Source organism: Streptomyces musisoli (assembly GCF_016741855.1).
Taxonomy (GTDB): Bacteria; Actinomycetota; Actinomycetes; order Streptomycetales; family Streptomycetaceae; genus Streptomyces; species Streptomyces musisoli.
Genome location: NZ_JAERRH010000009.1, coordinates 1 through 114095, shown reverse-complemented (window position 1 = coordinate 114095; position 114095 = coordinate 1). Strand labels below are relative to the sequence as shown.

103 protein-coding genes, 7 tRNA genes and 1 pseudogene (1 of these 111 running past the window's edge) are annotated in these 114095 nt (G+C 73.0%); 71 read left to right on the top strand and 40 right to left on the bottom strand.

Annotated features, from left to right (window positions below):
• Positions 1-1072, bottom strand: the 5' portion of a protein-coding gene (locus JK361_RS23745) for a TDT family transporter (RefSeq protein WP_201821528.1). 92 nt of this gene lie to the left of the window's left edge; 1072 of the gene's 1164 nt are visible here — the first part of the coding sequence; its start codon is at positions 1070-1072; its stop codon lies beyond the left edge, outside the window.
• Positions 1073-1142: 70 nt separating this feature from the next.
• Between JK361_RS23745 and JK361_RS23740 the strand changes: the two genes are divergently transcribed.
• Positions 1143-2066 (top strand): LysR family transcriptional regulator, encoded by a 924-nt coding sequence (locus JK361_RS23740; protein WP_201821527.1) that lies wholly within the window; start codon positions 1143-1145, stop codon positions 2064-2066.
• A 184-nt stretch (positions 2067-2250) separates the two neighbouring features.
• Here the strand turns inward: JK361_RS23740 and JK361_RS23735 are convergent, their stop codons facing one another.
• Entirely contained in the window at positions 2251-2937 is a 687-nt protein-coding gene (locus JK361_RS23735) for a gamma-glutamyl-gamma-aminobutyrate hydrolase family protein (RefSeq protein ID WP_201821526.1), read from the bottom strand.
• Between the two features lie 94 nt (positions 2938-3031).
• Entirely contained in the window at positions 3032-3769 is a 738-nt protein-coding gene (locus JK361_RS23730) for a FadR/GntR family transcriptional regulator (RefSeq protein ID WP_201821525.1), read from the bottom strand.
• Between the two features lie 95 nt (positions 3770-3864).
• Between JK361_RS23730 and JK361_RS23725 the strand changes: the two genes are divergently transcribed.
• The 3 genes from JK361_RS23725 to JK361_RS23715 are packed head-to-tail and all read left to right on the top strand — an operon-like array spanning position 3865 to position 7399.
• The gene (locus tag JK361_RS23725; RefSeq protein ID WP_201821524.1) at positions 3865-5229 is read left to right on the top strand and encodes a glutamine synthetase family protein; all 1365 of its coding nucleotides are present in this window, start codon (positions 3865-3867) and stop codon (positions 5227-5229) included.
• An 11-nt stretch (positions 5230-5240) separates the two neighbouring features.
• The gene (locus JK361_RS23720) at positions 5241-6620 is read left to right on the top strand and encodes an aldehyde dehydrogenase family protein (protein WP_201821522.1); all 1380 of its coding nucleotides are present in this window, start codon (positions 5241-5243) and stop codon (positions 6618-6620) included.
• Positions 6617-7399: a 3-oxoacyl-ACP reductase gene (locus JK361_RS23715; RefSeq protein WP_201821520.1), complete on the top strand. Its 783-nt coding sequence runs from the start codon at positions 6617-6619 to the stop codon at positions 7397-7399. The genes JK361_RS23720 and JK361_RS23715 overlap by 4 nt, the downstream gene beginning before the upstream one ends.
• Before the next feature lie 6 nt (positions 7400-7405).
• Here JK361_RS23715 and JK361_RS23710 read toward each other — a convergent pair whose 3' ends face one another.
• Entirely contained in the window at positions 7406-8608 is a 1203-nt protein-coding gene (locus tag JK361_RS23710) for an amino acid deaminase/aldolase (RefSeq protein ID WP_201821518.1), read from the bottom strand.
• Between the two features lie 1383 nt (positions 8609-9991).
• Here JK361_RS23710 and JK361_RS23705 point away from each other — a divergent pair.
• A complete protein-coding gene (locus tag JK361_RS23705; protein ID WP_236053463.1) occupies positions 9992-10972 on the top strand; it encodes a hypothetical protein in 981 nt (326 codons plus the stop codon).
• Positions 10969-12159, top strand: a complete 1191-nt coding sequence (gene mycP, locus JK361_RS23700; protein ID WP_201821516.1) for a type VII secretion-associated serine protease mycosin — start codon at positions 10969-10971, stop codon at positions 12157-12159. Before JK361_RS23705 ends, mycP begins: the two co-directional genes overlap by 4 nt.
• A 326-nt stretch (positions 12160-12485) precedes the next feature.
• Here the strand turns inward: mycP and JK361_RS23695 are convergent, their stop codons facing one another.
• Entirely contained in the window at positions 12486-13457 is a 972-nt protein-coding gene (locus JK361_RS23695) for a serine hydrolase (RefSeq protein ID WP_201821515.1), read from the bottom strand.
• Positions 13458-13814: 357 nt separating this feature from the next.
• On the opposite strand from JK361_RS23695, the gene JK361_RS23690 reads away from it, so the two are divergent.
• Positions 13815-14546 carry an SseB family protein gene (locus tag JK361_RS23690; protein ID WP_201821514.1) on the top strand — a complete coding sequence of 244 codons (732 nt, stop codon included), beginning with the start codon at positions 13815-13817 and terminating at the stop codon, positions 14544-14546.
• A gap of 1 nt (position 14547) precedes the next feature.
• Here the strand turns inward: JK361_RS23690 and JK361_RS23685 are convergent, their stop codons facing one another.
• Complete coding sequence (locus JK361_RS23685; protein ID WP_201821513.1) at positions 14548-14904, bottom strand: DUF1844 domain-containing protein; 357 nt, start codon at positions 14902-14904, stop codon at positions 14548-14550.
• 387 nt (positions 14905-15291) lie between these two features.
• Here JK361_RS23685 and infC point away from each other — a divergent pair, with 387 nt between their 5' ends.
• From infC to JK361_RS23635, 10 genes are all read left to right on the top strand, one after another.
• Positions 15292-15930, top strand: a complete 639-nt coding sequence (gene infC, locus JK361_RS23680) for a translation initiation factor IF-3 (RefSeq protein WP_078637498.1) — start codon at positions 15292-15294, stop codon at positions 15928-15930.
• A 111-nt stretch (positions 15931-16041) separates the two neighbouring features.
• Positions 16042-16236 (top strand): 50S ribosomal protein L35, encoded by a 195-nt coding sequence (gene rpmI / locus JK361_RS23675; RefSeq protein WP_004933563.1) that lies wholly within the window; start codon positions 16042-16044, stop codon positions 16234-16236.
• Positions 16237-16341: 105 nt separating this feature from the next.
• Positions 16342-16725, top strand: a complete 384-nt coding sequence (gene rplT / locus JK361_RS23670) for a 50S ribosomal protein L20 (RefSeq protein ID WP_016642495.1) — start codon at positions 16342-16344, stop codon at positions 16723-16725.
• Positions 16726-16926: 201 nt separating this feature from the next.
• Entirely contained in the window at positions 16927-17787 is an 861-nt protein-coding gene (locus JK361_RS23665; RefSeq protein ID WP_201821512.1) for a TrmH family RNA methyltransferase, read from the top strand.
• A 50-nt stretch (positions 17788-17837) separates the two neighbouring features.
• Positions 17838-18971: a sensor histidine kinase gene (locus tag JK361_RS23660; protein WP_201821511.1), complete on the top strand. Its 1134-nt coding sequence runs from the start codon at positions 17838-17840 to the stop codon at positions 18969-18971.
• Positions 18972-19126: 155 nt separating this feature from the next.
• Positions 19127-20248 (top strand): phenylalanine--tRNA ligase subunit alpha, encoded by a 1122-nt coding sequence (gene pheS, locus JK361_RS23655; RefSeq protein ID WP_201821509.1) that lies wholly within the window; start codon positions 19127-19129, stop codon positions 20246-20248.
• Entirely contained in the window at positions 20248-22770 is a 2523-nt protein-coding gene (gene pheT / locus JK361_RS23650; RefSeq protein ID WP_201821507.1) for a phenylalanine--tRNA ligase subunit beta, read from the top strand. Before pheS ends, pheT begins: the two co-directional genes overlap by 1 nt.
• A gap of 248 nt (positions 22771-23018) precedes the next feature.
• Positions 23019-24110 (top strand): PP2C family protein-serine/threonine phosphatase, encoded by a 1092-nt coding sequence (locus tag JK361_RS23645; protein ID WP_201821505.1) that lies wholly within the window; start codon positions 23019-23021, stop codon positions 24108-24110.
• Between the two features lie 232 nt (positions 24111-24342).
• Positions 24343-25683 (top strand): NsdA family TPR-like regulatory protein, encoded by a 1341-nt coding sequence (locus tag JK361_RS23640; protein WP_201821503.1) that lies wholly within the window; start codon positions 24343-24345, stop codon positions 25681-25683.
• Positions 25684-25748: 65 nt separating this feature from the next.
• On the top strand, positions 25749-26285 hold the full coding sequence (locus JK361_RS23635) for an NUDIX hydrolase (RefSeq protein ID WP_201821501.1): 537 nt from the start codon (positions 25749-25751) through the stop codon (positions 26283-26285).
• Positions 26286-26345: 60 nt separating this feature from the next.
• Here the strand turns inward: JK361_RS23635 and JK361_RS23630 are convergent, their stop codons facing one another.
• Together JK361_RS23630 and JK361_RS23625 are read right to left on the bottom strand one after the other, a co-directional pair.
• A complete protein-coding gene (locus JK361_RS23630) occupies positions 26346-26606 on the bottom strand; it encodes a hypothetical protein (protein ID WP_201821499.1) in 261 nt (86 codons plus the stop codon).
• A gap of 192 nt (positions 26607-26798) precedes the next feature.
• A complete protein-coding gene (locus JK361_RS23625; protein WP_201821498.1) occupies positions 26799-27674 on the bottom strand; it encodes a 3-hydroxybutyryl-CoA dehydrogenase in 876 nt (291 codons plus the stop codon).
• Positions 27675-27843: 169 nt separating this feature from the next.
• Between JK361_RS23625 and JK361_RS23620 the strand changes: the two genes are divergently transcribed.
• Positions 27844-29202, top strand: coding sequence for a glycoside hydrolase family 10-like protein (locus JK361_RS23620; RefSeq protein WP_236053462.1), 1359 nt, complete (start codon positions 27844-27846; stop codon positions 29200-29202).
• Here the strand turns inward: JK361_RS23620 and JK361_RS23615 are convergent, their stop codons facing one another.
• The gene (locus JK361_RS23615) at positions 29203-29400 is read right to left on the bottom strand and encodes a DUF1918 domain-containing protein (protein WP_201821497.1); all 198 of its coding nucleotides are present in this window, start codon (positions 29398-29400) and stop codon (positions 29203-29205) included.
• 19 nt (positions 29401-29419) lie between these two features.
• Positions 29420-30331: a DMT family transporter gene (locus tag JK361_RS23610; protein ID WP_201821496.1), complete on the bottom strand. Its 912-nt coding sequence runs from the start codon at positions 30329-30331 to the stop codon at positions 29420-29422.
• On the opposite strand from JK361_RS23610, the gene JK361_RS23605 reads away from it, so the two are divergent.
• The 3 genes from JK361_RS23605 (at position 30330) to JK361_RS23595 (ending at position 33124) form a co-directional block, all read left to right on the top strand.
• A complete protein-coding gene (locus tag JK361_RS23605) occupies positions 30330-31811 on the top strand; it encodes an aminotransferase-like domain-containing protein (RefSeq protein WP_201821495.1) in 1482 nt (493 codons plus the stop codon). The two genes, JK361_RS23610 and JK361_RS23605, sit on opposite strands and share 2 nt — an antisense overlap.
• Before the next feature lie 197 nt (positions 31812-32008).
• Entirely contained in the window at positions 32009-32461 is a 453-nt protein-coding gene (locus JK361_RS23600; RefSeq protein ID WP_201821494.1) for a GNAT family N-acetyltransferase, read from the top strand.
• Between the two features lie 69 nt (positions 32462-32530).
• A complete protein-coding gene (locus tag JK361_RS23595; RefSeq protein WP_201821493.1) occupies positions 32531-33124 on the top strand; it encodes a histidine phosphatase family protein in 594 nt (197 codons plus the stop codon).
• On the opposite strand, the gene JK361_RS23590 is transcribed toward JK361_RS23595, so the two are convergent.
• Entirely contained in the window at positions 33106-33549 is a 444-nt protein-coding gene (locus JK361_RS23590) for a DUF6314 family protein (protein WP_201821491.1), read from the bottom strand. The two genes, JK361_RS23595 and JK361_RS23590, sit on opposite strands and share 19 nt — an antisense overlap.
• 206 nt (positions 33550-33755) lie before the next feature.
• Between JK361_RS23590 and JK361_RS23585 the strand changes: the two genes are divergently transcribed.
• Positions 33756-36236 carry an alpha-L-arabinofuranosidase family protein gene (locus tag JK361_RS23585; protein ID WP_201821489.1) on the top strand — a complete coding sequence of 827 codons (2481 nt, stop codon included), beginning with the start codon at positions 33756-33758 and terminating at the stop codon, positions 36234-36236.
• On the opposite strand, the gene JK361_RS23580 is transcribed toward JK361_RS23585, so the two are convergent.
• Both JK361_RS23580 and JK361_RS23575 read right to left on the bottom strand, forming a co-directional pair.
• Positions 36223-36669, bottom strand: coding sequence for a carboxymuconolactone decarboxylase family protein (locus JK361_RS23580; RefSeq protein WP_201821487.1), 447 nt, complete (start codon positions 36667-36669; stop codon positions 36223-36225). The genes JK361_RS23585 and JK361_RS23580 overlap by 14 nt on opposite strands.
• Positions 36670-36713: 44 nt before the next feature.
• Positions 36714-37946, bottom strand: a complete 1233-nt coding sequence (locus tag JK361_RS23575) for a cysteine desulfurase (protein WP_201821485.1) — start codon at positions 37944-37946, stop codon at positions 36714-36716.
• 105 nt (positions 37947-38051) lie between these two features.
• Between JK361_RS23575 and JK361_RS23570 the strand changes: the two genes are divergently transcribed.
• The 11 genes from JK361_RS23570 to JK361_RS23520 all read left to right on the top strand — a co-directional run bounded on the left by JK361_RS23570 (position 38052) and on the right by JK361_RS23520 (position 49195).
• Entirely contained in the window at positions 38052-38645 is a 594-nt protein-coding gene (locus JK361_RS23570; RefSeq protein WP_201821484.1) for an ABATE domain-containing protein, read from the top strand.
• Positions 38646-38891: 246 nt separating this feature from the next.
• Entirely contained in the window at positions 38892-41441 is a 2550-nt protein-coding gene (locus JK361_RS23565; RefSeq protein WP_307787314.1) for a YfhO family protein, read from the top strand.
• 21 nt (positions 41442-41462) lie between these two features.
• The gene (locus JK361_RS23560) at positions 41463-42413 is read left to right on the top strand and encodes a glycosyltransferase family 2 protein (RefSeq protein ID WP_201821482.1); all 951 of its coding nucleotides are present in this window, start codon (positions 41463-41465) and stop codon (positions 42411-42413) included.
• Positions 42413-42793, top strand: a complete 381-nt coding sequence (locus tag JK361_RS23555; protein ID WP_201821481.1) for a GtrA family protein — start codon at positions 42413-42415, stop codon at positions 42791-42793. The genes JK361_RS23560 and JK361_RS23555 overlap by 1 nt, the downstream gene beginning before the upstream one ends.
• 45 nt (positions 42794-42838) lie before the next feature.
• A complete protein-coding gene (gene argC / locus JK361_RS23550; RefSeq protein ID WP_201821480.1) occupies positions 42839-43867 on the top strand; it encodes an N-acetyl-gamma-glutamyl-phosphate reductase in 1029 nt (342 codons plus the stop codon).
• Positions 43864-45015, top strand: coding sequence for a bifunctional glutamate N-acetyltransferase/amino-acid acetyltransferase ArgJ (argJ, locus tag JK361_RS23545; protein ID WP_201821479.1), 1152 nt, complete (start codon positions 43864-43866; stop codon positions 45013-45015). The genes argC and argJ overlap by 4 nt, the downstream gene beginning before the upstream one ends.
• On the top strand, positions 45012-45938 hold the full coding sequence (gene argB / locus JK361_RS23540; protein WP_201821478.1) for an acetylglutamate kinase: 927 nt from the start codon (positions 45012-45014) through the stop codon (positions 45936-45938). Before argJ ends, argB begins: the two co-directional genes overlap by 4 nt.
• Positions 45935-47137 carry an acetylornithine transaminase gene (locus JK361_RS23535; protein WP_201821476.1) on the top strand — a complete coding sequence of 401 codons (1203 nt, stop codon included), beginning with the start codon at positions 45935-45937 and terminating at the stop codon, positions 47135-47137. The genes argB and JK361_RS23535 overlap by 4 nt, the downstream gene beginning before the upstream one ends.
• A 7-nt stretch (positions 47138-47144) precedes the next feature.
• Entirely contained in the window at positions 47145-47690 is a 546-nt protein-coding gene (locus JK361_RS23530; RefSeq protein ID WP_201821475.1) for an arginine repressor, read from the top strand.
• Between the two features lie 109 nt (positions 47691-47799).
• A complete protein-coding gene (locus JK361_RS23525) occupies positions 47800-48387 on the top strand; it encodes an RNA polymerase sigma factor (protein WP_201821474.1) in 588 nt (195 codons plus the stop codon).
• Positions 48377-49195 (top strand): hypothetical protein, encoded by an 819-nt coding sequence (locus JK361_RS23520; protein WP_201821473.1) that lies wholly within the window; start codon positions 48377-48379, stop codon positions 49193-49195. The genes JK361_RS23525 and JK361_RS23520 overlap by 11 nt, the downstream gene beginning before the upstream one ends.
• Before the next feature lie 211 nt (positions 49196-49406).
• On the opposite strand, the gene JK361_RS23515 is transcribed toward JK361_RS23520, so the two are convergent.
• From JK361_RS23515 to JK361_RS23475, 9 genes and pseudogenes are all read right to left on the bottom strand, one after another.
• The gene (locus JK361_RS23515; protein ID WP_307787313.1) at positions 49407-50210 is read right to left on the bottom strand and encodes an FAD:protein FMN transferase; all 804 of its coding nucleotides are present in this window, start codon (positions 50208-50210) and stop codon (positions 49407-49409) included.
• On the bottom strand, positions 50203-50997 hold the full coding sequence (locus tag JK361_RS23510; protein ID WP_201821472.1) for an FMN-binding protein: 795 nt from the start codon (positions 50995-50997) through the stop codon (positions 50203-50205). Before JK361_RS23510 ends, JK361_RS23515 begins: the two co-directional genes overlap by 8 nt.
• Positions 50998-51015: 18 nt before the next feature.
• Positions 51016-52398, bottom strand: coding sequence for a ferredoxin reductase family protein (locus tag JK361_RS23505; protein ID WP_201821471.1), 1383 nt, complete (start codon positions 52396-52398; stop codon positions 51016-51018).
• Positions 52399-52510: 112 nt separating this feature from the next.
• Entirely contained in the window at positions 52511-57505 is a 4995-nt protein-coding gene (locus JK361_RS23500; protein WP_201821469.1) for an HD domain-containing protein, read from the bottom strand.
• Between the two features lie 13 nt (positions 57506-57518).
• Entirely contained in the window at positions 57519-58133 is a 615-nt protein-coding gene (locus JK361_RS23495; RefSeq protein WP_201821467.1) for a hypothetical protein, read from the bottom strand.
• Complete coding sequence (locus tag JK361_RS23490) at positions 58130-58504, bottom strand: hypothetical protein (protein ID WP_201821466.1); 375 nt, start codon at positions 58502-58504, stop codon at positions 58130-58132. The genes JK361_RS23495 and JK361_RS23490 overlap by 4 nt, the downstream gene beginning before the upstream one ends.
• Entirely contained in the window at positions 58501-58650 is a 150-nt protein-coding gene (locus tag JK361_RS23485) for a hypothetical protein (protein ID WP_201821464.1), read from the bottom strand. The genes JK361_RS23490 and JK361_RS23485 overlap by 4 nt, the downstream gene beginning before the upstream one ends.
• A gap of 252 nt (positions 58651-58902) precedes the next feature.
• Positions 58903-59607 carry a L,D-transpeptidase family protein gene (locus JK361_RS23480; protein WP_201821462.1) on the bottom strand — a complete coding sequence of 235 codons (705 nt, stop codon included), beginning with the start codon at positions 59605-59607 and terminating at the stop codon, positions 58903-58905.
• Positions 59608-59610: 3 nt separating this feature from the next.
• Positions 59611-59817: pseudogene (locus tag JK361_RS23475) on the bottom strand (pyridoxamine 5'-phosphate oxidase family protein); the annotation flags it as partial.
• A gap of 129 nt (positions 59818-59946) precedes the next feature.
• On the opposite strand from JK361_RS23475, the gene JK361_RS23470 reads away from it, so the two are divergent.
• The 5 genes from JK361_RS23470 (at position 59947) to JK361_RS23450 (ending at position 66314) form a co-directional block, all read left to right on the top strand.
• On the top strand, positions 59947-61140 hold the full coding sequence (locus JK361_RS23470) for an argininosuccinate synthase (RefSeq protein ID WP_201821460.1): 1194 nt from the start codon (positions 59947-59949) through the stop codon (positions 61138-61140).
• Positions 61141-61240: 100 nt separating this feature from the next.
• Positions 61241-62674: an argininosuccinate lyase gene (gene argH / locus JK361_RS23465; RefSeq protein WP_201821458.1), complete on the top strand. Its 1434-nt coding sequence runs from the start codon at positions 61241-61243 to the stop codon at positions 62672-62674.
• 392 nt (positions 62675-63066) lie between these two features.
• On the top strand, positions 63067-64038 hold the full coding sequence (locus JK361_RS23460; protein WP_201821456.1) for an aldo/keto reductase: 972 nt from the start codon (positions 63067-63069) through the stop codon (positions 64036-64038).
• Between the two features lie 82 nt (positions 64039-64120).
• Positions 64121-64669 carry a TetR/AcrR family transcriptional regulator gene (locus tag JK361_RS23455; protein ID WP_222996109.1) on the top strand — a complete coding sequence of 183 codons (549 nt, stop codon included), beginning with the start codon at positions 64121-64123 and terminating at the stop codon, positions 64667-64669.
• A 121-nt stretch (positions 64670-64790) separates the two neighbouring features.
• A complete protein-coding gene (locus JK361_RS23450) occupies positions 64791-66314 on the top strand; it encodes an MFS transporter (RefSeq protein WP_201821452.1) in 1524 nt (507 codons plus the stop codon).
• Positions 66315-66545: 231 nt separating this feature from the next.
• Here the strand turns inward: JK361_RS23450 and JK361_RS23445 are convergent, their stop codons facing one another.
• Positions 66546-68171, bottom strand: a complete 1626-nt coding sequence (locus JK361_RS23445; protein ID WP_201821450.1) for a multicopper oxidase family protein — start codon at positions 68169-68171, stop codon at positions 66546-66548.
• A 124-nt stretch (positions 68172-68295) separates the two neighbouring features.
• Positions 68296-68985 carry a lysophospholipid acyltransferase family protein gene (locus JK361_RS23440; protein ID WP_201821448.1) on the bottom strand — a complete coding sequence of 230 codons (690 nt, stop codon included), beginning with the start codon at positions 68983-68985 and terminating at the stop codon, positions 68296-68298.
• A 326-nt stretch (positions 68986-69311) separates the two neighbouring features.
• On the opposite strand from JK361_RS23440, the gene JK361_RS23435 reads away from it, so the two are divergent.
• The 3 genes from JK361_RS23435 (at position 69312) to JK361_RS23425 (ending at position 71629) form a co-directional block, all read left to right on the top strand.
• A complete protein-coding gene (locus JK361_RS23435) occupies positions 69312-70487 on the top strand; it encodes a glycerophosphodiester phosphodiesterase (RefSeq protein WP_201821446.1) in 1176 nt (391 codons plus the stop codon).
• Between the two features lie 92 nt (positions 70488-70579).
• The gene (locus JK361_RS23430; RefSeq protein ID WP_201821444.1) at positions 70580-71086 is read left to right on the top strand and encodes an RNA polymerase sigma factor; all 507 of its coding nucleotides are present in this window, start codon (positions 70580-70582) and stop codon (positions 71084-71086) included.
• 45 nt (positions 71087-71131) lie between these two features.
• A complete protein-coding gene (locus JK361_RS23425) occupies positions 71132-71629 on the top strand; it encodes a GNAT family N-acetyltransferase (protein ID WP_201821818.1) in 498 nt (165 codons plus the stop codon).
• 79 nt (positions 71630-71708) lie between these two features.
• Here JK361_RS23425 and JK361_RS23420 read toward each other — a convergent pair whose 3' ends face one another.
• Positions 71709-72128, bottom strand: a complete 420-nt coding sequence (locus tag JK361_RS23420) for a hypothetical protein (RefSeq protein WP_201821442.1) — start codon at positions 72126-72128, stop codon at positions 71709-71711.
• Position 72129: 1 nt separating this feature from the next.
• Complete coding sequence (locus JK361_RS23415; protein ID WP_201821440.1) at positions 72130-72489, bottom strand: hypothetical protein; 360 nt, start codon at positions 72487-72489, stop codon at positions 72130-72132.
• Positions 72490-72558: 69 nt separating this feature from the next.
• Here JK361_RS23415 and JK361_RS23410 point away from each other — a divergent pair, with 69 nt between their 5' ends.
• The 6 genes from JK361_RS23410 (at position 72559) to cbiE (ending at position 78511) form a co-directional block, all read left to right on the top strand.
• Complete coding sequence (locus JK361_RS23410) at positions 72559-73209, top strand: HAD family hydrolase (protein ID WP_201821438.1); 651 nt, start codon at positions 72559-72561, stop codon at positions 73207-73209.
• Positions 73210-73605: 396 nt separating this feature from the next.
• A complete protein-coding gene (locus tag JK361_RS23405; protein WP_201821436.1) occupies positions 73606-74640 on the top strand; it encodes a methionine ABC transporter ATP-binding protein in 1035 nt (344 codons plus the stop codon).
• Complete coding sequence (locus tag JK361_RS23400; protein ID WP_201821434.1) at positions 74637-75374, top strand: methionine ABC transporter permease; 738 nt, start codon at positions 74637-74639, stop codon at positions 75372-75374. The genes JK361_RS23405 and JK361_RS23400 overlap by 4 nt, the downstream gene beginning before the upstream one ends.
• A gap of 65 nt (positions 75375-75439) precedes the next feature.
• Positions 75440-76267, top strand: coding sequence for a MetQ/NlpA family ABC transporter substrate-binding protein (locus tag JK361_RS23395; protein WP_201821432.1), 828 nt, complete (start codon positions 75440-75442; stop codon positions 76265-76267).
• Between the two features lie 282 nt (positions 76268-76549).
• Entirely contained in the window at positions 76550-77188 is a 639-nt protein-coding gene (locus JK361_RS23390; protein ID WP_201821430.1) for a GNAT family N-acetyltransferase, read from the top strand.
• 99 nt (positions 77189-77287) lie between these two features.
• The gene (gene cbiE, locus JK361_RS23385; RefSeq protein WP_201821429.1) at positions 77288-78511 is read left to right on the top strand and encodes a precorrin-6y C5,15-methyltransferase (decarboxylating) subunit CbiE; all 1224 of its coding nucleotides are present in this window, start codon (positions 77288-77290) and stop codon (positions 78509-78511) included.
• Between the two features lie 319 nt (positions 78512-78830).
• Here cbiE and JK361_RS42865 read toward each other — a convergent pair whose 3' ends face one another.
• Positions 78831-80030 carry a hypothetical protein gene (locus JK361_RS42865; RefSeq protein ID WP_201821847.1) on the bottom strand — a complete coding sequence of 400 codons (1200 nt, stop codon included), beginning with the start codon at positions 80028-80030 and terminating at the stop codon, positions 78831-78833.
• A 492-nt stretch (positions 80031-80522) separates the two neighbouring features.
• On the opposite strand from JK361_RS42865, the gene cobT reads away from it, so the two are divergent.
• From cobT to JK361_RS23365, 3 genes are all read left to right on the top strand, one after another.
• Positions 80523-84161 carry a nicotinate-nucleotide--dimethylbenzimidazole phosphoribosyltransferase gene (gene cobT, locus JK361_RS42660; RefSeq protein ID WP_443732166.1) on the top strand — a complete coding sequence of 1213 codons (3639 nt, stop codon included), beginning with the start codon at positions 80523-80525 and terminating at the stop codon, positions 84159-84161.
• 141 nt (positions 84162-84302) lie between these two features.
• A complete protein-coding gene (gene cobA, locus JK361_RS23370) occupies positions 84303-85535 on the top strand; it encodes a uroporphyrinogen-III C-methyltransferase (RefSeq protein WP_201821427.1) in 1233 nt (410 codons plus the stop codon).
• Between the two features lie 74 nt (positions 85536-85609).
• Positions 85610-86428 (top strand): TrmH family RNA methyltransferase, encoded by an 819-nt coding sequence (locus tag JK361_RS23365; RefSeq protein ID WP_201821425.1) that lies wholly within the window; start codon positions 85610-85612, stop codon positions 86426-86428.
• A 216-nt stretch (positions 86429-86644) separates the two neighbouring features.
• Here JK361_RS23365 and JK361_RS23360 read toward each other — a convergent pair whose 3' ends face one another.
• Entirely contained in the window at positions 86645-88081 is a 1437-nt protein-coding gene (locus tag JK361_RS23360) for a serine/threonine-protein kinase (protein ID WP_236053459.1), read from the bottom strand.
• 603 nt (positions 88082-88684) lie between these two features.
• Here JK361_RS23360 and JK361_RS23355 point away from each other — a divergent pair.
• The 3 genes from JK361_RS23355 (at position 88685) to JK361_RS23345 (ending at position 90831) form a co-directional block, all read left to right on the top strand.
• Positions 88685-88861: a hypothetical protein gene (locus tag JK361_RS23355; protein WP_014671580.1), complete on the top strand. Its 177-nt coding sequence runs from the start codon at positions 88685-88687 to the stop codon at positions 88859-88861.
• Positions 88862-89463: 602 nt separating this feature from the next.
• A complete protein-coding gene (locus JK361_RS23350) occupies positions 89464-90453 on the top strand; it encodes a phosphotransferase family protein (protein WP_201821423.1) in 990 nt (329 codons plus the stop codon).
• Positions 90454-90534: 81 nt separating this feature from the next.
• Complete coding sequence (locus JK361_RS23345; RefSeq protein ID WP_201821422.1) at positions 90535-90831, top strand: TFIIB-type zinc ribbon-containing protein; 297 nt, start codon at positions 90535-90537, stop codon at positions 90829-90831.
• Between the two features lie 52 nt (positions 90832-90883).
• Here the strand turns inward: JK361_RS23345 and JK361_RS23340 are convergent.
• The 5 genes from JK361_RS23340 to JK361_RS23320 form a co-directional block, all read right to left on the bottom strand.
• Positions 90884-90955 (bottom strand) — tRNA-Val (locus JK361_RS23340).
• A 29-nt stretch (positions 90956-90984) separates the two neighbouring features.
• A tRNA-Val gene (locus tag JK361_RS23335) sits at positions 90985-91056 on the bottom strand.
• A gap of 40 nt (positions 91057-91096) precedes the next feature.
• Positions 91097-91168, bottom strand: a tRNA-Val gene (locus tag JK361_RS23330).
• A gap of 1 nt (position 91169) precedes the next feature.
• A tRNA-Cys gene (locus JK361_RS23325) sits at positions 91170-91243 on the bottom strand.
• 38 nt (positions 91244-91281) lie between these two features.
• A tRNA-Gly gene (locus tag JK361_RS23320) sits at positions 91282-91354 on the bottom strand.
• A gap of 178 nt (positions 91355-91532) precedes the next feature.
• Between JK361_RS23320 and JK361_RS23315 the strand changes: the two genes are divergently transcribed.
• The 3 genes from JK361_RS23315 to JK361_RS23305 are packed head-to-tail and all read left to right on the top strand — an operon-like array spanning position 91533 to position 94277.
• On the top strand, positions 91533-92585 hold the full coding sequence (locus JK361_RS23315; protein WP_201821421.1) for a chorismate-binding protein: 1053 nt from the start codon (positions 91533-91535) through the stop codon (positions 92583-92585).
• A complete protein-coding gene (locus JK361_RS23310) occupies positions 92582-93403 on the top strand; it encodes an aminotransferase class IV (protein ID WP_201821420.1) in 822 nt (273 codons plus the stop codon). Before JK361_RS23315 ends, JK361_RS23310 begins: the two co-directional genes overlap by 4 nt.
• A 49-nt stretch (positions 93404-93452) precedes the next feature.
• The gene (locus tag JK361_RS23305; protein ID WP_201821419.1) at positions 93453-94277 is read left to right on the top strand and encodes a GNAT family N-acetyltransferase; all 825 of its coding nucleotides are present in this window, start codon (positions 93453-93455) and stop codon (positions 94275-94277) included.
• Between the two features lie 162 nt (positions 94278-94439).
• Here the strand turns inward: JK361_RS23305 and JK361_RS23300 are convergent, their stop codons facing one another.
• Positions 94440-94973 (bottom strand): DsbA family protein, encoded by a 534-nt coding sequence (locus JK361_RS23300; RefSeq protein ID WP_201821418.1) that lies wholly within the window; start codon positions 94971-94973, stop codon positions 94440-94442.
• A gap of 188 nt (positions 94974-95161) precedes the next feature.
• Between JK361_RS23300 and JK361_RS23295 the strand changes: the two genes are divergently transcribed.
• Together JK361_RS23295 and JK361_RS23290 are read left to right on the top strand one after the other, a co-directional pair.
• Positions 95162-95605: a hypothetical protein gene (locus JK361_RS23295; RefSeq protein ID WP_201821416.1), complete on the top strand. Its 444-nt coding sequence runs from the start codon at positions 95162-95164 to the stop codon at positions 95603-95605.
• Positions 95606-95711: 106 nt separating this feature from the next.
• A complete protein-coding gene (locus JK361_RS23290; RefSeq protein ID WP_201821846.1) occupies positions 95712-95912 on the top strand; it encodes a hypothetical protein in 201 nt (66 codons plus the stop codon).
• Between the two features lie 60 nt (positions 95913-95972).
• Here the strand turns inward: JK361_RS23290 and JK361_RS23285 are convergent, their stop codons facing one another.
• Both JK361_RS23285 and JK361_RS23280 read right to left on the bottom strand, forming a co-directional pair.
• Positions 95973-96533: a CGNR zinc finger domain-containing protein gene (locus tag JK361_RS23285; protein ID WP_201821414.1), complete on the bottom strand. Its 561-nt coding sequence runs from the start codon at positions 96531-96533 to the stop codon at positions 95973-95975.
• 365 nt (positions 96534-96898) lie between these two features.
• Complete coding sequence (locus tag JK361_RS23280; protein ID WP_004002642.1) at positions 96899-97312, bottom strand: SsgA family sporulation/cell division regulator; 414 nt, start codon at positions 97310-97312, stop codon at positions 96899-96901.
• A gap of 191 nt (positions 97313-97503) precedes the next feature.
• On the opposite strand from JK361_RS23280, the gene JK361_RS23275 reads away from it, so the two are divergent.
• From JK361_RS23275 to JK361_RS23255, 5 genes are all read left to right on the top strand, one after another.
• The gene (locus JK361_RS23275; RefSeq protein WP_201821412.1) at positions 97504-97968 is read left to right on the top strand and encodes a TIGR02611 family protein; all 465 of its coding nucleotides are present in this window, start codon (positions 97504-97506) and stop codon (positions 97966-97968) included.
• An 84-nt stretch (positions 97969-98052) separates the two neighbouring features.
• Positions 98053-98124: transfer RNA gene (locus JK361_RS23270), tRNA-Val, on the top strand.
• A 337-nt stretch (positions 98125-98461) separates the two neighbouring features.
• Entirely contained in the window at positions 98462-98725 is a 264-nt protein-coding gene (locus tag JK361_RS23265; RefSeq protein ID WP_201821410.1) for a hypothetical protein, read from the top strand.
• A gap of 276 nt (positions 98726-99001) precedes the next feature.
• Positions 99002-99448, top strand: a complete 447-nt coding sequence (locus tag JK361_RS23260) for an SRPBCC family protein (protein WP_201821408.1) — start codon at positions 99002-99004, stop codon at positions 99446-99448.
• A 39-nt stretch (positions 99449-99487) separates the two neighbouring features.
• A tRNA-Val gene (locus tag JK361_RS23255) sits at positions 99488-99559 on the top strand.
• 53 nt (positions 99560-99612) lie between these two features.
• Here the strand turns inward: JK361_RS23255 and JK361_RS23250 are convergent.
• Positions 99613-100338: a 3'-5' exonuclease gene (locus JK361_RS23250; protein ID WP_201821406.1), complete on the bottom strand. Its 726-nt coding sequence runs from the start codon at positions 100336-100338 to the stop codon at positions 99613-99615.
• A 168-nt stretch (positions 100339-100506) separates the two neighbouring features.
• Here JK361_RS23250 and JK361_RS23245 point away from each other — a divergent pair, with 168 nt between their 5' ends.
• From JK361_RS23245 to thrS, 3 genes are all read left to right on the top strand, one after another.
• The gene (locus JK361_RS23245; protein ID WP_201821404.1) at positions 100507-101073 is read left to right on the top strand and encodes a DUF4365 domain-containing protein; all 567 of its coding nucleotides are present in this window, start codon (positions 100507-100509) and stop codon (positions 101071-101073) included.
• Positions 101070-102320, top strand: coding sequence for a hypothetical protein (locus JK361_RS23240; RefSeq protein ID WP_201821402.1), 1251 nt, complete (start codon positions 101070-101072; stop codon positions 102318-102320). The genes JK361_RS23245 and JK361_RS23240 overlap by 4 nt, the downstream gene beginning before the upstream one ends.
• A gap of 93 nt (positions 102321-102413) precedes the next feature.
• Entirely contained in the window at positions 102414-104390 is a 1977-nt protein-coding gene (thrS, locus tag JK361_RS23235; protein WP_201821400.1) for a threonine--tRNA ligase, read from the top strand.
• Positions 104391-104426: 36 nt separating this feature from the next.
• On the opposite strand, the gene JK361_RS23230 is transcribed toward thrS, so the two are convergent.
• Positions 104427-105083, bottom strand: a complete 657-nt coding sequence (locus JK361_RS23230) for a potassium channel family protein (protein ID WP_201821397.1) — start codon at positions 105081-105083, stop codon at positions 104427-104429.
• Positions 105084-105150: 67 nt separating this feature from the next.
• Between JK361_RS23230 and JK361_RS23225 the strand changes: the two genes are divergently transcribed.
• Complete coding sequence (locus JK361_RS23225) at positions 105151-105714, top strand: HIT family protein (protein WP_201821395.1); 564 nt, start codon at positions 105151-105153, stop codon at positions 105712-105714.
• Positions 105715-105908: 194 nt separating this feature from the next.
• Here the strand turns inward: JK361_RS23225 and JK361_RS23220 are convergent, their stop codons facing one another.
• Together JK361_RS23220 and JK361_RS23215 are read right to left on the bottom strand one after the other, a co-directional pair.
• Positions 105909-107555: an AbeC-like domain-containing protein gene (locus tag JK361_RS23220; RefSeq protein WP_201821393.1), complete on the bottom strand. Its 1647-nt coding sequence runs from the start codon at positions 107553-107555 to the stop codon at positions 105909-105911.
• A gap of 209 nt (positions 107556-107764) precedes the next feature.
• Positions 107765-109966, bottom strand: a complete 2202-nt coding sequence (locus JK361_RS23215) for an elongation factor G-like protein EF-G2 (protein WP_201821391.1) — start codon at positions 109964-109966, stop codon at positions 107765-107767.
• Positions 109967-110216: 250 nt separating this feature from the next.
• Here JK361_RS23215 and pgsA point away from each other — a divergent pair, with 250 nt between their 5' ends.
• The 4 genes from pgsA (at position 110217) to JK361_RS23195 (ending at position 113886) form a co-directional block, all read left to right on the top strand.
• Entirely contained in the window at positions 110217-110936 is a 720-nt protein-coding gene (gene pgsA, locus JK361_RS23210; protein ID WP_201821816.1) for a phosphatidylinositol phosphate synthase, read from the top strand.
• Positions 110933-111841 carry a phosphatidylinositol mannoside acyltransferase gene (locus JK361_RS23205; protein ID WP_201821389.1) on the top strand — a complete coding sequence of 303 codons (909 nt, stop codon included), beginning with the start codon at positions 110933-110935 and terminating at the stop codon, positions 111839-111841. Before pgsA ends, JK361_RS23205 begins: the two co-directional genes overlap by 4 nt.
• On the top strand, positions 111838-113001 hold the full coding sequence (locus JK361_RS23200) for a glycosyltransferase family 4 protein (protein WP_201821388.1): 1164 nt from the start codon (positions 111838-111840) through the stop codon (positions 112999-113001). The genes JK361_RS23205 and JK361_RS23200 overlap by 4 nt, the downstream gene beginning before the upstream one ends.
• Before the next feature lie 342 nt (positions 113002-113343).
• Positions 113344-113886, top strand: a complete 543-nt coding sequence (locus JK361_RS23195) for a LemA family protein (RefSeq protein ID WP_201821386.1) — start codon at positions 113344-113346, stop codon at positions 113884-113886.
• Positions 113887-114095 lie beyond the last annotated feature (209 nt).

Here is a 114095-nt window from a genome sequence, read left to right as displayed (position 1 = left end):
GGCCGCGCCCGGTGCCGCAGGCCGCCGCGAGCCAGGCCGCCACGAGGACGCCGTACAGGCCGAGGGCCAGCGCGTCGTACACGGCGAGACCGGTGTGCCCGGCGAGGGACGCCGCGCCGGTGACACAGGTGCCCAGCGGGAAGGTGAACGCCCACCAGGTCAGCGCGAAACCCATGCCCTGCCGCCGGGCCCGCACCACGTGCGCGGTGGCGAGCGCCAGCCAGAGCAGCGCGAACCCCATGACCGGCACGCCGTACAGCACGGCGAAGACCGCGAGACCACGGTCGTAGGGGGCCGGTACGACGCCGGGGGCGGCGTCCGCGATCTTGCCGACGGCGGTGACGGACTGCCCGAGCGGGCCGAGGACCAGGAACAGCGTCGGGGTGAGCGCGAGCGGCAGCGGCCCGGAGGTGATCAGCCGGGCGAAGACCAGCGGCAGCATCAGCAGCGTGGCCAGCAGGCTCAGCCCGAACATCGCGAAGCAGGCCAGCAGCAGGGTCTGACGGGGCTGGCCCGGCGGCAGATGCGGCACCAGCAGCGGGCCGAGCGCGGCGGACACCATGGGCGCGACCAGCGGCAGCAGCCACACCGGGGTGGCCTGGCCGGGCTCGACGCGGTGCCGTACCGCCATCAGGTACGGCACGGCGACGGCGGCCCCGAGCCCGACCGCCGTACCCGCGGAGAACAGCACCGTGTCCAGGGCGACGGCCGCGCGCGTGCCGATCAGGTCCCGGCCGGCCGTCAGGGCGCCGCCGCCGACCGCCAGCAGGGCCATCGCGAGGCAGCCGTAGAAGGGGGCCATGGCCGGGTCGAGGAGATGGGCGCGGGCCTGGTCACGATGGCGGGCCCAGTGCACGGCCCGGGCGGCCAGCAGGGTCAGGAGCATGAGCAGGGACAGCGCCCAGAAGGCCGCGAAGGCACCGCGCGCGCCGTGCGCCGCGCCCGGCAGTGCGACGCCGGCCGAGCCGACGATGGCGGTGCCCATGACGGAGGCGTACCAGTTCGGTCCGAGCCGGCGGAGCCGGGCGGCGTGACGCACGGACAGGGGCAAGGGCTGGGCTGCGGTGACCATGCCTCCACGTTCGCGCCGCCGGTCGCTCCTGACCAGGGAGTTCATTCCTATGACGGCATAAGCTGGTTTTATGAGCGAGGTGGAGGGACAGCGGAACAGCAGGGATTCGCTGGCGCACCGGGTGCCGGACCTCGCCGCGCTGGAGCTGCTGCTCGCGGTGGCACGGCTGGGCAGTCTCGGCGCGGCGGCACGGGAGGTCGGCATCACCCAGCCGGCCGCGAGCAGCCGGCTCCGCTCCATGGAACGGCAGCTGGGCGTGGCCCTCGTCGACCGTTCGCCGCGCGGTTCCCGGCTCACCGACGCGGGCGCCCTGGTCACGGACTGGGCCCGGCGGGTGGTGGAGGCGGCGGCGGCCTTCGATGCGGGTGCGCGGGCGCTGCGGGACCGGCGGGACTCGCGGCTCAGGGTCGCGGCGAGCATGACCATCGCCGAGTACCTGCTGCCCGGCTGGCTCCTCGCGCTGCACGCCGAGCGTCCCGACACGGCCGTCTCCCTGCTCGCCGGCAACTCGGCGAAGGTCGCGGAGCTGTTGCTGACCGGGGAGGCGGACCTCGGTTTCGTGGAGGGCCTGAACGTGCCCACGGGCCTGGACTCCGCGGTCATCGCCCGCGACCGGCTGATCGTCGTCACCGCGCCCGGCCACCCGTGGGCCCGCCGCCGGCGCCCCCTGACGGCGCGGGAACTCGCTGAGACGCCGCTCATCCTCCGCGAACGCGGCTCCGGCACCCGCCAGGTCCTGGACGCGGCGCTCGGCGGTCTGGCCCGGCCGCTGATCGAGCTGTCCTCGACGACGGCGGTGAAGGCGTCCGCGGTCAGCGGCGCGGGACCCTCGGTCCTCAGCGAGCTGGCGGTGGGGGAGGAGCTGGCGATGCGGCGCCTGGTCAGCATCCCGGTCGAGGGCGTCTCGCTGCGCCGGGACCTGCGGGCGGTATGGCCGACGGGCCACCGCCCCACGGGCCCGGCCCGGGAACTGCTGTCCCTCACCCGAGCCTGAAACCGCCCCCAGCGGCGCGGAGAACGGCGCGACCGGCCACCACGCACCCGCACCCGGAAAGCGACCCGAACCCACCCCGCCGCTCTCGCCGGCGACTTCCCGCGCGGATCGCTGCGGCCGGCGGCGCCGGGCCTGCGCACTCTGCACCCCTTCCGGCGGGCCGGGGCGACGCCGCCGGCCTGGGTCAGGAGGCGGCTGTGACCAGTGCCCGCATGAGCCGCGGGTCCTCACCCATCTCCGGGTGCCACTGCACCCCCAGCACCCAGCCCCGGTCCGCCGGCAGCTCCACGGCCTCCACGGTCCCGTCCGCCGCGTAGGCCGACGGGACCAGCCCCTCGCCGAGCCGCTCCACCGCCTGATGGTGATACGTCGGCACCGTCACCTCCTCCGGGACGATGCCGCCGTACAGCGTCCCCGGCACCGGCTTCACCGGGTGCCCGCCGAACACGCCGACCGCCTCCGCGTGCCCGTCCAGGTGCTGGACGAGCGTGCCGCCGAGGGCGACGTTGAGCAGCTGCATGCCCCGGCAGACGCCGAGCAGGGGCACGCCCGCCGCCAGCGCCGCCCCGATCAGTGCCAGCTCCCAGGCGTCCCGCTCCGGCGCGGGCGGCCCCGTCCGCGGCGAACGCTCGGCGCCGTACCGGGCCGGGTCGACGTCCGGGCCGCCGGCGACGACCAGCCCGTCGAGCCGGGCCACGGCTTCGGCGGCCCGCTCCGGGCCGTCCGGCGGCAGCAGGAACGCCAGCCCGCCGGCCCGCTGCACCAGACGCGGATAACCGGCCGGCAGCAGCACCGCGTCCAGCTCCCACACGCCCCAGCGCGCGGCGGACTCCAGATACGTGCTCACGCCGATCAGCGGCCGTACGGTCATGCTGCCCTCCCTGGCATCCAAAGGTGCTTGCTTCCAGGGCCTGCTCCAGGACAGCCCCTTCAAAGGTTCCCGGTAATACCTTTGCAGATCCGGCTCATGCCAGAAAGCCCCGCAACAGGGCCGCCGTGCCCGCGCAGTGCTCGCGCATCATCTCCCGCGCCCCGTCCGCGTCCCCGTCCAGCACCGCCTCCACCAGCGCGGTGTGCTGCCGCTGGGAGTGCTCCAGGTTGCGCACCAGCAGCGGGATGCAGTCCAGCAGGTCGTTGACCGTCGCCCGGACCGCCGCGTACTGCGCGGTCAGCGACGGCGAGCCGCACAGCTCGGCCAGGGTCAGGTGCAGCAGCGTGTCGGCCCGCCGGTAGTCCGCCAGCGGCGCCCCGTGGGTGCGGTCCAGCGCCTCCCGCAGCCGCTGAGCCTGCTCCCGGTCCAGCCCGTGCGCCGCGCACAGCCCGGCCGCTCCCACCTCGAGCACCTCGCGGAAGCGCAGCACGTCCTCGATGTCGACCTCGGCGATCCGGCGCCGCAGCTCGCCCTCGCCGCCCGCGTCCGGGCGCGGCAGCACGAACGTTCCGCCGTACCGTCCGCGCCGCGCCTCCACCAGGCCCTGGTCCTGGAGCACCTTCAGGACCTCGCGCAGCGTCACCCGGCTGATCCCGAGCAGCTCCGCCAGCTCCCGCTCGGCCGGCAGCCGCTCGCCGCCCGGCACCAGGCCCAGCCGGACGACCTGGAGGATCTGCTCCAGCGCCTCCTCGAAGCCGTTGCCCGCCCGCACCGGCCGCAGCACCGCAGTCAGCCGGTCGCCCAGCCCGTTCAGGTCCGAGTCCTGCGACATCCGCCGTACCCCCTTCCCAAGCAATGGTTCTCCGCAATACCTTATGGCTCCCGGCCCGGCCGAAAAAGCGCGATGGCGCCCTAGGAGGCTCTCCCGTGGCAGACCGCACACCCCCGCTCAGTGTCGAGGAACTGCACGCCCTCGTCGCAAGCGGTGAGATCGACACTGTCGTCCTGGCCTTCCCCGACATGCAAGGGCGGCTCCAGGGCAAGCGGTTCGCCGCCCGCTTCTTCCTCGACGAGGTGCTGCACCACGGCACCGAGGGCTGCAACTACCTCCTCGCCGTGGACACCGAGATGAACACGGTCGACGGCTACGCGATGTCCTCCTGGGAGCGCGGCTACGGCGACTTCGCCATGCACCCCGACCGCGCCACCCTGCGCCGCGTCCCCTGGCACCCCGGCACCGCCCTGCTCGTCGCCGACCTCGCCTGGAGCGACGGCGCCCCGGTCGTCGCCGCCCCCCGCCAGATCCTGCGCCACCAGCTCGACCGCCTCGCCGAACTCGGCTACACCGCCCAGGTCGGCACCGAGCTGGAGTTCATCGTCTTCAAGGACAGCTACGAACAGGCCTGGGACGCGAACTACCGCGGCCTGACCCCCGCCAACCAGTACAACATCGACTACTCCATCCTCGGCACGGGCCGCATCGAACCCCTGCTGCGCCGCCTGCGCAACGACATGGCCGGCGCGGGCCTCACCGTCGAGTCCGCCAAGGGCGAGTGCAACCCCGGCCAGCACGAGATCGCCTTCCGCTACGACGAGGCCCTCACCACCTGCGACCAGCACGCCCTGTACAAGACCGGTGCCAAGGAGATCGCCGCCCAGGAGGGCGTCTCGATCACCTTCATGGCCAAGTACAACGAGCGCGAGGGCAACTCCTGCCACATCCACCTCTCACTCACCGACGCCGACGGCACCAACGTCATGGCGGGCGGCCCGGACGGCGGCATGTCCGAGGTGATGCGGCACTTCCTCGCCGGACAGCTCGCCGCACTCCGTGACTTCTCCCTGCTCTACGCCCCCAACATCAACTCCTACAAGCGGTTCCAGCCGGGCTCCTTCGCACCCACCGCCGTCGCCTGGGGCCACGACAACCGCACCTGCGCCCTGCGCGTGGTCGGCCACGGCCGCTCCCTGCGCTTCGAGAACCGCCTGCCCGGCGGGGACGTCAACCCGTACCTGGCGGTGGCGGGCCTGGTCGCGGCCGGCCTGTACGGCATCGAGCAGCGGCTCGAACTGCCCGACCCGTGCCCGGGCAACGCCTACACCGCCGGCTTCGAGCACGTCCCGACCACCCTCCGCGAGGCCGCCGAACTCTGGGAGAACAGCCCCATCGCCAAGGCCGCCTTCGGCGACGAGGTCGTCGCGCACTACCGCAACCTGGCACGCGTCGAGCTGGAGGCCTTCGACGCCGCGGTCACCGACTGGGAGCTGCGCCGCTCCTTCGAACGCCTGTGAAAGGTCATCCCTTGACTGACCCGCACGAGCACGAACTCCGCGTACTGAACCCCGCCACGGAAGAGGTCGTCGCCACCGTTCCCGCCGCGAGCGAGGAGGACGTCGCCGCAGCCGTCGCACGGGCCGCACGGGCCCAGCGGACCTGGGCCGCCCTCGCCCCCGCCGACCGGGCCCGGCTGCTCCGCCGCTTCGCGGACGTCGTCGACGCCCACACCGAGGAACTCGCCGGGCTGGAGGTCCGCGAGGCCGGCCACACCCTCGGCAACGCCCGCTGGGAGGCCGGCAACGCCCGCGATCTGCTCCTCTACGCGGCCGGCGGCGCCGAACGCCTGCTCGGCAGCCAGATCCCGGCACCCGGCGGCTGGAACGTCACCTTCCAGGAACCCCTCGGCGTGATCGGCGTGATCGCCCCCTGGAACTTTCCGATGCCCATCGCCGCCTGGGGCTCCTTCCCGGCGCTCGCCGCGGGCAACGCGGTCGTCCTCAAGCCCGCCGAGACCACCCCGCTCACCGCCCTCCGCCTCGCCGAACTCGCCCTGGAGGCGGGCCTGCCCGAGCACGTCTTCCAGGCCGTCCCCGGCTACGGCGCCACCGCCGGACGCGCCCTGGTGGACCACCCGGACATCGCCAAGATCGTGTTCACCGGCTCCACCCGTACCGGCCGCGAGGTCATGGAACGCTGCGCCCGCCTGGTCAAGCCGGTCACCCTCGAACTCGGCGGCAAGAGCCCCAACATCGTCTTCGCCGACGCCGACCTCGAAGCCGCCCTCGACCCCTTCTCCTTCCTGGACAACTCCGGCCAGGACTGCTGCGCCCGCACCCGCATCCTGGTCCACGAGCCGGTGTTCGAAGCGGCCCGCGAGTTCCTCGCCGGCGCCCTGGCCGACGTCGTCGTCGGCGACCCCGCCGACGAGAAGACCCGGATGGGCCCGCTGATCTCCCGGCAGCAGCTGGACCGCGTACGGTCCTACGTCCCCGACGACGCCCCCGCCCTGCGCGGCACCGCCCCCGACGGGCCCGGCTTCTGGTTCCCGCCGACCGTCCTCACCGGGGAACGGCCGGACGGCCCGGCGGCCACCGAGGAGATCTTCGGCCCGGTCGCCGTCCTCCTGCCCTTCACCGACGAGCAGGACGCCGTCCGCCTCGCCAACGGCACCCCCTACGGACTCTCCGGCTCCATCTGGACCCGGGACGTGGGCCGCGCCCTGCGCGTCTCCCAGGCCGTCCAGGCCGGCAACCTGTCCGTCAACTCCCACTCCAGCGTCCGCTACTGGACCCCGTTCGGCGGCTTCAAGCAGTCCGGCCTCGGCCGTGAACTGGGCCCCGACGCCCTGACCGCCTTCACCCGGACCAAGAACGTCTTCATCAGCACGGAGGGCCCCGCACAGTGACCGACAACATCGTTTGCCGCCGCCTGGCCGGCCGTACCGCCGTCGTGACCGGAGCCGGCAGCGGCATCGGACTCGCCACCGCCCGCCGGCTCGCCTCCGAGGGCGCCCACGTCGTCTGCGCCGACGTCGACGAGGTCCGTGGCAAGGCCGCGGCCGACGAGGTCGGCGGGCTCTTCGTCAAGGTCGACGTCACCGACCCCGAGCAGGTCGAGGCACTGTTCGAGACGGCCTACGACACCTACGGCAGCGTCGACATCGCCTTCAACAACGCCGGCATCTCCCCGCCCGACGACGACTCCATCCTGGAGACCGGCCTGGAGGCGTGGAAGCGCGTCCAGGAGGTCAACCTCACCTCCGTCTACCTGTGCTGCAAGGCCGCCATCCCCTACATGCGCCGCCAGGGCAAGGGCTCCATCATCAACACGGCGTCCTTCGTGGCCCGGATGGGCGCGGCCACCTCCCAGATCTCGTACACGGCCTCCAAGGGCGGCGTCCTCGCCATGTCCCGCGAACTGGGCGTGCAGTTCGCCCGCGAGGGCATCCGTGTCAACGCCCTGTGCCCCGGGCCGGTGAACACCCCGCTCCTCCAGGAGCTGTTCGCCAAGGACCCCGAGCGGGCCGCGCGCCGCCTGGTGCACATCCCGGTCGGCCGGTTCGCCGAGGCCGAGGAGATCGCCGCCGCCGTCGCCTTCCTGGCCAGCGACGACTCCTCCTTCGTCAACGCCACCGACTTCCTGGTGGACGGCGGGATCGCCGGCGCTTACGTCACGCCCCTGTAGGGGGCCTCACAGGAACGTGTGCCCCTCGCCCCGGTAGGTCGGCACGGTCGCCGTCACCTCGTCGCCCCGGACGAGGTGCAGCGCCTCGAACCGTTCGCACAGCTCACCCGCCTTCGCGTGCCGGAACCAGACCCGGTCGCCGATGAGCAGGTCGTCGGCGGGCGAACCCAGCAGCGGGGTCTGCACCTCCCCGGGGCCCTCCTGCGGGTCGTACCGCAGCCCCTCCGGCAGATACGGCACCGGCAGCCGGTCGGGACCCGCGACGCCGGAGGCCGGATAGCCGCCGCCGAGCACGGTGACGGCGCCCACCCCGGGGCGCCGGACCACCGGCTGGGCGAAGAGAGCGGCCGGGCGGCCGGTGAAGGAGGTGTAGTTGTCGAACAGCCGCGGCAGGTACAGCCCCGAGCCGGCCGCGATCTCGGTCACCGCGTCCTCGGCCGCGGTGTGCTGCACGCTGCCGGTGCCGCCGCCGTTCACGAACTCCAGGTCCGGCGCGACGGCCCGTACCGCCCGGACGACCGCGGCCCGCCGCCCGGCCAGCTCCCGCCGGGCGGCGGTCTGCATCAGCCGGACCGCCCGGGAGCGCAGGGGCCGGCCGGCGACCGTGTCCCCGACACCGGCGATGTGTCCCTCGTACGCCATGATCCCCACCAGCCGGAAGCCCGGCCGCCGGGCCACCGACCGCGCCAGTTCGGCGAGTTGGGCGGGGGAGTGCAGCGGCGAGCGGCGGGCGCCCACCCGCACCCGGCCGCCCAGCAGCTTCAGCGAGGTGTCCAACTCCAGGCACACTCGTACCACTTCACGCCCGCCGGCACGGGCGGCGTCGATGAGGTCGAGCTGCGCCGGGTCGTCCACCATCACGGTGACGGCCCCCGCGAGCTTGGGATCCGCGGCCAGCTCCGCGAACCCGGCGCGATCGGCCGACGGATAGGCCAGCAGGATGTCGTCGAACCCGGACCGCGCGAGCCACAGCGACTCGGCCAGGGTGAACGACATGATGCCCTGGAAGCCGTCCCGGGCCAGGACCCGTTCCAGCAGGGCCCGGCAGCGCACCGACTTGCTGGCGACCCGGACCGGCTTGCCGGCGGCGCGGCGCACCAGGTCGGCCGCGTTGGCGTCGAACGCGTCGAGATCCACGATCGCGAGAGGGGCGTCGAGATGGGCGGTGGCCCGGTCGTAACGGGCCCGGTCGGCGGCAGGCGCAGTCATGACGGAAGCCTGCCAGACAGGATTACCGCAGGGTAGGGGGACGTTCCGGGCAGATGCCCCGGGCTCGTGGACCGGTTCCGTCCCGGCCCCCGACAAGCCGTAGAGTGACGCGCACGTACGGCGGAACGCACCGGCGCACCAGGTGAACCGGGATGCCGGTCCAGCCGTACGGGTATGCGTGCCCGGGACGGCTTGTGCGCCGGGCGCGGCCGAGCAGCAGGTCGGCCCGCGTGCGAGGACACGGCCCGGGCACGAGGAAACGGGGGGTGCATGAGCACGGAAGCGCGGCACGCTCCCGTCCCGCCCCGCCCGTCGACCCCGCCCGGCCAGCCCCCCACCCCGCCCCGCCCGTCGACTCAGCCCGCTCAGCGCGATGCGTCGGCCCCACCCCGTCCGCCGGCCTCGCCCGGGCAGTCCCACGCCCCGGTGCCGCCCCGTCCGTCGGCCTTGCCCGGGCAGTCTCACGCCCCGTCCGGTCTCTCTGCTCAGCCCGGCCAGCGCGATGCGTCGGCCCCGCCCCGTCCGCCGGCCTCGCCCGGGCAGTCCCACGCCCCGGTCACGTCCGGTCCCTCTACTCAGCCCGGTCAGCGCGATGCGTCGGCCCCGCCCCGTCCGTCGGCTTCGCCCGGGCAGCCCGTCGGTACCGGCGGTGAGCCTGGGCCGCGGGGCACGGTCCCCGGGCCCCCACCCCAGCGGCCGCCGTCACGCTCCGCCGCCACCCGTCCCGTCGGCCGGGCACCGGCCGGTGAACCGGACGACGAGCCGTCGGTGTTCACTCCGCGGGCCACCCGGCCGCCGGCGCACGCGCCCGGACGTGCCGGGGACACCAGTGCCGGGAGCGCGGGAGCCGGGAGCACCGGGTCCGGGCGTACGGGAGCCGGGAGTGCGGGAGCCGGGAGTGCGGGAGTCCGGGGCGTGGCGCCGGGTGCGGGGGACTCCGCGCCCGTCGGCCGGCCCGGGCCGGCGTTCCGGCATTCGGCCGTGCCCGGCGTCGCCGACCCCGTGAGCCCGCCCCCGCCCCCCGCCTCGGCCCGGTTCCCCGACGCGCCCCCGGCGGAGACGGGCGGGCAGAGCACGGCCCGGCTCCGGCCCGGCAGGCAACCCCGGAAGCAGGGCGTCCCCGCGGAGACCCCGTCGGAGACGACCGCGCGACTGCGCCCCATCCGCTCGTCCTCGCCGTCGCCGTCGCCGTCGCCGTCGCCGTCGCCGTCGCCGTCGCCGTCGCCGTCGCCGTCGTCGCCGTCACCGTCGCCGTTCAGCCCCCCGCCCGGCTCCCCGCCGCCCGGCTCACCGCGTTCCTCGGCGCCCGGACCCCGGCACCCCGCCCCCACGCAGCCCACGGCCGCGTCCGGCGGGGCGGCGGGCGACCCCCGTACCGGTGCCATGCCCGACGCCGGCGGCACACCGGCCGTCGCCGCCGAGCGCGCCCGCTCCGCCGTGCCCGGACGCACCGAACCGGCACCCGGCGCCCGCGCCTGGAACCCGATGGCACCGGCCCGCCCGGCGAACCCCGTCACCCCGGACCCGGCCCACTCCTGGAGCGCCGCCCCGGCCGGCCGGCCCGTCGTGTCGTTCGCGGAACCCGAGCTGTCCGGCGAGCGCCCCCGCCTCCGCGTGGCACCGCGCACCGTCGCTGCCGCCGCCTGCCTCGTACTCGGACTCGGCCTCATCGGCGGTGCCCTGACCGGAAGCTGGCTCACCGGCGACGGCGAGGACGGCGCCGCCGCGACCGCCTTCACCACCGCCGGCACGCTCTGGCACAGCGTGCCCGTGGACGAACTGTTCCCGCCCACCGTCCAGGGCACGGGCGCCGGACCCGGCGGCGCCGACCGCAGCTGGACCCGGATCGCCGTCGCCCCCGACACCGGCTGCGCCCACGCCTTCGACCCGCTCCTGCACACGGCGCTCGCCCCGGTCGGCTGCCGGCGGCTGCTGCGCGCCACCTACACCGACGCCACCCAGAGCTACGTCACCACCGTCGGCCTGCTCTTCACCAAGGCCGACCCCGCGGGCATGTCCGCGCTCGCCGCCCGCTTCCGCGACGAGCACCTGGACCGGCGCGCCGACCTGATGCCCCGGCCTTACGCGGCCCCCCGCACCGCCGCCGCCGGGTTCGGCGCCGCGCAGCGGGCCTCCTGGACCATCTCCGTGCTCACCGACGCCCCCGTCGTCGCCTTCGCCGTCTCCGGCTGGGCCGACGGCCGTACCGTCGACGCCCCCCAGCCCGCCGCGGACGCCGTCCGCTCAGGCGCCACCACGGCGCCCGCCCAGGCCGGCCTCGGCAACGAGGCCCAGGGCCTGGCCGACCGCATCGAACGGCGCCTGCGCACGACCGTCGGAACGGCCACGGAGAAGTCCTCATGACCCGATCGACGCGCCGCCACCGCCGCGCGGCCGCGCCCGGAGCGGCCCTGAGCCTGCTGCTCGCCGGCTCCCTCGCCCTGCTGCCGTCCACCCCGGCCCACGCCGACGGCCTCCGCGGCCAGCAGTGGGGCCTGTCCGCCCTGCACCTCGACGAGGCCTGGCAGACCACCAAGGGCCAGGGCATCACCGTCGCCGTCCTCGACACCGGCGTGGAGACCGATCACCCGGACCTCGCGGGCAACGTCCTGCCCGCCAAGGACATGATCGGCTTCGGCGCCGGACCCGGCGACCGCACCTGGGCCCGGCACGGCACCGCCATGGCCGGCATCATCGCCGGACACGGCCACGGTCCCGGCGGCACCGACGGCGTCATGGGCGTGGCCCCCGAGGCGAAGATCCTGCCGGTCCGCGTGATCCTGGAGGACGGCGACCCCGCCCGCGCCAAGGCCCGCACCACCCGCGGCAACGCCCTCGCCGACGGCATCCGGTGGGCCGCCGACCACGGCGCCGACGTCATCAACCTCTCCCTCGGCGACGACTCGGACTCGGCCCACCCGGAACCCGGCGAGGACGAGGCCGTGCAGTACGCCCTGAAGAAGGGCGTGGTCGTCGTCGCCTCCGCGGGCAACGGCGGCGACAAGGGCGACCACGTCTCCTACCCGGCCGCCTACCCGGGCGTCATCTCGGTGACCGCCGTCGACAAGTACGGCACCCGCGCCGCGTTCTCCACCCGCCGCTGGTACGCGGCCGTCAGCGCGCCCGGCGTCGACGTCGTCATCGCCGACCCCGACCACAAGTACTACGCGGGCTGGGGCACCAGCGCGGCCTCCGCCTTCGTCTCCGGCGCGGCGGCCCTGGTCAGGTCGGCCCACCCTGATCTGACCCCGGCCCAGATCAAGAAGCTCCTGGAGGACACCGCCCGGAACGCCCCGGTGGGCGGCCGGGACGACTCCCGGGGCTTCGGCATGATCGACCCGGCGGCGGCCCTGAAGGCGGCCGCCCGCCTCACACCGCAGGGCGGCCTGCGCGCCGCTGCGTACGACGAGAAGTACTTCGGCACCGGGCCGGACACGGCCGGGGACACCGGCGGCGCCGCCGACTGGGCGGCCCCGCTCGCCGGCGGCGCGGGCGTCGTCCTCGTGGTGGCCGGGGTGATCCTCTGGCGAAGCCGCAGAAGAACGGCCTGACTCCCGACACCGGCCGCCGAGCGGCGCCCCGACCCTGGGCAACGGCCGCACCGGCCACGGCTGCGGCTCCGGGTCACCGGCCCTGACGGAACGGTGAGGCGGTCGTAGAAGAGGCACTCGCCCCTTCCGGGGCCGGAGCCGGAACATCGCGCGGGACCGGGACCTCGCGCGGACGGCGCCCTCGTCCGGCCCGGCCGCCCGCGCGGGACCTCGCGCGGACGGCGACCCTCGTCCGGCCAGGCCGCGCTCACGTGCCGCGCGGACCCGATCCCTCGGTTGCGCGCATCTGTCTCGCGGGCCGGATCCCTCGGCCGCGCGGTGCCGGATCACCCACCCGTGAACGACGACACCGCCGCCCGCGCCGCCGCCTCCACCAGGGAGACGCCCCGCGCCCGGCTCGCCGTGCCGTTCGACAGCACCGCCACCAGGTAGTCGGCGCCGTCCACCGTCACCCGGCCGATGCTGTTGACGTCCCACAGCCCCGTCGCGCTGCGCGGCAGCCACCCGTTCTTCAGCGCCCAGGAGCTGCCCACCGCGGCCGCCGCGACCCCCCACTGCTGATCGGTCTCCACCGCCTCCATGAGGCCCCGCAGATACGTCCGCGAGGCCGCGCTCAGCTTCGACTCCTCCCCGAACACCTGCCGGAGCAGCACCAGTTGGTCCGCCGCGGTGGTCTGGGTCAGCCCCCACAGCCCGCCGTCCCCGCCCACGGTCCGCGTCAGCCCGAAGCGCTCGTTCGCCGCGTCGAGGCCGGCCGCCCGCCCGATCGTGGCCCACAGCGCCGTAGCGGACGCGTTGTCGCTGTTCTCGATCATCCTCGCGGCGTACGCCTGCTCGGCGGCCGTCAGCCGCCGGCCCGCGTCCTGCGCCTGGAGCAGCAGGGCGGCCAGGATGTCGACCTTGACGATGCTCGCCGTGTCGAAGGCCGCGTCGCCGTACCCGGCGCTCTCGCCGGAGTCCACCGCCTGGACCGCCACCGACACCTTCGCGCCCGCCGGCACCGCGACCCTCGCCATCGCCGCGCTCAGCAGTGCGTCCCGGTCCACCGCGGGCTCCGTCACGGGTTCCACCGATGCCTCCTCGCCCGCCCCGGCCGAGGAAGCGGCCGAGGGCGACGCCGCCGACGATACGGCGGCGGTCCCGGAGCGCGCCCGCGCCTTCACACAGACCGTGCCGGCGGCCGTGACCCCGCCCACGGCGGCGACGGCGAGCACGGTGCACAGCAGCGCGCGGCGCCGGGACGGGCGTGTGCGACGACGGGACGGGCGCGGGCGGCGGCGGGCTCCGGAGGACTCCATGCCCGCGATGCTCGGGGCGCGGACTGTGCGCTCCGTCGGGCCGGCATGAGCCCCGGATCAGGAAGCGCTGAGATTCCCGTGAGGATCCCCGTCCGCCCAGCCGAAGGCTCCCGTGAGGATCCCCGTCCGCCCGGCCGAAGGCTCCCGTGAGGATCCCCGTCCGCCCAGCCGAGGGCTCCCGTGAGGATCCCCGTGCGCCCCGGCCGAAGGCTCCCGTGAGGACCGCCCATCTGCTCGGCCGAGGGCTCCCGTGAGGATCCCCGTCCGCCCAGCCGAGGGCTCCCGTGGGGATCCCCGTCCGCTCGGCCGAAGGCTCCCGTGTGGGTGGGCGGGGGCGTGGCTATAGGGTCGGTGACCGTGGCGAACAAGAACATCCCCGACCCCGGCTTCTCCGACGACGACGGCTCCGCCGACCCCCGGCTGAGCGCGGCGCTCGCCGCCTGGGCCGAGGACCGCGGTGCCCTCGGCCCCGTGCTGGAGGCCCTGAAGGGCGCCCGCCTGCTGGTCCCCGTCGTCGCCGTGCTCGGCGAGGTCGAGGAGGACGAGAACGGGCTGCGCCGCGAGAAGACCAGCGACATGGCCGTTCCCACCCTGAAGGCCGGCCACCGCACCGCGCTGCCCGCCTTCACCTCCACCGACTCCCTCGCCCGCTGGGACCCCGAGGCCCGTCCGGTCGCCGTACCGCTGCACCAGGCGCTACAGGCCGCCGCGCACGAGAAGGCCGACACCGTCGTGCTCGACCTCGCCGGCCCGGTACCGTTCGAACTGACCGGCCCGGCGCTGCTCGCCCTCGCCGAGGGCCGCACCAGCGTCGACCCGCTCACCGACCCCGCCGTGGTGGAGGCCGTCCGCGCGGCGGTGGCCGCGGAACCGGCCGTGCTCCGCGCCCATCTCGGGCCCGGACAGGCCGACGGCACCCTCGCCCTCGTGCTCGACCCGGCCGCGACGCCCGCCGAGGCCGCCCGCGCGGTCGCCGGGCGCCTCGCCGCCGACGAAACACTCAGGGCCCGCCTGGTGCGCGGCCTCGACCTGGCACTGCTGCCGGCCGGGACCACGCCTCCGGGCGAGCCCCTGTACGTGAAGGAATAGCTCAGCCGTAGACGGGCCCGGTGTACTTCTCACCGGGGCCCTGGCCCGGCTCGTCCGGGACGATCGAGGCCTCGCGGAACGCCAGCTGCAGCGACTTCAGCCCGTCGCGCAGCGGTGCGGCGTGGAAGGAGCTGACCTCGGTCGCGCTCGCGTCCAGCAGGCCGGCGAGGGCGCTGATCAGCTTCCGGGCCTCGTCCAGGTCCTTGTACTTCTCGCCCTCCTCGCTCAGCCCGAGCTTCACGGCGGCGGCGCTCATCAGGTTGACGGCGACCGTCACGATCACCTCGACGGCGGGGACCTCGGCGATGTCCCGGGTCATCGCGTCGAAGTCGGGGGACTCAGGAGGGGTGTCACTCATGCCCCACACGATAAGCCGTGTCCGGACCGGGCCCGCCCGGCGGGCGGGGGGCTCCCCGATTAGCCCTTCCCCACCGATGCTGGTAACCTCGTGTAACGACCGGCTGGACATGACGTGCCCAGCCCACAAGTGGAGGCTCCGATCTCCCACCTGACCATCCCCCGGGACGGCGGGTCCCCGGTCAGGCGGCCACCATCGTTCCGTACGGACGATGGAGTCGCCCGAAAGCGCGCCCCGCGATATCGCGGCGGTGCTCCGGAAGTGTTTGGAGCCCCGCCTGTGATCGTCCGGGGCGATTTTTGTTGCTTCGGCGCGGTCAGGTCTAACGAACACAGACGTTACGCGGCTGTCCGCCAGACCGTCGCGTGGTGCTACCGAGGAGGATCCATCAGCGCCGAGCCCCGCATCAACGACCGGATTCGCGTTCCCGAGGTGCGACTTGTCGGTCCCAGTGGCGAGCAGGTGGGCATCGTCCCGCTCGCTAAGGCACTGGAGCTTGCGCAGGAGTACGACCTGGACCTGGTCGAGGTCGCGGCGAACGCCCGTCCGCCCGTGTGCAAGCTCATGGACTACGGGAAGTTCAAGTACGAGTCGGCCATGAAGGCCCGTGAGGCGCGCAAGAACCAGGCGCACACGGTCATCAAGGAGATGAAGCTCCGGCCGAAGATCGACCCGCACGACTATGACACCAAGAAGGGTCACGTCGTCCGGTTCCTCAAGCAGGGCGACAAGGTCAAGATCACGATCATGTTCCGTGGCCGTGAGCAGTCCCGCCCCGAGCTGGGCTACCGACTGCTTCAGCGTCTCGCGGAGGACGTCCAGGACCTCGGTTTCGTGGAGTCGAACCCGAAGCAGGACGGCCGAAACATGATCATGGTCCTCGGTCCGCACAAGAAGAAGACCGAGGCGATGGCCGAGGCCCGTCAGGCGCAGGAGGCCCGCAAGGCCGAGGCGAAGGCGAACCCCGGTAAGTCGCAGAACCCTGCCGAGGCTGAGGCGCCGTCCGAGGAGCCTGCCGAGGCGTGATCCCGGGGGATGCACGTCCCCGAGGATGTAACCGAAAGAAGAGCGACGCTCCACAGTGCCCGGTTTCACGACCGGGCACCGGAGCGCCACCGACGAGGAGAGAACGGCGCTATGCCGAAGAACAAGTCGCACAGCGGTGCCAGCAAGCGCTTCAAGGTCACCGGCTCCGGCAAGGTGCTCCGTGAGCGCGCCGGCAAGCGCCACCTGCTCGAGCACAAGTCGTCCCGCGTCACGCGTCGCCTCACCGGCAACGCCGAGATGGCCCCGGGCGACGCCGCGAAGATCAAGAAGCTTCTCGGCAAGTGACGTAGCGGCGCTCGCCATCCTCTGAGCGCCGTACGTCAACACCGGGACCCAGTCGTTTCCGGGTCGTGTGAGTACCACCACGACCCCGCTACAAGGAGTTAACAAGTGGCACGCGTCAAGCGGGCAGTCAACGCCCACAAGAAGCGCCGGGCGATCCTCGAGCAGGCCTCCGGCTACCGCGGTCAGCGTTCGCGCCTCTACCGCAAGGCCAAGGAGCAGGTCACCCACTCGCTGGTCTACAACTACAACGACCGCAAGAAGCGCAAGGGCGACTTCCGTCAGCTGTGGATCCAGCGCATCAACGCCGCTGCCCGCGCCAACGGCATCACCTACAACCGCTTCATCCAGGGTCTGAAGGCCGCGAACATCGAGGTCGACCGCAAGATCCTGGCCGAGCTGGCCGTGAACGACGCGAACGCCTTCGCGGCGCTCGTCGAGGTCGCGCAGAAGGCGCTGCCGTCGGACGTCAACGCCCCCAAGGCTGCGTGACGCCGCGCTGGCTCTGAGCCGACGTTCACCGAGGACCCGCAGGCTGCATGGCTTGCGGGTCCTGTCGTTGCCGCGGCGGCTCGGTCGTCGGTCGGCCGCGGGTGCGTCGTGGCGTCCCGCGCAGTTCCCCGCGCCCCTTACGGGGCGCCGCGGCCCACCGGTGCTGGAAACATAGGAACTCTCCTGAAGGTGAAGTAGAGGATGGCCCCCCTCAGCCCCGAGCTGATCTCTCCCCGGTCCGCCCGTGTGTCCGCCGCCCGCCGGCTCGGGAAGCGGAACTTCCGGGGCAAGGACCGGCTGTTCCTCGCGGAGGGGCCGCAGGCCGTCAGGGAAGCGGCCGGACACCGGGTCGACGGCGCCCCCACCCTCGTCGAACTGTTCGCCACCGTCGAGGCCGCGGAGCGGTACGCCGACATCATCGGGGCCGCGCGGGACGCCGGCGCCCGGGTGCACCTCGCCTCCGAAGAGGTCATCGCGGACATCTCCACCACCGTCACCCCGCAGGGGCTGGTCGGCGTCTGCCGGTTCCTGGACACCCCCTTCGAGGACATCCTCGCCGCCCGGCCCAGGCTAGTCGCCGTCCTCGCCCACGTGCGCGACCCCGGCAACGCCGGCACCGTGCTGCGCTGCGCCGACGCCGCCGGCGCGGAGGCCGTGATCCTCACCGACGCCTCCGTCGACCTGTACAACCCCAAGGCCGTCCGGGCCTCCGTGGGCTCGCACTTCCACCTGCCCGTCGCCGTCGGCGTCCCCGTCGAGCGGGCCGTGGCCGGCCTGAAGGCGGCCGGGGTGCGCATCCTCGCCGCCGACGGCGCAGGCGACCGCGACCTGGACGAGGAGCTGGACAAGGGCGCCATGGGCGGCCCCAGCGCCTGGGTGTTCGGGAACGAGGCCTGGGGGCTGCCGGAGGAGACCCGCGCCCTCGCCGACGCCGTCGTACGCGTCCCCATCCACGGGAAGGCCGAGAGCCTGAACCTCGCCACCGCCGCCGCCGTATGTCTCTATGCGTCGGCCCGTGCACAGCGCGCCTCCGGAGGGTGCCGCTCTGTCACCGAGAGCTAGTAGGGTGACCAACTCGGGGCCCTGCGCCGTCTGAGAGGTGGGGTACGGGGATGAGTGTGGCCGGCACGAGCACCACGCCGGAGGGCCGGGACGCGCGGCACACACCCGTGCCCCGGCGGGGCGATCATGCGGGCCTCGACCCGGACCAGCTGCCCGACGGCCTCGTCGTCGCCGACGAGCACGGCCGCGTGACCTGTTTCAACGCGGCCGCCGCGCGCATCACCGCCGTACGGTCCGCCGACGCCCTGGGGCAGCCGCTGGAGAAGGCGCTGCCCCTGGAGGACCTGGAGGGGCGCCGCTGGTGGCAGCTGACCGCCCCCTACAGCGGGCTCGCCATCCGGGTACGGCAGCCGGAGCGCAACCTGCTGCTGCCGGGCGGCCGTGAGGTGCTCGTCTCCGCCCGTTACGTGCGCGACGAGCCGCTGGGGCCGGTGCGGTGCGTGGTCGTCTCCCTGCGCGACACCGAGGCCCGGCGCCGTACCGAGCGCAGCCACGCCGAGCTGATCGCCACCGTCGCCCACGAGCTGCGCTCCCCGCTGACCTCCGTGAAGGGCTTCACCGCCACCCTGCTGGCGAAATGGGAACGGTTCACCGACGACCAGAAGCGGCTCATGCTGGAGACCGTCGACGCCGACGCCGACCGGGTCACCCGGCTCATCGCCGAACTGCTGGACATCTCCCGGATCGACTCCGGACGGCTGGAGGTGCGCCGCCAGCCCGTCGACATCGGCGCCGCCGTCTCCCGGCACATCCAGGCCTACGTCGCCGCAGGCCAGCCCGCCGGCCGGTTCCTGCTCCGCGTCGACCAGCCGCTGCCCGCCCTGTGGGCCGACCCCGACAAGATCGACCAGGTCCTCAGCAACCTCATCGAAAATGCCATGCGACACGGCGAGGGAACCGTCACCATTGACGTCACACCCTCGGCATCCCCCCGCGAGGGCGAGGAAAGCGGCACGTCGGTCACGGTGAGCGACGAAGGGCCCGGCATCCCGGAGGAATCCATGAACCGCGTCTTCACCCGCTTCTGGCGGGGCAGCAAGCGCGGCGGCACCGGTCTCGGGCTCTACATCGTCAAGGGCATCGTGGAAGCCCACGGAGGCACCATCACGGTCGGCCGCGCCCCCGAAGGCGGCGCCGAGTTCCGATTTACCCTGCCCGTGGCGGCCCCGGCGTATCTCGCCTGACGGCCCACGGGCTCTTCGTACACCTCCGCCCCGTTAGACTCGGCCTTTGGCACCTTTGTGTCCTGCACACGGCCCGCACGAGTCGGTGACGGGGACCATCCGCCTGGGGGCACCTCCCAGCGTCAGCTGGGGGACAATCGGAAGCACGGGAAGAGATGTCGGCACCCAATAAGTCGTACGACCCTGTCGAGGTCGAGGCGTTGAAACCGGAAGAGATCGAGCGCATGCGGGACGAGGCGCTCGCCGCCTTCGCCGCCGCGGACTCCCTCGACGCGCTCCACGAGGCCAAGGTCGCGCACACCGGCCCGGCGTCCCCGCTGAGCCTCGCCAACCGTGAGATCGGCGCCCTGCCTCCGCACGCCAAGGCCGAGGCCGGCAAGCGCGTCGGCATGGCCCGCGGCGCCGTGAACAAGGCTCTCGCCGGCCGCCAGGCCGAGCTGGAGGCCGAGCGCGACGCCCGCGTGCTGGTCGAGGAGGACGTGGACGTCACGCTGCCGTACGACCGCGTACCGGCCGGCGCCCGCCACCCGCTGACCACGCTCTCGGAGCGCATCGAGGACATCTTCGTGGCCATGGGCTACGAGGTCGCCGAGGGTCCGCAGGTCGAGGCCGAGTGGTTCAACTTCGACGCCCTCAACATCGGCCCGGACCACCCGGCCCGCGGCGAGGCCGACACGTTCTTCGTCGAGGCCCCGGACGGCGGCGCCGAGTCCGGTGTCGTGCTGCGCACCCACACCTCGCCCGTGCAGATCCGCTCGCTGCTCGACCGTGAGCTGCCGGTCTACGTGATCTGCCCCGGCCGCGTGTACCGCACCGACGAGCTGGACGCCACGCACACGCCCGTCTTCCACCAGGTCGAGCTGCTCGCCGTGGACGAGGGCCTGACCATGGCCGACCTCAAGGGCACCCTGGACCACATGGTCCAGTCCCTGTTCGGCGAGGGCATGAAGACCCGGCTGCGGCCGAACTTCTTCCCCTTCACCGAGCCGAGCGCCGAGATGGACATGCTCTGCTACGTCTGCAAGGGCGAGTCCGTCGGCAACCCGGACCGGCCCTGCCGCACCTGCTCCAGCGAGGGCTGGATCGAGCTGGGCGGCTGCGGCATGGTCAATCCGCGGGTCCTCGCGGCCTGCGGCGTCGACCCGGAGAAGTACAGCGGCTTCGCCTTCGGGTTCGGCATCGAGCGGATGCTGATGTTCCGCCACAACGTCGAAGACATGCGAGACATGGTCGAGGGTGACGTCCGGTTCACCCGGCCGTTCGGGATGGAGATCTGATGCGGGTCCCGCTTTCTTGGCTGCGGGAGTACGTCGACCTGCCGGCGACCGAGACCGGCCGTGACGTCCAGGCCAAGCTCATTTCGGCCGGTCTGGAGGTCGAGACCGTCGAACAGCTCGGCGCCGACCTCAAGGGCCCCCTGGTCGTCGGCCAGGTGCTGACCATCGAGGAGCTGGAGGGCTTCAAGAAGCCGATCCGCTTCTGCACCGTCGACGTCGGGCAGGCCAACGGCACCGGCGAGCCCCAGGAGATCGTCTGCGGCGCCCGCAACTTCGCCGTCGGCGACAAGGTCGTCGTGGTCCTCCCGGGCGCCACGCTCCCCGGCGGTTTCTCCATCTCCGCCCGCAAGACCTACGGCAAGACGTCCCACGGCATGATCTGCTCCACCGACGAGCTGGGCATGGGCGACGACGGCACCCACGGCATCATCGTGCTGCCGCCGGAGACCGAGGTCGGCAAGGACGCCATCGAGCTGCTGGAACTGGTCGACGAGGTCCTGGACATCGCCGTCACCGCCAACCGCGGCGACTGCCTGTCCATCCGCGGCGTCGCCCGCGAGACCGCCATCGCCTACGGCCTGCCGCTGCGCGACCCCGCCCTGATCGACGTACCGGCCCCGAACGCCTACGGGTACCCGGTCCAGGTCTCCGACCCGTTCGGCTGCGACCGCTTCACCGCGCGCACCGTCACCGGCCTGAGCCCCGAGGCGCGCTCCCCGATCTGGCTCCAGCGCCGGCTCCAGAAGGTCGGCATGCGCCCGATCTCGCTCGCCGTCGACGTCACGAACTACGTGATGATGGAGCTGGGCCAGCCGCTGCACGCCTACGACCGGTCCCTGGTCCAGGGCACCATCGGCGTGCGCCGGGCCGAGGAGGGCGAGAAGCTCGTCACCCTCGACGGTGTCGAGCGCAAGCTGCACGCCGAGGACCTCGTCATCACCGACGAGCGCGGCCCGATCGGCCTCGCCGGCGTGATGGGCGGTGCCAACACCGAGATCGCCGACCACGAAATCCACGAGAACGGCGTGAACGGCACCACCGACGTGGTCATCGAGGCGGCCCACTTCGACGCCGTCTCCGTCGCCCGTACGGCCCGCCGCCACAAGCTGCTCTCCGAGGCGTCCCGCCGCTTCGAGCGGGGCGTCGACCCGCAGGCCGCCGCTGCCGCCGCGCAGCGCACCGTGGACCTGCTGGTGCTCCTCGCGGGCGGCACCGCGGAGGCCGGCGTCACGGAGATCGTCGCGCCCTCCGCGCCGCAGACCATCACGGTCCCGGCCGACCACCCGGACAGGGTCGCGGGCGTCGAGTACGGCCGCGAGACGGTCGTGCGCCGGCTCCAGCAGGTCGGCTGCGACGTCATCGGGCAGGACGAACTGATCGTCACCGTCCCGTCCTGGCGGCCCGACCTCGCCGACGCGAACGACCTGGCCGAAGAGGTCATCCGCCTGGAGGGCTACGAGAACCTGCCCTCCACGCTGCCCAAGCCCCCCTCGGGCCGTGGTCTGACCCACCGTCAGCGGCTGCACCGCAGGGTCGGCCGCGCACTGGCCGGAGCGGGCTACGTCGAGGCGCCGAACTACCCGTTCGTCAGCGAGCAGGTCTTCGACCAGCTCGGCCTGGCGGCCGACGACCCGGCCCGCCGCGTCGTGAAGCTGGTCAACCCGCTCAACGACGAGGAGCCCGCGCTCCGTACGACGCTGCTGCCGGGTCTGCTGGGCGCCCTGCGGCGCAACGACGGCCGGGGTACGCACGACCTGACGCTGTTCGAGACCGGCCTGGTCTTCCTGCCGCGCGAGGAACGGCGCACCGCCGCGCATCTGAGCGTCGACCGGCGTCCCACCGAGGAGGAGATCGCCGCGCTGAACGCCGCGCTGCCCGAGCAGCCGCGGCACGTCGCCGTGGTCCTCTCGGGCGCCCGCGAGCAGGCCGGCTGGTGGGGCGCCGGCCGTCCGGCCGGCTGGGCCGACGCGGTCGAGGCGGCGCGCGCCGTCGCCCGTGAGGCCGGTGCCGAGCTGGTCGTGCGCAAGGGGCAGTACGGTCCCTGGCACCCCGGCCGCTGCGCCGAGCTGGTGGTCGTCGCCGACGGCACGGAGCAGGTCGTGGGCCACGCGGGTGAGCTGCACCCGCGGGTCACCAAGGCGCTGAGCCTGCCCGAGCGCACCTGCGCGATGGAGCTGAACCTGGACGCCCTGGAGGCGGCCGGCGACGGAGTCCCGCAGGCGCCGTCCATCTCGTCCTTCCCGGTCGCCACCCAGGACGTCGCCCTCGTCGTCGACAAGCCGGTACCGGCCGCGGACGTCGAGGCGGCGCTGCGCGAGGGTGCCGGCGAACTGCTGGAGTCCATCCGGCTGTTCGACGTGTACGAGAACGCCGAGCAGCTGGGCGAGGGCCGCAAGTCCCTCGCCTACGCGCTGCGGTTCCGGGCGGCCGACCGGACGCTCACCGTGGACGAGGCGTCCGCCGCCCGGGACGCGGCGGTCGCCCTCGCGGGTGAGCGGACGGGTGCGGTCCTGCGCGGCTGAGCACCGTCTCGGTTCCCGGCGTCGGCCGGCCGCGGGTCTCCCGTGGCCGGCCGCGCGGTTTCCCGCCCCGCTGCGCCGGCTGCCCCTGCCGTTGACTGCATAAATGCAGGTTGGCGGCGGTGTCCTCACTCATTCGGGTGGGAAACGCAGGCGATCCGGCCCACCCGGGTCATGCCGTGGACAGAATCGGACCGGCCTTTCGGGGTCGGTCCGTCTGCTTTGTCAGGCCCACATGGGGGACCACAGGCATGATCCGCATCAAGGCACGGGCACCCACCGGACGGGCAGCCGTACTGCCCACGGTCTGGGGCGCCGTCGCGGTCGGCTACAAGTTCGGCTGCCCACTCGCCCAGCAGGACGGCCTCGGGGCGCGCATCGTCACCAGCGCCGTGTTCTTCGCCGTCGGCACCGGCCTCATATTCCATGTCCGCCGCGCCCTGCTCCAGGAGCTGCGGCTCGCCCGGCGGGCGGCGCGCGCGGCGCAGAGCGTCGTCCTGCGTCCGCTGCCGCCGCGGCTCGACGGGCTGGGCGTCGCCGCCGCCCAGCTGTCCGCCGACCGGGGCGCGAGCGTCGGCGGCGATCTGTACGAGGCCGTCGCCACCGAGCACGGGGTCCGTGTGGTGATGGGTGACGTACGGGGACACGGTCTGGCCGCCCTCGGCACCGTAGCCGCCCTCCTCGGCAGCTTCCGCGAGGCCGCCCACGACGAGCCCGGACTGGACCGGGTCCTGGCCAGGCTGGACCGCGCCCTCGCCCGGCACCTGCGCGAACGCGCCCGTGCCGAACACCCGGCGCAGGGCACCGGCGACCCGGACAACCCGGTCGCCGAGGAGTTCGTCACGGTGCTGCTCCTGGAGATCGGCCGGGACGGCGAACTGCGCGCCCTCAACTGCGGTCATCCGTGGCCGTACCTGCTCCGGAGCACGCGGGTCGAGCCGCTGACGCGCGCCGACCCCCTCCCGCCCCTGGGGCCGTTCCCGCTGCCCCCGGAGCCGGCCGTCCGGTCCTGCGGCCGGCTGCTCGCGGGGGAGTCCCTCGTGCTGTTCACGGACGGCGCGGAGGACGCCCGGGACGGCCGGGGGCGGTTCTTCTCGCTGCCGGACGCGTTGCGCGCGGTGGTACGCGAACAACCGGTGTCCCCGCAGACGGTGCTGCGTATCGTCTTCGGCGCTCTCCTTCGGCACACGGCCGGGAGGCCCACGGACGACGTTGCGGTGCTGGTCCTGCGGAACGACCGGGGCGCCCGCCGCAACTGTCCGAAGGCGCCGGACGGCGACACATCCCACTCCGCCGCACGCGCGGCCACGACCACCCACCCGCAGCCGACCACGCACCGCTAGCGTCTTCCGTTCCGTCCGGGCGCCGGCTCGCCGGCCCCGGCACCACGGCCAAGCCACCGTTGTTCGAGGGGGAGCCGGCGGCTTGGCCGGCCTCTTGCGAGGCATCTCAGTCAACTGGACGTGCACGCTCCGCAACAGCGCGCGCACGCCGCGGATACGGGCACTCCGTTCACACCCCGTGTGAACGCCCACCCACTACGCTGACCGCACCAGGCCACTCGGGGGGCATCCCATGCAGCCCAACACTCTGCTCGACGCCATCCTGGACGAGGCGGGCATCTCGCACGCCGGTCTCGCCGCCCACGTCAACCAGGCGGGACGCGCCCGCGGTCTCGCCCTGCGCTACGAACACACCGCCGTGGCACGCTGGTTGAAGGGCCAGCGGCCCCGCGGCCAGGTGCCCGACCTGATCTGCGAGGTGCTGGCCGCCCGGCTGCGCCGCCCGGTCACGCTGGACGACATCGGCCTGGGGGTGCCCGGCGAACCCAGTACGCCGCACCCCGGTTCGCTGTCCGGATTCGTGGAGCGGGCCACCGCGTTGTGGCGGTCGGACGAACAGCAGCGCCCCCATGTGCTCGGCGCCCCCGCGGTCACCGGGACCCCGGCCGTGATGCCGGTGTGGGAGTGGGAGAACCCGCCCGAGGACGTCGATGTCTCCCGGGGCGGCCGGCACCGGGTCACCCCGGCCGACATCGAGATGCTGCGGTCCGCCCGGACGCACTACGAGCAGATGTACCGGAAGGCCGGCGGGATCGCGACCCGGACCCGGATCGTCGGATTCCTCAACACCGAGGCGGCACCGCTGCTGCGCGGCAGCTACACCGACGCCACCGGCCGCCAACTGCACCGCGCGACCGGCGGGTTGGTGGCGATCGCGGGCATCTGCGCGTACGACTCCGATGCGCACGGACTGGCCCAGCGCTACTTCCACCAGGCGCTGCGGCTCGCGAAGGCCAGTGGGGACCGGGGACTCGGGGCCTATGTGATCGCCCTGCTGGTCAACCAGTCGCTGTACATGCGGGAGTACCGGCAGGCCGTCGCCTTCGCCGAGGCCGCGCTGCGCGCCGCCGGCCGGCACATCACCCCGGCGCTCGCCTCCGACCTGTACGCGATGCAGGCCAAGGCGTATGCGCACCTCGGTGACAGCGGCAGCGCGCTGTCCTGCATCCGGCGGGCGGAGACGGCGGCCGAGCGGATCCGGCGCGGCCACGAGCCCGACGAGACCGGGTACGTGCAGCCGGGGCTCGTCAACGTACAGGTGGCCGAGGCCCTGCTCAGCCTCGGGGAACTCGCCGCCGCCCGGGAACACGCGGCGGCGGCCGTCGACAACCCCGCCCACGACCGGGGACGGGTGCACCGGCTGGCCATGCTCAGCACCATCGAACTGCGCCAGGGCAACGCCGACAAGGCCGTGGCCACCGCCGTGCAGATGGCCGAGCAGGCCCGCGGAATGGAGTCCCAGCGGCTGCGCGACAGACTCCGCGCGGTACGCGAACATCTGGCGCGCTGCGGCTCGGCGGGCACCGCGGAGGCCGCCGAACTGATCGACGGGGCGCTGCGCGTACCGCTGTAGGCCCACTGTAGGTAGACCGTCCCTGCTGCGATATTGCCACTTACTCGGCGGAAGGTGGCAGAACCGTGCAGTGGACGAAACAGAACGAGCAAACTGTGTATGAAAACCGCTGGTTCAGCGTCAATCTCGCAGATGTCGAGCTGCCGGACGGCCGGCACCTGGACCACTTCCTGATCCGGCTGCGCCCCGTGGCCGTGGCCACGGTCGTCAACGAGGCGAACGAGGTGCTGCTGTTGTGGCGGCACCGCTTCATCACCGACAGCTGGGGATGGGAACTGGCCGCGGGTGTCGTCGAGGACGGTGAGGACATCGCGAGCGCCGCGGCCAGGGAACTGGAGGAGGAGACCGGCTGGCGGCCGGGGCCCCTGCACCACCTCATGAGCGTGGAGCCGTCCAACGGCCTCACCGACGCCCGGCACCACATCTACTGGGCCGACCGGGGCGAGTACATCGGGCACCCCGTGGACGACTTCGAGTCGGACCGGCGGGAATGGGTCCCCCTCAAACTCGTTCCCGACCTGATCGCCCGTGGGGAGGTCCCGGCCGCCAACATGGCGGCCGCCTTACTGCTGCTGCACCACCTCAGGCTCAACGAGGACTGACGGGACGGGCCAGGGCCTGCCGGACGGTCGTCCCGGCAGACGGGCATCGCCGGAGGGGCCCTAGTGGGCGGCCAGCGCCTGCCAGACCGTCACCACGAGCGCGCCGAGCGCGGTCAGCGCGGCGAGCGACGGCAGCGGCCAGCGTGCGTGTTCCAGCGAGGCCATCCGGGAGTCCAGGTCGTCCAGCTCCTTGGCGGTCTCCTCGGTGCGGTGACGGAGCAGCGCCAGCCCTCCCTCGACACGGGCGTAGGCCACGTCGAGGCGGCGCCGTAACTCTGCGAGTTCTCCGTGGACCACGGGATGCTCCTGATCGGCGGTCACAGGTCCGCTCCTTTCGGTAGTCGAAGTGGATGGTCCGCATCCCTTGCATGCGCATGAAGAGTCAACTCGCCTGGTGGGCGCGTGGGGAGCGTGTGCGACGGGCATATGCGTGCCCGGCGCGCACGCGGTGTGTGAAACACGAAGGCCCGGCACTCCTTCGAGTGCCGGGCCCGCGGGCGTCGCTCTTCGTAATCAGCCGTAGGTGTAGAAGCCCGAGCCGGTCTTCCGGCCGAGCCGGCCCGCCTCGACCATGCGCTGGAGCAGCGGCGGAGCGGCGTACAGCGGCTCCTTGTACTCGGCGTACATCGAGTTGGCGATGGAGACGATGGTGTCCAGGCCGATCAGGTCCGACAGCTTCAGCGGGCCCATCGGGTGGGCGCAGCCCATCTCCATGCCGTTGTCGATGTCCTCGCGGCTCGCGATGCCCGACTCGAACATCCGGATCGCGGACAGCAGGTAGGGCACCAGCAGCGCGTTCACCACGAACCCGGAGCGGTCCTGGGCGCGGATGGCGTGCTTGCCGAGCACCTTCTCGGCGAAGAGCTGGGCGCGGCCCAGCGTGCCCTCGGAGGTGGTGAGCGCCGGGATCAGCTCGATCAGCGCCTGCACCGGCGCCGGGTTGAAGAAGTGGATGCCGACGACATGGTCCGGGCGGGAGGTGGCGACCGCCAGCTTCACCAGCGGGATCGAGGAGGTGTTGGAGGCCAGGATCGCGTCCGGCCGGGTCACCACCTGGTCGAGCACCTGGAAGATCTCGGTCTTCACCTGCTCGTTCTCGACGACCGCTTCGATCACCAGATCCCTGTCGGCGAACTCGCCGAGGTCCGTGGTGAAGCTCAGCCGCGCCTGCGTCTCGTCCCGCTCCGCCTCGCTGATCTTGCCGCGTTCGGCGGCCTTGGCCAGGGAGGTGAACAGCCGGGTACGGCCGATCTCCAGGGCCTCGCCGGTGGTCTCGGCGACCTTCACGTCCAGTCCCGCGCGGGCGCACACCTCGGCGATGCCCGCGCCCATCTGGCCGCAGCCCACGACTCCGACGCGCGCAATGTCTCCCGATGGGAAGTCCGTCACATCGACCCCTTCGCTGGTTCCGGCTCGCTGGCAGGACCTCCGGGTTCGGCGCCTGCTCCGATCGTGCACGTTACCGCCAAGTATCGATGATCGATCGCCCGGGTGGGGGCATCCTGAACCGCGGAACGGTCCGTGACGGTGCGGATCCGGAGCGTACGGGAAGGTGCACATGGGGCGCATGTCGCGGCGGGCCTTCGCACTGGCGGCGCTGTCCACGCTGCTCACGGCGTCGGACGCGGCGGCGGGAGGGGGCGGTCCGGTGCCCGGGACGGCGGCCGAGGGCGCGGATCCGGCACCGCTCACGGCGGCGGAGGGCTCCGCCGATCCGGCACCGGGCACGGCGGCCGAAGACTCCCCGGTGCAGGGCGCGGTGCCGGTGCCGGACGGACTGCCGCGGGCGAGCGCCGAGATGCGCGGGGTCTGGATCGCGACCGTCGGCAACCGGGACTGGCCCTCGCGGCCCGGCCGCACGGCGGCCGAGCAGCGCAAGGAGCTGACCGCCCACCTCGACCGGGCCGTCCGCGACCGGCTCAACACGGTGATCCTCCAGGTGCGGCCCACGGCCGACGCGCTGTGGCCCTCGCCGTACGAGCCCTGGGCCGAGTACCTCACCGGCACCCAGGGCCGGCACCCGGGCTGGGACCCGCTCGGCACGGCCGTCACGGAGGCCCACGCCCGGGGCCTGCAACTGCACGCCTGGTTCAACCCGTACCGCGTCGCGAACCACACCGAGCCCACCCGGCTGGCCGCCGCGCACCCGGCCCGCAAGCACCCCGACTGGGTGGTGCCGTACGGCGGCCGGCTGTACTACAACCCCGGCCTGCCGGAGGTCCGCGCCTTCGTGCAGCGGGCCATGCTGGACGCGGTCGCCCGTTACCCGGTGGACGCCGTCCACTTCGACGACTACTTCTACCCGTATCCGGTCGCCGGGCAGACCTTCGACGACGACGACGCCTACGACCGCCACGGCGGCGCCTTCCCCAGCCGGGCCGCCTGGCGCCGGGACAACATCGACACACTGGTGCGGGAGACGGCCGCCGGCATCAAGCGGGTCCGGCCCGGCACCCGGTTCGGGGTCAGCCCCTTCGGGGTGTGGCGCAACGCGACGACCGACTCACGCGGCTCCGACACACGGGCGGGCGTGGAGACGTACGACGACCTGTACGCGGACACCCGCAGGTGGGTGCGCAGCCACTGGATCGACTACATCGTGCCGCAGCTCTACTGGCACATCGGCAACGCCGCCGCCGACTACGCCGGACTCGTCGCGTGGTGGGCGGAGGTGGCCAAGGGCACCAAGACGCACCTGTACGTCGGCGAGGCCCTGTACCGGGCGGGCGCCACAGGGCAGCCTTCGGCCTGGCAGGACCCCGTCGAGCTGTCCCGGCACCTCACCCTCGCCGCCGGGTATCCGCAGGTGCGCGGGCATGTGTTTTTCGCCGCCAAGGACCTGGCGGCCGATCCGGCCGGGGCGATGGCGCGGGTGGTCGCCGACCACTACCGGGGGCCGGCGAAACCACCGCGGTGACTACGGGCGCTGCTCGTCCCGGTGCTTGACCTGGCAGTCGGGGCCGGGGGACATGATCGCCTCGTGCCCGTTCTCGAAGCGGACGCGGTAGGGCGGGTTGCCCTCCTGGCCGAGTACTTCGACGACTTCGGAGACCTGGTCGTGCTGGCCCACCACCCTGCCGTGCTGGACGAGCTTGTCACCCTTGGATGCGCGCATGTGCCGGCCCTCCTCACGATCACGACCGTTGCGTGACGGCGATGCAGACGAGCACGGCGACGGCGGTAAGGGGAGCGGCCGCCGTGAAGTGCTCGCCCAGCAGCAGCGCCGACCACACCAGTGTGAGCAGGGGCTGGGCCAACTGCAACTGGCTGGCCCGGGGGATGCCGACGGCCGCCATCCCGCGGTACCAGACGACCAGCCCCGCAAACTGCGAACCGAGCGCCACCCACAGCACGCCGGCGATGCCGTGCCCGGTGAGGTGCACCGGCTCGTAGGCCAGCGCGACCGCGGCGGCCGGCACGCTGAGCGGCAGGCACAGCACCAGCGCCCACCCGATGACCTGCCAGCCCGGCATGACCCGGGCCAGCCGGCCGCCCTCGGTGTACCCGGCGGCGCACACCAGCAGGGCCGCGAAGAGACAGCCGTCGGCGGTGGTGAGCGCGCCGCCGCTCTGGGTGAGCGTGAACGCGATCACGGCCACCGCGCCCGCCACGGCCGCCAGCCAGAACCGGCGGGAGGGCCTGACGCCGGTGCGCAGGGCCGAGAACACGGCTGTGGTCAGCGGCAGCAGCCCCACCACGACGGCCGCGTGGGCCGTGGTGGACGTCTCCAGGGCGAGCGTGGTCAGCATCGGGAAGCCCAGCACCACCCCGGCGGCGACCACGGCCAGGCCGGCGAGATGGCGCCGCGCCGGGAGCCGCACCCGCAGGGCGAGCAGACAGCCGCCGGCCACCACGGCGGCGAGGACCCCGCGCACCGCCACCAGGGACCAGGGGCCGAAGCTCTCCAGGCCCCAGGCGGTCGACGGGAACGTCAGCGAGAAGGCGATCACGCCGAGCGCGGCCTGGACGGTGCCGAGGCTCCGCGACTCCCGAGGGGCGATGACCGCTATCGGCCTGGCGGCAGTAGCGCTACTCTGTGTTCTCATGCAACAGCGTAGCAGTGTGGGTGAACTGGCAGAACAGCTGCGACTGGAGCTGGACCGCTACTCTCCTGGGGGAAAGCTCCCGTCGAGTCGGGCATTGGTCGAGCGGTTCCGGGTGAGCCCGGTGACCGTCTCCCGCGCCCTCGCGCAGCTCGCCGCCGAGGGTCTGGTGGTCACCCGGCCGGGCGCCGGCGCCTTCCGGGCCCGGCCGCACACGGCGGAGTCCCCCGCCGGGGACACGTCCTGGCAGGAGGTCGCGCTGAGCGCCGACGGCGCCGCCGACCTCGTACCGCGCACGGTGGACGCCTCGGGTGTCACGGTGTCGCTGGCCGTGCCGCCGCCCGGGGTGCTGGAGTTCAACGGCGGCTACCTGCACCCCTCCCTTCAGCCGGAGCGGGCCATGGCGGCGGCCCTGGCCAGGGCCGGACGGCGGCCCGGGGCCTGGGGGAGGCCGCCCCTGGAAGGGCTGCCGGAACTGCGGGAGTGGTTCGCGCGCGGGATCGGCGGCGCCGTCACGGCCGCCGAGGTGCTGATCGCGGCGGGCGGCCAGTCGGCGCTGACCACCGCCCTGCGGGCGGTCGCCCCGCCCGGTGCCCCGGTGCTGGTGGAGTCGCCCACCTACCCGGGGATGCTGGCCCTGGCCCGCGCGGCCGGTCTGCGGCCCGTCCCGGTGCCCGTGGACCCCGACGGAGTGCGCCCCGACCTGCTCGCGGACGCCTTCCACGCCACCGGCGCCCGGGTCTTCGTCTGCCAGCCGCTGTTCCAGAACCCGACCGGTGCCGTGCTGGCCCCCGCCCGGCGCGCCGAGGTGCTGCGCATCGCCCGGGAGGCCGGTGCGTTCGTCGTCGAGGACGACTTCGTCCGCCGGCTCGTGCACGCCGACGCGGGCCCGCTGCCCCGCCCGCTGGCCGCCGACGACCCGGACGGCGTGGTGGTCCACGTCGGCTCGCTGACCAAGGCGACCTCGCCCAGCTTCCGGGTGTGCGCCCTGGCCGCGCACGGGCCGGTGCTGGAACGCCTGCGGGCCATCCAGGTCGTGGACAGCTTCTTCGTCCCGCGCCCGCTCCAGGAGGCCGCCCTGGAACTGGTCGGCTCCCCGGCCTGGCCCCGCCATCTGCGGGCGCTGTCGGCCGCGCTGAAGACCCGCCGGGACGCCATGACGGGCGCGCTCGCCCGGCACCTGCCCGAACTCGTCCTGCCCCACATCCCGTCCGGCGGCTACCACCTGTGGCTGCGCCTGCCCGACGGTACCGGGGGCACCCAGGCCTTCGGCTCCGGGGGAGAGGCCGCGCTGGCCGCGGCGGCCCTGCGCGCGGGCGTCGCCCTCACCCCGGGCCGCCCCTACTTCAGCGCCGAACCCCCCGCCGCCCACGTCCGCCTGAGCTTCGCGGCGGTGGCCGGGACCGGGGAGATCACGGAGGGGGTGCGACGGCTGCGGACGGCGTACGACGAGGCGGTGCGCGATCCGGACGAGGCGGGATGAGTCGGCACGAGGCGTCGCGAACCCCGGACCGGCGACGCGAAAACCCCGGACCGGTCGTGAACCCCGGACCGGCGTCGTGAACCCCGGACGAGGGACCCGGACGGGAACCCCAGGTGAGGACACCGGACGCGGACCCGGACCGGAGGGGCCGGGAAAAGCGCTCGTCATGCGGAAGCCGGGCCTGTGAGGATCACCGCATGAGCGATACACCCGACCTCCCCGCGGGGTACGAGTTCTCCGCCGACCCCGCCCGGGTCGACGTCGACCGCGTGTACGGCTGGCTGTCCACCGACGCGTACTGGGCGATCGGGCGCCCCCGGGAGACGCACGAGCGGGCGATGGCGTCCTCGCTGAACTTCGGGGTCTACGCGCCGGTCTCCGGGCAGCAGGTGGCGTACGCGCGCGTGGTCACCGACCATGCGCTGTTCGCCTGGCTCGCCGATGTGTACGTCGACCCGTCCGTGCGCGGCGGGGGGCTCGGCACCGCGTTCGTCCGCCGCATCCGCGACCACCTGGTGCCCCTCGGCCTGCGCCGGCTGGCGCTGGTCACGCAGGATGCGCACGGGGTCTACGCGAAGCTGGGCTTCCAGCCGCTGGACCGGCCCGACCAGTGGATGGTCCACACGTTCGGGCAAGCGGCCGGTGAGTGATCGCACGCCCCGGGTAACCGCCGGGTAACACCCCTTGACCTGCCTCCCGGCACGGCTCACCATCACGGCATGCCACTGAGGGTGACGTTCGTCGCCGCCGCGCGCAGTTCCCCCCTGCTCGCGGAGCGCTTCGAGGACGACCGGCCGCTGGACCTGGCCGGCTGGGACGAGGTGCAGCGCGTCGCCGGGGACCTGCTGCCGCTGGCCGCGTCCGAGCTGCGCTACTGCTCGCCCACCCCCCGCAGCCGGGCCACGGGCGACGCGCTGGGGTACGCCCCGCTGGTCCAGCTTGCGCTGCGGGACTGCGACATGGGCCGCTGGCGCGGACTGACGCTGGGCGAGGCCATGGCCCGCGAGCCGCAGGCGGTGGACTCCTGGCTCGCCGACCCGCGCGCCACCCCGCACGGCGGCGAGTCCCTGCTGGCGTTCATCTCCCGGGTCGGCGGCTGGCTGGACACCCGGCCGGTGGACGACGGGGGCCGGATCGTCGCGGTGGCCGAGCCCTCGGTGATCCGGGCGGCCCTGGTCTACGCCCTGAAGGCGCCTCCCCCGACCTACTGGAACCTCGACGTCCGTCCGCTCTCGACGACGACGGTCACGGGCCGCTCCGGCCGCTGGAACCTCCGCTTCGACGGGGTCCGGACTCAGCCCTCGCGCACGTAGCCGGTGGTGAGGACGAGATCCTTCGCCGGGCCGCCGACCCGCCACACCGAGCGCCAGTGGTCGGAGTCCCGCACGGTGAACTCGCCCCGGTAGAGGTCGGCCGCGCAGGGGTGGTCGGCGACGCAGTGCCCCGTGGCCAGGTCCAGCTCGTGGAAGGGCCGCCCGTCCGCGAACCGCACGTCCGCCCGGCTCGGCGTGGGCCCCGGCAGGAACCGCAGCGTCCGGCCGGCCGGCCGGACGGCGCCCTGCCAGGTGAAGGTCCCCGACTCCTCGTGCAGCAGTCCGCCGCCGTCCAGCGCGCCGAAGACGGTCACCCCCGTGAAGTGCCCTTCGTGCCCGCTCGCCAGATCCCGCACGCTCCGCTCCACCCGCCAGCGTCCGGCCAGGTGGGCCAGCACGTCCGGGACCGGCCAGAACTCGCCCATCGGTGCGCCTTTCGTCTCGAGTGGCGGCCGTCCGCGGGGCCGCCGCCGTCCGCCGGGTGCGGCCGGCCTGGTCGCTGGCGCGATTCCGCGCCCTGTCGGGGCGCTGATGCCCGCCCCATTGACGTGCTCATACCCCTTCTCTATCTTGCCGTTCGAAGTGCTGACCAGTGTCTGATATTTCGAACACCACGAGTCGCGGAGTATCCATGTCACGCACCGCCCGCCAAAGACTCGGCCTGGGAGTGAGCGCCGTCCTGCTCGTCACGGCCGCCCTTCCCGGCCCCGCCCACGCCGAGGCCACCGCCGACTACTCGATCACCGTCGATCCCTCCGCCACCGGACCGGAGATCGGCAAGACCATGTACGGCGTCTTCTTCGAGGACATCAACCGGGCCGCCGACGGCGGCCTGTACGCCGAACTCGTCCAGAACCGGTCCTTCGAGTACTCCACCGACGACAACGAGGCGTACACCCCGCTGACCGCCTGGACGGTCTCCGGTACCGCACAGGTCGTGAACGACGCCGGCCGTCTCGCCGACCGCAACAGGAACTACCTCCTTCTGGGTGCCGGCTCGTCCGTCACCAACGCCGGCTACAACACCGGCATCGCCGTGCAGGACGGCAAGAAGTACGACTTCTCGGTGTGGGCCCGCGCCGAAGCCGGCAGCACGCTTACCGTCACCCTCCAGGACGCCGGCGGCACGCTCGCGGCCGCCCGGCGGATCACCGTGGGGAAGGGCGGCTGGGTGCGGTACAAGGCCGGATTCACCGCCGGCCGTACCAGCACCACCGGCCGGCTCACCGTCGCCGCCGGTGCCGCCACGGCCGTCGACATGGTGTCCCTCTTCCCGCGCGACACCTACCGGCACGAGCCCAACGGCCTGCGCGAGGACCTCGCCGAGAAGGTCGCCGCCCTGCACCCGGGCTTCGTCCGCTTCCCCGGCGGCTGCCTCGTCAACACCGGCTCCATGCAGGACTACAGCGAGTCCTCCGGCTGGCAGCGCAAGCGCTCCTACCAGTGGAAGGACACCGTCGGCCCGGTCGAGCGGCGGGCGACGAACTCCGACTTCTGGGGCTACAACCAGAGCTACGGCCTCGGCTACTACGAGTACTTCCGGTTCGCCGAGGACATCGGCGCCATGCCGCTGCCCGTCGTGCCGGCCCTGGTCACCGGCTGCGGCCAGAACCGGGCCGTCGACGACGACGCGCTGCTGAAGCGGCACATCCAGGACACCCTCGACCTCATCGAGTTCGCCAACGGGCCGGTGACGTCCGAGTGGGGCGAGGTGCGCGCGAGGATGGGCCACCCCAAGCCCTTCCACCTCACCCACATCGAGGTCGGCAACGAGGAGAACCTGCCCGAGGAGTTCTTCGCCCGCTTCCGGCAGTTCCGCGCCGCCATCGACGCCAGGTACCCGTACATGACGGTGATCTCCAACGCGGGCCCGGACGACTCCGGCCCGACCTTCGACGCGGCCTGGCAGCTGAACAGGGACGCCCGGGTCGACATGGTCGACGAGCACTACTACAACAGCCCGCAGTGGTTCCTACGGAACAACGACCGCTACGACTCCTACGACCGCTCCGGCCCGAAGGTCTTCCTCGGCGAGTACGCGTCCCAGGGCAACACCTTCGGGAACGGTCTCGCCGAGGCGGCCTACATGACCGGTCTGGAGCGGAACGCGGACGTCGTGCGGCTGGCCTCGTACGCACCCCTGTTCGCCAACGAGGACTATGTGCAGTGGCGCCCGAACCTGGTGTGGTTCGACAACCACGCCTCCTGGGGCTCGGCCGACTACGAGGTGCAGAAGCTGTTCATGTCCAACGTGGGCGACCGGGTGGTGCCGAGCACGGCGACCGGCACGCCGGGCGCCGGCGGGCCGATCACCGGCGCGGTCGGCCTGTCCACCTGGGCCACCAGCGCCGCCTACGACGACGTGCGGGTCACCGCCGCCGACGGGACGACCCTGCTCGACGACGACTTCTCCGGTGGCGCCTCGCGGTGGACGCACACCGGCACCGGCAGCTGGTCCGTCCGGGACGGCCGGTACGTGCAGACGGACGTCGCGGCCGAGAACACCATGGTCCAGGCGGGCGACCCGTCCTGGCACGACTACGACCTGCACGTGAAGGCCACCAAGGAGTCCGGCGAGGAAGGCTTCCTCGTCGCCTTCGGCGTCAAGGACACCGGCAGCTACTACTGGTGGAACATCGGCGGCTGGAACAACAGCCGGTCCGCGGTCGAACAGGCCGTGGACGGCGGCAAGTCCACGCTGATCTCCGGGCCCGGGTCGGTCGAGACCGGCCGCACCTACGACATCGGCGTCAAGGTGCGCGGCCGCCAGGTCACCCTCACCCTGGACGGCCGGGAGTGGGGCAGCTTCACCGACAGGCCGGCCGAGCCGTTCCGTCAGGTCGTCCCCCGGGACGCGAAGACCGGCGAACTGATCGTCAAGGTCGTCAACGCCCGCTCCCAGGCGGCCCGTACGGCCGTCGACCTCGGCGGCGCCGACGTGGCGTCCAGGGCGGCCAAGGTGACCACGCTCGCCGCCGCGCCGGACGCGGTGAACACCGAGACGTCCACGGCCGTCGCCCCCGAGACGTCCTCGTTCACCGGCGTCTCCGGCCGGTTCACCTACACCTTCCCGGCGAACTCCGTCACGTTCCTCAGGATCAAGCAGAGGTGACCGGGGTCTTCGGCGCGGGCTGCTGCCCGGGCGGCAGCAGCCCGCGCTCGGCGAAGACCTTCTTGGCCACGAAGGTGGCGTTCAGCGCCCTCGGCATGCCGCAGTAGACGGCGGAGTGCAGCAGGGCCTCCGTTATCTGCTCCGGCGTGAGGCCCACGTTCAGGGCCGCGTTCACATGCACGTCCAGCTGCGCCTCGCAGCCGCCCAGTGCGGTGAGCATGCCCAGGGTGACCAGCTGACGGTCGCGGGGGGCGAGCCCGGGCCGGTCGTAGATCTCCCCGAAGGCCCAGGCGACGACCTGGTGACCCAGCTCGGGGCTGATGTCGGCGAGCGAGTCGACGACCCGCTGCCCGGCCTCGCCGTCGACCCTCTTCAGGACCTCCAGGCCGTGGGCGAAACGCTCGTCACGAGTGGTGCTGTGCTGATTGCTCATGACCGGAACCGTAAGAGTTGGAGCACACTCCAACGCAAGCGCGGTCAGACACCGAAGTACCGCTGGGCCGCCCGCACCCCCGCCACCAGCGCATCCACCTCGGCCGGCGTGTTGTAGACGTAGAAGCTCGCCCTGGTGGTCGCCGGGACCCCGAACCGCTTCGCGACCGGCCGGGCGCAGTGATGGCCGACCCGGACGGCCACGCCCCGCTCGTCCAGCACCTGGCCGACGTCGTGCGGGTGGATGCCGTCCACCGTGAAGGAGACGGCCGAGCCGCGGTCGGTGAGGCCGGCGGGGCCGATCACCCGGACCCCGGGCACCTCGGCGAGCAGCTCCAGGGCGCGGGCGGTGAGGGTGTCCTCGTAGGCCGCGACCTCGGCCATGCCCAGCCGCTCCAGGTATTCCACCGCCGCCGCGAGCCCCACCGCCTGCGCCGTCATCGGCACGCCCGCCTCGAAGCGCTGCGGCGGCGGCAGGAAGGTGGTGCGGTCCATCTCCACGATCTCGACGATCGAGCCGCCGGTGAGGAACGGCGGCAGGGCGGCGAGCAGCTCCGCCCGGCCCCACAGCACGCCGATGCCGTTCGGGCCGAGCATCTTGTGCCCGGAGAAGGCGAGGAAGTCCGCGCCCAGCCCCCGCACGTCGACCGGGCGGTGCGGGACGGACTGGGCGCCGTCCACGACCACCAGCGCGCCGGCCGCGTGGGCCCGGTCGGCGAGCTCGCGGACCGGGTTGAGCGTGCCGAGGACGTTGGACTGGTGGGCGAGGGCGAGCACCTTGGTGCGCTCGTCCAGCAGCTCGTCCACCCGGGACAGGTCCAGCCGGCCCTCGTCGGTGAGGCCGAACCAGTCCAGCGTCGCGCCCGTCCGCTCGGCCAGCTGCTGCCAGGGGACCAGGTTCGCGTGGTGCTCCATCTCCGTCACCACGATCCGGTCCCCGGGGCCGAGCCGGCCGGCGTCGCCGAGCGCGTGGGCGACCAGGTTGATGCCCTCGGTGGTGTTCTTGGTGAAGACCACCTCGTCGTCGGCGGCGCCGATGAACCGGGCGAGCGTGTGCCGCGCGTCCTCGTACGCCTCCGTCGCCTCGCCCGCCAGCTGGTGCGCCCCGCGGTGCACCGCCGCGTTGCGCGTCAGATAGAAGTCCCGCTCCCCGTCCAGGACTTGCAGGGGCTTCTGGGTGGTGGCCCCGGAGTCCAGGTAGACGAGCGGGGCGCCGCCGTCCACCGTCCGCTCCAGGATCGGGAAGTCCTTGCGCAGCGCGTCCACATCCAGGGCCACGGCTCTCACCTCTCACGGTTTTTCAGCTCGTTCTCCGTGAGGCACGCTAAGCCCTCCTCACGGAGAAGCGCAAGAAATGCCGTGAGAGCCGGATACGATGGGGCCGTGGATCACGAGACGCCCGTCTACCTGCACCAGCTCCCGGTCCCCGGCGAGGACCGGTACGCCTCGCTCGCGCTGGTCAATACGCGGTTCACCGTCAGCCACGGCCGGGTCGACCTCCTCGACGACACCGAGGCCGCGCATCTGTGGCTGGTCCGGCACGCCCTGCTGTCCGACGGGGTCCCCTTGAACGGCAGGCAGTCCGGCCGGCTGCGGGCCCTTCGCGAGGCCCTGAGGGCGCTCTTCGCGGCCCGGGCCGACGGGCTGCCGCCGTCCGCCGACGCCCTCGACACCCTGAACACCGCCCTCGCCGCCGCCCCCGCCACGCCCCGGCTGGCCTGGGGCGCCGAGGGCCCCCGCCGAGCCGACGTCCCCGACTCCGGAAACCCGGCCGCCGCCGCGCTCTCGCTGCTCGCCGAGGACGCCACCGACCTGCTCACCGGTGCCGACGCGGACCAGCTCACCGAGTGCGCCGCCCAGGGCTGCGCCCGCTGGTTCCTGCGCTCCCACGGCGCCCGCCGCTGGTGCACGACCAAGTGCGGCAACCGGGTCCGGGCGGCCCGGGCCTACGCGGCCCGCAAGGCCGGTTCACCTTAAAAACACCGACCGGAAATCCAGAGTTTTCCGGCCGGTCATGAAATTCACGCGGTGTTTCCCGTACCCGGAGGAAGTTGCGTCACTTTCCGATGCGCACACAACCATCCGGAAACGCTCCCCGTCTAAGTCGGCGAATAGATGGGGCACACATTCTGTGAGGACCGCCGAAATGCACCGCGACACTTCACCCGGCGCACGTGGCATTGCCCACGGGGACGCACGGCCACACCCGGACGGGAACAGGGTGTGAAAGCGACGTCCCGGCCGGGGCAGGCCGCCGCCCTGCTCGCCGCGGCCGTCACGGCCGTCGCCTTCTGCGCCGGTGACGCGCTCGCGCGCTGCCACCCCTTCGGCCCCCGCACCCGCAGCGTCAACGACCTCGGCAACCAGTTCGTGCCCTTCCACGCCCACCTGTGGGACCTGCTGCACGGCAGGACCGAGGGCGGTCTCTACGTCAACTGGCGGTCCGGCTACGGCTCCAGCTTCCTGCCGGACCTCGGCACCTACCTGGGCAGCCCGTTCGCCCTGCTGGTCGCGCTCTTCCCCCGGGACGAGATCGACCTCGCGGTGTACGTGATCACCACCCTGAAGGCCGCCTCCGCCGCCGCGGCCATGGCCTGGCTGCTCCTCACCCTGCGTCCCGGCCGCTGGTGGGCGGCAGGCCTGCTCGGTTCCTCCTACGCGCTGTGCGGCTGGACCCTCGCCGACGCCGACTACAACCCGATGTGGCTGGACGGGCTGATCGCCCTGCCCCTGCTCTGCCTGGTCGGCGAGTGGGCACTCGCCGGACGCCGGCGCCTGCCCGGGATCCTGATCGTCGCCCTCGCCTGGACCGCCAACTTCTACACCGCCTACATGGCCACCCTCGGCGCCGCCCTGGTGCTGCTGCTCCGGCTCGTGCTCACCCGGCCACCGGCCCGGCAGGCCCTCGCGACGGCCGGCCGCGCCGTCCTCACCGTCGCCCTGGGCATGGGCCTCGCCGCCCCGCTGGTCACGGTCGTCTACTTCGGTACCCGGCACGCCTACCCCGGCCGGGTGACTTCGTTCCGCCCGGTACCGGCCGGGGACGTGCTGGCCCGGCTGCTGCCGACGGCGTACGGCTGGGGCTCGCCCGCCCTCTACGTCGGCACCACCGCCCTGCTGCTGGCCCTCGCCCTGCCCTTCCACCGCGCGGTCCCCGGACGGGTGCGCGCGGGCTGGACGGCCCTGGTGCTCCTGGCGGTGCTGTCCCTCCAGTGGGCACCCACGCACCTGGTCTGGCACGCCTTCGCCACCCCGCAGGGCAGCCCCTACCGGCAGACCTTCGTGGTGTGCGGGCTGCTCGTCATCGCCGCCTGGCAGGCGCTGTCGTACGGCCCGCCCGACCCGCGCACCCTCGGCGCGGCGGCCGCGCTGCTCGCCCTGATCACCGCCCTCGCCGGCCGCAGCGCGCCGGTCCGGGCCTTCACCTGGCCCGTGCTGCTGCTCGCCGTCGCCGGGGCGCTGGGCGGACTCGCCCTGGCGGCCCGCGCCGGACACCGGCGCCGGCTCGCCGGGCTGGCCGTCGTCCTCCTGCTCGGCACGCAGATCGGGGAGAGCGCCGCCACCTCCGCCGTGGCCGTCCGGCTGCGCCTCGCCCACATGGACGACTACGCGCCCTGGGGCGAGCGGCAGGAACGGCAGTCGGCGCTGACCGAAGAGGCCGACGCCTGGCCCCGGTACCGCACCGACCCCGGCCGCGAGCAGACCACCGGCAACGACCCGCTGCTGGTGGGCGGCGAGGGCGCCCAGTACTACAGCTCGCTGACCTCCGACGTCCTCAGCCGCACCCTGACCGCGCTCGGCGGCGGCTGGACCTCGCGCGGGCGGAGCGTCCAGAGCCTGGACAACGCCGTCACGGACGTGATCTTCTCCGTCGGCGCCCGGGTGCACTCCCCGCCGGACCCGCACCAGAGGCACGCCCCGCCGGCCGAGCACCCCGTGCGCGTGACCCGGCGCGACGTACCGCCCCTGGTGACGGTGCGGCCCGCCCCGGACACCCGCCCCTTCGGCGCCTCGCCCTACCGCAACCAGGAGACGCTGCTCGGCAGCCGCGTCTACACCGTGGCCCGCGTCGCCGTGCGGGACGACTCCGGCGCCCCGCTGCCGTCGCGCCGGGTCGGCTCCGGCAACGCCCTGACCCGGCCGACGCTCACCGCCCGCTGCCCGGCGGGGACCCAGGTGAACCTGTGGGCCCCGCACTACTCCGGCACCGCCCGGCTCGCCGGCGGGACCACCGCGTACTTCAACTCCCGGGCCGCACGCAACCGAGCGGCCATGGCACCGCTCGGCACGGCCCCCGCCTCCGGGCGGCTGCGGATCCGGCTGACCCCGGCCCGGCCCGGCAGCGTCCCGCCCGACGCGATCGGCTGCCTCGACACCCACCGGCTGCACACGGCCGCCGCGCGCCTGAAGGCCACCGGCGCCACGCACGTCACCGTCTCCGACGGCACCGTCCACGCCCTGCTGCCCGCCGGCAGCAAGGGGATCGCGGTCCTCGCCGCGCCCAGGATCGCCGGCTGGCGGTGCGCGGCGGGCGACGGACCGGCCCGGCCGGCGGGGGAGTACCACGGCCTGATCGCCGTCCCCCTCGACGCCGGCTCGACCAGTGTGACCTGCACGTTCCATCCACCCGGCCTGCGGCTGGGCGCGGCGGTCGGGGCCGGCTCGCTGCTGGCCCTCGTCCTGTCGGCCGTCCTCGGCGCCGTCCGCCGCCGGCGCGCCCCGGCACCGCCCACGACCACATCACCGCGCGAGCGCGTGACCGCCGCTCTCTGACCGCGCCCAGGGGGGCCCGCCATGCTGATATCCGTCGTCTCGCCCTGCTACGACGAGGAAGACGTCGTCGCCCGCTTCCACGAGGAGGTCCAGAAGGTCGCCGACGAACTGCTGCCCCTCGGCCACGACATGGAATTCGTGTACGTGGACGACGGCAGCCGGGACCGCACGCTCGCCGTCCTGAAACAGCTGGCGGACCACGACCCCCGGGTGCGCTACGTCTCCTTGAGCCGCAACTTCGGCAAGGAGGCCGCCCTGCTGGCCGGTCTGCGGCACGCCTCGGGGGACTCGGTGATCGTCATGGACGCCGACCTCCAGCACCCGCCACAGTTGATCAAGCGCATGGTCGAGCTGCGCGAACAGGGGTACGACCAGGTCATCGCCAAGCGCACCCGCACCGGTGACCGGCTCACCCGGACCCTCACCGCCCGCCTGTACTACCGGCTGGTCAACCGCCTGGTCGACATCGAACTCGTCGACGGGGTGGGAGACTTCCGGCTGCTGTCGCGCCGTGTGGTGGACGCGGTGCTGGGCCTGACCGAGTACAACCGCTTCTCCAAGGGCCTGTTCGCCTGGGTGGGCTTCCCGAGCACCACCTTCGAGTACCGGAACGCCGTCCGCGAGGCCGGCCGCAGTTCCTGGAATCTGCGCGGCCTGCTCAACTACGGCCTCGACGGCCTGCTCTCCTTCAACAACCGCCCGCTGCGCGCCGCGCTCTGGCTCGGCGTGTGCCTGCTGCTGTGCGCGGGCCTCTACACCGCCTGGATCGTGGGCGCCGCGCTCGTCAACGGCGTCCAGACGCCCGGTTATGTCACGATCATCACTGCCGTCACCGCCCTCGCGGGCGTCCAGATGGTCATGCTGGGAGTCATCGGGGAGTACACCGGCCGCATCTACTACGAGGTGAAGCGGCGTCCGCACTTCCTGGTGAAGGCGAGCAACGTGGAACGGACGAAGGATCTCATCCCCTGATGCGGCAGATTCTCACCTTCGCGGCGGTCGGTGTCGTGAACACCGCCACCTACTACTGTCTTTACCTGCTTTTTTTGACTGCTTTTCCTTATCTGGTGGCGCACGTCGTGGCTTTTGTGCTCGCGATGATCGGCTCCTTTTTCCTGAATGCGCGCTTCACCTACCGGACGCGACCCACACTGCGTAAATTCCTGCTGTTCCCGCTGACCAATGTCAGCAACTTCGGGATCACGACGGCGGGGGTGTACCTGATCGTCGACGTCCTGCGCGCCGGCGACCGCTTCGCGCCGCTGGTCGCCTCCGCCGCGGCCATCCCGGTCACCTACGTCGTGTCCCGCTGGGTGATGCTCCCCGGCGCCGAGAGGAAGACGATTGCATAAACGTGCAGCGATACGTATAGTCATGCCATCCAGAGGAGGGTGGACATGGCAGTACGTGCGGCGGTGGCCGGAGCGAGCGGATACGCGGGCGGAGAGCTCCTGCGCCTGCTCCTCGCGCACCCCGGGATCGAGATCGGTGCCCTGACCGCGAACACCAACGCCGGACAGCGGCTCGGCGCGCTCCAGCCGCATCTGCTGCCGCTGGCCGACCGTGTGCTGGCCGAGACCACGCCCGAGGCCCTCGCCGGGCACGACGTGGTCTTCCTCGCGCTGCCGCACGGCCAGTCCGCCGCCGTCGCCGAGCGACTCGGCCCCGACGTGCTCGTGATCGACATGGGCGCCGACTTCCGGCTGAAGGACCCGGCCGACTGGGAGACGTTCTACGGCTCCCCGCACGCCGGCACCTGGCCCTACGGCCTCCCCGAACTTCCGGGCGCCCGCTCCGCGCTGGAGGGGTCCAAGCGCATCGCGGTGCCCGGTTGCTACCCCACCGCCGTCTCCCTCGCCCTGTTCCCGGCGTACGCGGCCGGCCTGGCCGAGCCCGAGGCGGTGATCGTCGCCGCGTCCGGCACCTCCGGGGCGGGCAAGGCCCCCAAGCCGCATCTGCTCGGCAGCGAGGTCATGGGCTCCATGTCGCCGTACGGCGTCGGCGGCGGCCACCGGCACACCCCCGAGATGATCCAGAACCTCAGCGGGGCGGCAGGGGAGCGGGTCGCGGTGTCCTTCACCCCCACGCTCGCGCCGATGCCGCGTGGGATCCTGGCCACGTGCAGCGCGTCCGCCGTCGCCGGGGTGACCGCGGACAGCGTCCGCGCCGCCTACCAGAAGGCCTACGCCGACGAGCCCTTCGTCCACCTGCTCCCCGAGGGCCAATGGCCCGCCACAGCGTCCGTCCAGGGTTCCAACGCCGTTCAGGTACAGGTCGCGTACGACGCCGCCGTGGGCCGCATCATCGCGATCAGCGCCATCGACAACCTGACCAAGGGCACCGCGGGCGGCGCCGTCCAGAGCATGAACCTCGCCCTGGGTCTCCCCGAGACCACCGGGCTCTCCACGATCGGAGTCGCACCGTGAGCGTCACGGCAGCCAAGGGATTCACGGCGGCGGGCATCGCCGCCGGGATCAAGGAGAACGGCAACCCCGACCTGGCCCTCGTGGTCAACGACGGGCCCCGCCGTGCCGCCGCGGGCGTCTTCACCTCCAACCGGGTGAAGGCCGCGCCGGTGCTCTGGTCCGAGCAGGTCCTCAAGGGCGGACAGGTCTCGGCCGTCGTCCTCAACTCCGGCGGCGCCAACGCCTGCACCGGCCCCAAGGGCTTCCAGGACACCCACGCCACCGCCGAGAAGGCCGCCGAGGTGCTCGGCCGCGGCGCCATCGAGGTCGCCGTCTGCTCCACCGGGCTCATCGGCGTCCTGCTGCCCATGGACAAGCTGCTCCCGGGCATCGAGACGGCCGCCGCCCAGCTCTCCGAGCACGGCGGTGAGAAGGCCGCCATCGCCATCAAGACCACCGACACCGTCCACAAGACGTCCGTGGCGGCCAGGGGAGGCTGGACCGTCGGCGGCATGGCCAAGGGCGCCGGCATGCTCGCGCCGGGCCTCGCCACCATGCTGGTCGTCCTCACCACCGACGCGGACCTGGACGGCGCGGTGCTGGACCGGGCCCTGCGCGCCGCCACCAAGGTCACCTTCGACCGGGTCGACTCCGACGGCTGCATGTCCACCAACGACACCGTGCTGCTGCTCTCCTCCGGCTCCTCGGGCATCACCCCCGAGTACGCGGAGTTCGCCGAGGCCGTGCGGGCCGTCTGCGACGACCTCGGCCAGCAGCTCATCCGGGACGCCGAGGGCGCCAGCAAGGACATCAAGGTCGAGGTGGTCAACGCCGCGACCGAGGAGGACGCCGTCGAGGTGGGCCGCTCCATCGCCCGCAACAACCTCCTCAAGTGCGCGATCCACGGCGAGGACCCCAACTGGGGCCGCGTCCTGTCCGCGATCGGCACCACGCGGGCCGCCTTCGAGCCCGACCAGCTCAACGTCGCCATCAACGGCGTCTGGGTCTGCAAGAACGGCGGTGTCGGCGAGGACCGCGAGCTGGTCGACATGCGCTACCGCGAGGTCCACATCGTCGCCGACCTCGCCGCCGGCACCGAGACCGCGACCATCTGGACCAACGACCTGACCGCCGACTACGTCCACGAGAACAGCGCCTACTCCTCATGAGCGACTCCAGCAAAAGCGGAACGACGCGGAAACACACGGCACTGCCCAAGGCCCAGATCCTCATCGAGGCGCTGCCCTGGCTGACCCGGCACCACGGCAAGACCGTCGTCATCAAGTTCGGCGGCAACGCCATGGTGAACGAGGACCTCAAGGCGGCCTTCGCCCAGGACGTCGTCTTCCTGCGGCACGCCGGCCTCAGGCCGGTCGTCGTGCACGGCGGCGGCCCGCAGATCAGCGCCGCCCTCGACAAGCACGGCATCGTCAGCGAGTTCAAGGCCGGCCTGCGCGTCACCACCGAGGACGCCATGGACGTCGTCCGGATGGTCCTCGCCGGACAGGTGCAGCGCGAGCTGGTCGGCCTGCTCAACCAGCACGGCCCGCTCGCCGTCGGCCTCACCGGCGAGGACGCGCACACCATCACCGCCACCAAGCACCAGCCCGAGATCGACGGCGAGCGGGTCGACATCGGGCGGGTCGGCGAGATCACCGACATCGACACCGGCGCGATCGAGGCGCTGCTCGCCGACGGCCGGATCCCGGTCGTCTCCTCGATCGCCCGCTCCCAGGACGACCACCATGTCTACAACGTCAATGCTGATACGGCGGCTGCGGCACTCGCTGCGGCACTGGGCGCCGAAACCCTCATGGTCCTCACCGACGTCGAGGGCCTCTACGAGGACTGGCCGAACTCCGACGAGGTGATCAGCCGTCTCACCGCGTCCCAGCTGGAGAGGCTGCTGCCGGAGCTGAGCGCCGGCATGGTGCCCAAGATGGAGGGCTGCCTGCACGCCGTGCGAGGCGGCGTGACGACCGCCCGCGTCATCGACGGCCGGGTCCAGCACTCGATCCTGCTGGAGATCTTCACCGACGAAGGCATCGGCACGATGGTCGTGCCCGACGAACACGAGGGGGACGCACAGTGACCGGCAACCAGGAGCTGACCCAGCGGTGGCAGGGCGCCCTGATGAACAACTACGGCACCCCGCGCCTGCCCCTCGTCCGGGGCGAGGGCACCAGGCTGTGGGACGCCGAGGGCAGGGAGTACCTGGACTTCGTCGGCGGCATCGCCACCAACGCGCTCGGCCACGCCCACCCCGCCGTCGTGGCGGCCGTCAGCACGCAGATCGCCTCCCTCGGCCACATCTCCAACCTCTTCATGGCCGAGCCCACCGTCGCCCTCGCCGAACGGCTCCTGACGCTCTTCGGCCGGGACGGCCGGGTCTTCTTCTGCAACTCCGGAGCCGAGGCGAACGAGGCCGCCTTCAAGATCGGCCGGCTCACCGGGCGCACCCACATGGTCGCCACCGACGGCGGTTTCCACGGCCGTACGATGGGCGCCCTCGCGCTCACCGGCCAGCCCGCCAAGCAGGACCCCTTCCGGCCGCTGCCCGGCGAGGTCACCCACGTCCCCTACGGCGACGCGCAGGCACTGGCCGCCGCCGTCACCGAGGAGACGGCCCTGGTGGTCATCGAGCCGATCCAGGGCGAGAACGGCGTGGTCGTGCCCCCGGCCGGCTATCTCAAGGCGGCCCGCGCGATCACCGCCGCCACCGGCGCGCTGCTGGTCCTGGACGAGGTGCAGACCGGCATCGGCCGGACCGGGACCTGGTTCGAGTACCAGGCCCACGAAGGCGTACTGCCCGACGTCGTCACCCTCGCCAAGCAGCTGGGCGGCGGACTGCCGCTCGGCGCGACCGTGGCCTTCGGCCGGGCCGCCGAACTGCTCGCGCCCGGCCACCACGGGACCACCTTCGGCGGCAACCCGGTCGCCTGCGCCGCCGGGCTCGCCGTGCTCGAGACCATCGAGGGCGAGGGCCTGCTGGGCAACGTCAAGCGGCAGAGCGAAAGGCTGCGGGACGGAATCGAGGCCCTGAACCATCCGTTGATCGATTATGTCCGGGGCGCGGGCCTGCTCCTGGGTATCGTGCTCACCGGGCCGGTCGCGCCGCAGGTGCAGCAGGCGGCCCAGGAGGCCGGGTTCCTGGTGAACGCGCCCGCCCCGGACGTCGTACGGCTCATGCCGCCGCTGAATCTCCGCGACGACGAGGCGGACGCGCTGCTCGGGGCGCTGCCCGGCATCCTCGACGCAGCAGCGAACGGGGACGGACGATCCGGAGAATGAGACGACGATGAGCGAGCCGCAGGACCACGAGCAGGGCATGGGGGCCGGGCCCGCCGTACCGCAGACCCGCACCGCACGGCACCGCCGGATCGTGGACATCCTCAACCGGCAGCCGGTGCGGTCGCAGAGCCAGCTGGCGAAGCTGCTCGCCGACGACGGGCTGAACGTCACTCAGGCGACGCTCAGCCGGGATCTCGACGAGCTGAACGCGGTGAAGATCCGCAACAACGACGGCGACCTGATCTACGCGGTGCCGAGCGAGGGCGGATTCCGTACCCCGCGGGCCCCGCTGGGGGAGTCGGCGAAGGAGGAGCGGATGCGGCGCCTGTCGCAGGAGCTGCTGATCTCCGCGGAGGCCTCGGCGAACCTGGTGGTCCTGCGGACCCCGCCCGGGGCGGCGCAGTTCCTGGCCTCCGCCATCGACCAGGCGGAGCTGCACGACATCCTGGGCACGATCGCCGGCGACGACACGCTGCTCCTGATCAGCCGCGATCCGAGCGGCGGCCAGGCGCTGGCCGACCACCTGCTGCGGCTGGCGCAGAACGGGCACTGACCCGCGTGCGGGCCCCGGCCCGCCGACGGAGAATGTCCCTGTGATCTTCCGCGGCGAGCGGTCGGGCGGGCGGGCGATCCCCTGGCGGCCGTCGGACGTATACAGAGGTGTGTCGGGTTCCCGGTTCCCCGTCGGCCGTCTCCCGGACGAGGCTCTGCTCTCCGGGCTGGCCACCGGCGATCCGGAGCTCGCCGTGATCTTCGTCCGGAGGTTCCAGCACCGCGTCATCGGGGTCGCCATGGCCGTAACCCGGGACCCGCAGCTCGCTGAGGACGTCGCCCAGCAGACGTTCGAGCGGGCGTGGCGGCATGCCCAGATCTACGACCCGCGCCGCGGCTCGGTGATGACCTGGCTGACCACCATCGCGCACAACCTGGCCGTCGACGCCGTCCGCGCGCGGCGGACGGAGCCGATGGCACCCGAGGACCTGGAGGAACTTCTCGGCGTCGTCACCGAGACCCCCGAGCGGTGGGCGCTGGCCGACGAGGCCTCCGCCCAGCTCCGGGCCGCCCTGGCCCGCCTGCCGCGCGAGCAGGCCCGTGCCCTGATGATGGCGGGCGTCTACGGCATGACGGCCCGGCAGGTCGCCGACGCGGAGCGGATCCCGGTGGGCACCGCCAAGACGCGGATCAGAGCGGCCATGGCGAAGATGCGCGCCGTCGTCGCGTCTCCGAAGCGAGGCGACCATGTCCAGTGACCCCACCTGCGACAAGCTGCGGGAGATCGGCGCCGAGCTGGCGCTGGGCGTGCTGCCCGGCCGGGAGCGGGCCGAGGCGGTCGCCCATCTGGACCGGTGCGCGGACTGCCGGGAGCACGTCCGCCAACTGACCCTGGTCGGCGACCGGCTGATCGGCCTGCTGCCCGACGGCGAGCCACCGCCCGGCTTCGAGAACCGGGTGGCGCGCAGCCTGGCCCGGCAGGCGGCGCCGGCCACGGGCCGCGGCCGTTCCCGCGCCCCGGGCCGCGCGCACCGGGACCCGCGCGACCGCGACCGCGCCCCGGGCCGCGCGCATCAGGGCCTGCGCGACCGCGCACGGCGAGCCCGGCTGCGGCTCGCGGCGGTCGCCACCGCGGCCGTCGTCGCCGTCGGATTCGCCGGCTGGGCGATCGGCACCGCCGTCGAGGAGGTCACCGCCGCCCCGCCGCCCGCCGTCGAGACCGAGCCCGTGCTCGTCGGCGACATGGTCCCGGCCGGGGGCGGCGGCGCCGTCGGCGAGGTCTACGCCCACCCCGGCAGCCCCGCCTGGATGTTCGTCTCCGTCGCCCTCACCGGCCCCGGCACCGCCATCCCGTACACCGGCACGGTCACCTGTCTCCTGGAGCGCGGCGACGGCACGACCGTCCGCGTGGGCGACTTCCCCGTGCGCGACGGACACGGGCGCTGGGGCGCGGGGGTCGACGCCGACCTCACCCGGTTCTCCGGCGCCCGCCTGACGTCCTCCGACGGCACCGTCCTTGCCACCGCCCGTCTGAAGCAGGCACAGGTGCTGACGCCGGAGGAGTGAACCGTTGCCTCCGCTCAGCCGCGCCGTTCAGCCTGGGGCTGCTGTTCAGTTCGGGTCTGTTGTTCAACCCGGGTCTGCTGTTCAGCTCGGGTCTGCTGTTCAACCCGGGCCGGCTGTTCAGAGCTTCTGGGCCTGCTGTTCAGCCTGGGCCTGCTGCTCAGCCTGGGCCTGCTGTTCAACCCGGGTCTGCTGTTCAACCCGGCCGCGCCGTTCAGCCCAGTCGTGCCGCCAGCCCCCCGGTGCACCGCACCTCGTCGCCGGCGGTGATGAGCAGGCCCTCCACGTCGGGGAGGGCCTCCAGCCAGGCGAGGCCCTCCCGCGAGCCCATCGCGAAGGCCGCCGTGGCCCAGCAGTCCGCCCAGGTGAGCCGGGGGCCCACCACCGTCACGGCCACCAGGTCCGTCACCGCGGGCCGGCCGGTGCGCGGATCCACGATGTGCGCGCCCCGCTCCGCCGTACCGGACGTGGCCACCGCCAGCTCCTGCGTGCCCGCCGCCGAGATCACCGCGGCCAGACCGCCGGGCCGCAGCGGGTCGGCCACCCCCACCCGCCAGGCCCGATGCGGCTCCGGCGCGCCCAGCAGCTGTACGTCGCCGCCTCCGTTGACGCTGACGCCGTGCACCCCCTCGACCCCCCGGACCGCCCGTGCCGCACGCTCGGCCGCCCAGCCCTTGACGATGCCGGTGGGGTCCAGCGAGCCCTGGTACCGCGTGCTGAACCACCCCTCGCTCACCCGCTCCGCCTCGGCCGCCAGCTCCAGCACCTCGGCCACCTCGGGAGCGCACCGGTCGACGCTCAGCTCACCCCGCGCCAGCCGCGCCACCTCGCTGTCCTCGCGGTACGTGCTGAAGACCGCGTCCGCCCGGTGCAGCCCGGCGACGGCCTCGGCGAGCGCAGCCCGCACCGCGGCCGGTTCTCCGCCGCGGACGTCGAAGGAGAAGACCGTCCCCATGACCTCCTCCGCGTGACGCACGGTGGCGGCCGCCTGCTCCGGCTCGGTCACCGCGTCAGCCACCGGCCTGGTCCAGGGCCGACTGAAGCGACTGCCGGTAGCCGGTGCTGGTGTAGGTGGCTCCGGAGACGGCGTCGATGTCCGCGCTGCCCGCCGCCACCGCCGCCTGGTTGAGCTTGGGGATCGCGAGCTGCGTCTTCTGGTCGCTGAGGCCGCCCTTGGGTGCCTGGACCGCCTCCGCCTTGGTGATCTTCCCGGCGCTGACGGTGATCCGCACCTGGACCGGCCCGTACTGGGTCTGCGCCGCCTGCCCGGTGACCGTGCGCGCCTGCGCCGAGCCGGCCGGACCCGAGGCGGAGCCGGACGAACCCGAAGCGGAGCCGGCGGAGCCCGAGGCCGCGGGCTTCATCTTGTCCAGCGCGGACTGCAGCGACTTCTTGTAGCCGTCGCTGGTGTACGTCGCCCCGGACACCGTGTCGATCCGCGCGCTCTGGGCCGCCACCGCCGCCTGGTTGAGCCGGGGTACGGCGAGCTGGGTCTTCTGGTCGCTGAGGCCGCCCTTGGGTGCCTGGACCGCCTCCGCCTTGGTGATCTTCCCGGCGCTCACGGTCAGCCGTACCTGCACGGCCCCGTACTGCGTCTGCTCCGCGTCACCGGTCACCGTGCCGGAGCCGGCCCGGGCACCGCCCTGCGGCGACTCCTGTCCCGCCGCCGACACCGGCGGGGCCGCGCCGGCCGCCGACGCCGCGGCCGGGTCCGACGCCGGCTTCAGCGACAGCAGCAGCACGACACCGGACACGGTCGCGGCGGTGGCCAGCACGACCCGTCGGACGGGATGGCTCTTCCTCATCGCTTCTCGCAGCTCCGCTCACATCTCGAACGACTCGTGGTGGATACGGCGGGCGGGAACCCCCGCGCCGCGCAGTGCCTCGTACACCGACTGCGCGAACCCGGGCGGACCGCACATGAAGACGTCGTGCCGGTCGATGTCCGGGACCTTCCGCTGGAGGTTCTCCGCGGAGATGTCGGGGCGTTCGCCCTCGGGGCTGTTCACGGCGTACATCAGCCGGGCGCCCCGCTCCTCGGCGATCGCCGACAGCTCGTCCCACAGCGCCAGGTCCTGGGTGGTGTTGGCCCGGTAGAGGAGGGTGATGTCACCGGCCGCCCCGGGCAGCGTCTCGAACAGGGCGCGCATCGGCGTGATCCCCACCCCGCCCGCGACCAGCAGCACCTTGCCGCGGCTGCGGCGCTGCGCGGTGAGCGCGCCGTACGGGCCCTCCGCCCACACCCGGGTGCCGGGGGTCAGCTCCCGCAGCCGGGTGCTGTGGTCACCGATCGCCTTCACCGTGATCCGCAGCATGCCGGGGCGCGGGGCGGCCGAGAGGGAGTACGGGTGGGAGCTGAAGCGCATCCCCGGGGCGAGGAAGCGCCAGCGGAAGAACTGCCCCGCCTCCGCGCCCATCCGGTGCAGCTTGCGCCCGCCGATCAGCACCGACACGATGCCGGGCGTCTCCTCCACGACCGCCTCCACGCGCATGCGGTGCCGGACGTTCAGCCGGATCGGGGTCAGGACGCGGTACCAGACCACCAGCGCGGTCACCGCGCCGTACAGCCCGTACCAGAAGGTCTTGGCGGCCGGCTCGACCGCGAAGTCGTTGCCGGTGGTGATCTGGTGCCAGAACGTCAGGAACACCGCCGCGTACGTCAGCAGGTGCACGTGGTACCAGGCGTCGTACGGCAGCCGGCGGCGGATCCCGCCGATCGACGACAGGCCGATGACCACGAACAGGCCGGTGCCGATCGCCGCCTTCCCCATGTCCGGCAGCTGCTCGACGGAGTCGATCGTCTGCTGGACGATGTCGCCGAGCGACTTGCCGGCCTGGCGCGCGTACCCCCACATGGTGAGGAAGACGTGCGCCACGATCAGGGACAGCGTGTACCGGCCGCTCATCGCGTGCCAGCGGGCCACCCGGTCGGAGCCGACCCGCCGCTCCAGCGCCGGGACGCGCGCCATCTGGAGCACGACCAGGGCCATCAGATAGCCCGCCAGCAGGCCGGTGATCCGGCCCGCGTTGAGGATCCGGCCGGTGTCGTCGGCGATGGAGGGGGTGTTGTGCCACCACAGCCACAGGACGGCCACCGCGCCCGCCCAGACGGCGAGCAGCAGCGGGACGGCCGGGGAGCGGCGCGGGCGGATGCGGCGCATCGTCTGGCGGCGGGCGGCACGTCCGCCTGCGAGCGTGGTGGTCACGGTTCCTCCGGGGGGACTTGACCCTTGGCCCACAGATACGTGCGCCACCACGGGAGCGTTCACCACCCCACGGAGACGGCCACCGACCGGGGGTGACTGCCGGTGACGCCGGTCACAGCTCCAGCCGGAAGAGGCCGGCGTACAGCGCCAGCCGCTGCCGTACCCAGTCCTCGCTCTCACCGACCGCGTGCGCGGCGAACCGTATGTGCCCCGCCTCCACCCGGCCTTGGAGCGCCGGCAGAGCACCGTCCGCTTCCCGGGACAGCAGGATGAGGTCCTGCCAGAGCGGAAGGACGGCGGGCACGGCGCCCGACGGGAGGTCCGGCGGCGGCTCGAAGGGGAGGTAGGGGGCGATGCGCCGCCAGGTCCGGTCGGCCGGCTCGCCCAGCCGGCCGGCCAGACCGACCAGGTCCAGGGGGCACAGCGGTTCGCCGGGGCCGGACACGCGGTGCTCGGCGCCGAGGGCGAGGACGTCCGCGGGCCCCGGGACACCGGCAGGCAGGTCCGCCACGTCCCGCGGTGACAGTTCGGGGACGAGGGCGCCGAGCTCCCTGAACCGGGCGAGGCTCTCGTAAGCGGCACGGGGGCCCGAACGCTGGGAACGCGCGTACACCGCGAGGGCCTCGCCGGTGAGGGGTGTCCAGCGGGGGGACTCGAACCAGTCGCCCCCGTCGTCGACTCCCCAGTCCAGCAGGGCCGTGCCCGCCTCCCGGGTCGGGCGTACATCGCGCAGCCCGGCCGGAAGGCGCGGGACGGTCAGGCCGAACCGCCTGGCCTCCCGCCGGGCGATCTCCCACCCGGCGGCCAGGGGGGTCTTCAGGTGCACGGTCGACATGAACAGCATGTCCGACGTGGGCAGGACCGGGTAGTCGGTCTCCGGCCAGTACGGTTCGGCGGCGGAGAAGGCCGCACGACCGGGAGTGGGCATGACGTCCCACGCGCGCAGCAACTCGCCCGCCACGGCGGGGATGTCGACCCCCGCTTCGCGCAGTTCCTCCGCGACGTCGGACAGCTGCTCGTAGGACATGTGGTCAAGGCCGCCGCGGGGGCGGGCATGGGCCAGGTCGCGCAGGCCCAGCCCCCGTTCGAGGGCAAGCCCGGCCACGTGCGCCGAGCGGACGAGGGCGGCCGTCGCAAGGCCCGGCACGAGACGACCGTTCGACGCCCCCTCGTAGCGGCGCCGGTACGTCAGGCCGAGGGAGTCGGACCAGCGCGCCAGTTCCCGTTCGGCGTCGGTCAGGGGAATGGCCCGCAGCGCCGCCAGGGCGAGCGTCGCCGCCCAGGGCACCGTGAGCGCCCCGGTGGCGTCCGGCAGACAGAACTCACTCAGCACGTCGAGCACCTCCTGGGGCGCGGTGGCCCACCGGCCGACCAGGTCGGCGTCCGGCGCCGTCCACCCCAGCCACGCGAACCGCGCGAGCCGGTCGACGGCCTCCGCCGGGACGATCCCCAGGCGCTCCGCGGCTTCGAGGACGTCCCACGGCTGCCGGGTCGGGCGCCATCGCGACTGCTCGGCCCCGACGTACAGAAGCGTCAGATCATCCGCGTCGCATACGTGATCCCGATGGTGCGGAGGCACGGACGGCACCGGAGCGGCGAGGAAGGGCCGGTACTTGGCGCACGCCTCGACGAGCTGCCCCAGAGTCCACTCGCTGTCGGTCGTGCGCACGATGCCGCCGAGGTCGTCCACGGAATGGACGTAATCGTTGCGGCCCCCGAATCGCCGCTGCCCCCTGCTCGTCGCCGGCCGGCTCAGCAGCGCCTCCATGATCTCCACGTCGAGCCGCTCCGGAGCCCAGTCCAGATCCCCCTCCCGGGTGGGCGGGGGACTCAGACAGGGGTGGGCGAGACGCAGGGCACGCTGTGTGCGCAGGATGTCGGCGACGGTCGTGTCCAGGCCGTGGGCCAACGCCACGGTGCACCGCCAGTCGTCGGGCCGATCCTGGTAGGTCCAGCTGGAGCTGCCCCAGCGCTTGGGGCGCCCCGCCACGACATCCGACCATCCCGGGGCGGGGACCGGGTAGCCGGCCAGAGAAGCGGGCGGAGGATCCTCGGACGGGGGCGGCGGATCACCCCGCAGGGCCGCGTTCCGCCACGGGGTGGTGAACTCGCGTCGCCCCTCGGGCACGGGGTCGGGCAGGAACCAGTCGTTCTGGTCCATATAGAACCAGCCGACGGCATCCAGCTCCACGGCCGGATCCCCCGGCGCCCGCCGTACGGTGATCCCCTTGCCACGCCACTGTTCCCAAAGGACCCGGGCGGTGGCGAGGCTCTCCCGCTCCAGTTCCCACAGCCACGGCATGCTCAGCCCCGGCCACGCGGCGAGCACCGCCGCGCCGCGGGCCCACTGGTCCCGCTCCCAGGCCCGGTCGTACACCTTGAGCTGTTTGCGGTTCAGGCTCAGCTCGCCCGCACGGGGACCGGTCAGATTGAGGACGTAGCCGAAGGGCTGCCGGTCGGTCGCGATGCCGTCGCACAGGACGGCGCCCTGGCCGTCGACCCACCACAGCACCCCCGGCACGCCCTCCGTGAAGGCGTTCCCGCCGTCCTCGGAGGTGTACTGCAGCAGGCCCGGTTCCCAGTGGTGCCCCCGCCCGGAACCGTCCCGCACCTCCAGCTCGAACTCGCTCACCAGAACCAGCCGCCGCAGCGTCGCCGGCGCCGACAGCCCGGCCCGCAGGACCGAGTCCCGCAGGTACAACCGGATGCGCGTGCCACCCTCCAGGAGGCTGTCGCCCGCGTCCTCGTGCACCTGGATCCGGAAGAGGTTCGCGCTGCCGGGAATCTCCACCCGCAACGCCTTCGGCCCCGGAATCCCGTCGACGCCCACCGGCCGGGTGACGACCGTCATCTCCTCGGCGAGCATGAAGTAGCTGAACACGCCGATGCCGAAACGGCTGTTGGGGTACAGCCGCAGCGACGGGTCCTGCCGGTGCCAGTCCGCCTGCTCCTTCCGGAACGCACGGGACTGTTCGAAACGGCGGCCGGCCATGGTGAACGTGTTCCGGAGCTGCTCCAGGCCCATGCCCACGCCGTTGTCCCGGCATTCCACGTACCGGCCGCGCTCGTCCTCGCCCTCGATGATCGTGATCCGTCCCGTCCAGGGGCCTGGCCGGCCGCCCCGGGCCTCCAGATAGCTGCGGCGCATCGCGCGGTAACGGCAGGCGTCCATGGCGTTCTGGTACAGCTCGCGCAGTGCCAGGCCCGGCTCGCCGTCGTAGAGCCGCTCACCCATGAGCAGCTCGCGCACCTCCGTCTGGGCGAGCTGGAAGCGCAGCAGAGGGACGTCGTACGCCCTGCGGCCACGCTCTTCCACGGGGCGCAGACCCCGGTCCGTGACACGTGACGGCACACCGGACAGCAGAACGGACCGGGGCGGCGGCAGGCGGCGCGCCGACTCCCGCAGATCGCGGGCGAGTTCGTCGGCGTGCTCGGCCACTTGGGCGAGGGCCGCGTGCAGCGCGGGGTGCCGGCAGGCCGCGTCCAGGTGCAGCTCCCCGTCGGCGGCGTGCCAGTGCACCGCGCGCGCCGCGTGCACGGCCTCCTGCGGGAGGACGGGATCGAAGACCGCGAGATGCTCGGCGAAGACCTCGGGCAGCCGGCGCGCGTCCAGGGCCAAGCACGAAGCCAGGTGCAGCAGGGCGGCCAGCTCGGCCGACCGCAGCGGCTGCCGTCCGCCCCCGGGCACGGGGAACTCCAGGTCCTGGCCGTCGGCCGCGGGCCCGCCCAGGCACACGCCGGCCGCGACGGCGCACAGGGCGCGGGCCAGCTCGGCCGTACGGTCCTCGCTCTCGTCGCGGCCGAGGAACGCGGCGGCGAGCCCACGCGACCCGGCCGGGGGCACCGGTTCCTCGGCCGTCTCGAACAGCTCGGCGATCCAGCGGTGCACCAGCCACAGCGCCACGCCGTGCGCGTCGTCGAGACGGTCGTCCTCCATGCACCGGGTCACCTTCCGCGCAAGGTGCGGATGGTGCGCGGCCACCTGCTCGTAGTGCCGTCGCCAGGCGTCGGCGTCCTCCTGCCGGCCCACCGAGTACGCAGAGATCTCGGCGGCGTGACCGAACCGCCCGGCCCAGGCGGCCTCATGCAGGAAGGGCGCCGCGACCAGTGCGGCGGCCTCCAGCGCGGACAGGGGCACCGTCTTCGGCAGCAGGTCCGGCAGCCGGTCGCGCAGCAGCCTTACGGGAAAGTCGTCGTCGGCCCAGGGGTCCGCCATGCGCTCCTGCACCCGGTGGACCGTGACCGCGCAGCCCTCGACGAGCCGCGTCAGTGCCTCCTTCAGCCGGGGTACGCAGCCCGCCTCCGCCGGGGGCACCCGGTCCCACAGGGCGGTGTCCGCCACCGCCTCCCGCCATGCCTCCAGCAGCCGGCGCCCCTCGCAGACGACCGTGGCCCGCGCCTCGTCGCCCAGTTCACCGCAGTAGTAGACCTGCGGCTCCTGCTGTTCGCCCAGCAGCCGGCGGGCCGAGCGCATGGCGTGCCGCCGCGCCGTGTCGTAGACCTCGTGCACGGTCCGTGCCACGGTCATCGGGCCGAAGGCCTCGGCCAGTGCCGTGGTGAAGAAGCTGCCCTCCGCGGTGTATCCGGCGCGCTGGCCCGCCCGGCCGGCGGTCAGCACGGCGAACCGCCCCTCCGGCTGTCCCCGCAGGATGCTGCTGCCGAAGACGGCCGTGGCGTCGGCCGGCTGGTCGCGGCAGGCGTCGATCAGCCACAGCACCGTCCGCGCCGGGCAGTCGGCCAGGTACGGGCTGATGTCGGCGGGCAGCAGGGACTGGAGGTACGACGGCCGCCAGCCGTCGCCGTCGTGCGGGGCGCGGGCGTCGGCCGGCACGAGGTAGTCGGCGGCGCCGATGCGCAGCCCGTGCCCGGAGAAGTGCAGGAGCAGCGTCCCGTCGGCCGGGACGCCGCGGGAGACCTCGTCGATCCGGGTGACGATCTCCGCGCGGGTCGCGTCGTACAGTGTCTCGACCGTGTACCCGGAGGCCGTGAGGGAAGCGGCCAGCAGCCGCTGGTCCGCGCGGACGGGATCGTCCAGCGGGACGAACCTGTGACCGGCGTCGGGTGTGCTGCCCACCCCGATCAGCAGGGCGATGCGTGTGGCGGTCATGTCCGTCCCCCTGTCACCGTGCCGCACCGCACGTGCCGACCGGGGTCACCGCCAGCACCGTGCGCGTGGGCAGCAGGAGCCGGTCGCGGCCGCCGTCCCGCTCGGTCTTCAGTACGATCCCGTCCCGGCCTGCGCCGACGAACTGTCCGCAGCGCTCACCGGTCGTCGTCGTGACCCGGACCAGGTGGTCCGGTGGCGGCTCGGTGGTGGCCCAGGCCAGCACGACCGCGCCGGCCACCAGGACGAGCCCCGTCCCGGAGCACAGCGAGGCGTACCGCAGGGCCCGGCCGACCCGGACGATCTCCTGCTCCGTCCAGCGGCGCAGCGACTGGCCCGCGAGCAGGACCCGGTCACCTGGGTGACCGTGCGCGGCCCGCACGGCCAGTACGGAGCCGGTGACGAAGAGCAGGAAGGCGGTCCCGAGGGCGGCGCTCGCCGCCAGTCGTGCGACGTGGGGCAGCTGGGCGAGGTCGTCGCGTCCCTTCAGCGTGACCAGGACGGTGAGCAGCGCGGTCAGACCCGCGAGCCCGTTGCGCCAGCCCTCCGCCTGCCGGCGCAGTTCCGGCAGCTGGGTGAACTCCAGCTCCCGGGCGAGCTGCGCCCAGCGGCGGTCCGCCTGGGTGCTCACGCGGGCCCGCCTTCCAGGAGCGTGCTGATCCGCCAGCTGGCACCGCAGCCGGCGGGGGTGTCCGGCGGCAGGTCGGGATGGGGGTGCCCGCACTCGCAGAAGTACACCTCGCGGACGAGGGCCTCCGCGTCGTCCTCGGGCTCCGCGGCGCGGCCGGCGAGCCAGGACAGCAGGCCCTTGGTGCCCGTGCCGGGCAAGCCGTGCCGGTACTCGGTGCGGGTGCTGCCGTGGCAGCGCGGGCAGTCGCCCTCCACCACGATGCCGTCGCCGGCGGGGGAGGGGCGGCGGGTGAAGGGTGCGGTCGTCGGGCCCAGGTCCTCCTCGGCGTAGACCGCCGTGAAGTCATGGGCTCGGGCGGGAACTCGGGTCATACGGCGTCGTCCACTCGGAGTGCCTCGGGCATCGTGCTGCGGCTGCGGAGGCGGTCGGCGAGGGTCGTGGCACGCGTCGCCGCGGGCGCGCGCCCGGCGCCGGCCGACGCGGCGCCGGCCGACGTGGCGCCGCCCCCTCGTGCCATGTCCCCTCCCACCAGCAGGGAACCATGATGGCATCACCCACCGACAACGCGGGGGCACAAGGGAGTTCAGGGCCGCGGAATTCAGGGCTCGCGGAGTCCGAAGACTCCGGCGGTCCGGGGCCGCGGAGCGCACGGGCTCCGGAGTGCCTGGTTCGCGTGGACCGGGCTCCGGAGTGCCTGGTTCGCGTGGGGCACGGGCTCCGGAGTCGCGGGTCCGCGGTGTCCGGGAGCCCGCGGGCCGCCGGGTGGGGCTCAGTAGCGGGTGAGCGCCGTGTCCCCGTTCTCCGTGCCGATCGCGATGTGGGGGTTCGCCTCCGGGTCGGTCCAGGTGAGGATCCGCTGCATCGCGTCCTCCGGCACGGACACACAACCGGCCGTCGCCGCCTTGCCGTTGACGTGCAGGAAGATGCCGGCGCCGCGCCCGTGGACCGGCTGTGCGTAGTTGAAGGCGACGACGAGGCCGTACGCGTACTGGGCCTGGTAGTCGATCAGGTGCTCCGACTCGGCGGCGGCGCAGTCGGCGGGCAGGGGGTCGACCCAGCGGTTGTACGAGCGGGAATCGTTGTCCTGGCACCACCAGGAGCTCTCCCGCACCGGGCGGTAGGCGATCCGCGTCCCGGCCGGTGCCGCCTTGATGCCGAAGGCGAAGGGGAGTTCGTACAGCCCGGTCGGGGTCGTGTTCGTGCCCTGCGTCCGGGTGGCTCCGTCCACCAGTCCGCCGGATCCGAACCGGGCCGGCGCGGACCCGGCCTGGATCCACTGGCCGTCCCGGAGGTCCCACCAGCTGACCGTGCCCTCGGTGGAGCGGGTGTCCGGGGCCTGGGCGAGGATCAGCTGGCCGCCCCCGCCCGTGTCCGCCATCTCCGCCGGCAGCGGTGCCGGGCCCCGACCGGGCGCGGCGCCGAGCAGGGCGAGGGAGGAGACGGAGACGATCGCGAGGACCACACCGGGGCGCATGGCTCAGACAGTAGACGGGGGTAGCGGCAACGGCAGCCCGGGTGGTCCGTCCAGGCGCGTGGCGACGTGCTCCTTCTGGGTGAAGTACTCGTTCAGCGAGGCGTCGTCCTCGCGCGAGAACCGTTTGCCGTGCAGGTCGCGGTCCTCCTCGTAGGTCATGCAGGGCACGGCGTACCCGCAGGTGTCCCGCACCGGTTCGGCGTGCACCACGCCCGCCGCTGCCGCCCGGCGATCGCCGCGCCGGGCCGATATTTCCGCACGCCACCGCGGCGGATTGACGAATCATGCAGAGCCCTGCATACTCATGCATATCAGCGAATGCACTGTGAGGAGAAACCCGTGACCGAGCGCGTCGTACTCGCCTACTCAGGCGGTCTGGACACCTCCGTCGCCATCGGCTGGATCGCCGAGGAGACGGGCGCCGAGGTCATCGCCGTTGCGGTCGACGTCGGCCAGGGCGGCGAGGACCTGGACGTCATCCGCAAGCGCGCCCTCGCGTGCGGCGCGGTGGAGGCCGAGGTGGCCGACGCCAAGGACGAGTTCGCCGACGAGTACTGCCTGCCGGCGATCAAGGCCAACGCCCTGTACATGGACCGCTACCCGCTGGTCTCCGCCCTCTCCCGGCCGACGATCGTCAAGCACCTCGTCGCCGCCGCCAAGAAGCACGGCGCCACCACGGTCGCCCACGGCTGCACCGGCAAGGGCAACGACCAGGTCCGCTTCGAGGCCGGCATCGTCGCCCTCGCCCCCGACCTGAAGTGCATCGCCCCGGTCCGCGACTACGCGATGACCCGGGACAAGGCGATCGCCTTCTGCGAGGAGAAGCGGCTCCCGATCGCCACCACCAAGAAGTCCCCGTACTCCATCGACCAGAACGTCTTCGGGCGCGCGGTCGAGACGGGCTTCCTGGAGGACATCTGGAACGCCCCGATCGAGGACATCTACGAGTACACCTCCAACCCGGCCGTCGCGCGCGAGGCCGACGAGGTGGTCATCACCTTCAAGGAGGGCGTCCCGGTTGCCATCGACGGCAGGCCCGTCACCGTCCTCCAGGCCATCCAGCAGCTCAACGAGCGCGCCGGCGCCCAGGGCATCGGCCGGATCGACATGGTCGAGGACCGCCTCGTCGGCATCAAGTCCCGCGAGGTCTACGAGGCCCCGGGCGCGATCGCGCTGATCACGGCCCACCAGGAGCTGGAGAACGTCACCGTCGAGCGTGAGCTGGCCCGCTACAAGCGGCAGGTCGAGCAGCGCTGGGGCGAGCTGGTCTACGACGGCCAGTGGTTCTCCCCGCTCAAGCGCGCTCTGGACGGCTTCATCGACGAGGCCAACCAGCACGTCACCGGCGAGATCCGGATGACCCTGCACGGCGGCCGCGCCGTCGTCACCGGCCGGCGCTCCGAGGAGTCGCTGTACGACTTCAACCTCGCGACCTACGACACCGGCGACACCTTCGACCAGTCCGCGGCCAAGGGCTTCATCGACATCTACAGCCTGTCGTCGAAGATCGCCGCCAAGCGGGACCTGGCGTAACCCCCGCGGGTCACCTCGCACGCATCGGCCTGACAGCCGCCTCCCCGCCTGCAAGGGTGGGGAGGCGGTGGCACATCACAAGCTTCGAGGAGCAACGCAAGTGAGCAGCAACAGCGGTGACGTAAGGCTCTGGGGCGGCCGATTCGCCGACGGTCCCGCCGAGGCCCTGGCGAAGCTGTCCGCGTCCGTCCACTTCGACTGGCGGCTCGCGCCCTACGACATCGCCGGCTCGCGTGCCCACGCGCGCGTGCTGCACAAGGCGGGACTCCTCACCGAGGACGAGCTGACGCGGATGATCGCCGGGCTCGACCTGCTGGAGGCGGACGTCGCCGCCGGCACCTTCGTGGGCACCGTCGCCGACGAGGACGTGCACACCGCGCTGGAGCGGGGCCTGCTGGAGCGCCTCGGCCCCGACCTCGGCGGCAAGCTCCGCGCCGGCCGGTCCAGGAACGACCAGGTGGCGACCCTCTTCCGGATGTACCTCAGGGACCACGCCCGTACGATCGGCGGCCTGATCGCCGACCTCCAGGACGCGCTGATCGGCCTCGCCGAGGCCCACCCGGACGTCGCGATGCCCGGCCGCACCCACCTCCAGCACGCCCAGCCGGTGCTCTTCGCGCACCACGTCCTGGCGCACGTCCAGTCCCTGTCCCGGGACGCCGAGCGGCTGCGCCAGTGGGACGAGCGGACGGCCGTGTCGCCGTACGGCTCCGGCGCGCTCGCCGGCTCCTCCCTGGGCCTGGACCCGGAGGCGGTCGCCGCGGACCTCGGCTTCGAGCACGGCAGTGTCGGCAACTCCATCGACGGCACGGCCTCCCGCGACTTCGTCGCCGAGTTCGCCTTCATCACCGCGATGATCGGGGTGAACCTCTCCCGGATCGCCGAGGAGATCATCCTCTGGAACACGAAGGAGTTCTCCTTCGTCACCCTGCACGACGCGTTCTCCACGGGCTCGTCGATCATGCCGCAGAAGAAGAACCCGGACATCGCCGAGCTGGCCAGGGGCAAGTCCGGCCGTCTGATCGGCAACCTCACCGGGCTGATGGCCACCCTCAAGGCCCTGCCCCTCGCCTACAACCGCGACCTCCAGGAGGACAAGGAGCCGGTCTTCGACTCCTGTGACCAGCTGGAGGTGCTGCTCCCCGCCTTCACCGGCATGATCGCCACGCTCACCGTCCACCGCGAGCGCATGGAGGAGCTGGCCCCGGCCGGCTTCTCGCTCGCCACGGACATCGCCGAGTGGCTGGTCCGGCAGGGCGTGCCGTTCCGTGTGGCGCACGAGGTCGCGGGGGAGTGCGTCAAGGTCGCCGAGGCCGAGGGCAAGGAGCTGGACGACCTCACGGACGAGCAGTTCGCGAAGATCTCCGCCCACCTCACTCCCGAGGTCCGCTCGGTCCTCAACGTCCCCGGCGCGTTGGCGTCCCGCAACGGCCGAGGCGGCACGGCTCCCGCCGCGGTGGCCGTACAGCTGGCAGAGGTGAAGGCCGACGTAGCGGCCCAGCAAACCTGGGCAAAAGCCAAAACCCACCCCTGACACCCCCGAAACCCCGCGCCCCAAAGGGGGTGCGGGGAACGGCGCGAACACCCACAGTCCTGCCGCACCCGCCAATGCACCTGGGGCCCCGAGCTGGATGGCGCAAAGGGGCGCGGGGAACGGCGCGAACAACCACAGTCCTGCCGCATCCGCCGACGCTCCTGTGGCCCCGAGCTGGATGGCGCAAAGGGGCGCGGGGAACGGCGCGAACAACCACAAACAACCCGCACCCGCCAATGCACCTGTGGCCCCGAGCTGGAAGGCGCCCGGCTCCCCACACCCCCGCACACGCCGACGCGCCCCGCTCCCCACGCTCCCATGCGCCCGGCTCCCCGAACGAAGCGTCTACGTTGGTCGCAAGCCGGACTCGAGCCGACCGAACGGAGCCCGCGATGCCCTTCGCCCGACTGGCCGCAGCCACCACCCCCACCTGCCACATCGGCCTCGGCCTCGCCGCGGTCGGCCGCCCCGGTTACATCAACCTCGGCCGGGACCGGGACCTCGGCGAGAACCGCAGCGCGGACGCCCTGCGCACCCGCACCCACGAACTCCTCGACGCGGCCTACGCCCAGGGCGTCCGGTACTTCGACGTGGCCCGCTCCTACGGCCGCTCCGAGGAGTTCCTCGCCGACTGGCTGAACGCCCGCCCCGACATCGACGACGTGGTCGTCGGCAGCAAGTGGGGCTACACCTACACCGCCGGCTGGTCGACGGACGCCGAACGGCACGAGGTCAAGGACCACGGCCTCGCCACCTACGACCGGCAGCGCGCCGAGACCGACGCCCTGCTCGGCGACCGGCTCGACCTCTACCAGATCCACTCGGTGACCCCGGACAGCCCGGCCCTCACCGACCGGGACCTGCACGCCCGGCTGGCCGAGGCCGCCGCCGGCGGTCTGACCATCGGCTTCTCCACCAGCGGCCCCGCCCAGGCCGACGCGATCCGCGCCGCCCTCGGCGTCACGGTCGACGGCGAACCCCTCTTCCGCACCGTCCAGTCGACGTACAACGTCCTGGAGACCTCGGCCGGCCCCGCCCTCGCCGAGGCGCACGACGCCGGCCTCACCGTGATCGTCAAGGAGGGCATGGCGAACGGCCGGCTCGCCGAACCCCACGCCCCGGACATGCTGAAGACGGTGGCCGAGGAGACCTCCCTCGGCTGCGACGCCGTGGCCCTCGCCTGGATCCTGCGCCAGCCGTGGGCCGGCGTGGTCCTCTCCGGCGCCGCGACCGTCCCACAGCTCTTCTCCAACCTGCACGCCCCCGCCGTCGACCTCGACGTCGACCAGCTGACCCGCCTCGCCACCCTGAAGGAGGAGCCGGGCGCCTACTGGGAACGGCGCGGACAGCTGCCCTGGCACTGACGATCACCGCCCTGACCAGCGGTGATGAGTCACGCATGCCCAATGTGAGACAAAGATGTCTCACTTGGGCTATCCTTGTCTCATGGCCCTCGATCGTGACCACGTGCTGCGCAGCGCAGCCACCCTGCTGACGCGTAAATCCACCGCGACCATGGACGAGGTCGCCAAGGCCGCCGGGATCAGCCGGGCCACGCTGCACCGCCACTTCGCCGGCCGCGACGCGCTCGTCCGGGCGCTGGAGGCGCTCGGCATCGCCGAGTGCGAGGCGGCGCTGGACACCGCCCGGCTGGACGAGGGCCCGGCGGGCGAGGCCGTACACCGCCTCGTCCGCGCGATCGAACCCGCCGCCGGACTGCTCGCCTTCCTCTACACCGAGAACCAGCTGTTCGAGGGCGAGGAGCAGAACCAGGGCTGGGCCCGCATCGACGAACGCCTCACGTCCGTGTTCCGGCGCGGCCAGGAGACCGGTGAGTTCCGGATCGACCTCACCCCGGCCTGGCTCACCGAGGCCCTGTACGGACTGCTGGCCTCCGGCGCCTGGGCCGTGAGCGAGGGCCGCGTGGCGGCCAACGACTTCACCTACATGATCGTCGAGCTGCTGCTCGGCGGCGCACGGCGCACCACCGCGTGAAGAACCCGCGCGAAACCGTGCAACGAACCCGTGCGAAACGCGCGCGACGAACCCGTGCGACGAAGACGAAGACGAACACGAGAACGCGTGACCACGACGACGCGCGTTGAAGGAAGGAATCATGAGCAGCACCCTGCAGCCGGCACCCGCGACCGAGGCGGTGAAGCGCCCGGGCCGCTGGCTCGCGCTCTCCGTCCTCGTCCTGGCCGTGCTGCTGGTGGCCGTCGACGCCACCGTCCTCGGCCTGGCGACCCCCTACATCAGTGAAGACCTCGACCCGACCGGCACCCAGCTGCTGTGGATCGGCGACGTCTACTCCTTCGTCATCGCCGGCCTGCTGGTCTCCATGGGCAGCCTCGGCGACCGCATCGGCCGCAAGCGGATCCTGCTGTGCGGCGCCACGGCGTTCGGCGCGCTGTCCGTGCTCAACGCCTACGCGACCACACCCGAGCTGATGATCCTGGCCCGGGCGCTGCTCGGCGTCGCGGGCGCGACCCTGATGCCGGCCACCCTGGCCCTGATCCGCAACATCTTCCACGACCCGCGCGAGCGCAGCCTGGCCGTCGGCGTCTGGGGCGCCACCGCCTCCGCCGGTACGGCCGTCGGCCCGATCGCCGGCGGATTCCTCCTCGAGCACTTCTGGTGGGGTTCGGTCTTCCTGATCAACCTGCCGGTGATGGCGGTCCTGGTCCTGGTCGGCATCCGCACCCTGCCCGAGTCCCGCAACCCCCACCCGGGCCCCTGGGACCTGGCCAGCGTCCTGCTGTCGCTGGTCGGCATGATCGCCCTCGTCTACGCGGTGAAGGAGGCGGCCACCGACGGCCTCGGCGCGACGGTCCTGGGCACCGGCCTGCTGGGCGCGGCGGCCCTGTACGGCTTCGTCCGCCGCCAGCTCACCATGCCGGTCCCGCTGCTGGACATGCGCCTGTTCCGGCGCCGCGGTTTCAGCGGAGCGGTCCTCGCCGACCTGCTGACCGTCCTCGGCATGTCCGGACTGGTGTTCTTCCTCTCCCAGTACCTGCAACTCGTCCAGGACCGGCGTCCGTTCGAGGCCGGTCTGGCCGAACTGCCCGCCGCCGTGGGCGCGGTGGCGGCCGGTCTGGTCGCGGGCCGTGCCGCCCGGCGCTTCTCGGTCCGCACGGTGGTCTCCGGCGGTCTGGCCGCGGTCGGCATCGCCCTGGCCGCGCTGACCGCCCTCGGCCAGTCCACCGGCTACCCGGTCCTCGGCGCCGCCCTGCTGGTCGTGGGCGTCGGCGCGGGGTTCTCCTTCACGGTGACCGCCGACGTCATCCTCTCCAGCGTCCCCAAGGACCAGGCGGGCGCCGCCTCGGCGGTCTCCGAGACGGCGTACGAGCTGGGCGCGGCCCTGGGCATCGCCCTGCTGGGCTCGATCGTGACAGGCGTCTACCGCGACTTCACGGGCCCGGCCGGAACGCCGGCCGCGGCCCACGAGTCACTGGGCGCCGCGGTGGAGACCGCGGCGCACCTGCCACCGCACCAGGCGGAGGCCCTCCTCGCCGCGGCCCGCGACAGCTTCGTCCACGGCCTCCATCTGGCCTCCGGCGCCGGAGCCGTGGTCCTGCTGGCGGCCTCGGCGGTGGCGTGGTGGCTGCTGAAGGGACAGCGCCTGGAAAGCGCGGGGTGAGCGGCCGGTCCGGAAAGCGTGGGGTGAGCGGCCGGTCCGGAACGCGCGGGGTCCGACGGCCGGTTGGGAGCCGCGGGACCAGTCCGGTACGCGGCTGCGCCACGCGGCTCGCAATGCCTCACCCAGCCGCCCCCCGGGCCCGGCTCGCAATGCCTCATACAGCCGCCCCCCGGGCCCGGCTCGCAAGGGCTCACCCAGCCGCCCCCGGGCCCGGCCCGCAGGCCCCGGACGTCACTTGCGGTATCCCAGCACCGTCATCATCCCGCTCTCCGAGTGGTACTGGTTGTGGCAGTGCAGCATCCACAGCCCCGGATTGTCGGCGTCGAAGTCGATCACCAGTTTCCGGTGCGGCAGCACGAGCGCGGTGTCCTTGCGCGCGCCCACCGAGTCCAGGCCGGTCACCGAGAAGGTGTGCCCGTGCAGGTGCATCGGATGCCACATGCTGGTGGCGTTGATGAGGGTGAGCCGCACCCGCTCGCCGGCGCGGACCGGGTGACGCTGCTGCGCGGAGTAGCCCTTGTGGTCGAATCCCCAGTCGAACTTCTCCATGCTGCCGGTGATCCTGATGCGCAGCTCGCGGTCGGGGTCCCGTTTGCGCAGGGCCACGGAGTCGTCCGGCAGCAGGCGGCGCGCGGGGACGGTCTCCCGGTCGAGTTCGTCCGGGTGGGCGTCGCCTGAGGGAAGGTTCCTGCTCTTGTCGGTGCGCAGCACGGCGAGGGCCTTGCCCTTCTTGCCCTCGGGGAGCGCGACCAGGGGGAAGACCCCGTCATGGGCGGTGATCAGCACGTCGTACCGTTCCGCCATGCCGATGAGGAGGGCGTCGGTCTCCTTGTGCTTCACGGGATAGCCGTCGGTGTGTGTGACGGTCATCTTGTGGCCGCCGAGCGCGACACGGAAGGCGGTCTCCGAACCGGCGTTGATGATGCGCAGCCGCACCCGGTCGCCGGGACGGCAGCGGAACACCGACGGATTGTCCGGCAGGCGTCCGTTGACCAGGTAGTACGGGTAGGCGACGCTGCCGCCCTCCCCGTGGAGCATGCGGCTGTGGGAGTTGTGCAGCACCCGGTTGGGGCCCGAGGACTTCCTGGCCTGCGACGGGTGCGCGCCCTTCGGCCGGCTCGGGCTCGGGCTGTGGTGGCCCGGCCCCATGGCCATGCCCCCCATGTCCATGGCGCCCCCGGGCTTGAGCTGGCCCAGGACCTCGTCGGGGGTGGAACCCTGCACACCGTCGAGCCAGTCGTCCAGGATCACGAGCCACTCCTTGTCGTAGGACAGGGGCTCCTTGGGGTCCTCGACGATGAGCGGCGCGTACAGGGCCCGGTCGGGCTGCATTCCGACATGGGAGTGCAGCAGGTACGTTCCCGGGTGCTTCGCGGTGAAGTGGTAGCGGAAGTCGTCACCGGAGCGGATGGCGCGCTGGGTCAGGTCCGGGACGCCGTCCATGTCGCAGCGCAGCCGTACACCGTGCGAGTGCAGCGTGGTCGTGGCGGGCAGCCGGTTGGCGAGCGTCAGGTCGAGCACGTCGCCGGCGGTGACCCGTACCAGCGGGCCCGGCACCTCCTCGTTGTACGCCCAGGTGCGGACCGAGCGCCCGCCCAGGTCCAGCGTGGCTTCGTCGGCGGTGAATCTGAAGGTGCGTACACGGCCGGCCCCCCGTTTCCGCTCGGCGGCGAGGACCTCCGGATCCGACGGGTTGACGTACCCCTTGGGCCCGGCCGGGACGAACTTCTCCCCGTCGCCCATGTGTTCGGGTCCGGAGCTGGGGTCGGAACCGAAGTTGGTGCAGGCTGCCAGGAGTCCCGCACCGGCGGCGGCGATCGGGGTACGGAGCAGAGTACGCCGAGAAGGTTTGTACATGTCTGAATCAGACATGTTGTGGGGTCATATGGCCGTTTTATACGGCCGAATGCCCGATGTGTCGGCGGTAGATTCCACCTGCAGGCGGACGGGCGCCGGTGCGGCGCCCGTCCGCCGGACGCCTCTAGGCGGCCTTGGCCTTGGTGGCGTACATGTCCACGTACTCCTGACCCGACAGGCGCATGACCTCGGTCATGACGGAGTCCGTCACGGCCCGCAGCACGTACCGGTCCCGGTCCATGCCCTCGTACCGGGAGAACTCCATGGGCTCACCGAACCGGACGGTGACCCGGCCGGGCCGCGGGATGCCCCGGCCGCCCGGCTGGAGCTTGTCCGTGCCGATCATGGCGAACGGCACCACCGGCGCACCGGTCATCAGCGTCAGCCGCGCGATACCCGTGCGTCCCCGGTACAGCCGGCCGTCGGGCGACCGGGTGCCCTCGGGGTAGATCCCGAAGATCCGGCCCTCTTCCAGGATCCGCCGTCCGGTCATCAGCGCGGCCACGCCGCCGCTCGCCCCGTCCCGGTCCACCGGGATCATCCCGACGCCGGTGAAGAACCAGGCCATCAGCCGGCCCTTGAGGCCCTTGCCGGTGACGTACTCGTCCTTGCCGATGAAGAACACCTGGCGCTTGGTGACCACCGGCAGCACGATCGAGTCGATGAACGTGAGGTGATTACCGGCCAGAATCACCGGCCCGTCCCCCGGGATGTGCTCCGCGCCCTCCACCTGTGGGCGGAACATCAGGCGCATGATCGGTCCGAGCACTGCCTTGATGAGCGCGAAGCGGGACAACGGGTCCTCCGATGTCAAGGTGGGCGATATGAGTCTGTGCAGGTGAGGACATTACTCGCGGCGCCGGTCCGCGCGCACATCGGGGACGCCGGGTTCACCTAGGTCTTACTAAGTGTTGACGCGGTTTTACCTGCGGTGACGTGGGAAGGACGGCGTGTAACGTCCTTGCGGCGATGTGACGGACATCGCTCGCACCGGCGGCGCCGGCCGACGGCCCGTCACCTCGCGCCGCCCGTCGGACACCCGACTTCACCCGGGTGTTCGAACCAGGGCCTCCCTCCGGTCATGTGTACGCCCCTACGATCGGCCCGCAGTGACGGAGCGAAAGCGGCAGGAGGGCGCTCATGGGCAGCGACCAGGCGAACGGGCAGACGCAGGGAACGGGACGGCGGGCGCTTCTCGGCGCCGCGGTGCTCGGCGCGGGCGGGGCGGTCCTCGGACTGCCCGGCGCGGCCCGGGCCGCCGACGACCGGACGGCCGGACGCGGCGGCCGCGGCCTGAAGGGCCTGCCGGTGCCGACGGTCATCGGCCACCGCGGTGCCAGCGGCTACCGCCCCGAGCACACCTTCGGCTCGTACGACCTGGCCCTCGACCTGGGCGCCGACGTGGTCGAGGCGGGCGACCTGGTGCCCACCAAGGACGGCCACCTGGTCTGCCGGCACGAGCCGGAGATCGGCGGCACCACCGACGTCGCCTCGCACCCGGAGTTCGCCGGCCGCAGGACCACCAAGGTACTCGACGGCGTCCCCACCACCGGCTGGTTCACCGAGGACTTCACGCTCGCCGAGCTGAAGACGCTGCGCGCGGTCGAACGCATCCCCGCCAACCGGCCGCACAACACCCTCTACGACGGCCGCTGGGAGATCCCCACCTTCGAAGAGGTCCTCAAGTGGCAGGACGAGCAGACCCGCAAGCGCGGCAAGCAGGTCTGGATCTACCCCGAGACCAAGCACCCCACCTACTTCCGCAAGCTGGGCCTCGGCCTGGAGGAGCGGGTGGCGAAGCTGCTGCGCAAGTACGGCAAGGACGGCCGGAACTCCCCGGTCATCCTTCAGTCCTTCGAGCCCACCAGCATCCAGCGGCTGAACCGGCTGGTCGACAACCCGCTCGTCGTCCTGCTCTCCTCGGCGAACAGCCGCCCGTACGACTTCGTCGAGGCGGACGACCCGCGCACGGTCGCCGACCTGATCACGCCCAAGGGCCTGCGTGAGATCGCCGGTTACGCCCAGGGCATCGGCCCGACCCTGGACCTGGTCATCCCGAAGAAGGCGGACGGCACCCTGGCCGAGCCGACCACGCTGGTCTCCGACGCGCACAAGGTCGGGCTGATCCTGCACCCGTACACCATGCGCAACGAGAACCCCTTCCTGCCGGCCGAGTACCGCAAGGGCAGTGCCGCCGACGCCTACGGCGACGTCTTCGGCGCCTTCAAGACGTACTTCGCGACCGGCATCGACGGCGTCTTCACCGACAACGCCGACACCGGGCTGCTCGCCCGCGCCGAGTTCCTGGACCGCTGACGGCGTCAACCACCGCACCGGCCGGCACCCCGTTCGGGGTGACTGTGCGCCGCCCCGGCAACCCGCCGCCGGGGCGGCTCGTCGTTCCGCACATGACGCACGACCTGGTAGCCGTCCTGCACCCGCTGCTCACCGCCGAGGCCTCCGCCGAGGCATTCGCCTCCGGGGGCGAGCCGGGCGACCTGGAGCAGGCCGTGTGGCTGCGGCTCCTGGAGCGGCTGGAGTCGGACGGGCCGCCGCCGGACCCGCCCGGCTGGCTGCGCAAGGCCGTCCGCGCCGAGGTCCGCCGCAGCCGCCGCACCACGCGCCTGGAACGGCCCTACGGCGGTGAGCCGGCCGACGACAGCGGTCCCGGGCCCGAGCAGCACGTGCTGGCCGCCGCCCGGTACCGCGCGCTGCGGGACGCGGTCCGCCGCCTGCCCGGCCGCTGCCCCCGCCTCATCGAGGCGCTGCTCTCGCCGCGGGACCTGACATACCGGGAAATCGCGGGGGAGTTGGGTATCTCACAGGGCAGCCTGGGCCCGGAACGCTCCCGATGTCTGGGATGTCTGCGCCGATTGCTCACGCCGGAGGTTGCACCGCGCGACGCGCGGGGATAGGAGTGGGGGACGATAGATGATCAGGTGAGCGAGGGGCGTGCGCACATGGGCATGAGCGTGACCATCTCGGTGGCGACCGAGCAGGACGCGGAGCAGATCTTCCGGCTCCAGTACCTGTGCTTCCAGAGCGAGGCGGCGCTGTACGGCAACTACCGCATCGACCCGCTCGTGCAGAGCCTGGACTCCGTCCGCCAGGAGGTCGCCTCCGACTGCGTGTTCGTCGCCAGGCTCGGCGACGAGGTGGTCGGCTCGGTGCGCGGCAAGGTGACGGAGGACGGCGCGGCGGCCATCGGCAAGCTCTGCGTCCACCCGCGCCTCCAGGGCCACGGCATCGGCGCGCGGCTGCTGCGCACCGCCGAGGCGGCCCTGGCCGAGGAGCGGGGTGCCACCAGGTTCCGCCTCTTCACCGGTCACCGCAGCGAGGGCAACCTCCGCCTGTACCGCCGCTCCGGCTACGAGACGGTGGGCCGGCAGAAGGGCACCGACGGCGTGGAGATGCTCGTCCTGGAGAAGCGGGCGGGTCAGTACGCGCAGACGGCGTGAGGGGCGGCGCCGGCGCGGGGCCCTGTCGCGGGCGGCACCGCCGCCCGGGCGCGGCCGGCCGGCCGTCGCCGACGAAGCCTCAGGCGTCCCCGCGCGCGCGGGCCTTCCGCAGCCAGTACATCGCGGAGAGCGGCAACAGAACGGGGATGAAGAGGTACCCCGCGCCGTACTTCGACCACACGGTCGCGTCCGGGAACGCGGACGGCTCCACCAGGGTCCACGTGCCGACGACCAGCACGCCCGCGAGTTCGGCCGCACAGCACACCAGCGCCGCCCTGCGGGCCGTCTCGCCGCCCCGGACCAGCGTGTACGTGATGAACGCGTACACCACTCCGGCCACGGCGGACAGCGCGTAGGCGAGCGGCGCCCGGTCGAACTCGGTCGCGATCTGGTACGCCGACCGCGACACCGCGCCGACCACCATCACGCCGTAGAGCCAGACGAGCAGAATGCCCGGCCCGCTGATCAGCCGGGTCGGCTTCTCCTCCACCGCCGTCACCTCAGCCTCCCCAGATGTCGTAGAGCCGTACTTCCAGGACGGCCAGCACCACGCCGCCCGCCGCGACCGTCAACGAGCCCCACCGGCTCCGCTCGGCCAGTGACATGAGGCCCGCCGCCGGAACGCACGCGAACGCGCCCAGCAGATACGCCACGAAGATCGTCGTGCCCTGCTCCGGCTTCTCGCCCCGCGCCAGCTGCACGATCCCGGTCGCCAGCTGGACGACGGCCAGCAGCGACACCACGGCCATGCCGATGAAGTGCCAGTCCTTCGTCGGCTGGTCACGATGGGCGGCCCAGCCGCACCAGGCGGCGAGCAGCAGCGCGGCAACGCCGGTCAGCAGCGTCAGGGCATTGAGCATGCCGTGACCTTATTACGGCCGAAACGGGCGGCGGCGGCCGACCCCGGCGTACCCCGTAGGGTCTAGACCATGACGATCCACGCGCACGCCCTCCTGTTCGACAACGACGGCACCCTCGTCTCCTCCCTCGACTCCGTCGAGCGCTGCTGGACCCGCTGGGCCCGGGAGTACGGGATCACCGCCGAGGAGTTCGCACGCGTGGAACTGCACGGACGCACGGCCGTCGAGATAGTCGGCGACCTGCTGCCCGCCCGCCTGGTGCCGGAGGCCGTCGCCCGGGTCGAACAGCTGGAGGTCGAAGACGTGCCGAACGGCGGCGTACGCCTGCTGCCCGGGACCCGGGAGTTCCTGGACGCCCTGCCGGCCGACCGCTGGGCCGTGGTCACCTCCGCCACCCGGCGCCTGGCCGAGGCCCGCCTGGGTGCCGTCGGCATCACCCCGAAGTCCCTGGTGTCGGCCGACGACGTCACCCGCGGCAAGCCCGACCCCGAGCCCTACCTGCTCGCCGCCCGGCAGCTGGGCGTCGACCCCGCCCACTGCGTGGTCTTCGAGGACGCCCCCGCCGGACTGCGGGCGGGCCGCGCGGCCGGCATGACCACCGTGGCGTTGGCCACAACCCATGAGGCGGCCGAGCTGGACGCCGACCTGGTGGTGAGGGACCTGTCGGCCTTGTCCGCACTGGCCACCGACGGGGGAGTGGAGATCACCGCCCGCGGCTGAGCGCCTGGTCACCGCTGTCCGCCGCTGTCCACTATGCGGACGGCGGCGTCCGGTCACGACGGTCCGTCTGCTTTACTGATCTCATGACCACGACGAGCTGCCGCACCCTTGCGACCGAGGCGACCCGCACGCCCGGTGCTCGTTGTATGTGTCCGTGTCGAATGTGCGCCTTCTAGAGGGCCCCCGCACCACCTGAGCCTCGCGCCCCGAAGCGAGAGCCGCGGCCTGTCCGGCGTCCGCCTGTGGCCGTACGCGACCGAAGGCCGCCGCGCGCACCTGACGTTCTCCCGGTTACACCGCCACGCGAGAACCGTGCCGCGTCCCTGAACGAACGCACGAAACGCACCGTGCCCGGGCACACCCACGCCCGTGCACTCGACAGTGACGGAAACCCACGTGATCACCACCTCGGGCCTGACCAAGGTCTACCGCTCCCGCGGCCGTGAGGTCACCGCCCTCGACGGCGTCGACCTCCACGTCCGCGAAGGCGAGGTCTACGGCGTCATCGGCCAGTCCGGCGCCGGCAAGTCCTCCCTCATCCGCTGCGTCAACCTGCTGGAGCGCCCCACCTCCGGCACCGTGACCGTCGCCGGGCAGGACCTCACCGCCCTGGCCGGCCGCGGCCCGCGCGCAGGCAGGGAACTGCGCCAGGCCCGCAGCCGGATCGGCATGGTCTTCCAGCACTTCAACCTGCTGTCCTCGCGGACCGTCCAGGACAACGTCGAGCTGCCGCTGGAGATCCTCGGCAAGTCCGGCAAGGAGCGCTCCCGCAAGGCGCTGGAACTGCTGGACCTCGTCGGCCTCGCCGACAAGGCCAAGGCCCACCCCGCCCAGCTCTCCGGCGGCCAGAAGCAGCGCGTCGGCATCGCCCGCGCCCTCGCCGGCGACCCCAAGGTGCTGCTCTCCGACGAGGCCACCAGCGCCCTCGACCCCGAGACCACCCGCTCCATCCTCCAGCTGCTGCGCGACCTGAACCGGCAGCTGGGCCTGACCGTCCTGCTCATCACCCACGAGATGGACGTCGTGAAGTCGATCTGCGACTCCGCCGCCCTGATGGAGAAGGGCAGGATCGTGGAGTCCGGCACGGTCAGCGAGCTGCTGGCCACCCCCGGCTCGGAGCTGGCCGCCGCGCTGTTCCCGGTGGGCGGCGAGGCCTCCGGCGCCGACCGGACCGTCCTCGACGTCACCTTCCACGGTGAGGCCGCCACCCAGCCGGTCATCTCCCAGCTCGCGCGCACCTACAACATCGACATCTCGATCCTCGGCGCCGCCATCGACACCGTCGCCGGCCTCCAGGTCGGCCGGATGCGCATCGAACTGCCCGGCCGCTACGAGGACAACGTGGTGCCGGTCGGATTCCTGCGCGAGCAGGGCCTCCAGATCGACGTCGTGGGCCAGGAGGCCCTGCTGGTCAAGGAAGGTGCCAAGTGACCTGGTCGGAGATGCAGCCCCTGCTGTCCCAGGCGTGTTCCGAGACGTTCGCCATGGTGCTCTGGTCCACCCTGATCGCCGTCGCCGCCGGCCTTCCGCTCGGCATCCTCCTCGTGCTCACGGACCGGGGCGGCCTGCTCCAGAACGTCGTCGCCAACAAGGTGACCGGCCAGATCGTGAACGTCGGCCGCTCCATGCCGTTCATCATCCTGATGGTCGCGCTGATGAGCTTCACGCGCTGGGTAACCGGGACCACGATCGGGACGACCGCGGCGATCGTGCCGCTCGCCATCGGCGGCATCCCCTTCTTCGCCCGGCTGGTCGAGACGGCCGTCCGCGAAGTGGACAACGGGCTCGTCGAGGCCGTGCAGTCCATGGGCGGCAACACCTGGACGATCGTCCGCAAGGTCCTCGTCCCCGAGGCCCTGCCCTCGCTGATCGCCAGCACCACCACCACGATCATCGCCCTCATCGGCTACTCCGCCATGGCCGGCACGGTCGGCGGCGGCGGCCTCGGCGACCTCGCCGTCCGCTACGGCTACCAGCGCTTCGAGACCGAACTGATGTGGATCACCGTGGCGGTCCTCGCCGTCGTGATCTCCCTCATCCAGTTCGCCGGCGACTTCGCCGCCCGCTCCCTGCACCGCCGCGGCGCCCGCTCCGGCCCCGCGCCCAGGCTCCGCCTGCTGAAGGCCGGGGAGCCCGCGGCGGCCGACGTCGACAAGGTCGCGTAAGCGCCCCACGAACCCCCCGTCCACCCGTACACGGGGTCGCACCACTTTAAGGAAAGGCACTTTTCGTGCGTAACACCGCCAAGCTCACCACCGCCGTCCTCGCCGCCGGAGCCCTCACCTTCGGGCTGTCCGCCTGCGGCTCCGGCAACGACTCCGCCTCCGACACCACCGGCCCGCTGGTCGTCGCCGCGAGCCCGACCCCGCACGCCGAGATCCTGAACTTCGTCAAGGACAAGCTGGCGAAGAAGGCGGGCCTCGACCTGGAGGTCAAGGAGTTCACCGACTACATCACGCCGAACACGGCGACCGAGGACGGCTCGGTCGGTGCCAACTACTTCCAGAACCAGCCGTACCTCGACGACTTCAACAAGAAGCGCGGCACCCACATCGCGCCCGTCGTCACGGTCCACCTGGAGCCGCTCGGCCTGTACTCCCACAAGGTCGAGAAGGCGGACGCCCTCAAGAGCGGTGCGACCATCGCCGTCCCGAACGACGCCGTCAACGAGGCCCGCGCCCTCAAGCTGCTCGCCGCCAACGGGCTCATCACCCTCAAGGACGGCGTCGGCAACGAGGCCACCCCGCAGGACATCACCAAGAACCCCAAGAACCTCGAGTTCAAGGAGGTCGAGGCGGCCCAGACCCCGCGCTCCCTGGACGACGTGGACGCGGCCGTGGTCAACGGCAACTACGCCATCTCCGCGGGCCTGAAGCCGGCCAAGGACGCCCTCGTCCTGGAGTCCCCGAAGAACAACCCCTACGGCAACTTCCTCGCGGTGAAGGAAGGCAACGAGAACGACCCGCGGGTCAAGAAGCTCGCCAAGCTCCTCACCTCGCCCGAGGTCAAGAAGTTCATCGAGGACAAGTACCAGGGCTCGGTCATCCCGTCCTTCTGATCCGGCGGAGCACCGGCCCGGCACCCGGGCCCGTGACCGCCGCGGCGGCCGGCCCCCGGCCCCCACCGCCCGGGCCACGGGCACCTACCCGCTGTCCGTACCGCCGGTGACCGGCGGCCGACGGCACGTATGAGGCGTTTCGCCACGCACGGGGTCCACTCCCTCACGGGGTGTGGACCCCGTCGTGCGGTTCGGTGGGTTCATGCTGCATGCTGGGCAGTTCAGCAGGCCTGACGGCCCTGACGGTCTTTCGAGGAATTTCCGAAGGTTACGGAGCGGCGCATGACGAGCACCTTCCCCAACATCTCCATCAGCACGGAGCGGTTGGTGCTGCGTCCCCTCGACGAGGACGACGTGCCCGCCCTGGCCGACATGATGAACGACGAGCAGGTCGTCGCCTGGACCACCGTGCCCCACCCCTACACCGAGGCCGACGCCCGCCGGTGGATCACCCGGCTCGCCTCGGGCGAACGCACCGAGGGCCGCGGCATCGTCCTCGCCGTCACCGAGTTCCTCACCCAGCGGCTCGTCGGCGTCGTCCATCTGAGGAACACGGACTGGCGCGTCCGGTCCAGCGAGATCGCCTACGTCACCGCCCCCTGGGCCCGCGGCGAGGGCTACGCCTCCGAAGCGGCCCTCGCCACCGCCCAGTGGCTCTTCCACGACCGGAAGTTCGAGCGGCTCGAACTGCGCACCGCCGCCGACAACACCGCCTCCCAGCAGGTGGCCCAGAAGATCGGCTGCATCAGCGAGGGCGTGCTCCGCAACGCCTGGATAGCGCGCACCAGGACCGAGGACGGATCCTGGACCGAGGTGCGCACGGACGTCATCGTCTGGAGCCTGCTGCCGGAAGACCTGGCCGGAGTCGGCGAGCAGCTGGCCGACACAGGTGGATTCACCTCGTACTCGGACTGGAACTGAGCCCGCGGTCGAGGACCCCCCAGCCGCACCGGGTACCCTCACGGAACCCGCCCCGGGTCCCCCCGAAGACCCGCGCAGAACCCCTGGAGACTGACGACGATGGCCGACCGGGTCACCGTGATCGGCTGGGACGGCTCGCCGCTGACCGACACGGCACGGGCCGCCCTCGGCGCCGCCACCCTCGTGGCCGGTGCCGCCCACCACCTGGCACTCCCCGAGGCGCCGCCCACCGCCGAACGCATCCGTCTCGGCAGCCTCGCCCTGGCCGCCCGGCGCATCGCCGCCCACCGCGGCACCGCGGTCGTGCTCGCCGACGGCGACCCCGGCTTCTTCGGTGTCGTACGGACCCTGCGGGCCCCCGAGTTCGGCCTGGAGGTCGAGGTCGTCCCGGCCGTCTCCGCCGTCGCCGCCGCCTTCGCCCGCGCCGGCATGCCCTGGGACGACGCCCAGGTCGTCGTCGCCCACCCGCGCACGCTGCGCCGGGCCGTGAACGTCTGCCGCGCCCACACCAAGGTCGCCGTCCTCACCGCACCGGGCGCCGGCCCCGCCGAGCTGGGCCTCCTGCTGGAGGGCGTCCACCGCACCTTCGTCATCTGCGAGGAACTGGGCACCGAACGCGAACAGGTCTCCGTCGTCACCTCCGACAAGGCCGCCGACCACACCTGGCGCGACCCCAACGTCGTGATCGTCATCGGCGGGCCGGCCGGTGCGACGGAGGGCGGCGGCTGGATCGCCGGACGCGACCCGGCAGCCGGCCCGCGCGGCTGGGTGCAGCCCGACGAGACCTACGGCGCCGGACCGCGCGGCGGACTCGGCGAGGGCGAGACGGAACTGCTGCGCGCCGCCCAACTCGCCCGTCTCGGGCCCCGGATCGGCGACCTCGTGTGGGACATCGGCTGCGGCGCCGGCGCGTTCGCCGCCGAGGCCGCCCGCGGCGGGGCGGCCGTCATCGCCGTCGACCACGATCCGGCCGCCTGCACCCGCACCGAGGGCGCCGCGCGCCGGTCCGGCGTCCAGCTCCAGGTCGTCTACGGCAGCGCACCCCACGTTCTCGAATACCTGCCCGAGCCGGACGTCGTACGGGTCGGCGGCGGGGGGCCGGCCGTCGTCTCCGCGGTCGCCGACCGGCGCCCGCAGCGCATCGTCACGCACGCCGCGACCCGGGACGCCGCCGAGCGCGTCGGCCGCGATCTGACCGAGCACGGGTACCGCGTCGAGTGCGCCCTGCTCCAGTCCGTGGAACTCGACACCCGGGCCTGGACCGAGACCGAGCGGAGCGTCGCGTTCCTGCTCAGCGGCGTTCTCCCCGATCGCGCCCCGTGATCCTGTTGTCGTACCGCGCGGGGTAGGCTGGCCGATCGTTGTACCGCACCGGTGGCCCGGACTTCGTTCGCCAATGTCCGGAACGCGCGCCCGCTTTGGGGTGGGTGTGGTACGGCGGAACCGGAGGACGCGCAACGTGGCGCAGTCCACAGCGGGCTGTCGCGGATCATGCTGTCGCGACGGCGGAACGACCGGGACAATGCCACTGAATGGCTTTGTCGCCTTTTCCGGCGGGTCGTTCGTGCCGCTGGGCACGGACGCTCGTTCTTCACTGCGGGGCGGTCGGTGCGCCGTTCCGGGTGAGCTGGTCGTAGGAGCATTAACCGATGGGCGAGGGGTACGCATGACCGACACCGGCCAGGTCCCGGGCGAGGGGCAGCCGGAGAGCGCAGGCATGGTGGAGCAGCCGGGCGTCTCCGCGCACGGTGCGTACACCTACCTCTCCGAGGCGCCCGCCGAGGACGAAGACCTGCTGCTGCCGGGTGCCCAGGGCGCGTGGGGCAACGAGGTGCCGCCACCCGCTCCGGAGCCGGTGGTGGAAGCCGTGCACGAGCCGGGCCCGCACGAGACGTCCGGCCGCGACAGCGGCTCGGTCGACCTCAGCGGCGTCCGCCTGCCCGAGCCGGGTCCGGCATCGGTGCCGCCGTCGCCCATTCTCTCGGCGCCGCACGACCCGACGGCCGCCCAACAGCAGGCCCGCCGCCCGCTGCACCCCGGCCCGCCGATCCCGAACGCCTCCGCCAGCCCGGTCCGCTCCCTCGCCGACCGCGGCCCCGCCGGGGCGCCGGTACGCCAGCCCGGGCCGGCCGCCCCCGGCCCCGAGTACCTCGACGCCCAGCCGCTGCGCGAAATGACACCGCAGAGCGCAGCCCCCTGGGGCGCGGCGCCCGCCGCCCCGGCCCAGGTCGGCTCGCAGGCGACGGCTGCCGAAACGGTTGGTCCGCCGGTGGCCGCGGAGTCGGCCGACGCCGCCCAGGCCGCGATGGCCCGCCTCGCGCACCAGGCGGCCCAGAGCGCGGTCGGCGACACCGGCCAGGTGCAGGTCGTACACGGCCACGACGGGGTGCAGCCGGTGCACGGCCACGACGGGGTGTACACCGCGCCGACGGGGCCGGACGCAGAGGGCGTTCCGGCGGCCGCACCGGGTACCGGGGGTGTTCCCGCCGCGGCGCAGGATGTCGAGGGTGTTCCGGCCGCGGTGCAGGGCGCCGAGAGCGGTCAGGCGCCGGGGACGCAGGACGGCGTGGCCGCCGCGGACGCTCCGCTTCCGGTGGACGGTACGCAGCTCGCCGACGGTGCGCAGCTCGCCGACGGTGCGCAGCTCGCCGACGGCACGCAGCTCGCCGACGGTGCGCAGGCTATCGCGGCCGCCGCGGAGGCGGCTGCCGGTGACGGCGGTGCCGTGGCCGACGGCGGGGTTGTGGTTGACGGTGCCGCGGCCCTGGTGCCGCCGACGGGGGAGACCGTACCCGCTGCCGAGGGTGCCGTGGCGGTGCCCGAGGGCGGGGAGGCCGGGCAACTGCCCGCCGGGGCGGCTGGGACCGCCGAGGTGCCGGGCGGGGCCCAGGGGCCGGCGCCCGCGCAGGGAGCCGGCGTCGGTGCGGCCTCCGGGACCGCCGTCGCCCAGGACGTGGCCCCATCAGACGTGGCTCCATCAGACGTGGCCGAGTCAGTGGAGCAGGGCGTTCCGACGCAGGTGGCGCCGGGACAGGCCGTCCCCGACCCGTCCGTAGCCGTCCAGGCCGCGCCCGATCAGGCCGTTCCCGTTCAGGCCGCGCACGACCAGACGCCGGGCGGTGCGGCACAGGGCGTGGAGACCGCCGGTGTCGTTGGCCCGGCGGAGTCGGCCCCGGCGAGCGCCGAGGCCGTGGCGGCGGAGACGCCGGTGGCCCAGGCCGAGGGGACCCACCCGGAGGAGGCCGACGCGGCGGCGGTGCCGACGGCTGACGCCGAGGGGGCTCAGCCCACCGCTGCGGCCGGGCCGATGGAAGGCGCGCAGCCTGCCGAAGATGTGCAGCCGACGGAAGGCGTGCGGCCTGCCGAAGGCGTGCAGCCTGCCGAGGGCGTGCAGCCGGATGCGGCCGCGCAGGCCGCCGGTGCCGCGCAGGTCATCGCCGGCGGTCAGGTCACCGACGCGGCACAGGTCACCGACGCCGCGCAGGTCGCCGACGGTGCTCAGGTTGCCGACGCCGCGCAGGCCGCTGATGGCGGTCAGGCCGGTGGAGCCGCGCAGGTCGCCGATGCCGTCCAGCTCGGCGATGCCGGTCAGGTCGCCGACGGTGCTCGGGTCGCCGACGCCGCGCAGGCCGCTGATGGCGGTCAGGCCGCCGATGCCGGTCAGGTCGGCGGAGCCGCGCAGGTCACCGATGCCGCCCAGCTCGGTGATGCCGGTCAGGTCGCCGACGGTGCTCAGGTTGCCGACGCCGCGCAGGCCGCTGATGGCGGTCAGGCCGGTGGAGCCGCGCAGGTCGCCGATGCCGTCCAGCTCGGCGATGGCGGTCAGGTCGCCGACGGTGCTCAGGTTGCCGACGCCGCGCAGGCCGCTGATGGCGCTCAGGCCGCCGATGGCGGTCAGGCGGGCGGAGCCGCGAAGCCCGGAGACCCTGCCCAACTCGCCGACGCCGCCCAGCCGCAGCCCCCCGTCGAGGCCACGGCCACCGCGACCGCCGAGGGTGCGGACGCTGCGGCCGTCCCGGCTGCCGTTCAGGGTGCGGTCGCTTCCGCCGGCCCGGCCGCCGCCCAGGGTGCCGTGGCTTCCGCCGACCCCGCCGCCGCCCAGGGCGAGGCCCAGGCCGCCGACCCTGCCGCCGCGGAGGTCCCGGCCGGCGCCCCCGCCGCCGAGGCCGTCGCCCAGCAGGGCGCCGACGAGACCACCGGCGCGGCCGTACCGGCTCAGCCGGGCCCGGACGCCCCCGGCACCGGCGACGAAGCACCGGCCGGCCGGTCCGCCGACGCGCAGGCCCAGGAGTCCGCCGCCGGCGGTCCCGCAGCCCCGCAGGCCATGGAGCCCGGCGCCCCGCAGGCTCAGGAGCCCGGTGCCTCGGCCCCGGCCCCGGCCCCGGAGGCAGCCCAGCCGCAGACCGCCGAAGCCGAGGCGCCGCAGGCCACCCCCGCCGTCACCGCCGAAGCGCCGCACGCCGACACGGCCGTGGCTGCCGCGGCACAGGACACCCCGGCCCAGGGCACCCCGGCCCAGGGCACCCCGGCCCAGGGCGCCGTACCCGCCTCGCCCGCCGGTGACGGCTCCGAGGCCGCCCAGGCTTCCGAGTCTGCCGTGCTCCAGATGCAGGGGCCGCAGCTCGCCGGGAACGTTCCGCACGGCGCCGATGCCCCGGCCGTGCCCACCGTCCGGCAGCAACCGCGGCAGCCGCAGGCGGCGGACACCGGCGACCAGAGCGCGCCCGGACAGCCCGCCGCCCCGGCACCGGCCGCCGACCCCGCGACGGCCGCCGACCCCGCGACGGTTGCCGGCCCGGCGGCGGGTGCCGGACAGCCGCTCCCGCCGCAGGCGCCGGACGCCGCCGTACCGGACCCCGCCGCCGACCCGAACGCGCAGCTCGCGGAGCCGCTCCTGCCCTCCGGCCTCCCGGTCGAGCCGCACCCTGAGCAGCCGCTCGGACAGTTCGTACCGGTGGAGGGCCAGGTGCCCACCACCCCGCACCTGGCGCCCACCCCGCCGCACCCGCTCGTCGTGCCCGTCGAGGGCCGCCCCGCAAAGACCGCGCAGGGCCCGCGGGAGCAGCCGGAGCCGGTGGCCACCGTACCCGCGCCCCGCGAGGGCGAGCCGGTCGCCGTACCGGCCGCGCCGGACGCCGAGCCGGCCCCCGACGTCGTACAGCGTGCGGAGGACCTGCAGACCAGGGCCGCCGACCAGGAAGAGAGCACGGTCGCAGTGGCGGAAGCACGACAGTCCACCGGCCCGGCCGCGCCCGGCTACGCCGACGCCGAGCGCGAGGCCGTCCTGAAGGTGATGCGCGAACGCCGTGACATCCGCAACGGCTTCCGCAACGACCCCATCCCGCACGAGGTGCTGCTCAGAGTCCTGGAGGCCGCGCACACCGCGCCTTCCGTGGGCCACTCGCAGCCCTGGGACTTCGTCGTCATCCGGTCCGCCGAGACCCGGCGGACGATGCACGAACTGGCGATGCGTCAGCGCGAGGCGTACGCCAAGTCGCTGCCGAAGGGCCGGGCGAAGCAGTTCAAGGAACTGAAGATCGAGGCCATCCTCGACACCCCGGTCAACATCGTCGTCACCGCCGACCCCACCCGCGGCGGCCGTCACACCCTCGGCCGTCACACCCAGCCGCAGATGGCGCCCTACTCCTCGGCGCTCGCGGTGGAGAACCTCTGGCTCGCCGCCCGCGCCGAAGGCCTCGGCGTCGGCTGGGTCAGCTTCTTCGACGAGCGGGAGATGGTCCGCGCGCTCGGCCTGCCCGAGCACCTGGAGGTCGTCGCCTACCTGTGTGTCGGGTACGTCGACGAATTCCCGGACGAGCCCGAGCTGATGCAGGCCGGCTGGTCCAAGCGGCGCCCCCTGTCCTGGGTGGTGCACGAGGAGACGTACGGCCGCCGCGCCCTGCCCGGAGAGGAACCCCACGACCTGCTCGCCGAGACCGTCGCACAGATCCGCCCGCTCGACGCCAAGGCGCTCGGCGAGGCATGGGAGCGCCAGAAGCGCATGACCAAGCCGGCCGGCGCGCTCGGCATGCTGGAGATCATCTCCGCGCAGCTGTCCGGGCTGTCCCGGCAGTGCCCGCCGCCGATCCCGGAGCCGGCCGCCGTCGCCATCTTCGCCGGCGACCACGGCGTCCACGCCCAGGGCGTCACCCCCTGGCCGCAGGAGGTCACCGCCCAGATGGTGGCCAACTTCCTCGGCGGGGGAGCCGTCTGCAACGCCTTCGCCGGCCAGGTCGGCGCCGAGGTGTGCGTCGTGGACGTGGGCGTGGCCGCCGACCTGCCCGCCACCCCGGGCCTGCTGCCGCGCAAGATCCGCGGCGGCACCTCCGACATGACCACCGGACCCGCGATGACCCGCGAGGAGGCCAGGGCGGCCATCGAGGTGGGCATCGAGACCGCCCGCGACCTGGTGGCGGCCGGCAACAAGGCGCTGCTCACCGGTGAGATGGGCATCGCGAACACCACCGCCTCCGCCGCGCTGATCTCCGTCTTCACCGGCGCCGACCCGACCGAGGTGACCGGCCGCGGCACGGGCATCAACGACGAGACGCTGGCCCGCAAGACCGAGGTCGTCCGCCGCGCCCTGGAACTCCACCAGCCGGACCCGGCCGACCCCATCGGCGTCCTCGCCGCGATCGGCGGCTTCGAGCACGCGGCCATGGTCGGCCTGCTGCTCGGCGGCGCCTCGCTGCGCACCCCGGTGATCCTGGACGGCGTCAGCGCCGGAGCCGCGGCCCTCGTGGCCCGCGCCATCGCCCCCGAGGTCCTCGCGGCCTGCATCGCCGGTCACCGCAGCGCCGAGCCCGGCCATGTGGCGGCCCTCAACAAGCTGGGCCTGCGTCCGCTGGTCGACCTCGACCTGCGCCTCGGCGAGGGCACGGGCGCGCTGCTCGCGCTGCCGCTGGTGCAGAGCGCGGCGCGGGCCATGCACGAGGTGGCGACGTTCGATTCGGCGGGAGTCACCGAGAAGTAGCCGTCGCGAGGCGGGGTGGTCCGGTGTTCAGCTGCCGGACCACCCGTGCCGTGTGCCGTGTCCACGGCATAAAATCCGCACGTCAGGGCCGCTCCGAAGGTGCAGCGCGCCCATTCACAGCTGCACGAGGAGCCGTACCTCATGGCCGAACACCCCGCTTACCCCGTAGGCCTCCGCCTCTCCGGCCGCCGCGTGGTCGTCCTCGGCGGCGGCCAGGTGGCTCAGCGGCGTCTGCCGGCGCTCATCGCCGCGGGCGCGGACATCGTGCTCGTCTCACCCGGGGCGACCCCCTCCGTCGAAGCCATGGCGGACGCGGGCGAGATCACCTGGGTGAGGCGCGGCTACGAGGACGGTGACCTCGCCGACGCCTGGTACGCCCTCATCGCCACCAGTGACCCGGAGGCCAACACGCGGGCGTCCGCCGAGGCCGAGCGGCACCGCGTCTGGTGCGTCCGCTCCGACGACGCCGACCGGGCGACGGCCTGGACCCCGGCCACCGGCCACAGCGAGGGCGTCACCGTCGCCGTGCTCACCACGCACGCGCGTGGCCGCGACCCCCGCCACACCGCGGCCATCCGGGACGCCGTCGTGGAAGGCCTGCGCGACGGCACCCTGGTCGCCCCGCACCACCGCACCCGCGCGCCCGGCGTCTGGCTGGTCGGCGGCGGCCCCGGCGACCCCGACCTGATCACGGTCCGCGGCCGGCGCCTCCTCGCCGAGGCGGACGTCGTCATCGCCGACCGCCTCGGCCCGCGCGACCTGCTCGCCGAGCTGCCGTCGCACGTCGAGGTGATCGACGCGGCGAAGATCCCCTACGGCCGGTACATGGCCCAGGAGGCCATCAACAACGCGCTCGTCGAGCACGCCAAGCAGGGCAAGGCGGTCGTCCGGCTCAAGGGCGGCGACCCGTTCGTCTTCGGGCGCGGCATGGAGGAGGTCCAGGCGCTCGCCGAGGCCGGCATCCCGTGCACGGTGGTCCCCGGCATCTCCAGCTCGATCTCCGTGCCGGGCGCGGCCGGCATCCCGGTCACGCACCGCGGGGTCGCCCACGAGTTCACCGTCGTCAGCGGCCATGTCGCGCCCGACGACGAGCGGTCCCTGGTCGACTGGCCCTCGCTGGCCAAGCTCACCGGCACCCTGGTGGTCCTGATGGGCGTCGACAAGATCGGGAAGATCGCCGAGACGCTCGTCGCGCACGGCAGGTCTCCCGAGACCCCGGTCGCCCTGGTCCAGGAGGGGACGACGGCCGCCCAGCGCCGGGTGGACGCCACCCTGGCCACGGTCGCCGAGACGGTACGGGCCGAGGACGTGAAGCCCCCGGCCGTCATCGTCATCGGCGAGGTCGTGCGGGTCGGCCCGGAGCCCGCTGCTTGATCACGCGTAACCCGGGGTAACGCAACCCCTTCAGAGCCGTTGGCACCACACCCAGGACAAGGCAGTATCACCCTGTGGCCGATCTCATCACCGTCGACGATCCCGACGACCCGCGCCTCTCCGACTACACAGGCCTGACCGACGTCGAACTGCGCCGCAAGCGCGAGCCCGCCGAAGGCCTGTTCATCGCGGAGGGCGAGAAGGTCATCCGCAGGGCCAAGGAGGCCGGCTACGAGATGCGGTCGATGCTGCTCTCGGCCAAGTGGATCGACGTCATGCGCGACGTCATCGACGAGCTCCCGGCTCCGGTGTACGCCGTCACCCCGGAACTCGCCGAACGCGTCACCGGGTACCACGTGCACCGTGGCGCCCTCGCGTCCATGCAGCGCAAGCCGCTGCCGACGGCCGGCGAGCTGCTCCGCTCGGCCCGCCGGGTGGTGGTCATGGAGGCGGTGAACGACCACACGAACATCGGTGCGATCTTCCGCTCGGCGGCGGCGCTCGGCATGGACGCGGTGCTGCTGTCGCCCGACAGCGCCGACCCGCTGTACCGGCGGAGCGTCAAGGTCTCCATGGGGGCGGTGTTCTCGGTGCCGTACGCCCGCCTGGAGAGCTGGCCGAGGGACCTGGACTCGGTCCGCGACGCCGGGTTCACCCTGCTCGCGCTCACCCCGGACGAGAAGGCGAGCAGCCTGGACCAGGCCGCCCCGCACCGGATGGAGCGGGTGGCGCTCATGCTCGGCGCGGAGGGCGACGGGCTGTCCACGCAGGCACTGGTCGCCGCCGACGAATGGGTCCGCATCCCGATGTCCCACGGCGTCGACTCGCTCAACGTGGGGGCGGCTGCCGCGGTGGCGTTCTACGCGGTGGCGACGGGCCGACCGGAGTCCTGACCGGGACTCGCAGCCCCTCCGCCGCGTTTTCGAAGGGGGATCGCGCGGGTCCCGCCGCCTTCGCCCGCCCGGAGTGTGCTCGGGCGGGCCCCGGTGCCGCGCCGCTCCCCTGAGTCCCGGGCAGGCGGGGGCGGGGGCCTGCCTCGCTTCCACCCTGTCTCGACCGGGCCGGGGCTCCGGCACCCCTCGGCGCCCCGGTCTCTCCCGGGCCCGCGCTCAGTTCCCGGCGTCGTGGCTCAGCACCGACGGGCGCCGGTCCGCCGGGAGCGTGCCGGGGCCCGGCGGCGGATGGCCCGGCTCCGTGTGCCGCTGCCGCTGGACGCCGCCGTCGTCGCCGAGCCCGCGCGCCGGGCCCTGGCAGCCCTGGGCCACCGCGATCCCGAGCGCCACCAGCAGCGTCACCACCACGAACACGAACAGCCGCTGCCGCAGCAGCCGCGGATTGGCCGGCCGCAGCCCGAGTCTGCCCGGGCGCTGCCCCGCACGCCCACCGCGCGGAGCGGGCCGGCCGCCACCGGAACGCGGGCCGCCGCCGCGCGGCACCGGAGTGGGGCGCGCCGTACCCGGCCGGGAGGCACCGCCGCCGCGCGCACCGCTGCCGCCGCGCGAGGGCGCACCACCACGGGACGTCATGTCGCCGCGCGCCGGGAACCCGCCCCTGGCGGGCACCCCGCCCCGGGGCTGCCCGCCCCCGCGCGGCAGCGGCGTACCGGGTGCGGTACGCCGCTGGGTGCGCTGCTGCTCGGGATAGGTGTCGACGAGCCGGCCGGTGGGCCGGTCCGCCTCGGCGGCGCGCGGTGCGGGCGGCCGCGCGCCGTCCAGGCCCTGCGCCTCCCGGGCGGCGATCTCCTTGAGCCGCAGCGACAGCTGAAGGGTGCTGGGCCGCTCGTCGGGGTCCTTCGCCAGGCAGGCCCGGACCAGCGGGGCCAGCGCGTCCGGTACGCCGGACAGCTGCGGCTCCTCGTGCACCACCCGGTACAGCATCACCTCGGAACTGCCGTGGCCGAAGGGCGAGTCGCCGGTCGAGGCGTACGCCAGGGTCGCGCCCAGGGAGAAGACGTCGGTGGCGGGGGTGACGGCCGCGCCGCGCACCTGCTCGGGAGCGAGGAAGCCGGGCGAGCCGACCGCGGTGCCCACGTGGGTGAGCGTGGACGCACCGGTCGCCCAGGCGATGCCGAAGTCGATGATCCGCGGCCCCTTGGGGGACAGCAGGATGTTGGACGGCTTCAGGTCCCGGTGGACGACACCGGCCTCGTGCACGGCGACCAGCCCCTCGGACAGGGCCGCGCCGATCGACGCCGTGTCCGCCGCGCCGAGCGCGCCCTCGTCGGCGACCTTGTCGTGCAGGGAGGGGCCGGGCACGTACTGGGTGGCGAACCAGGGCCGCTCGGCCTCCAGATCGGCGGCGACCAGCCGGGCCGTGCACCCGCCCCGGATCCGCCGGGCCGCGGACACCTCGCGCGCGAACCGCGACCGGAACTCCTGGTCCTCCGCCAGGTCGGGCCGGATCACCTTCAGCGCGACCCGCTGGCCCTTCTTGTCGGAGCCGAGGTAGACCACGCCCATCCCGCCCGCGCCGAGCCGTCGGTGAAGCCTGAACGAGCCGACGACGCGCGGGTCCTCGCGCCTCAGGCGCATCATCGCCATGTTCATCCCCGCTGCCCGGTCCCTGTGACGTGGCACAGCTTACGTTTCCACGGCCGCCTGCGCGCAGAGGCCGCGCCCTCTCGCCCGGACGGATTGTGTGGGCTGTCCGGGGGAGGTGAAACGCGGTCAGGAAGCCGTGCCTTACGGCAACTTCGGGCGGAAGGTGATCTCAACGGGCCTAAGCGGCACGGAGGTTGGACTCACGCGGTGACGTGGTGCACCGTGCGGTACGTCCGCCGGGCGACGGCCGCCGACGGCCCGCACGGACGACCGCGCCCCGCGTCGCGCTCCCCCTCCGGGCGCCCTCCCGCCCCCGTTCCGAGTGATCGAAGTCACTCCGTCCGGACCGTGGGACGCTTCGGAAATGACCGGACACAGCGGGCGTCCCCTCGGGGAAGACCCCGAGACGCGGGTGCGCGCCTCCACCCAGGGGAGTAGGCCGCGGGTGACGGCTCATCCTCCTGGAGGCCCGGCAATCGGTACGAAGGCATGACGTCCCCTGCGTGCCGCGCATCTAGATTTGAGGTCAAGCGGCGGGTGGAGCACTCGTCCCCCGAGGTCAGACACCCGCCGCTGCCGACGACAACCGAAACGGTCAGGAGAGGGACCATGGCCCACACGGCACCGCGACGCACCGCGTTCGCCCCCCGCCGGACGGGCCGCCGCCACCCCCTGGTGGCGACGCTCATGGCCCTTCCCCTGGCGGCCCTGCTCCTGCTCGTCTTCGACGGCTGGGAGACGGTGGCCACACAGGCGTCGTCCGTGGGTGCGATGCTGGGGCGCTGAGCGGCGACCCCAGGCCCGGAAGAGCGGTCCGGGCGGGAACATCGATCCATGAAACCCCGTGGGGACGGGGGTGCGGCGGACGGCACAAATGCCGGCGCAGCTGGGGAGCTGCGCCGGCATTAGCCGTTTCCGGACGGACATCGAGCGCGGCACCGCGAACGGCGACCGCCGGGTGGCCCGGGCGGGGGTGCGCGGACCTGGTGCGCCCGGGGGCCCCGAGGGCCTGGGGTCCGGACGGCACGCATCGGCTCGGCGGGACCGCACATACGGACCCGGTGCTCCGGCGGGGCGGCGGGGGTGCTGGTGCTCCGGCGGGGTTGCGCGGGCGGGGGCGGGGCGGCGCGGGCGGGCGTGGTGGTGCTCCGGCGGGACCGCACATGCGGGCGCGGGGCTCCAGCGGGGCGGCGCGGCCGGGGCGGTGGTGCCCCGTCGGGGCGGGCCGGCGGGCTCCACGGCACGGCCCAGTACCCTCGGCCCATCCAGCCCAGGGCTCCAGCGGGGCGGCGCGGCCGGGGCGGTGGTGTTCCGTCGGGACGGGCGGCGGGCTCCACGGCACGGCCCAGTACCCTCGGCCCATCCAGCCCACCGCGCCCGAGGCAGCCTTGACCGCAGAAGCAGACGCAGACACCCGCACCGGAACCACTCTCATATCCGCCCTCACCGCGAGGGCCAGGGCCGCCGCCCACCCCCACACCCCGGCCGCCCCCTGCGCCTGCGCCGGCACCCCCCTCGCCGACCGCCCCGACGCCACCGTCGTCCGGCACGCCGGCACCGTCGCCAAGGCGCACGCCCCGGACACCGACCCCACCGCACTGGCCCTGCGCGTCACCACGGCCGCCCGCCTCCCGGACGTGCTCCTGCCTCCGCTCACCCCCGCCCCGGCCCCGCTGCACGACCGCCTGGTGACCTTCTGGCCGTACGGCGTCCCCGTGGACCCGGACGACCCGGACGCCGCCCCCTGGGAGTCCGCCGCCACCCTCCTCGCCCTGCTGCACCGCGCCCCCGTCCCGGCCGGCCTCCCCCCGATGCGCGGCCCCGCCAAGGCCGCCCGTGCGATCGGCCGGCTCCACGCGGCGCTGCGCGCCACGCCCGACGCGGTGGCCCGCGCCGCCGCCCGCCCGGTACTGGCCGCCTGGGCCGGTCTCCCCGCCTGGGCCAGGGCGGCCGCCCCGATGCCCGGCCCGGCGGCCCTCTGCCACGGTGATCTGCACCTCGGCCAGCTCGTCCGGCACCCGGCACCGGACGGGCCGTGGAAGCTGATCGACGTCGACGACCTCGGAGCCGGTGTCCCGGCCTGGGACCTCGCCCGCCCGGCCGCCTGGTACGCCTGCGGACTCCTCCCGCCCGACGAGTGGACGCGCTTCCTGGCCGCCTACCGGCAGGCCGGCGGCCCGGCCGTGCCCCCGGACGGCGACCCCTGGCGGGCCCTGGACGTCCCGGCCCGCGCACTCACCGTGCAGACGGCCGCCCTGGCGGTCACCAAGGCACTGGCCGCCGGCCGCCCGCCGGACGAGGTGGAGCAGGCCGTGGTCGACGCCTGCGCGCGGATGCCGGCCATCCCCCCTCGACGGACGCCGGGAATCCCGGACTAGGCTGCAACCGCCCGGGGCCGGACGGAGTCTGTCCTGGGGGGAACACGAAGCAGTACCGACCGGCGAGGAGTTGAGCCGAGCATGCAGTGTCCGAAGTGCCATGCGCCGATGCACACCTTTAACCGCAACGGCGTCCAGATCGAGCAGTGCAGCGGTTGCCGCGGCATCTTCCTCGACTACGGCGAGCTGGAGGCGCTGACCCGCCTGGAGTCCCAGTGGTCGCAGCCGGCCCCGCCCCCGCCCGCCGCCCCGCAGGCCTACCCCGCGGCCCCGGCCGCACCCGCCTGGGGTGCCCCGCACGGCGGCCAGCACGGCGGCCACGGTCACTACGGCCACCACCGCCACAAGAGCTTCGGTCACATGCTGTTCTCCAGCTGAGGACACGAAGAAGCCCCCGGCCGTTCGAGACGGCCGGGGGCTCCTTGATGTGTGGACGATACTGGGATTGAACCAGTGACCTCTTCCGTGTCAGGGAAGCGCTCTCCCGCTGAGCTAATCGTCCGCGGGCTGTGACCCGCAAGTCACAGACAGTGCGCGATACTGGGATTGAACCAGTGACCTCTTCCGTGTCAGGGAAGCGCTCTCCCGCTGAGCTAATCGCGCGGGTGGGATCTTCGAGAAGATCCGGGATCCGAGGATCCAGTGGACGATACTGGGATTGAACCAGTGACCTCTTCCGTGTCAGGGAAGCGCTCTCCCGCTGAGCTAATCGTCCTTGGAGGTGGAGACGGGATTTGAACCCGTGTAGACGGCTTTGCAGGCCGTTGCCTCGCCTCTCGGCCACTCCACCAGGAGTGTAGGGGATCGGGATGACCCCTTCTTCCTTCGAGCGGACGACGAGGCTCGAACTCGCGACCTCAACCTTGGCAAGGTTGCGCTCTACCAACTGAGCTACGTCCGCCTGTCGTTTCGGTCCGCTTCCGCGTCCCGGCGACGTGTTGAACTCTAGCGGATTCCCGGGCCAGCACAAAAACGCGTTTGCGCAGCGTGCTGCGGTGCGCCCGGGGAACCCGGTGGCCGGGGTGCCCTCGGGGACATGCCGGGGCCACCTCTCGGACACCCGACCTAGACTCGACCACGTGCTCCACCACCCTCCTCTCGCCCGCTTCGGCGACCGCGTCGCCACCGGCCTCCTCGACGTCACCAGCGACCCGGCGGCCCTGGACTCCACCGGCTTCTGGGCCGTCTGCGCGGACTTCGAGGGCCGGCTGACCTGCGCCCGCTTCGCGGACGTACGCAAGGAACCGGTGCCCGCTTCGGCGCCCGGCGGCTGGCGGGGCCCGAGGCCGGGGGACTGGACCTCCTCCCTGGACCACGCCACCTACACGGCGGCGGTCCGCCGCATCCGCGAGCACATCGCGGCCGGCGAGGTCTACCAGGCCAACCTCTGCCGGGTGCTCAGCGCGCCCGTCGCCCCCGGCGCCGACGTGGACGCCCTGACCGCCGCGCTGGCCCGCGGCAACCCGGCGCCGTACGCGGGGACGATCCGGCTGCCGGAGCACGGCGTGGAGATCGCCACCGCCTCGCCCGAGCTGTTCCTGCGCCGGGACGGCCGCACGGTCGAGTCGGGCCCCATCAAGGGCACCGGGCGCACCGAGGCGGACCTCCTGGAGAAGGACTACGCCGAGAACGTGATGATCGTGGACCTGGTCCGCAACGACATCGGGCGGGTCTGCGCGACCGGCAGCGTGAGCGTCCCCGACCTGTGCGCGGTGGAGAAGCACCCGGGGCTCGTCCATCTCGTCTCCACCGTGCGCGGCGAGCTGCGCACGGGAGCCGGCTGGCCGGAGCTGCTGGCCGCGGCCTTCCCTCCCGGCTCGGTGACGGGCGCCCCCAAGTCGAGCGCCCTGCGGATCATCGACGCCCTGGAGACGGCGCCCCGAGGCCCGTACTGCGGCGGCATCGGCTGGGTGGACGCCGACCGGGGCACCGCCGAGCTGGCCGTGGGCATCCGCACCTTCTGGATCGACCGGTCCGCGGCGGGCGCGGCGACGCTGCGCTTCGGCACCGGCGCCGGCATCACCTGGGGGTCCGACCCGGAGGGGGAGTGGCGGGAGACCGAGCTGAAGGCGTCCCGGCTGCTCGCGATAGCGTCGGGGACGTACGAGGAGACCGAAGGGGCGCTGACATGAAGATCTGGCTGGACGGCGAGCTGCGGGAACCGGACTCCGCCCTGGTCTCCGTCTTCGATCACGGGCTGACGGTCGGCGACGGCGTCTTCGAGACCGTGAAGGCCGTGGACGGCAGGACGTTCGCGCTCACCCGGCACCTGGACCGGCTGACCCGCTCGGCCCGCGGCCTCGGCCTGCCCGAGCCCGACCACGACGAGGTGCGCCGCGCCTGCACGGCCGTGCTGGAGGCCAACCCGATGCCGCTCGGCCGGCTGCGGATCACCTACACCGGCGGCCACGGCCCGCTCGGCTCCGACCGCGGCGACCACGGCCCCACCCTGGTCGTGGCCCTGGGGGAGACCACCCGCCGCCCGGACACCACCTCGGTGGTCACCGTCCCCTGGACCCGCAACGAGCGCGGTGCCCTCACCGGCCTGAAGACCACCTCCTACGCCGAGAACGTCGTGGCCCTGGCCCGCGCCCACCAACACGGCGGCTCCGAGGCGCTGTTCGGCAACACCGCCGGACAGCTCTGCGAGGGCACCGGCTCGAACGTCTTCGTCGTCCTGGACGGGGAGATCCACACTCCGCCGGTGGCCTCCGGCTGCCTGCCCGGCATCACCCGGGCCCTGACGGTCGAGTGGACGGGCGCCAAGGAGACCGACCTGCCGCTGGACGTCCTGGAACGGGCCGACGAGGTGTTCCTGACCTCGACCCTGCGGGACGTGCAGGCCGTGCACCGGGTCGATGACCGTGAACTGCCCGCCGCGCCCGGCCCGGTGACCGCCAAGGCCATGCGGATCTTCGAGGAGCGCTCCGGACAGGACCTGGACCCCTGAGCCGGAAAACGGGCTGACGTGAGGGGGCGTCGCGGGTAGAACACCTGTGATGACCACGACCCTGCGGCCGGCCGAGCCGCTCCAGCAGCACCCCGACGGGACCCGCTCCCGGCGTTTCGCGGTGTGCGTGAACAGCCGTCCCGTCGGTGAGATCCGCCTCGGCACCTCGCCGAGCCTCGGCGACTCGGTGGCCCGCATCGTCGACCTGCGGATCGCCGAGCCCGACCGGCGGCGCGGCCGGGGCACCGTGGCCGCGCTCGCCGCCGAGGAGGTGGCCCGCGGCTGGGGCTGCGTCCAGATGGAGACGGTGGTGCCCGTCGCGGCGGACGCCGCGCTGCGCCTGTTCCGCACCCTCGGCTACACCGTGCGCAACCGCGGCATGGAGAAGCGCCTCGACGACACTTCGCCCGCGCTGCCGCCGGACGCTCACGCGCGGCCCATGACCGGGGCCGAGTTCGACGCGTGGCAGGAGGCGGAGAGCGAGCGGTACGCGCGCATGTGGATGGACCGGGGCATACCCGAAGCCGTGGCCCGCGCCAAGGCCCGCGACGACCACGCCCGGCTGCTGCCGCACGGGCTCGCCACCGACGGCATGCTCTTCAGCGTGCTGGAGCACGCGGGCGGCCGGGTGGGCACCCTGTGGGTGGCGCTGGAGGAGACCCGGGCGTACGTGTTCGACGTGGAGACCGACGCGGCCCACCGCGGCCGGGGACACGGCCGTACGCTCATGCTGCTGGCGGAACGCCAGGCGATCGAGGCCGCCAGACCGGTCCTCGGCCTCAACGTGTTCGCGGGCAACACCCCGGCCGAGCGGCTGTACACGTCACTCGGCTACGAGACGGTGACCCACTCCCTGAGCAAGCACCTGCTCTAGGGCGCGCCGCTCCCGGACGCCCTCGGGGCCGGAGGGACCCGGGCGGGCGCTGTGCCGGGCCCGGCGGCGCCCCGGGACAGCGCACGGCCCGCGTCGCGGGCAAGTGGAGCCACCGACCGAGGGCGGCTCTTCGCACCAGGACCCCGTCGGCCGGCCCGGTCCTCAGGCCTCCCCGCCGTCCCGTTCGGCCAGCAGCCGGTCCGCGATCTCCTCGATGCGCGCGCGCAGCCCCTCCTGGCTCTTGCCACCGTCGAGGCGTTCGCCGCCGATGACGTACGTCGGAGTGCCGGTCACGCCGATCGCCTTGCCCTCGGCCTGGTCGGCGTCGACGACCAGGATGTGCCGGCCGTCGATCAGCGCGGTGTCGAACTCCTCGGCGTCCAGGCCGAGTTCCCGGGCGACCTCGACCAGGAGGGGTTCTCCCTGACCGCCCAGCTCCGCCACCCGCTCCAGCACGGCCTCCACGTACGGCCAGCCCTTGCCCTGCTCCAGCGCCTCCTCGGCGGCCTGGGCGGCGGCGAAGGCGTACTTGTGCTTCTCCAGCGGGAAGTGCCGCAGCCGCAGCTCCAGCCGGTCGCCGTAGCGGGCGCGCAGGGCGCGGACGTCGTCCAGGGCGGTACGGCAGTCGGGGCACTGCAACTCGCACCAGACGTCGAGGACGAGGGCATCGGTGCGTGCGGGGGAGGAGTCGCTCATGCCCACCAGTCTTCCAGGCCGGGCGCGGGCGACCCAATCGGGAGCGGGGGTGCGCGGTGCCCTCCCGGCACCCGGCACTGCGGGAGGAGGCGACCCGGAGATGTCCCTGATGTCGGGTGGGAGCATGGCATCGCGGGGATCCGAAGGTGCACGATGGAAGCGACCGACCGAGCCGCCAGGAGGACCGGATGATCGCCGAGACAGTCTGCTCCGCCGTGTCCGCGGCGGGCCTGGGTATCGCGGTGGTCACCGCCTACCGCAAGCGTTTCCTGGCGGCGGCCCGCATCGCGGCCTACTCGCTGGTGCCGGTCGGCCTGGTGATGACCGGGATCGTCGGCTGGCTCTCCGACACGGCCCTGAGCCCCACCGCCTGGGCGGGCTTCGGAGTACTGGGCGCCGCCTGGCTCCTGTTCGCCGGTACGCGCGCCGTGGAGCGCCGGCGGGGAGGCGCCGGTGCCGGGCGCAAGGCGGCCGGGCGGACGGAGCGGGACGCGGTGGCGCCCGCGGCCTCGGCACCGTCACCGGGCGGCGCGCCCCGTCCCGTGGCACGCCCCGCCGCCGCGCCCAAGGCCACCGGCCCGGCGGATGACTTCAGCGACATCGAGGCGATCCTCAAGAAGCACGGCATATGACAGTCACATGACTCGCTGAAACGACACAGTGGGTCCCCGGGCGTCCGGATTCGTTCACCAGCCGAACGAGACCTCGCGGTATTCGGCGCACTCCCGCAAGATCTTCGTGCGTGATCGCGAGTGGGGCACCGCGTGCGTCATGATCTGCCGCGAGATGCTGGACACGACACAGAGCGAGGCCGCGCCGCCGAAGGACGAGCCGCGCGGGTGCCTCTTCGCCCTTTCCCAGCCACCGCTGATGATCTTCCTAGCGGTGATCGGGTGTCTGCTCCTCATGGCTGCGCTGCACGACCTGCTGTTGCTGTGAGCCGTACGCGTCCGTCCCGGCGCCACCCGCCGGGACCGACGTCGCATCGGACGCGACGTCTCAGCCCGTCGCCTCTTTGCGCCGGGCCCGGTAGGCGGCCACATGCAGCCGGTTTCCGCAGGTGCGGCTGTCGCAGTAGCGGCGCGAGCGGTTGCGGGAGAGATCCACGAAGGCGCGGCGGCAGTCCGGTGCCTCGCAGCGCCGCAGCCGTTCCTGCTCCCCGGCCACCACGAAGAAGGCCAGCGCCATCCCGCAGTCGGCGGCGAGATGGTCGGCCACGGAGGCGCCCGGCGCGAAGTAGTGCACATGCCAGTCGTAGCCGTCGTGGTCCGTGAGGCGAGGAGTGGTGCCCGCGGCCGCGACCAGCTCGTTGATCAGCATGGCGGCGGTCCGGGCGTCGGGGGCCGCGAAGATCGCCGCGAACCGTCCCCGGACCCTGCGCACCGCCGAGAGGTCGAACTCCGACAGCACGCCGACATCGCTGATCTCGTGGTTTCGTACGAAATCCGTGAGGGTCGGGACGTCGGGCAGTCCGTCCGCCGCCGCGTCGTCCTCCGGCGCGGAGTTCACCAGATCCACCACGGTGTCGAGTGCGCACCGGGTGTCGTGGGTGATCAGCACGTTTCGCTCCCTGGCCTGGGGGGTCGGGCGGGCGCCCGCCGATGCTGGCCGATGGTAGCGACATCCACGCCGGCCGTACCGGTCCCGCCCGTCCTCGCTCGCCGGTAGAACGCCCCGGTGGACCGGCGGGTTCCCGCAAGGGCACGGACCCCCTCACCGGGACCGCCGGCAGCGGGCCGCACCCGGACCGCCGTCGGCCTCACCCACCGCGGCCGGCCGTGCGCGGACCGCGGCCGGCGGGGCACAGGCCGACGCCGCCCCGCGATTGCTCACGGTGACGGCGTCGGCCCATGCCGTATGCGGTTGTCTTGGCCCGAGCCGTCTCCCCGAGTGGACGGCGCCGGGCTGCTTGGGAGGGCGGCGACCTAGCTCTCCGCCAGGATGTGCGAGAGCTCCTGATCCAGGTCGAAGTGCCGGTGTTCCGTGCCGGGCGGCACGGCGGCGTCGGTTCGCTTCAGGAAGGACTCCAGGGCCCGCGCCGGGGCCTCGAGCAGCGCCTCCCCCTCCGGAGAGCTGAGGGCGATGCACACGACGCCCTGACCATGACTGCGCGATGGCCAGACGCGGACGTCGCCGGTGCCGGTGGGCCGGTGAAGCCCCTCGGCGAGGAGGTCGCGGGCGAACACCCACTCGACGGTCTCCTCGGCTCCGGTGTGGAAGGTGGCGTGCACGGCGTAGGGGTCGGCCGTGTCGTACCGCAGGCCTGCGGGGACAGGCAGGGAGGACTCGCTCGACACAACGAGGCGCAGGTGCAGCTCGCAGCTGACCGTGGTGTTCATAAGCGCCAGGGCCTTTCGCTCAGTGTGCGCTCGGGGATTCGCACGTCGGCGAAATCGACATGCCACCTACGGTGCCGTTGTAAACCCCTCTGAGGGTTTTGCGTGTGTTTACGTAACTCTTCCGGCCGAGAACTCGTACCGGATCTACGACCATTACGGTGACTGGATTCACTCGGGTAGGGTTTGTCTGTATGAATACGGGGAGTGACGAGCCGGGCGAGGTTGCCGTGGCAGGAGACAAGGCGCGGACGGACCGGCCCGAGGCCGGACAGGAGGCCGAGCGGGGGCTCGGCTCACGGGCGCCGGAGTTCATCAAGGCCCGCCGGCTGCTGCACCTGAGCTGGCAGGTCGGCGTGTTCGTGGTCGGCCTCGCGGTAGTCGCCGCCGGCATCGTCATGCTGCCGCTGCCCGGCCCCGGCTGGGTGGTGATCTTCGGTGGCATGGCGATCTGGGCGACCGAGTTCGTCTGGGCCCAGCTCGTGCTCCGCTGGACCAAACGCAAGGTCACCGAGGCGGCCCAGCGGGCCCTCGACCCCAGGGTGCGCCGCCGCAACATCACCCTGACCGCGATCGGGCTGGTGATCATCGGTGTGCTCGCCGGGATCTACCTGTGGAAGTTCGGCATCGTCATGCCCTGGAAGATCAAGGATCAGTGACGGCGCCGGCGGGCGGGTGGCGTGCGCCGTCCCGCCCGTGGTCGGAGGCACCCCCTGACATGGGGTAATGTTCTTCCTGCGCCCGGGCGATTAGCTCAGTGGGAGAGCGCTTCGTTCACACCGAAGAGGTCACTGGTTCGAACCCAGTATCGCCCACCCGGACCGACGGCCCACCTGCGACCAGCAGGTGGGCCGTCGGCGTTCCCGCACCCTGCCCCCGGCCGGATCGAAGCGACCGCCGGCAACGGGCACACAGCGCCGACCGGTGCCGGTACCCCGCTGGTCGGCAGGCCGGTGCGTGACGGTCGGTGGTGCCGGATGCGGCGGCCGGTGGCGGTGAGTGCACGACCGTCGGTGCCGCGCCCGGGCGTGGCGGTGCCCGACCGCTCGATCCCGGCCGTTGCGCGATGCCCCTCGGACCCCTCCGCACCCTGGGCTCGAAGCACTTGCTTGAAACGATTCATACATCGGCGGCGGTTCCGGGAGCCGGACGGTGACGATCCGTTATCCGTGGCGGGGTGCCGAAGGGCGGGTCAAGGGGATCAGCCAGACCATCGCACTCATCGAGAAGAAGTATCCGAAGATCAAGGGCAAAACCGACTTCCCGACATATGGAAGCTTCCGGGAGGAGTCGCAGGAGCGGACCGCCCGCGGAAATCCCCCGGAGTTTTCCAAAACGCCGTCACATTCCTTCGCAAGTACGACAAGCGGGGAATTCTCCTGGGCCTCGGCTCCTGGGTTCGGGCCGGAAATCTGATCCTGGATCAGTTCCACGGGGGGCGTCGCGAAGGACGGCGAGGCCGACGGCGGGCGGCTCGGAATCCCCGTCGGCTCCGGCGCCACGGCCCTGGTGATCGACGAGAAGCTCTTCCGGGAGGCGGGCGGCGGGCCACAGCGCGTGACGCCGGCCCGGCCGGAACGGGGGAGCGCCGTCGCCCGGGCGACGGCGCTCGCGCCCGGAGTGTGTCCCGGGTCACGATCAGGCGCATTTGCCTACCCGGACCCGTGCGCCGGCCCGCGTCACACTCGGCCCATGGACTGGAACCACTACCGCTTCCGCACCCTGTGGCGTCTGCCCGCCCCGCCCGCCGCGGTGTACGCGGCACTGGAACGGGCCGAGGACTACCCCGGGTGGTGGCCACAGGTGCGGTCGGTGACCCGGCTGGACGCGGAGGCCGGCGTGATCACCATCAGATCCGTGCTGCCCTACGGCCTCACGTCCACCGTGCGGGAGACTCGCCGGGACCCGGCGGCCGGCGTCCTGGAGGTCACCCTGTCCGGCGACATCGACGGCTGGGCCCGCTGGACCGTCGCCCCCGGCGGCCCCGGCACACTCGCCCGGTACGACCAGGAGGTCCGCGTGCGCAAGCCGCTGCTCAGGCTGCTCGCCGTACCGGGGCGGCCCCTCTTCCGCCTCAATCACCGCCTGATGATGCGGGCCGGGCGCCGCGGACTGCTGCGCCACCTGCAAGCGGTTTGAACGAAGGGCGCCCGGACCTGTATGGTTCAGTGCGTTCCCGGGCGATTAGCTCAGTGGGAGAGCGCTTCGTTCACACCGAAGAGGTCACTGGTTCGAACCCAGTATCGCCCACCGGGAAAGGCCGGTCCGCAGCAGCGGGCCGGCCTTCTGCGTACGGTGCCGGTTCAGGCCGCGGCCGGCAGCTCCGGGCGCAGGGGCCAGTCCGTGCTGACCGTCTCCTCCGAACCGCTGCGCGCGAACCACGCCTGTAGACCGCGCGCCTGCGCCGCGTGCCAGTTCGTCTGGAGCGTGTGCAGTTCGGCGGGGGACAGGCGCTCCAGCCGGGTCGCGAAACGGCGCCCCACCGCCCGTACGACATCCAGGGCGGCCAGCGCGTCCGCCGCCGCGTCATGCGCGCCGTCCAGCGTCACCCCGTAGTGCGCGCACAGGTCGGTCAGCGTGCGGCGGCCCTTGCGGTACCGGTCCAGATGCTTGTCCAGCACGCGCGGGTCCAGCACCCGCAGCGGCACCGACTCGAACCAGCGGTCCAGCGAGGACGCCCGGTGCCGGCGCAACTCCCGGTCCAGCAGCGTCAGATCGAACGGCGCGTTCATCACCACCAGCGGGCGCGCCAGCGCCGCGTGCTCGGCCAGCTGCTCGGCTATCTCGTACATCACCGGGGCCGGCCAGCGCCCGTTGTGCTGGAGGTGCTCCTCCGTCAGCCCGTGCACCGCCGTCGCCGCCTCCGGCACCGGCACGCCCGGGTTCACCAGCCAGCGCGTGACCCGGGGACGGGTCCCCGGCGCATCCTGGACGACGACGGCGGCCGACACGATCCGGTCGGTCTCGACGTCCACGCCCGTCGTCTCCGTGTCGAAGGCGGCCAGCGGCCCCTCGTACCAGGTCGTCATCCCAATCCAACTCCTCGTTCACCCATGGCAGGTGACGTTCCGTCTTCTGCCTGTTTGGTGATACCCGGGCCGTTTGCGCCGTACGCCGCAAGGAGACAACAGGAGTACGGGTCTTTGCAGTTCAGCGGCCCGCAGCGGGGAAACCCCTGGCTTGGAAGGCTGTTGGTCATGGCCCTAGCGCAGCCCGAGCGGGGCGGGCTGCTGCCCGATCGTCCGGGCACCCTCCGCGGCACGCTCGCCACCACCGCCTGCATGGAGACACTGCAGGTCGGCTATCTGCACGCGGTCGCCGCCGCGGCCGGCTGCTCGCTGTCCCAGCCCTTTCCGGACAACGGCATCGACTGGCACGTCAGCCACAGCGCGCCCGGACACACCATCGACGACGAAGTCACCATCAAGGTGCAGCTGAAGGCCACCTACCAGGTCCCGCCCAACCCCCCGGGCCGCTTCTTCTCCTTCACCCTCGACAACGAGCACCTGCGCAAACTCGCCCGCACACCCGTCTCGGTGCACAAGATCCTGGTCGTCATGCTCGTGCCGCGCTCCCAGGGCGACTGGCTGCGTGCCGGCCACGACCGGCTCGACCTCAGGCACTGCTGCTACTGGGTCGACCTCGCCGGCCACCCCGTGACCGGCCGGCACCGGACCACCGTGCGGATACCGACCTCACGCATCTTCGACGACCGGGCCCTGTGCGAGATCATGACGCGGGTCGGGACGGGAGGCAGGCCATGAGGAACCGTCCCCACGGCGAACCGGTACGGCAGATCCGGCCGCACCCCGACGACCTGTCCTGGAACCGGACCCCGGAGCCCGCCGAGATCGATCCCGCCGTGCTCGGCGCCCTGCTGCGCCGGCACGGCTGGCAGCGGCGCGGGGGACCGGCCGGGCGGTACGGCCGCTGGACCCCGCCCGGCCCCGGCGCCGGCGGAACCAGCCTGCTCGTCCCCGAGAGCCGCGCCTTCCCCGACAGCGACGACCTGCTCGGCGAGGCCCTCGACGCCCTGGCCCGCAGCGACACCGCCTCCGCGCGCGAGGTGCTCATCTCCCTCGCCGTGCCCAGCGACGAGATCCGCTGGTGGCGCGACACCCCGAGCGGGCCCGCCGGCGCCGCCCCCTGGATGGCCGACGACCAGCTGCGCGCCGCCGCCCGCCAGATGCTGCTCGCCGCCGCGCTCGCCACACGCGCGCGGGCCGGCTACTACGGCGCCCGTCACCGCCGCCCCGCCGCCGCACTCCTGGAGGACGTCCTCGTCGGCCCCGCCGCCGGGGGCCGCACCCTCACCGCTTTCGCGCCCGTGCCCACCGGCCGCGCCCTCGCCGTCCGCCTCCACCAGGCCCTCCACGCCGCCCGCGAGGCCATCGACTACCGGCGGGCCACCGGCGGCATGGACGCCTTCGACGGCGCCGTCGAAGCCGGTGTCAGCCGTGAGCTGACCGAGGCGCTCGGCATGCTCGTACGCGGCACCGAGGGCGCCCGTGTCGCCGTCGCCTGGGCCCCCGGCGCCGGCGTCCCCGCAGGCTGCGCCCCCTTTGCCGAACCCGTCGAGTTCTCCCCGGGTGACCTGCCCGTGCTCCGCGAGGCCGCCGCCCGCTACGTGAGCACCGAACCCTCCGTCCCCGTCCGCGTCACCGGCGCCGTCGTCCGCATGCGCCGCTCCGGACCCGGCGGCGAGGGCACCGTGCGCCTGCGTGTCCTGGGCGGGGCCGACGTGCCGCACCTCCGCGTCACCCTCGACGAGGAGGACTACCGCATCGCCGGCCACGCCCACCTCGTCGGCCTGCCCGTCCGCGTCCAGGGCCGGCTGGAGCGCCGGGGCGGATTCCGCCGGCTCACCGGCGCCTCCGGGGTCGTACCCGTCCAGGTCGACGAGGCCGAGCGGGACCGGCTGATGAAGGCGCTCCAGGAGAACCTGGACTTCTTCGAGGAGGCGTGCGGCGACGGTGAGCCGGGAGGGTACGGGGACGAGGACCGAGAGTGACCGTTTCGCGGTCGGTGCCGTCGGGTCGGTACGATCGCCTGTGCGCGCGCTCCTGGTATGGCGCCGCACCCCACCTTCAGTCAGGAGAGACCGGTGTCAGACGTCCGTGTGATCATCCAACGCGATTCCGAGCGGGAAGAACGCGTGGTGACGACGGGCACTACGGCCGCCGACCTCTTCGCGGGCGAGCGCTCGATCATCGCCGCACGCGTGGCCGGCGAGCTGAGGGACCTGGCGTACGAGCTGTCCGACGGCGACGAGGTCGAGGGTGTCGAGATCTCGTCCGAGGACGGCCTGAACATCCTGCGCCACTCCACCGCGCACGTCATGGCGCAGGCCGTGCAGGAGCTGTTCCCCGAGGCCAAGCTGGGCATCGGCCCGCCCGTCAAGGACGGCTTCTACTACGACTTCGACGTCGAGAAGCCGTTCACGCCCGAGGATCTCAAGGCCATCGAGAAGAAGATGCAGGAGATCCAGAAGCGCGGGCAGAAGTTCGCCCGCCGCGTGGTCACCGACGAGGCGGCCCGCGAGGAGCTGGCGGACGAGCCGTACAAGCTGGAGCTGATCGGCCTCAAGGGCTCCGCGTCGCACGACGACGGCGCGGACGTCGAGGTCGGCGCCGGCGAGCTGACGATCTACGACAACCTGGACGCCAAGACCGGCGACCTGTGCTGGAAGGACCTCTGCCGCGGTCCGCACCTGCCCTCGACCCGGCTCATCCCGGCGTTCAAGCTGATGCGCAACGCGGCCGCCTACTGGCGCGGCAGCGAGAAGAACCCGATGCTCCAGCGCATCTACGGCACCGCCTGGCCGTCCAAGGACGAGCTGAAGGCGTACCTGGACTTCCTCGCCGAGGCCGAGAAGCGCGACCACCGCAAGCTCGGCAACGAGCTGGACCTCTTCTCCATCCCCGAGCAGATCGGTTCCGGCCTCGCCGTCTTCCACCCGAAGGGCGGCATCGTCCGCCGGGTGATGGAGGACTACTCGCGGCGCCGCCACGAGGAGGAGGGCTACGAGTTCGTCTACACCCCGCACGCGACGAAGGGGAAGCTCTTCGAGACGTCCGGGCACCTGGACTGGTACGCCGAGGGCATGTACCCGCCCATGCAGCTCGACGAGGGCGTGGACTACTACCTCAAGCCCATGAACTGCCCCATGCACAACCTGATCTTCGACGCGCGCGGCCGGTCGTACCGTGAACTGCCGCTGCGCCTGTTCGAGTTCGGGACCGTGTACCGGTACGAGAAGTCGGGCGTCGTGCACGGCCTGACCCGCGCCCGGGGCTTCACGCAGGACGACGCGCACATCTACTGCACCCGTGAGCAGATGTCCGAGGAGCTGGACAAGACGCTCACCTTCGTCCTCGGCCTGCTGCGCGACTACGGCCTGACCGACTTCTACCTGGAGCTGTCCACCAAGGACCCGGAGAAGTTCGTCGGCTCCGACGAGGTCTGGGAGGAGGCGACCGAGACCCTGCGCCAGGTCGCCGAGAAGCAGGGCCTGCCCCTGGTCCCGGACCCGGGCGGCGCCGCCTTCTACGGCCCGAAGATCTCCGTCCAGGCCAAGGACGCGATCGGCCGGACCTGGCAGATGTCGACCATCCAGCTCGACTTCAACCTGCCCGAGCGCTTCAACCTGGAGTACACCGGCCCGGACGGCTCCAAGCAGCGCCCGGTCATGATCCACCGCGCGCTGTTCGGCTCCATCGAGCGGTTCTTCGCCGTCCTGCTGGAGCACTACGCGGGCGCCTTCCCGGCGTGGCTTGCCCCGGTCCAGGCGATCGGCATCCCGATCGGGGACGCGCACGTGGAGTACCTGGAGAAGTTCGCGACCGCGGCCAAGAAGAAGGGCCTGCGCGTCGAGGTGGACTCCTCCTCGGACCGCATGCAGAAGAAGATCCGGAACGCGCAGAAGCAGAAGGTGCCGTTCATGGTCATCGCCGGCGACGAGGACATGTCGAACGGCTCGGTGTCCTTCCGCTACCGCGACGGCTCGCAGGAGAACGGCATCCCGTTCGACGAGGCCATCGCCAAGATCGCGAAGGTCGTGGAGGAGCGGGCGCAGGTCTGATCCGGCGCCCGCCCCGTCAGAGGGCCCCCGGGATGCTCAGCGTCCCGGGGGCCCTTCGTCGCTCTCCCGTGTGAAGGTCCGCATCAGCCAGCCGGAGAAGGAACCCGTCACCGCGCCGAGCAGCGCGAGACCGCAGGCCATCATCACGATCGCGATCGCCCGGCCGAGGCGGGTCACCGGCACGACGTCGCCGTAGCCGACCGTGCTGAGGGTCGAGGCGGCCCACCACACGGCGTCGCCGAACGTGTGCATGGTGGTGCCGGGCGCCCCGCGTTCCGCCTGGTACACCGTGAGGGCGCCGGAGAAGCCCAGGATCATGGTGGACAGGCCCGCGTAGGAGATCACCCGCGCGTACAGCGAGATCCGCGGCTGCCCGCGCCCGCGCTGCACCTCGTCGTACAGCGGGACGATCCGCAGCGGACGCAGCAGCGGCAGGACGACCACCAGGGTGAGCAGCAGATGGCCGGCCACGAACCGCAGGCCCTGCCCGCTGAGCCGCCACCGCACCGCGTAGTCCACGACGAACACCAGCCACAGGGCGAGCATGACGAACCAGCACAGGTCCCGCCAATAGGCGGGCAGACCCGTGGCCAGGACCCGGGTCGCGTAGGCGGCCAGGAAGACCAGGGCCGCGACGAAGAGGGGGATCTCGGTGTCCTGACCCCAGCGAGCCGTGCGGCTGTCGTCGTCCACCGGCCAAGCTTGGCCGGAGAGTGCCCCGGGACCGCCCCGGCGACACGCCGGGCAAGGGTGACGCCATATGCTGCGTAGCATGACGAGTGAGCCGGAGCAGCAGATCGGAGTGGGGACCCAGGACGCGTTCCAGCGTCTGTGGACGCCCCACCGGATGGCCTACATCCAGGGCGAGAACAAGCCGACCGGTCCGGGGGCCGACGACGGCTGCCCCTTCTGCTCGATTCCGGCCAAGTCCGACGAGGACGGGCTGATCGTCCGGCGTGGTGAGCACGTCTACGCCGTTCTCAATCTGTACCCGTACAACGGCGGCCATCTGATGACCGTGCCGTACCGGCATGTGGCCGACTACACCGACCTGACCGGGCCGGAGACCAGCGAGCTGGCGGAGCTGACCAAGCAGGCGATGACGGCCCTGCGCACCGCGTCCGGCGCGCACGGCTTCAACATCGGCATGAACCAGGGCTCGGTCGCGGGTGCCGGCATCGCCGCCCATCTGCACCAGCACATCGTCCCGCGCTGGGGCGGCGACACGAACTTCATGCCGGTCGTGGGCCACACGAGAGTCCTGCCGCAGCTGCTGGCCGACACCCGCAAGATGCTGGCGGACGCCTGGCCGGCAGTGGCCTAGGAACGCCTGGCCGAATGCCGATCAAGAGCGCTTGGCCGGCAGCGGACGAAGAAGCCCGGCCGGCGTTCGAGGACGAGGCCGTCCGTCCACGGCCGAAGCGGGGGTCCGGGGGCGGCAGTCCCCAGGAACAGCAGCCACCACACACCGGCACTCGCCCGAACCCCGAAGCCCCCCTCGGCCGCACCGCCGGAGGCTCACGCGTCGTAGAGGTCGGCCTTCCGCGGCATCGGATCCTGGACGTTGCCGCTGAGGAACGCCGAGCGTGCACCGAACTTCTCCGTGTCCACGCCGTTCTCCTCCAGCACCCTGATCGCGGCCGAGTGCACCACGCGCAGCACCGGCGTGGCCGCGCGCAGCGCGTCGTCGGCCATGAAGCGGTGGCGCCACGGCTGGTCGGCCCAGGCGTGGCGCAGGCCGAACGGCTCGGGCAGGCCGAGCGAGCCGCCCAGCCAGTTCAGCAGCGGCGGGTACCAGGTCAGCGGGGCGCGGGCGGCGAGCCGTACGACCTCGTCGGTGGTGACGAGCGGCAGCTTGATCGTGCGGTTCTCCCACGGCTTGAAGGACTTCGCGACCTCCTTGGTCGGCGCCTCCGGCTTCGAGGTGAACAGCGGGTTCACCGGACCCAGAGCGTGCCCGGTGACCTCGATGCGCAGCGTCTCGTGCAGCACGGTGACGGTGATCAGCATGGTGATGACCAGCTGCCCGTCCCAGAGGGTCCATTGCACGCCCAGGTAGTGCCGGTCGCCGCTGCCGAACTGCTGCTTGTTGCAGATGTCCTGTATGGCGTGCGGCTTGACCCGGAACGCCTCGACGTCGGTGCCCTCGGGCCGGGACACGGCCGTGGCCTTCTCGCCGATCGGGGTCACGATCCAGTGCCGTATCGACGGCTTGGGGAAGCCGCCGGTGTTGAGCGGGCCGCGCTCCAGGAGGGTCAGCTGGTCGTGGATCGCGCGTACCACGTCCCAGCTGCGGAAGGGGTGGATCTCCCGGCCGGCGTCGGCGGGCTTCAGATCCTCGGCGAGCTGCCAGGCGCCCCAGCGGGTGCCCATGCCGAGTATGCCCTTGGGACCGGCGTAGAAGACGGAGTTGGACTGCTGTTCGGCGCTCAGCCGGGCCAGTGACTGGCGCAGCTCCTCGGCGGCGGTCTGGCCGGGCCCGCGCGGCACGGCCTCCGGGACCTTGGCGCCGACGCTGGTGCCGGAGAGCAGGCCGTCCCAGCGGGCCCGCAGGTCCTTGGCGCTGCGTTCGCAGATCTGCTTGGCCCAGTACCAGCCGAGCACCGGAAGGACGACGGCGGCGCGGGCGTACCAGGCCCAGAAGCCGGAGAACGGCATCTTGATCAGGAACAGCGCGGCGAGCACACCGACGCCCAGGAGGAGCGCGGTGGCCAGCGTCCCGGCCCGCTTGTCGTCGCGCCTCGCGACGAAGGTGCGCAGCTGGAAGACGAGGAGCCAGACCAGCAGTCCGGGCAGGAAGAGCACGCCGCACACGACGGTGACGGCGGTCAGGCGGTTGTCGCGCTCCCGGCGGATGTTGTTGGCGGCCAGGGCGTGTTCCACCACGAACTGCGGTTCGGAGCCGAACGACTGGATGAGCGGCTTGCGGCCTGGGGCGAGCAGCCGGTCGACCAGGGCGCGGGAGAACGCCTCACCGAGATTGGGCCGGAACAGTTTGAGGCGGCCGGCTTTGACGGTCGACTGGTGCCATTCGTTGTCGGCCTTCTTGATGTCCTCGATCGGGCTGTCCCGGTACGCCGCGGAGGCCAGCGCGGCGGTCGCCGCCTGCCCCTCGTCGCCCGAGACGGGCACCTGGGGCCCGTCCCACTCCGTTCCAAACGACATTCCCGCCCCCATCGCCGCCGGTGCCGTTCCTGCGGCCTTCCCGACTTCCCTGCCCCGCACACCTGTTGAACCGGCCGCCGTGCCGATACCGGACGAGTGCCGGCGGTCACGGCACGACGTGATCAGGTGATCAGCGTATCCGCCGGCACCGACAGCCCGCGGGCGGACGGCCGAAGCCGCCCGCCCGTGCGCCGGTACGCGCCGGCGTACTACCCTTCGTCCCCCGCCTGTTCGCGGATGCGTTCGGCGATCTGCGGCGGCATCGGCTCGTGCCGGGCGTAGCTCCGGTCGAAGCGTGCCGTGCCGTGCGAGAGCGAGCGCAGGTCGACGGTGTACCGGCCGATCTCGAACTCGGGCACCTCGGCACGGATCAACGTCCGCCCGGTGCCCACCTGTTCGGTGCCGAGCAGCCGGCCGCGCCGGCTCGACAGGTCGCTCATCACCGGGCCCACGAAGTCGTCGCCGACGAGCACGGTCACCTCGGCGACCGGCTCCAGCAGATGGATCTTCGCGTCCGCCGCGGCCTCGCGCAGGGCGAGCGCGCCCGCGGTCTGGAAGGCGGCGTCGGAGGAGTCCACCGAGTGCGCCTTGCCGTCCAGCAGCGTGACCCGCACGTCCACCAGCGGGTAACCGGCGGCGACACCCTTGGCCGCCTGGGCCCGTACGCCCTTCTCGACGGACGGGATGAACTGGCGGGGCACCGCGCCGCCGACCACCTTGTCCACGAACTCGATGCCCGAGCCGCCCGGCAGCGGCTCCACCTCGATCTCGCAGATGGCGTACTGGCCGTGGCCGCCGGACTGCTTGACGTGCCGGCCGCGCCCGGCCGCCTTGTTCGCGAACGTCTCCCGCAGGGAGACCCGGTGCGGGACGACGTCGACCTGTACGCCGTAGCGGTTGCGCAGCCGCTCCAGGGCGACGTCGGCGTGGGCCTCGCCCAGGCACCACAGGACCACCTGGTGGGTGTCCTGGTTCTGCTCCAGGCGCATCGTCGGGTCCTCCGCGACCAGCCGGGACAGCCCCTGGGACAGCTTGTCCTCGTCGGCCTTGCTGTGCGCGTGGATGGCGAGCGGCAGCAGCGGGTCGGGCATCTGCCAGGGCTCCATCAGGAGCGGGTCGTCCTTGGCGGAAAGGGTGTCGCCGGTCTCGGCGCGGCCCAGCTTGGCCACGCACACCAGGTCGCCGGCGACGGCGTGGGTCACCGGGCGCTGCTGCTTGCCGAACGGCATGGACAGGGCGCCGATCTTCTCGTCGACGTCGTGGTCCTCGTGCCCGCGGTCGGCGAGGCCGTGCCCGGAGACGTGCACCGTCTGGTCCGGCCGCAGGGTGCCGGAGAAGACACGGACCAGCGAGATACGGCCGACGTAGGGGTCGGAGGAGGTCTTGACGACCTCGGCGACCAGCGGGCCGTCCGTGTCGCACGGCTTCAGCTCGCGCCGCTTGCCGTCGATCGTGCCGACCCCGGGCAGCGGGTGCTCGAACGGGGTCGGGAAGCCGCCGGTGACCAGCTCCAGCAGCTCGACCGTGCCGAGGCCCTGCCGGGAGCCCTCGGCGGCCGGGGCGGCGGCCAGCACCGGGAAGAACGAACCGCGCGCCACGGCCCGCTCCAGGTCCTCGACGAGGGTCTTGACGTCGACCTGCTCGCCGCCCAGATAGCGGTCCATGAGGGTCTCGTCCTCGCTCTCCGCGATGATCCCCTCGATGAGCCGGTTGCGGGCCTCCTCGATGCCCGGCAGCTGGTCCTCGCCGGGCTCGGACTCCTTGCGCTCACCGGTCGAGTAGTCGAACAGCTTCTGCGACAGCAGTCCCACCAGCCCGGTCACGGGCGCGTGGCCGTCGGGACCCTCGGGGCCGCGCAGCGGCAGGTAGAGGGGCAGGACGGCGTCGGGGTCGTCGCCGCCGAAGGCCTCCGCGCAGGTCCGGGTCATCTCCTCGAAGTCGGCGCGTGCGGCCTCCAGGTGCGTGATCACGATCGCGCGGGGCATGCCGACGGCCGCGCACTCCTCCCACACCATCCGGGTGGAGCCGTCGACCCCGTCCGAGGCCGAGACGACGAAGAGGGCCGCGTCCGCGGCGCGCAGACCCGCCCGCAGCTCACCGACGAAGTCGGCGTAGCCGGGGGTGTCCAGGAGATTGACCTTGATGCCGTTCCATTCGACCGGCACCAGGGAGAGCTGCACCGAACGCTGCTGCCGGTGCTCGATGTCGTCGTAGTCGGAGACCGTGCCGCCGTCCTCCACGCGGCCCGCCCGGTTGACCGCCCCCGCGGTCAGCGCGAGGGCCTCCACCAGCGTCGTCTTCCCCGAGCCGGAGTGGCCGACCAGCACCACATTCCGTACGGACGCGGGTTGGTCGGCCGCCAGAGCCCTGCCGGCGGCCCCGGGGTGGTGTGACTGTGCCTTGTCGCCCATGATCCTGCCTCCCGTGCACGGTGAGGTCACTGTGGGCGCGGACACGCGGGACCCGCGTGGTGTGGCGGCTCCGGCGACGCCCGCGGTTATTCGAGCTTTCCACTCCCGTCACGCCGCGTCCATACGAAGGACTACGGGCGGTGCGTACGCACACCGTTCGCGTCACACACGTCCGCACACGGCGGCGCGCCCCCGGGTTCCGGCGCGGCTGCGGGTGCCCGCCCGTCACTCGCACGCGCGCGTGGCTACGATGGGCCAGCCGGCGGCCAGCAGGGCCGCGGCGTCACCGACCGTCGGGAAGGCCATGCTGAACAAGTACGCGCGTGCATTCTTCACGCGTGTCCTCACACCGTTCGCCACGTTTCTGATCCGCCGGGGCGTGAGCCCCGACACGGTCACGCTCATCGGCACCGCCGGAGTGGTCGCGGGCGCGCTGGTCTTCTACCCCAGGGGCGAGTTCTTCTGGGGCACGGTCGTGATCACCCTGTTCGTCTTCTCCGACCTGGTCGACGGCAACACGGCCCGCCAGCTCGGCCGCTCCAGCCGCTGGGGCGCCTTCCTGGACTCCACCCTGGACCGGGTCGCCGACGGCGCGATCTTCGGCGGCTTCGCCCTCTGGTACGCGGGCCACGGGAACGACAACGTGCTGTGCGCGGTGTCGATCTTCTGTCTGGCCAGCGGCCAGGTGGTGTCCTACACCAAGGCGCGCGGCGAGTCGATCGGGCTGCCGGTCGCCGTCAACGGGCTCGTCGAGCGCGCCGAACGCCTGGTGATCTCGCTGGTCGCGGCCGGTTTCGCGGGCCTGCACAAGTTCGGTGTGCCCGGGATCCAGTGGCTGCTGCCGGTCGCGCTGTGGATCGTCGCCGCGGGCAGCCTCGTCACGCTGATCCAGCGGGTCGTCACCGTGCGCCGCGAGTCCGCGGAGGCCGAGGCCGCGGCCGCGGCCCAGGGGAGCGAGGCGGCGCAGTGAGCGCGGCGGACCGGCTGACCGACGCCCTGTACGGCGCCGGCTGGAGCACGGTCAGGAAGCTCCCCGAGCCCGTCGCCGTGCGCCTCGGCCGCACCATCGCCGACCTCGCCTGGAAACGGCGCGGCAAGGGCGTGCTGCGCCTGGAGGCCAACTACGCGCGCGTGGTGCCCGATGCGACCCCGCAGCGGCTCGCCGAGCTGTCCCGCGCGGGCATGCGCTCGTACCTGCGCTACTGGATGGAGTCCTTCCGGCTGCCGGCCTGGAGCGCCGAGCGCGTGAAGACGGGCTTCGACCCCAAGGACCTGCACCACTTGACGGACGGGCTCGCCTCCGGCCGGGGCGTGATCCTCGCCCTGCCGCACCTGGCCAACTGGGACCTGGCCGGCGCCTGGGTCACCACCAAGCTGGAGACGCCGTTCACGACGGTCGCCGAGCGGCTGAAGCCCGAGACGCTCTACGACCGCTTCGTCGCCTACCGCGAGGGCCTCGGCATGGAGGTCCTGCCGCACAGCGGGGGCGCCGCCTTCGGCACCCTGGCCCGCCGGCTGCGCGACGGCGGCCTGGTCTGTCTGGTCGCCGACCGCGACCTGTCCGCCTCCGGCGTCGAGGTCGACTTCTTCGGCGAGACGGCCCGCATGCCGGCCGGGCCCGCCCTGCTGGCCCAGCAGACGGGCGCGCTGCTGCTGCCCGTCACGCTCCGGTACGACGACTCGCCCGTCATGAAGGGCCGGGTCCACCCCCCGATCGAGGTACCCGGGTCAGGTACCCGGGCCGAGAAGACGTCCGTCATGACACAGTCGCTGGCCGACGCCTTCGCCTCCGGGATCGCCGAGCACCCGGAGGACTGGCACATGCTCCAGCGTCTGTGGCTCGCCGACCTCGACCCCGCGAAGGGACCCTCGTGAGAATCGGGATCGTCTGCCCGTACTCCTGGGACGTGCCCGGTGGCGTCCAGTTCCACATCCGTGACCTCGCCGACTACTTCATCCGGCTCGGTCACGAGGTGTCCGTCCTCGCCCCGGCCGACGACGACACGCCCCTGCCGCCGTACGTCGTCTCGGCCGGCCGTGCGGTCCCGGTGCCCTACAACGGCTCGGTGGCCCGGCTGAACTTCGGCTTCCTGTCGGCCGCGCGGGTACGGCGCTGGCTGCACGAGGGCAAGTTCGACGTGGTCCACATCCACGAGCCGACGTCGCCCTCGCTGGGCCTGCTGACCTGCTGGGCGGCGCAGGGGCCCATCGTCGCGACCTTCCACACCTCCAACCCGCGCTCGCGCGCGATGATCGCCGCCTACGCCATCCTCCAGGCCGCGCTGGAGAAGATCAGCGCGCGGATCGCGGTCAGCGAGTACGCCCGCCGCACCCTGGTCGAGCACCTCGGCGGGGACGCGGTGGTCATCCCCAACGGCGTCGACGTGGACTTCTTCGCCGAGGCCGAGCCGAAGCCGGAGTGGCAGGGCGACACCATCGGCTTCATCGGCCGGATCGACGAGCCCCGCAAGGGCCTGCCCGTGCTGATGAAGGCCCTGCCGGGCATCCTGGCCGCCCGGCCGCAGACGCGGCTGCTGGTGGCGGGCCGCGGTGACGAGGAGGCGGCCGTCGAGGGGCTGCCGGCCGAGCTGCGCTCGCGCGTGGAGTTCCTCGGAATGATCAGCGACGAGGACAAGGCCCGCTTCCTGCGCAGCGTCGACCTGTACGTCGCGCCCAACACCGGTGGTGAGAGCTTCGGCATCATCCTGGTCGAGGCGATGTCGGCGGGCGCGCCCGTGCTCGCCTCCGACCTGGACGCGTTCGTGCAGGTCCTCGACCAGGGCGAGGCCGGCGAGACCTTCGCCAACGAGGACGCCGACGCGCTGGCCGAGGCGGCCGTGCGGCTGCTGGGGGACCCGGCGCGCCGGACCGAGCTGCGCGATCGCGGCAGCGCCCATGTGCGGCGGTTCGACTGGTCGACGGTCGGCGCGGACATCCTGTCCGTCTACGAGACGGTGACGGCGGGCGCGGCGGCGGTCGGCGCGGACGAGCGGACGACGGGACTACGGGCCCGCTTCGGCCTGGCCCGGGACTGACCGCTGGCTGACCCGAGGCCCGCTCGGGACCGGTCCGGGTACGGCCCGGAGCGGTCGGGAGCGATCGGCGACGGAGACGTCGGCGCGTGCGGTATGGCCTGTGACGGGCATCGGGCATCGGGCATCGGGCATCGGGCATCGGGCATCGGGCATCGGGCATCGGGCATCGGGCATGGGGCATCGGGCATGGGGCATCGGGCACCGGGCACCGGCGACGGGCGGGAACGGGTCGTGACGGGCGGGGGCGGGTCGTGACGGGCGGGCGCGGCGGGTGCCGGCGGCCGTGGGCTCCGGTTCCGACCGGCGCCGGGGGCGGGTGCCGGCAGCCGATAGCCTTCGGCCGTGACCGCAACCCTCATCTGGCTCCTTGTCGCGCTCCTCGTCATCGGCGTGTACCTCAGCTGGACGGCCGGGCGGCTGGACCGGCTGCACGTGCGGATGGACGCCGCCCGGGCCGCGCTCGACGCCCAGCTGCTGCGGCGGGCTTCCGTGGCGCAGGAACTGGCGACCTCGGGCGTGCTGGATCCGGCCGCCTCGATCGTGCTGTACGAGGCCGCGCACGCGGCCCGGCAGGCGGAGGAGGAGCAGCGGGAGGTGGCCGAGAGCGAGCTGAGCCAGGCGCTGCGGGCGGTCTTCGAGGAGCCGGCACAGGTGGAGGCCGTGCGCGAGGCCCCGGGCGGCGAGGAGGCGGCCCGAGAGCTGGCCGAGGCCGTCCGCCGGGTGCCGATGGCCCGCCGCTTCCACAACGACGCCGTCGGGGCCGCCCGCAGGCTCCGTGAGCACCGCAAGGTCCGCTGGTTCCGGCTGGCCGGCCACGCCCCCTTCCCGCTGGCCTTCGAGATGGACGACGAGCCGCCCACGGCCCTGGTCGAAAGGGCCGCCTGAGCCCCGGGCAGGCCCGGGGAAGGCCCCGCGCAGGCCCACGGCAGGCCCCGGGAATGCCCCCGGCAGGCCCCGTGCGGACCAAAAGGATCCACCGGCTTGTCATTGGCCCTTGCTGTGGCCTGGTCCATTCGCGTTTCCTCAGCGGTGCACAAATCCTCTTTCACTTCAGCGAGGTCACCCGTGTCCACCATCGACAACCAGGCTCCCGA

Coding starts and splice junctions, on each gene's coding strand:
- JK361_RS23740 (WP_201821527.1), top strand. CDS start 1,143: ATGAGCGAGGTGGAGGGACAGCGGAACAGCAGGGATTCGCTGGCGCAC.
- JK361_RS23735 (WP_201821526.1), bottom strand. CDS start 2,937: ATGACCGTACGGCCGCTGATCGGCGTGAGCACGTATCTGGAGTCCGCC.
- JK361_RS23730 (WP_201821525.1), bottom strand. CDS start 3,769: ATGTCGCAGGACTCGGACCTGAACGGGCTGGGCGACCGGCTGACTGCG.
- JK361_RS23710 (WP_201821518.1), bottom strand. CDS start 8,608: ATGACTGCGCCTGCCGCCGACCGGGCCCGTTACGACCGGGCCACCGCC.
- JK361_RS23705 (WP_236053463.1), top strand. CDS start 9,992: ATGCCCGACGCCGGCGGCACACCGGCCGTCGCCGCCGAGCGCGCCCGC.
- mycP (WP_201821516.1), top strand. CDS start 10,969: ATGACCCGATCGACGCGCCGCCACCGCCGCGCGGCCGCGCCCGGAGCG.
- JK361_RS23695 (WP_201821515.1), bottom strand. CDS start 13,457: ATGGAGTCCTCCGGAGCCCGCCGCCGCCCGCGCCCGTCCCGTCGTCGC.
- JK361_RS23685 (WP_201821513.1), bottom strand. CDS start 14,904: ATGAGTGACACCCCTCCTGAGTCCCCCGACTTCGACGCGATGACCCGG.
- rpmI (WP_004933563.1), top strand. CDS start 16,042: ATGCCGAAGAACAAGTCGCACAGCGGTGCCAGCAAGCGCTTCAAGGTC.
- JK361_RS23665 (WP_201821512.1), top strand. CDS start 16,927: ATGGCCCCCCTCAGCCCCGAGCTGATCTCTCCCCGGTCCGCCCGTGTG.
- JK361_RS23660 (WP_201821511.1), top strand. CDS start 17,838: ATGAGTGTGGCCGGCACGAGCACCACGCCGGAGGGCCGGGACGCGCGG.
- pheS (WP_201821509.1), top strand. CDS start 19,127: ATGTCGGCACCCAATAAGTCGTACGACCCTGTCGAGGTCGAGGCGTTG.
- pheT (WP_201821507.1), top strand. CDS start 20,248: ATGCGGGTCCCGCTTTCTTGGCTGCGGGAGTACGTCGACCTGCCGGCG.
- JK361_RS23645 (WP_201821505.1), top strand. CDS start 23,019: ATGATCCGCATCAAGGCACGGGCACCCACCGGACGGGCAGCCGTACTG.
- JK361_RS23640 (WP_201821503.1), top strand. CDS start 24,343: ATGCAGCCCAACACTCTGCTCGACGCCATCCTGGACGAGGCGGGCATC.
- JK361_RS23620 (WP_236053462.1), top strand. CDS start 27,844: ATGGGGCGCATGTCGCGGCGGGCCTTCGCACTGGCGGCGCTGTCCACG.
- JK361_RS23615 (WP_201821497.1), bottom strand. CDS start 29,400: ATGCGCGCATCCAAGGGTGACAAGCTCGTCCAGCACGGCAGGGTGGTG.
- JK361_RS23605 (WP_201821495.1), top strand. CDS start 30,330: ATGCAACAGCGTAGCAGTGTGGGTGAACTGGCAGAACAGCTGCGACTG.
- JK361_RS23610 (WP_201821496.1), bottom strand. CDS start 30,331: ATGAGAACACAGAGTAGCGCTACTGCCGCCAGGCCGATAGCGGTCATC.
- JK361_RS23600 (WP_201821494.1), top strand. CDS start 32,009: ATGAGCGATACACCCGACCTCCCCGCGGGGTACGAGTTCTCCGCCGAC.
- JK361_RS23595 (WP_201821493.1), top strand. CDS start 32,531: ATGCCACTGAGGGTGACGTTCGTCGCCGCCGCGCGCAGTTCCCCCCTG.
- JK361_RS23590 (WP_201821491.1), bottom strand. CDS start 33,549: ATGGGCGAGTTCTGGCCGGTCCCGGACGTGCTGGCCCACCTGGCCGGA.
- JK361_RS23585 (WP_201821489.1), top strand. CDS start 33,756: ATGTCACGCACCGCCCGCCAAAGACTCGGCCTGGGAGTGAGCGCCGTC.
- JK361_RS23580 (WP_201821487.1), bottom strand. CDS start 36,669: ATGAGCAATCAGCACAGCACCACTCGTGACGAGCGTTTCGCCCACGGC.
- JK361_RS23560 (WP_201821482.1), top strand. CDS start 41,463: ATGCTGATATCCGTCGTCTCGCCCTGCTACGACGAGGAAGACGTCGTC.
- JK361_RS23555 (WP_201821481.1), top strand. CDS start 42,413: ATGCGGCAGATTCTCACCTTCGCGGCGGTCGGTGTCGTGAACACCGCC.
- argC (WP_201821480.1), top strand. CDS start 42,839: ATGGCAGTACGTGCGGCGGTGGCCGGAGCGAGCGGATACGCGGGCGGA.
- argB (WP_201821478.1), top strand. CDS start 45,012: ATGAGCGACTCCAGCAAAAGCGGAACGACGCGGAAACACACGGCACTG.
- JK361_RS23530 (WP_201821475.1), top strand. CDS start 47,145: ATGAGCGAGCCGCAGGACCACGAGCAGGGCATGGGGGCCGGGCCCGCC.
- JK361_RS23520 (WP_201821473.1), top strand. CDS start 48,377: ATGTCCAGTGACCCCACCTGCGACAAGCTGCGGGAGATCGGCGCCGAG.
- JK361_RS23510 (WP_201821472.1), bottom strand. CDS start 50,997: ATGAGGAAGAGCCATCCCGTCCGACGGGTCGTGCTGGCCACCGCCGCG.
- JK361_RS23500 (WP_201821469.1), bottom strand. CDS start 57,505: ATGACCGCCACACGCATCGCCCTGCTGATCGGGGTGGGCAGCACACCC.
- JK361_RS23490 (WP_201821466.1), bottom strand. CDS start 58,504: ATGACCCGAGTTCCCGCCCGAGCCCATGACTTCACGGCGGTCTACGCC.
- JK361_RS23485 (WP_201821464.1), bottom strand. CDS start 58,650: ATGGCACGAGGGGGCGGCGCCACGTCGGCCGGCGCCGCGTCGGCCGGC.
- JK361_RS23480 (WP_201821462.1), bottom strand. CDS start 59,607: ATGCGCCCCGGTGTGGTCCTCGCGATCGTCTCCGTCTCCTCCCTCGCC.
- JK361_RS23460 (WP_201821456.1), top strand. CDS start 63,067: ATGCCCTTCGCCCGACTGGCCGCAGCCACCACCCCCACCTGCCACATC.
- JK361_RS23455 (WP_222996109.1), top strand. CDS start 64,121: ATGGCCCTCGATCGTGACCACGTGCTGCGCAGCGCAGCCACCCTGCTG.
- JK361_RS23450 (WP_201821452.1), top strand. CDS start 64,791: ATGAGCAGCACCCTGCAGCCGGCACCCGCGACCGAGGCGGTGAAGCGC.
- JK361_RS23445 (WP_201821450.1), bottom strand. CDS start 68,171: ATGTACAAACCTTCTCGGCGTACTCTGCTCCGTACCCCGATCGCCGCC.
- JK361_RS23435 (WP_201821446.1), top strand. CDS start 69,312: ATGGGCAGCGACCAGGCGAACGGGCAGACGCAGGGAACGGGACGGCGG.
- JK361_RS23430 (WP_201821444.1), top strand. CDS start 70,580: ATGACGCACGACCTGGTAGCCGTCCTGCACCCGCTGCTCACCGCCGAG.
- JK361_RS23425 (WP_201821818.1), top strand. CDS start 71,132: ATGGGCATGAGCGTGACCATCTCGGTGGCGACCGAGCAGGACGCGGAG.
- JK361_RS23415 (WP_201821440.1), bottom strand. CDS start 72,489: ATGCTCAATGCCCTGACGCTGCTGACCGGCGTTGCCGCGCTGCTGCTC.
- JK361_RS23410 (WP_201821438.1), top strand. CDS start 72,559: ATGACGATCCACGCGCACGCCCTCCTGTTCGACAACGACGGCACCCTC.
- JK361_RS23390 (WP_201821430.1), top strand. CDS start 76,550: ATGACGAGCACCTTCCCCAACATCTCCATCAGCACGGAGCGGTTGGTG.
- cbiE (WP_201821429.1), top strand. CDS start 77,288: ATGGCCGACCGGGTCACCGTGATCGGCTGGGACGGCTCGCCGCTGACC.
- cobA (WP_201821427.1), top strand. CDS start 84,303: ATGGCCGAACACCCCGCTTACCCCGTAGGCCTCCGCCTCTCCGGCCGC.
- JK361_RS23360 (WP_236053459.1), bottom strand. CDS start 88,081: ATGAACATGGCGATGATGCGCCTGAGGCGCGAGGACCCGCGCGTCGTC.
- JK361_RS23355 (WP_014671580.1), top strand. CDS start 88,685: ATGGCCCACACGGCACCGCGACGCACCGCGTTCGCCCCCCGCCGGACG.
- JK361_RS23345 (WP_201821422.1), top strand. CDS start 90,535: ATGCAGTGTCCGAAGTGCCATGCGCCGATGCACACCTTTAACCGCAAC.
- JK361_RS23310 (WP_201821420.1), top strand. CDS start 92,582: ATGAAGATCTGGCTGGACGGCGAGCTGCGGGAACCGGACTCCGCCCTG.
- JK361_RS23305 (WP_201821419.1), top strand. CDS start 93,453: ATGACCACGACCCTGCGGCCGGCCGAGCCGCTCCAGCAGCACCCCGAC.
- JK361_RS23300 (WP_201821418.1), bottom strand. CDS start 94,973: ATGAGCGACTCCTCCCCCGCACGCACCGATGCCCTCGTCCTCGACGTC.
- JK361_RS23295 (WP_201821416.1), top strand. CDS start 95,162: ATGATCGCCGAGACAGTCTGCTCCGCCGTGTCCGCGGCGGGCCTGGGT.
- JK361_RS23280 (WP_004002642.1), bottom strand. CDS start 97,312: ATGAACACCACGGTCAGCTGCGAGCTGCACCTGCGCCTCGTTGTGTCG.
- JK361_RS23275 (WP_201821412.1), top strand. CDS start 97,504: ATGAATACGGGGAGTGACGAGCCGGGCGAGGTTGCCGTGGCAGGAGAC.
- JK361_RS23260 (WP_201821408.1), top strand. CDS start 99,002: ATGGACTGGAACCACTACCGCTTCCGCACCCTGTGGCGTCTGCCCGCC.
- JK361_RS23250 (WP_201821406.1), bottom strand. CDS start 100,338: ATGACGACCTGGTACGAGGGGCCGCTGGCCGCCTTCGACACGGAGACG.
- JK361_RS23245 (WP_201821404.1), top strand. CDS start 100,507: ATGGCCCTAGCGCAGCCCGAGCGGGGCGGGCTGCTGCCCGATCGTCCG.
- JK361_RS23240 (WP_201821402.1), top strand. CDS start 101,070: ATGAGGAACCGTCCCCACGGCGAACCGGTACGGCAGATCCGGCCGCAC.
- JK361_RS23225 (WP_201821395.1), top strand. CDS start 105,151: ATGCTGCGTAGCATGACGAGTGAGCCGGAGCAGCAGATCGGAGTGGGG.
- JK361_RS23220 (WP_201821393.1), bottom strand. CDS start 107,555: ATGTCGTTTGGAACGGAGTGGGACGGGCCCCAGGTGCCCGTCTCGGGC.
- JK361_RS23215 (WP_201821391.1), bottom strand. CDS start 109,966: ATGGGCGACAAGGCACAGTCACACCACCCCGGGGCCGCCGGCAGGGCT.
- pgsA (WP_201821816.1), top strand. CDS start 110,217: ATGGGCCAGCCGGCGGCCAGCAGGGCCGCGGCGTCACCGACCGTCGGG.